The organism is Paenibacillus sp. Y930 (assembly GCF_056786375.1).
In genome coordinates this window covers 173014-288356 of sequence record NZ_JBXCIX010000005.1, presented here as the reverse complement: position 1 = coordinate 288356, position 115343 = coordinate 173014, and the positions used below count along the sequence as shown (strand labels likewise).

At 38.9% G+C, this 115343-nt stretch carries 92 protein-coding genes, 3 pseudogenes and 1 riboswitch (1 of these 96 running past the window's edge); of the genes and pseudogenes, 55 read left to right on the top strand and 40 right to left on the bottom strand.

Annotation, left to right across the window (positions count from 1 at the left end; all coding sequences use genetic code 11):
• Window positions 1-131 precede the first annotated feature (131 nt).
• The 4 genes from AC1TO5_RS16305 (at window position 132) to AC1TO5_RS16290 (ending at window position 7605) form a co-directional block, all read left to right on the top strand.
• Window positions 132-1052: an ABC transporter permease gene (locus AC1TO5_RS16305; protein WP_482063887.1), complete on the top strand. Its 921-nt coding sequence runs from the start codon at window positions 132-134 to the stop codon at window positions 1050-1052.
• Window positions 1053-1092: 40 nt separating this feature from the next.
• Entirely contained in the window at window positions 1093-1974 is an 882-nt protein-coding gene (locus AC1TO5_RS16300; RefSeq protein ID WP_482063886.1) for a carbohydrate ABC transporter permease, read from the top strand.
• Between the two features lie 53 nt (window positions 1975-2027).
• The gene (locus tag AC1TO5_RS16295) at window positions 2028-3617 is read left to right on the top strand and encodes an ABC transporter substrate-binding protein (RefSeq protein ID WP_482063885.1); all 1590 of its coding nucleotides are present in this window, start codon (window positions 2028-2030) and stop codon (window positions 3615-3617) included.
• A 130-nt stretch (window positions 3618-3747) separates the two neighbouring features.
• Entirely contained in the window at window positions 3748-7605 is a 3858-nt protein-coding gene (locus tag AC1TO5_RS16290) for a glycosyl hydrolase 53 family protein (protein WP_482063884.1), read from the top strand.
• 675 nt (window positions 7606-8280) lie between these two features.
• On the opposite strand, the gene AC1TO5_RS16285 is transcribed toward AC1TO5_RS16290, so the two are convergent.
• Window positions 8281-9429: a phosphodiester glycosidase family protein gene (locus AC1TO5_RS16285; protein ID WP_482063883.1), complete on the bottom strand. Its 1149-nt coding sequence runs from the start codon at window positions 9427-9429 to the stop codon at window positions 8281-8283.
• A gap of 167 nt (window positions 9430-9596) precedes the next feature.
• On the opposite strand from AC1TO5_RS16285, the gene AC1TO5_RS16280 reads away from it, so the two are divergent.
• The 7 genes from AC1TO5_RS16280 (at window position 9597) to AC1TO5_RS16250 (ending at window position 14530) form a co-directional block, all read left to right on the top strand.
• Window positions 9597-10334 (top strand): helix-turn-helix transcriptional regulator, encoded by a 738-nt coding sequence (locus AC1TO5_RS16280; protein WP_482063882.1) that lies wholly within the window; start codon window positions 9597-9599, stop codon window positions 10332-10334.
• Window positions 10335-10545: 211 nt separating this feature from the next.
• Window positions 10546-11577 carry an alpha/beta fold hydrolase gene (locus AC1TO5_RS16275; protein ID WP_482063881.1) on the top strand — a complete coding sequence of 344 codons (1032 nt, stop codon included), beginning with the start codon at window positions 10546-10548 and terminating at the stop codon, window positions 11575-11577.
• Window positions 11578-11604: 27 nt separating this feature from the next.
• The gene (locus AC1TO5_RS16270) at window positions 11605-11931 is read left to right on the top strand and encodes a GyrI-like domain-containing protein (RefSeq protein ID WP_482063880.1); all 327 of its coding nucleotides are present in this window, start codon (window positions 11605-11607) and stop codon (window positions 11929-11931) included.
• Between the two features lie 184 nt (window positions 11932-12115).
• Window positions 12116-12247, top strand: coding sequence for a hypothetical protein (locus AC1TO5_RS16265; RefSeq protein WP_482063879.1), 132 nt, complete (start codon window positions 12116-12118; stop codon window positions 12245-12247).
• Between the two features lie 121 nt (window positions 12248-12368).
• A complete protein-coding gene (rnz, locus tag AC1TO5_RS16260; RefSeq protein WP_482063878.1) occupies window positions 12369-13289 on the top strand; it encodes a ribonuclease Z in 921 nt (306 codons plus the stop codon).
• Window positions 13290-13320: 31 nt separating this feature from the next.
• Window positions 13321-13767 carry a DinB family protein gene (locus tag AC1TO5_RS16255; protein ID WP_482063877.1) on the top strand — a complete coding sequence of 149 codons (447 nt, stop codon included), beginning with the start codon at window positions 13321-13323 and terminating at the stop codon, window positions 13765-13767.
• 88 nt (window positions 13768-13855) lie between these two features.
• The gene (locus AC1TO5_RS16250) at window positions 13856-14530 is read left to right on the top strand and encodes a M50 family metallopeptidase (RefSeq protein WP_482063876.1); all 675 of its coding nucleotides are present in this window, start codon (window positions 13856-13858) and stop codon (window positions 14528-14530) included.
• A gap of 36 nt (window positions 14531-14566) precedes the next feature.
• Here AC1TO5_RS16250 and AC1TO5_RS16245 read toward each other — a convergent pair whose 3' ends face one another.
• The 9 genes from AC1TO5_RS16245 to AC1TO5_RS16205 form a co-directional block, all read right to left on the bottom strand.
• Entirely contained in the window at window positions 14567-15190 is a 624-nt protein-coding gene (locus tag AC1TO5_RS16245) for a PepSY domain-containing protein (protein WP_482063875.1), read from the bottom strand.
• A 101-nt stretch (window positions 15191-15291) separates the two neighbouring features.
• Complete coding sequence (locus AC1TO5_RS16240; RefSeq protein WP_482063874.1) at window positions 15292-15993, bottom strand: PepSY domain-containing protein; 702 nt, start codon at window positions 15991-15993, stop codon at window positions 15292-15294.
• A 79-nt stretch (window positions 15994-16072) separates the two neighbouring features.
• Entirely contained in the window at window positions 16073-17419 is a 1347-nt protein-coding gene (locus AC1TO5_RS16235) for a sensor histidine kinase (protein ID WP_482063873.1), read from the bottom strand.
• 1 nt (window position 17420) lies between these two features.
• Window positions 17421-18119 (bottom strand): response regulator transcription factor, encoded by a 699-nt coding sequence (locus AC1TO5_RS16230; protein ID WP_482063872.1) that lies wholly within the window; start codon window positions 18117-18119, stop codon window positions 17421-17423.
• A 167-nt stretch (window positions 18120-18286) separates the two neighbouring features.
• On the bottom strand, window positions 18287-21361 hold the full coding sequence (locus AC1TO5_RS16225) for an ATP-binding protein (protein ID WP_482063871.1): 3075 nt from the start codon (window positions 21359-21361) through the stop codon (window positions 18287-18289).
• A 223-nt stretch (window positions 21362-21584) separates the two neighbouring features.
• Window positions 21585-23525 carry an FtsX-like permease family protein gene (locus tag AC1TO5_RS16220; protein ID WP_482063870.1) on the bottom strand — a complete coding sequence of 647 codons (1941 nt, stop codon included), beginning with the start codon at window positions 23523-23525 and terminating at the stop codon, window positions 21585-21587.
• On the bottom strand, window positions 23515-24276 hold the full coding sequence (locus AC1TO5_RS16215; RefSeq protein ID WP_482063869.1) for an ABC transporter ATP-binding protein: 762 nt from the start codon (window positions 24274-24276) through the stop codon (window positions 23515-23517). The genes AC1TO5_RS16220 and AC1TO5_RS16215 overlap by 11 nt, the downstream gene beginning before the upstream one ends.
• Window positions 24277-24442: 166 nt before the next feature.
• Entirely contained in the window at window positions 24443-25447 is a 1005-nt protein-coding gene (locus AC1TO5_RS16210; RefSeq protein ID WP_482063868.1) for a sensor histidine kinase, read from the bottom strand.
• The gene (locus tag AC1TO5_RS16205; RefSeq protein ID WP_482063867.1) at window positions 25447-26133 is read right to left on the bottom strand and encodes a response regulator; all 687 of its coding nucleotides are present in this window, start codon (window positions 26131-26133) and stop codon (window positions 25447-25449) included. The genes AC1TO5_RS16210 and AC1TO5_RS16205 overlap by 1 nt, the downstream gene beginning before the upstream one ends.
• Window positions 26134-26529: 396 nt before the next feature.
• On the opposite strand from AC1TO5_RS16205, the gene AC1TO5_RS16200 reads away from it, so the two are divergent.
• On the top strand, window positions 26530-28242 hold the full coding sequence (locus AC1TO5_RS16200; RefSeq protein WP_482063866.1) for an ABC transporter ATP-binding protein: 1713 nt from the start codon (window positions 26530-26532) through the stop codon (window positions 28240-28242).
• Window positions 28243-28371: 129 nt separating this feature from the next.
• On the opposite strand, the gene AC1TO5_RS16195 is transcribed toward AC1TO5_RS16200, so the two are convergent.
• Window positions 28372-30402: a beta-galactosidase gene (locus AC1TO5_RS16195; protein WP_482063865.1), complete on the bottom strand. Its 2031-nt coding sequence runs from the start codon at window positions 30400-30402 to the stop codon at window positions 28372-28374.
• Window positions 30403-30534: 132 nt separating this feature from the next.
• On the opposite strand from AC1TO5_RS16195, the gene AC1TO5_RS16190 reads away from it, so the two are divergent.
• A complete protein-coding gene (locus AC1TO5_RS16190; protein ID WP_482063864.1) occupies window positions 30535-31368 on the top strand; it encodes a helix-turn-helix domain-containing protein in 834 nt (277 codons plus the stop codon).
• A gap of 120 nt (window positions 31369-31488) precedes the next feature.
• Here the strand turns inward: AC1TO5_RS16190 and AC1TO5_RS16185 are convergent.
• Window positions 31489-31971, bottom strand: a pseudogene (locus AC1TO5_RS16185) (DUF2798 domain-containing protein); the annotation flags it as partial.
• A 250-nt stretch (window positions 31972-32221) separates the two neighbouring features.
• On the opposite strand from AC1TO5_RS16185, the gene AC1TO5_RS16180 reads away from it, so the two are divergent.
• The 3 genes from AC1TO5_RS16180 (at window position 32222) to AC1TO5_RS16170 (ending at window position 34553) form a co-directional block, all read left to right on the top strand.
• Complete coding sequence (locus AC1TO5_RS16180) at window positions 32222-32971, top strand: methionine ABC transporter ATP-binding protein (RefSeq protein ID WP_482063980.1); 750 nt, start codon at window positions 32222-32224, stop codon at window positions 32969-32971.
• The gene (locus tag AC1TO5_RS16175; protein ID WP_482063863.1) at window positions 32964-33626 is read left to right on the top strand and encodes a methionine ABC transporter permease; all 663 of its coding nucleotides are present in this window, start codon (window positions 32964-32966) and stop codon (window positions 33624-33626) included. Before AC1TO5_RS16180 ends, AC1TO5_RS16175 begins: the two co-directional genes overlap by 8 nt.
• Before the next feature lie 87 nt (window positions 33627-33713).
• On the top strand, window positions 33714-34553 hold the full coding sequence (locus AC1TO5_RS16170) for a MetQ/NlpA family ABC transporter substrate-binding protein (RefSeq protein WP_482063862.1): 840 nt from the start codon (window positions 33714-33716) through the stop codon (window positions 34551-34553).
• 65 nt (window positions 34554-34618) lie between these two features.
• On the opposite strand, the gene AC1TO5_RS16165 is transcribed toward AC1TO5_RS16170, so the two are convergent.
• The 6 genes from AC1TO5_RS16165 to AC1TO5_RS16140 form a co-directional block, all read right to left on the bottom strand.
• A complete protein-coding gene (locus AC1TO5_RS16165) occupies window positions 34619-35314 on the bottom strand; it encodes an ABC transporter permease (RefSeq protein ID WP_482063861.1) in 696 nt (231 codons plus the stop codon).
• Window positions 35286-36230 (bottom strand): ATP-binding cassette domain-containing protein, encoded by a 945-nt coding sequence (locus AC1TO5_RS16160; protein WP_482063860.1) that lies wholly within the window; start codon window positions 36228-36230, stop codon window positions 35286-35288. The genes AC1TO5_RS16165 and AC1TO5_RS16160 overlap by 29 nt, the downstream gene beginning before the upstream one ends.
• Before the next feature lie 76 nt (window positions 36231-36306).
• Complete coding sequence (locus tag AC1TO5_RS16155) at window positions 36307-37284, bottom strand: sensor histidine kinase (RefSeq protein WP_482063859.1); 978 nt, start codon at window positions 37282-37284, stop codon at window positions 36307-36309.
• A complete protein-coding gene (locus AC1TO5_RS16150; protein ID WP_482063858.1) occupies window positions 37285-37989 on the bottom strand; it encodes a response regulator transcription factor in 705 nt (234 codons plus the stop codon).
• A gap of 317 nt (window positions 37990-38306) precedes the next feature.
• Window positions 38307-39350, bottom strand: coding sequence for an LCP family protein (locus tag AC1TO5_RS16145; protein WP_482063857.1), 1044 nt, complete (start codon window positions 39348-39350; stop codon window positions 38307-38309).
• 229 nt (window positions 39351-39579) lie between these two features.
• On the bottom strand, window positions 39580-40476 hold the full coding sequence (locus AC1TO5_RS16140) for a TIGR01777 family oxidoreductase (RefSeq protein ID WP_482063856.1): 897 nt from the start codon (window positions 40474-40476) through the stop codon (window positions 39580-39582).
• A 205-nt stretch (window positions 40477-40681) separates the two neighbouring features.
• On the opposite strand from AC1TO5_RS16140, the gene AC1TO5_RS16135 reads away from it, so the two are divergent.
• The 3 genes from AC1TO5_RS16135 to AC1TO5_RS16125 all read left to right on the top strand — a co-directional run bounded on the left by AC1TO5_RS16135 (window position 40682) and on the right by AC1TO5_RS16125 (window position 44044).
• Window positions 40682-41077, top strand: a complete 396-nt coding sequence (locus tag AC1TO5_RS16135; protein ID WP_482063855.1) for an S-layer homology domain-containing protein — start codon at window positions 40682-40684, stop codon at window positions 41075-41077.
• 112 nt (window positions 41078-41189) lie between these two features.
• On the top strand, window positions 41190-42923 hold the full coding sequence (locus AC1TO5_RS16130) for a sensor histidine kinase (protein ID WP_482063854.1): 1734 nt from the start codon (window positions 41190-41192) through the stop codon (window positions 42921-42923).
• Window positions 42920-44044: a response regulator gene (locus AC1TO5_RS16125; RefSeq protein WP_482063853.1), complete on the top strand. Its 1125-nt coding sequence runs from the start codon at window positions 42920-42922 to the stop codon at window positions 44042-44044. Before AC1TO5_RS16130 ends, AC1TO5_RS16125 begins: the two co-directional genes overlap by 4 nt.
• Window positions 44045-44140: 96 nt before the next feature.
• Here AC1TO5_RS16125 and AC1TO5_RS16120 read toward each other — a convergent pair whose 3' ends face one another.
• Window positions 44141-45202 carry a YheC/YheD family endospore coat-associated protein gene (locus AC1TO5_RS16120; protein WP_482063852.1) on the bottom strand — a complete coding sequence of 354 codons (1062 nt, stop codon included), beginning with the start codon at window positions 45200-45202 and terminating at the stop codon, window positions 44141-44143.
• A 695-nt stretch (window positions 45203-45897) separates the two neighbouring features.
• On the opposite strand from AC1TO5_RS16120, the gene AC1TO5_RS16115 reads away from it, so the two are divergent.
• Window positions 45898-46368: a hypothetical protein gene (locus tag AC1TO5_RS16115; RefSeq protein ID WP_482063851.1), complete on the top strand. Its 471-nt coding sequence runs from the start codon at window positions 45898-45900 to the stop codon at window positions 46366-46368.
• 125 nt (window positions 46369-46493) lie between these two features.
• Here AC1TO5_RS16115 and AC1TO5_RS16110 read toward each other — a convergent pair whose 3' ends face one another.
• Complete coding sequence (locus AC1TO5_RS16110; protein ID WP_482063850.1) at window positions 46494-47453, bottom strand: catalase; 960 nt, start codon at window positions 47451-47453, stop codon at window positions 46494-46496.
• 272 nt (window positions 47454-47725) lie between these two features.
• On the opposite strand from AC1TO5_RS16110, the gene AC1TO5_RS16105 reads away from it, so the two are divergent.
• Window positions 47726-49231 (top strand): malate:quinone oxidoreductase, encoded by a 1506-nt coding sequence (locus AC1TO5_RS16105; RefSeq protein WP_482063849.1) that lies wholly within the window; start codon window positions 47726-47728, stop codon window positions 49229-49231.
• Window positions 49232-49319: 88 nt separating this feature from the next.
• Here AC1TO5_RS16105 and AC1TO5_RS16100 read toward each other — a convergent pair whose 3' ends face one another.
• The 6 genes from AC1TO5_RS16100 to AC1TO5_RS16075 all read right to left on the bottom strand — a co-directional run bounded on the left by AC1TO5_RS16100 (window position 49320) and on the right by AC1TO5_RS16075 (window position 55976).
• A complete protein-coding gene (locus tag AC1TO5_RS16100; protein ID WP_482063848.1) occupies window positions 49320-49838 on the bottom strand; it encodes a PCYCGC motif-containing (lipo)protein in 519 nt (172 codons plus the stop codon).
• Window positions 49839-49874: 36 nt separating this feature from the next.
• Window positions 49875-50969, bottom strand: coding sequence for a Gfo/Idh/MocA family protein (locus tag AC1TO5_RS16095; protein ID WP_482063847.1), 1095 nt, complete (start codon window positions 50967-50969; stop codon window positions 49875-49877).
• Window positions 50970-51057: 88 nt separating this feature from the next.
• Window positions 51058-51927, bottom strand: a complete 870-nt coding sequence (locus tag AC1TO5_RS16090) for an aldose epimerase family protein (protein WP_482063846.1) — start codon at window positions 51925-51927, stop codon at window positions 51058-51060.
• Window positions 51928-52317: 390 nt separating this feature from the next.
• Window positions 52318-52563 (bottom strand): MgtC/SapB family protein, encoded by a 246-nt coding sequence (locus AC1TO5_RS16085; RefSeq protein WP_482063845.1) that lies wholly within the window; start codon window positions 52561-52563, stop codon window positions 52318-52320.
• A 54-nt stretch (window positions 52564-52617) separates the two neighbouring features.
• Complete coding sequence (locus tag AC1TO5_RS16080) at window positions 52618-53562, bottom strand: sugar phosphate isomerase/epimerase family protein (RefSeq protein WP_482063844.1); 945 nt, start codon at window positions 53560-53562, stop codon at window positions 52618-52620.
• Window positions 53563-53747: 185 nt separating this feature from the next.
• Entirely contained in the window at window positions 53748-55976 is a 2229-nt protein-coding gene (locus tag AC1TO5_RS16075) for a glycoside hydrolase family 88/105 protein (RefSeq protein ID WP_482063843.1), read from the bottom strand.
• Between the two features lie 292 nt (window positions 55977-56268).
• Between AC1TO5_RS16075 and AC1TO5_RS16070 the strand changes: the two genes are divergently transcribed.
• The 10 genes from AC1TO5_RS16070 to AC1TO5_RS16025 all read left to right on the top strand — a co-directional run bounded on the left by AC1TO5_RS16070 (window position 56269) and on the right by AC1TO5_RS16025 (window position 67103).
• Window positions 56269-57276, top strand: a complete 1008-nt coding sequence (locus AC1TO5_RS16070) for a LacI family DNA-binding transcriptional regulator (protein WP_482063842.1) — start codon at window positions 56269-56271, stop codon at window positions 57274-57276.
• A 233-nt stretch (window positions 57277-57509) separates the two neighbouring features.
• Complete coding sequence (gene iolD / locus AC1TO5_RS16065) at window positions 57510-59375, top strand: 3D-(3,5/4)-trihydroxycyclohexane-1,2-dione acylhydrolase (decyclizing) (RefSeq protein ID WP_482063841.1); 1866 nt, start codon at window positions 57510-57512, stop codon at window positions 59373-59375.
• A 119-nt stretch (window positions 59376-59494) separates the two neighbouring features.
• Window positions 59495-60382 (top strand): myo-inosose-2 dehydratase, encoded by an 888-nt coding sequence (gene iolE, locus AC1TO5_RS16060; protein WP_482063840.1) that lies wholly within the window; start codon window positions 59495-59497, stop codon window positions 60380-60382.
• Between the two features lie 75 nt (window positions 60383-60457).
• A complete protein-coding gene (gene iolG, locus AC1TO5_RS16055; RefSeq protein ID WP_482063839.1) occupies window positions 60458-61471 on the top strand; it encodes an inositol 2-dehydrogenase in 1014 nt (337 codons plus the stop codon).
• Between the two features lie 12 nt (window positions 61472-61483).
• On the top strand, window positions 61484-62302 hold the full coding sequence (gene iolB, locus AC1TO5_RS16050) for a 5-deoxy-glucuronate isomerase (protein ID WP_482063838.1): 819 nt from the start codon (window positions 61484-61486) through the stop codon (window positions 62300-62302).
• Window positions 62303-62319: 17 nt separating this feature from the next.
• Entirely contained in the window at window positions 62320-63297 is a 978-nt protein-coding gene (iolC, locus tag AC1TO5_RS16045; RefSeq protein ID WP_482063979.1) for a 5-dehydro-2-deoxygluconokinase, read from the top strand.
• A gap of 24 nt (window positions 63298-63321) precedes the next feature.
• The gene (locus tag AC1TO5_RS16040; RefSeq protein WP_482063837.1) at window positions 63322-64773 is read left to right on the top strand and encodes a CoA-acylating methylmalonate-semialdehyde dehydrogenase; all 1452 of its coding nucleotides are present in this window, start codon (window positions 63322-63324) and stop codon (window positions 64771-64773) included.
• 258 nt (window positions 64774-65031) lie between these two features.
• Window positions 65032-65556 (top strand): PadR family transcriptional regulator, encoded by a 525-nt coding sequence (locus AC1TO5_RS16035; protein WP_482063836.1) that lies wholly within the window; start codon window positions 65032-65034, stop codon window positions 65554-65556.
• Between the two features lie 84 nt (window positions 65557-65640).
• The gene (locus tag AC1TO5_RS16030) at window positions 65641-66339 is read left to right on the top strand and encodes an ABC transporter ATP-binding protein (protein WP_482063835.1); all 699 of its coding nucleotides are present in this window, start codon (window positions 65641-65643) and stop codon (window positions 66337-66339) included.
• A gap of 23 nt (window positions 66340-66362) precedes the next feature.
• Window positions 66363-67103, top strand: coding sequence for an ABC transporter permease (locus tag AC1TO5_RS16025; RefSeq protein WP_482063834.1), 741 nt, complete (start codon window positions 66363-66365; stop codon window positions 67101-67103).
• A gap of 365 nt (window positions 67104-67468) precedes the next feature.
• On the opposite strand, the pseudogene AC1TO5_RS16020 reads toward AC1TO5_RS16025, so the two are convergent.
• Window positions 67469-67825, bottom strand: a pseudogene (locus AC1TO5_RS16020) (MFS transporter); the annotation flags it as partial.
• A 185-nt stretch (window positions 67826-68010) separates the two neighbouring features.
• Between AC1TO5_RS16020 and AC1TO5_RS16015 the strand changes: the two are divergent.
• From AC1TO5_RS16015 to AC1TO5_RS16005, 3 genes are all read left to right on the top strand, one after another.
• Window positions 68011-68346 (top strand): MGMT family protein, encoded by a 336-nt coding sequence (locus AC1TO5_RS16015; RefSeq protein ID WP_482063833.1) that lies wholly within the window; start codon window positions 68011-68013, stop codon window positions 68344-68346.
• Between the two features lie 129 nt (window positions 68347-68475).
• A complete protein-coding gene (locus AC1TO5_RS16010) occupies window positions 68476-68754 on the top strand; it encodes an alpha/beta-type small acid-soluble spore protein (protein ID WP_482063832.1) in 279 nt (92 codons plus the stop codon).
• Window positions 68755-68783: 29 nt separating this feature from the next.
• A complete protein-coding gene (locus AC1TO5_RS16005; protein WP_482063831.1) occupies window positions 68784-69248 on the top strand; it encodes an SRPBCC family protein in 465 nt (154 codons plus the stop codon).
• A gap of 135 nt (window positions 69249-69383) precedes the next feature.
• Here AC1TO5_RS16005 and AC1TO5_RS16000 read toward each other — a convergent pair whose 3' ends face one another.
• Together AC1TO5_RS16000 and AC1TO5_RS15995 are read right to left on the bottom strand one after the other, a co-directional pair.
• Window positions 69384-71159 carry a sensor histidine kinase gene (locus AC1TO5_RS16000; RefSeq protein ID WP_482063830.1) on the bottom strand — a complete coding sequence of 592 codons (1776 nt, stop codon included), beginning with the start codon at window positions 71157-71159 and terminating at the stop codon, window positions 69384-69386.
• Window positions 71156-71914 (bottom strand): response regulator transcription factor, encoded by a 759-nt coding sequence (locus AC1TO5_RS15995; RefSeq protein ID WP_482063829.1) that lies wholly within the window; start codon window positions 71912-71914, stop codon window positions 71156-71158. The genes AC1TO5_RS16000 and AC1TO5_RS15995 overlap by 4 nt, the downstream gene beginning before the upstream one ends.
• A gap of 396 nt (window positions 71915-72310) precedes the next feature.
• On the opposite strand from AC1TO5_RS15995, the gene AC1TO5_RS15990 reads away from it, so the two are divergent.
• Window positions 72311-73351: a M23 family metallopeptidase gene (locus tag AC1TO5_RS15990; protein ID WP_482063828.1), complete on the top strand. Its 1041-nt coding sequence runs from the start codon at window positions 72311-72313 to the stop codon at window positions 73349-73351.
• 362 nt (window positions 73352-73713) lie between these two features.
• Here AC1TO5_RS15990 and AC1TO5_RS15985 read toward each other — a convergent pair whose 3' ends face one another.
• Window positions 73714-74844, bottom strand: a complete 1131-nt coding sequence (locus tag AC1TO5_RS15985; RefSeq protein ID WP_482063827.1) for a peptidoglycan-binding domain-containing protein — start codon at window positions 74842-74844, stop codon at window positions 73714-73716.
• A gap of 296 nt (window positions 74845-75140) precedes the next feature.
• Between AC1TO5_RS15985 and AC1TO5_RS15980 the strand changes: the two genes are divergently transcribed.
• The 3 genes from AC1TO5_RS15980 to AC1TO5_RS15970 all read left to right on the top strand — a co-directional run bounded on the left by AC1TO5_RS15980 (window position 75141) and on the right by AC1TO5_RS15970 (window position 79090).
• On the top strand, window positions 75141-76406 hold the full coding sequence (locus AC1TO5_RS15980) for a saccharopine dehydrogenase NADP-binding domain-containing protein (RefSeq protein WP_482063826.1): 1266 nt from the start codon (window positions 75141-75143) through the stop codon (window positions 76404-76406).
• 270 nt (window positions 76407-76676) lie between these two features.
• The gene (locus AC1TO5_RS15975; RefSeq protein WP_482063825.1) at window positions 76677-77276 is read left to right on the top strand and encodes an SET domain-containing protein; all 600 of its coding nucleotides are present in this window, start codon (window positions 76677-76679) and stop codon (window positions 77274-77276) included.
• 398 nt (window positions 77277-77674) lie between these two features.
• The gene (locus tag AC1TO5_RS15970) at window positions 77675-79090 is read left to right on the top strand and encodes an alanine/glycine:cation symporter family protein (RefSeq protein WP_482063824.1); all 1416 of its coding nucleotides are present in this window, start codon (window positions 77675-77677) and stop codon (window positions 79088-79090) included.
• A gap of 241 nt (window positions 79091-79331) precedes the next feature.
• Here the strand turns inward: AC1TO5_RS15970 and AC1TO5_RS15965 are convergent, their stop codons facing one another.
• Window positions 79332-80570: an RNA polymerase sigma factor gene (locus AC1TO5_RS15965; protein ID WP_482063823.1), complete on the bottom strand. Its 1239-nt coding sequence runs from the start codon at window positions 80568-80570 to the stop codon at window positions 79332-79334.
• Window positions 80571-80877: 307 nt separating this feature from the next.
• A complete protein-coding gene (locus AC1TO5_RS15960) occupies window positions 80878-81435 on the bottom strand; it encodes a dihydrofolate reductase family protein (protein WP_482063978.1) in 558 nt (185 codons plus the stop codon).
• Window positions 81436-81548: 113 nt separating this feature from the next.
• On the opposite strand from AC1TO5_RS15960, the gene AC1TO5_RS15955 reads away from it, so the two are divergent.
• The 5 genes from AC1TO5_RS15955 (at window position 81549) to AC1TO5_RS15935 (ending at window position 85666) form a co-directional block, all read left to right on the top strand.
• A complete protein-coding gene (locus AC1TO5_RS15955; protein WP_482063822.1) occupies window positions 81549-82451 on the top strand; it encodes a helix-turn-helix transcriptional regulator in 903 nt (300 codons plus the stop codon).
• 178 nt (window positions 82452-82629) lie between these two features.
• Window positions 82630-83634, top strand: coding sequence for a sigma-70 family RNA polymerase sigma factor (locus tag AC1TO5_RS15950; RefSeq protein WP_482063821.1), 1005 nt, complete (start codon window positions 82630-82632; stop codon window positions 83632-83634).
• 297 nt (window positions 83635-83931) lie between these two features.
• Window positions 83932-84201, top strand: coding sequence for a CD3324 family protein (locus tag AC1TO5_RS15945; protein WP_482063820.1), 270 nt, complete (start codon window positions 83932-83934; stop codon window positions 84199-84201).
• 159 nt (window positions 84202-84360) lie between these two features.
• Window positions 84361-84927 (top strand): adenylyl-sulfate kinase, encoded by a 567-nt coding sequence (cysC, locus tag AC1TO5_RS15940; protein WP_482063977.1) that lies wholly within the window; start codon window positions 84361-84363, stop codon window positions 84925-84927.
• A gap of 16 nt (window positions 84928-84943) precedes the next feature.
• Window positions 84944-85666 (top strand): Stf0 family sulfotransferase, encoded by a 723-nt coding sequence (locus AC1TO5_RS15935; RefSeq protein WP_482063819.1) that lies wholly within the window; start codon window positions 84944-84946, stop codon window positions 85664-85666.
• Window positions 85667-85840: 174 nt separating this feature from the next.
• Here AC1TO5_RS15935 and AC1TO5_RS15930 read toward each other — a convergent pair whose 3' ends face one another.
• A complete protein-coding gene (locus AC1TO5_RS15930; protein WP_482063818.1) occupies window positions 85841-87256 on the bottom strand; it encodes a glycoside hydrolase family 18 protein in 1416 nt (471 codons plus the stop codon).
• A 182-nt stretch (window positions 87257-87438) separates the two neighbouring features.
• Here AC1TO5_RS15930 and AC1TO5_RS15925 point away from each other — a divergent pair, with 182 nt between their 5' ends.
• Window positions 87439-88449 carry an RluA family pseudouridine synthase gene (locus tag AC1TO5_RS15925; protein ID WP_482063817.1) on the top strand — a complete coding sequence of 337 codons (1011 nt, stop codon included), beginning with the start codon at window positions 87439-87441 and terminating at the stop codon, window positions 88447-88449.
• A 21-nt stretch (window positions 88450-88470) separates the two neighbouring features.
• On the opposite strand, the gene AC1TO5_RS15920 is transcribed toward AC1TO5_RS15925, so the two are convergent.
• Complete coding sequence (locus AC1TO5_RS15920; protein WP_482063816.1) at window positions 88471-89370, bottom strand: LysR family transcriptional regulator; 900 nt, start codon at window positions 89368-89370, stop codon at window positions 88471-88473.
• 133 nt (window positions 89371-89503) lie between these two features.
• Between AC1TO5_RS15920 and AC1TO5_RS15915 the strand changes: the two genes are divergently transcribed.
• Together AC1TO5_RS15915 and AC1TO5_RS15910 are read left to right on the top strand one after the other, a co-directional pair.
• A complete protein-coding gene (locus AC1TO5_RS15915; protein ID WP_482063815.1) occupies window positions 89504-90694 on the top strand; it encodes a coenzyme F420-0:L-glutamate ligase in 1191 nt (396 codons plus the stop codon).
• A gap of 386 nt (window positions 90695-91080) precedes the next feature.
• Window positions 91081-91581 carry a Crp/Fnr family transcriptional regulator gene (locus tag AC1TO5_RS15910; protein WP_482063976.1) on the top strand — a complete coding sequence of 167 codons (501 nt, stop codon included), beginning with the start codon at window positions 91081-91083 and terminating at the stop codon, window positions 91579-91581.
• A gap of 32 nt (window positions 91582-91613) precedes the next feature.
• Here the strand turns inward: AC1TO5_RS15910 and hmpA are convergent, their stop codons facing one another.
• On the bottom strand, window positions 91614-92864 hold the full coding sequence (gene hmpA, locus AC1TO5_RS15905) for an NO-inducible flavohemoprotein (RefSeq protein ID WP_482063814.1): 1251 nt from the start codon (window positions 92862-92864) through the stop codon (window positions 91614-91616).
• Window positions 92865-93298: 434 nt separating this feature from the next.
• On the opposite strand from hmpA, the gene AC1TO5_RS15900 reads away from it, so the two are divergent.
• Window positions 93299-93784: a DUF4358 domain-containing protein gene (locus tag AC1TO5_RS15900; protein ID WP_482063813.1), complete on the top strand. Its 486-nt coding sequence runs from the start codon at window positions 93299-93301 to the stop codon at window positions 93782-93784.
• Window positions 93785-93972: 188 nt separating this feature from the next.
• Complete coding sequence (locus tag AC1TO5_RS15895; protein WP_482063812.1) at window positions 93973-95523, top strand: tetratricopeptide repeat protein; 1551 nt, start codon at window positions 93973-93975, stop codon at window positions 95521-95523.
• Between the two features lie 205 nt (window positions 95524-95728).
• On the opposite strand, the gene AC1TO5_RS15890 is transcribed toward AC1TO5_RS15895, so the two are convergent.
• Genes AC1TO5_RS15890 through AC1TO5_RS15880 form a run of 3 tightly spaced genes read right to left on the bottom strand, consistent with a single transcriptional unit; the run spans window position 95729 to window position 99473 of the window.
• Window positions 95729-96853 (bottom strand): Ger(x)C family spore germination protein, encoded by a 1125-nt coding sequence (locus AC1TO5_RS15890; protein WP_482063811.1) that lies wholly within the window; start codon window positions 96851-96853, stop codon window positions 95729-95731.
• Window positions 96850-97953 carry a GerAB/ArcD/ProY family transporter gene (locus AC1TO5_RS15885; RefSeq protein ID WP_482063810.1) on the bottom strand — a complete coding sequence of 368 codons (1104 nt, stop codon included), beginning with the start codon at window positions 97951-97953 and terminating at the stop codon, window positions 96850-96852. Before AC1TO5_RS15885 ends, AC1TO5_RS15890 begins: the two co-directional genes overlap by 4 nt.
• 32 nt (window positions 97954-97985) lie before the next feature.
• Window positions 97986-99473 (bottom strand): spore germination protein, encoded by a 1488-nt coding sequence (locus AC1TO5_RS15880; protein ID WP_482063809.1) that lies wholly within the window; start codon window positions 99471-99473, stop codon window positions 97986-97988.
• Window positions 99474-99735: 262 nt separating this feature from the next.
• Between AC1TO5_RS15880 and AC1TO5_RS15875 the strand changes: the two genes are divergently transcribed.
• Together AC1TO5_RS15875 and AC1TO5_RS15870 are read left to right on the top strand one after the other, a co-directional pair.
• Window positions 99736-101874, top strand: a complete 2139-nt coding sequence (locus AC1TO5_RS15875) for a cellulase family glycosylhydrolase (protein WP_482063808.1) — start codon at window positions 99736-99738, stop codon at window positions 101872-101874.
• Window positions 101875-102157: 283 nt separating this feature from the next.
• A riboswitch (cyclic di-GMP riboswitch) is annotated at window positions 102158-102245 on the top strand.
• 154 nt (window positions 102246-102399) lie between these two features.
• The gene (locus AC1TO5_RS15870; protein ID WP_482063807.1) at window positions 102400-107565 is read left to right on the top strand and encodes an NPCBM/NEW2 domain-containing protein; all 5166 of its coding nucleotides are present in this window, start codon (window positions 102400-102402) and stop codon (window positions 107563-107565) included.
• A gap of 97 nt (window positions 107566-107662) precedes the next feature.
• Here the strand turns inward: AC1TO5_RS15870 and AC1TO5_RS15865 are convergent.
• Window positions 107663-107875: pseudogene (locus AC1TO5_RS15865) on the bottom strand (sensor histidine kinase); the annotation flags it as partial.
• Between the two features lie 202 nt (window positions 107876-108077).
• Between AC1TO5_RS15865 and AC1TO5_RS15860 the strand changes: the two are divergent.
• On the top strand, window positions 108078-110864 hold the full coding sequence (locus AC1TO5_RS15860; protein WP_482063806.1) for a glycoside hydrolase family 3 C-terminal domain-containing protein: 2787 nt from the start codon (window positions 108078-108080) through the stop codon (window positions 110862-110864).
• A gap of 405 nt (window positions 110865-111269) precedes the next feature.
• A complete protein-coding gene (locus AC1TO5_RS15855; protein WP_482063805.1) occupies window positions 111270-111467 on the top strand; it encodes a YwbE family protein in 198 nt (65 codons plus the stop codon).
• 124 nt (window positions 111468-111591) lie between these two features.
• Here AC1TO5_RS15855 and AC1TO5_RS15850 read toward each other — a convergent pair whose 3' ends face one another.
• Entirely contained in the window at window positions 111592-112506 is a 915-nt protein-coding gene (locus AC1TO5_RS15850) for a phosphatidate cytidylyltransferase (protein ID WP_482063975.1), read from the bottom strand.
• Between the two features lie 125 nt (window positions 112507-112631).
• Between AC1TO5_RS15850 and AC1TO5_RS15845 the strand changes: the two genes are divergently transcribed.
• The 3 genes from AC1TO5_RS15845 to AC1TO5_RS15835 all read left to right on the top strand — a co-directional run.
• Window positions 112632-113171, top strand: a complete 540-nt coding sequence (locus AC1TO5_RS15845) for a hypothetical protein (protein WP_482063804.1) — start codon at window positions 112632-112634, stop codon at window positions 113169-113171.
• A 161-nt stretch (window positions 113172-113332) separates the two neighbouring features.
• Complete coding sequence (locus AC1TO5_RS15840) at window positions 113333-114895, top strand: sensor domain-containing diguanylate cyclase (protein ID WP_482063803.1); 1563 nt, start codon at window positions 113333-113335, stop codon at window positions 114893-114895.
• Window positions 114896-115021: 126 nt separating this feature from the next.
• Window positions 115022-115343 carry the 5' portion of a protein adenylyltransferase SelO gene (locus tag AC1TO5_RS15835; RefSeq protein WP_482063802.1) on the top strand. Its footprint extends 1154 nt past the window's final position, so the window shows 322 of its 1476 coding nt (coding positions 1-322); it begins with the start codon at window positions 115022-115024; the stop codon falls past the right edge of the window.

The window sequence follows — 115343 nt, the reverse complement described above, 5'->3', positions numbered from 1 at the left end:
GTTCCGGAAGGAGCAAGGGCTTATTTTTTTGTCGAATCGTTGAATTAGTATTATGTTTAGTTGTTTTGCTGAATTATTTTTCAGCTCCTGTCCTTCTATAATGAAAATATAGAGAAGAGAGGGGTGCAGATATGAAAGGGCATACATTATGGAAAGATATGAAAAATTACAGGGTGCTCTTATTGATGCTAGCACCGGCGGTTGCGTTCTTCCTCCTGTTTGCTTACATTCCGATGGCGGGAATCGTTATTGCCTTCAAAAATTATGATTATGCCGGTGGTGTTTTTGGAAGCGCTTGGAACGGTTTGAACAACTTTCGCTTTTTCTTTGAATCAGGAGATGCCTGGCGGGTAACAAGAAATACAGCACTGTACAATATTGCATTTATCGTTGTGAATAACTCTTTACAAATTTTTGCAGCCATTATGTTGTTTGAGGTTGGCGGCAAATGGTTTCGAAAAATTATGCAATCAGCGCTGTTTCTCCCTTACTTTATTTCATGGGTCGTTGTAGGGGCGATTGCCTATAACATGCTTAATTATGATATCGGCACTGTGAATGCTCTGCTCAGAGGTTTCGGATTACAGCCGATCGATATTTACAATACGCCTTCCTATTGGCCGTATATCTTGGTTATCGTTTCCGCCTGGAAAAGTCTTGGATACGGAACGGTAATGTACTTGGCCGCGATTTCTGGCATAGATACCGAGATGTACGAAGCTGCTGAAATTGATGGGGCTAACATTTTTCAACGGATTATGAAAGTGACGATTCCAAATCTTTATCCAACGATTATTATTCTGGTGCTTCTGGCGGTCGGGAACATATTCCGTGGTGATTTCGGGATGTTCTATAACATGATCGGCAACAACGGCTTATTATTCTCCACAACAGATGTTATTGATACATTCGTGTTCAGGTCGCTGATTACTTCAAATGATATAGGTATGTCGGCTGCGGCGGGCGTTTTCCAATCTGTTCTTGGATTCGCGACGATCTTGACGGTGAACTATGCTGTCCGTAGATACGATAAAGACCGTGCTCTTTTCTAACCGTATAAGGAGCTAATTTTCAGATAATGGAGGTAACGATATGAAGCAGCTCGATCGTAAAATATTTTCAGGTATTGGTTATGTATCCCTGATTATGCTCGCGATTTTATGTATTATCCCCTTTGTGCTTGTCGTATCTTCATCCCTTACGGAAGAATCTAAAATCGTAATGGATGGCTATCAATTTATACCGACGGCATTTTCAATGGAAGCATATAGTATTTTGTTTAAGTATCCTAAGGAAATGATTAACGCCTACTTGGTGACAATAGGTGTTACGGTAGCAGGCACGCTACTAGGTTTATTTCTAACTTCGATGACTGCTTATGCGTTGTCCAGAAGAGATTTCAAGTGGCGCAATAAATTTTCATTCTTCTTTTTCTTTACCACTTTGTTTAACGGCGGGCTAGTTCCGTGGTATCTGCTTATGGTCAACTATCTCCAACTAAAGGATACATTTGCAGCGTTAATCGTTCCAATGATGCTCAACGTCTTCTATATTATTGTCATGAAGTCATTTATGAGCGGTATTCCGGAAGCGATTGTAGAATCAGCCAAAATTGACGGCGCAGGCGATTTTAAGATCTATACGAGTCTAATCTTGCCGCTATCTAAGCCAGCACTCGCTACAATCGGATTATTTCTTGCACTTGCCTATTGGAATGACTGGTACAATGCACTATTATTTGTATCCAACGAGAAAATGATGCCGCTCCAATATTATTTGTACAAAATGCTTGGTAATATGGATGGCATGCGTAAAGCGATGATGGGAGCAGGGGCAGTCGTGACTACATCGATTCCGACCGAGAGCTTGAAGATGGCGATGACGGTCGTAGCAACTGGTCCGATTTTGTTAGCTTATCCATTCGTCCAGAAGTACTTTGTTCAAGGTATGACGATTGGTGCTGTGAAAGGGTGAACCCGGAAAATCCGGTTAATCAATAGAATCAAATATAAGGGGGAAGGCTTGAAATGCTGAGAAAAAATAGATCCATAATGTTCGCACTTGTTTTAACCTTCGTAATGATTTTGAGCGCGTGTGGCGGCGGCAACACGAATACAAATGTGCCCGCTAAGGCTACAAATAATCCATCAGAGGTAGTAAACGACAAAGGGAACGACTCAGACACTGCAAATACCTCAGACACCATTGATATCTCCAAACAAGTGAAGCTGAAAATGATTTTTGTTGGACCTAAGCCAGTAGACTATGATAGCGTTTTTGCTGAGATTAACACAAAGCTCAAAGAAAAAATTAATGCGACTATCGAGGGCGAGTTCCTTGACTGGTCTGACTGGGCACAAAAATACCCACTGAAGCTAGCGGCCAACGAGGATTTTGACCTTATCTATTCAGCAAACTGGGCTGGCTACAATGACCAAGCGCTGAAGGGCGGATTTCTGGAATTGACGGAAGAACTGCTTACCACATATATGCCGCAAACTTGGGCAGCGATGTCTGATGTAAGTTGGGATCAAGCAAAAGTAAATGGAAAACTGTATATGGTTCCGCAAAACAGAGGAGAATCTGTTGAAAAGCTGATTCTGTATCGTGAAGATTTACGTACGAAATACAATCTTCCTGAGCTTGATAGCCCAGAAGCGTATGCAAATTATTTGAAAACAATCGCACAAAGTGAGAAGGGTGTTACACCTTTTACTCCGGAAACGGGAGACTGGAAATACCATAATTTAGACCGCATATTGCTGAAGCAACAAACGGAATGGAATATGTTTGATCTCGACCTTCCATTTGCTTTCAAACTAACAGATGAAACAGGTCAAGTATTTAACGTATACGATACACCAGAGTTCAAAGATCTACTTGTCTATTATAAAGATCTTGCGGATAGCAATGCATGGTCAAAAAACGTTCTAAACAGCAAAAATGATCATCAGGCAGACTTTAAAGCAGGCAAAACAGCATCGATTACGCATAACAACGGGACGCTTGGATCATTGATGACTCTAATGCGCCAAGAAAATTCTCCTTATGAAGTAGCAATAGCTGATATCAATGTGGGCAAGAAAAAATCAATAGCTATTTCAACACAAAACGGTACGTCGATTCATGCGACTTCCAAAAATGCAGAACGTTCCTTGATGTTAATTGATCTGATTCAAAATGATAAGGAACTACACGACCTAATGATGTACGGCACTAGCGGCGTCCATTATGAAGCAGTTGGTGACGACAAATTCAAAGCACTCGAGAAAAATCCAAACTTTACGGGCTTCTCTAATTGGAACTTCAACTCGCCACTTAACCGTGACAATGAAGCATTCCCGCAAGAAGTTTCTGATCTAGTTAACAGCTGGGATGCAGATGTCTATCACTATGCACTTGAAACATTCGTATTCGACAACAGCAAAGTAAAAACAGAAATTGCGAACGTGGGTAATGTAATGCTTCGCTATGCAATTCCACTTGAATACGGCGTAATTAAAGATATCGACAAAGGTCTCGAAGAGCTGAACAAGCAATTGGATTCGGCTGGACTTGATAAAATTCAAACTGAACTACAAGCTCAAATCGATGCTTTTCTAGCGAACAAGAAATAATATACAGAACTAATCAGCATGCCTCCGCTCAATTTGGTTAAATTCCCAAATAGAACGGAGGCGTTTATTTTACTAGAGATACATCGATGTGTAAGGGTTTACAATTATAGTGTAGAAGGGTGATTAGAACATGAGAATGAAAGCAAAGATTGTATCTGTATTTCTAGTAGTATCGTTAATTTTAAGTTCATTTACATTCAATATGGGAACTACTTTGGCTGTAGCATTGAACAGCTCGTATATTGAGAATGGTGGCTTCGAAGCTGATTTTTGGGCTGATGAATCATGGAATGTGGAAAAGGATTGGGAGCAAGTAGTTCCTGAGCGTTTTGCCTACTCTGATGATTCCTGGCTTACACCGGATGAAGGGAAACAAGGATTTAAGTATTGGATCAAGGATACGGCAACGGGTACCCAAGCGATTACAGTAAAACAGATGATTTCGCTACTTCCGGCGGGAAACTATGAGCTATCGGTCCACTCGATGGGCGGCGCTGTCGTAGACAACGAAGTAGGTAATATTGAATTGTTTGTAGGAGGCGAGAAAGCAACTGCGGTTGCGACCGCTGGCTATAATACTTGGGGAACAGTCAGCTTCAAATTTTTTTTAGAGCAGGATGCAACTGATCTTGTCATCGGGGCAAACATAAGTGGCGCTCCAAAAGCATGGGGATATTTGGATAGCTTTGAGTTGAGACAAGTGAGCGCGGAAACAAACCCACCAGTGGATACGGAAATAGATCAACCAGTGGCTGCAGATATTTTCGTGAAAAAGGTTGAAGGACTTACGCTTGACTTTATTAAAGGCGTGGATATCTCGAGTATTATTACTTTGGAAGATAGCGGAGTCAAGTTTTATAACGAAGGCGGAGAAGAGCAAGATATTTTTACAACTGTTCATGAAGCCGGAGTGAATTATGTTCGGGTACGTATATGGAACGATCCATTTGATACAGAGGGTAATGGTTATGGTGGCGGTAATAACGATCTGGAAACTGCGATTAAAATCGGAAAAAGGGCAACCGAGAATGGAATGAAGCTGTTGGTTGATTTCCATTATTCCGACTTTTGGGCCGATCCAGGCAAACAGCATATACCTAAGGCTTGGGCAAATTTGAGTTTTGAAGCTAAGCAGACGGAACTATACGAATATACGAAAGCAACTCTGCAAGCGCTGCTTGATGCAGGGATAGATGTTGGCATGGTTCAAGTTGGTAATGAAACGAATGGACAATTCGTCGGCGAATCTGATTGGAAGAATATCAGCACATTATTTAATGCAGGAAGTAGAGCGATCCGCGAAATTGATGCTGCGAATGATACTGATGCTAATATCCTTATTGCGCTACATTTTACGAATCCAGAGACTGCGGGAAGATACACTACTCTTGCTAAAACCTTGCAGGATAACGAAGTCGACTACGACGTGTTCGCTAGTTCTTATTATCCATTCTGGCATGGTACTTTAAGTAATTTAACAACCGTTCTGAAGAATGTTGCCGATACTTATGGAAAAAAAGTGATGGTAGCTGAAACTTCTTATGCTTTTACCGCTGAAGACGGAGATGGACACGAAAATACAGCGCCAAAAAGCTCTGGTCAAACATTAGACTACCCAATCAGCGTTCAAGGACAGGCGAACTCACTTAGAGACGTAATCGAAGCGGTTGCGAATGTGGGCGGAGCAGGAATTGGTGTGTTTTATTGGGAGGCAGCGTGGCTCCCAGTAGGTCCAAAAGAGAATCTAGAGCAGAATAAACTCATTTGGGAGGAACGCGGTTCCGGTTGGGCCTCCAGTTATGCGAAGGAATATGACCCGAAAGATGCGGGCGTATGGTACGGCGGAAGTGCAGTTGATAACCAAGCATTATTTGATTTTAACGGACACCCGTTATCTTCGTTGAATGTGTTCAAATATGTAAATACAGGGGCAATTGCTCCAATCGCCGTTGATGAGATCAAGGATGCCTCGGTGACTGCCATCGCGGGAGAACCAATTAATTTGCCAACGACTGTAACGGTTACCTACAACGATGGAAGCACTGGAGTGATACCAGTTGTATGGGATCTAGCGGCGCTTGATCTTGCCATCAGCCAAGGAGCAGGCAGTTATGAAATTGATGGAACTGCGGAGAGTGCTGAAGGTAGTCATGCAGTAAAGGCCCTTCTTACAATTAAGAACGAAAATTACATCGTTAACGCAGGCTTTGAAAATAGCGATAGAAGTATGTGGGCAATCACTTATGGCGAGGGAAGCATAGCGCATACTGACTATCAGAATAAAGTTTCCGATGCCAAAACTGGCAGCTATTCTCTACACTTTTTCTCCGCAGAGGAAGTTGACTTTAGAATAGAGCAGACTATTTCTGGGCTGAAGCCAGGGTACTATAACCTCTCTATGTTTATCCAGGGTGGAGATGCAGCGAAATCTGATATGAATCTCTTTGCCTTAGCGGGTGGCGAGGAAGTAATAGTAGAAACTGGCGTAGATGGGTGGGTGAATTGGCAAAACCCTGAGATCCAGAATATTCTCGTTACCGATGGAACCATTACAATCGGAGCAAATATTCAAGCTGGTAGTGGTGCGTGGGGAACGATTGATGATTTCTATTTAGGCTTTGTCAAAGATAATTCGGATCCAGATCCGACACCAACACCGAAGCCATCTATTGGTGCTAATCCTCCGCAGACTGAGGATATCACGATTAACGTGGATGGTGGAACAGCAGGCAGTAATTATCTTTCTAATCTTACGGTTACTCGGACGACATTGTCTGACGGAACGAAAAGAGACAAGGTTGACTACACATCAGCAAAAGCTCTTGAGGCTATTAATAAGCTCCTTGCAGATGGACTTAATACAATTCGTTTAGTTTTCCAGGATACAGAAGATAATATCTCTAAGTTAGAGATTGGAATTTCCGAAGAGACTATGGAGACATTGGCTTCCGGTGAGGTTAATCTTGAGTTGTATACAGATTATGTAAGATTGATTCTACTACAGCAAACAATAGGCTCATTGGACGGGGAGTATCGTTTCAAGTTGGCTCCCGTTAAAAATGCAAATGCAATTAAAGCAATTGAGGAACGTGCGAAGCAAGACGGAATCGTTCAAGCGGCTGCAGGTACGGGTAGTGTTGAAGTTGTAGGGCGTCCAATGACTATTGAGACTAGCATGAATGGTCAGCCTGTAGATCTAATTCTTCCACTCCCGAGTAATGTAATACCAACGGATACAGCTGAGCGCGAGAAATTCCTATCTCGTTTGGTCATCTATATTGAGCATAGTGATGGCGAGAGAGTGCTAGTACAGCCTGAATTAGTAGAGTATTCGAATGATCAGCTTGGACTGAAGTTCCGCGTTACCAAATTCAGTACATTTTCTGTGCTACATATGGAGAACTGGGAACCATCCCAGCAGGAAGCATCTGCACATCAACCGTATATTCAAGGGTATCCTGACGGAACATTCAGACCGGATCAAGCCATTACGAGAGCAGAAATGGCTGCAATTTTGTCTAGAATTGGAGCGGGTCAGAATGGGAATGCTCAGACCATTAGCTATAAGGATGCGAATGATTTTGGATGGGCAGCAAATGACATCGATGCGGTAACATCCATCGGATTAATGACAGGATACAAGGATGGAACCTTTGGACCTAATATGGGTATCACTCGAGCAGAAATGGCTGCAGTTGTCGTACGTTGGATGAAATTGACCGGTGAAGGGGCTTCATCATTCACGGATACTGAAGATCATTGGTCAGCTTACAATATTGCATTAGTTCAACAGGCAGGTTACATGAAAGGAATGCCAAACGGAACCTTCCAACCAGATAAAGTATTAACTCGAGCAGAAGCGGTCACTTTAATCAACAGAGTATTGAAAAGAGAACCTTTAACCGAGATTGTTAGTCCGTCTTGGTCTGATGTTAACAAAAATTATTGGGCAATTTATGATATTGAAGAGGCTAGCGTTAATAAATAACATTTAGGGCATCCATATGGATGCCCTAAAGTTTTTAATTTAGCTCGTTAGGGAGAACCGCATAAGTGACATCATAACTATTCCTTTGGCGATGGGAGGCAATGTGCTGGAGATTACAGCTCCGCTGTGTCAATTTACAGATATTGAGAACCACTGGTTTGATTTAATTTGATTTATATGTTATAATTTTAATTTGCTGTTATATATGTCTATGTATGTTTTATGATAAGACTATGCTTACATAAAACTTCCGATTAATATGAAAATCAACTATTTAAATATATGAATATGCGGCTGTGAAAATCATATCGAATAGTATTACGATATAATCTTAGTGAAATTATAGATTTTTATGTTAATGATGTTTACGAAAGTGATGACCTTAATTAGTAAATAAGGGAAACCGGATGTATCTAACAGATCAAGGCAGGACAGAATTGTTGGATCTTTTTTTGGTGAATGATACGCTCTCACTTGAGAGATGAATGAACAATTTTCCGTGTACAGATTTGTAAGTGGAGCCGCTAAAGAGTGGTGACTGTTTCGAGAGGTAGGGCGAAACCGAAGGACAATTTGCCTTAAATATTGCAAAGCCATAACCAGTTCAATTGGTTATGGCTTTTTTGATTTATAAGCTTATGTGGTATGCTGTTATTCTCATTAATATCGGCCTAATTACTTTTCAAAAACCATAACAAGTGCATTACTCAAATCTCTGCCAGCGGGTGTTATATATTTGCCACCCGCATATAAGGCACTTGATGCGCCACCGTCTAAATTCATAGCGTCAACAGCTTTAAGTTTAACCATTACCTCTGCTAGCTCTGGAATTGATGCCGCGGATGTTGTTACAATGATTAATTTGCCATCTGATGTAATACCAATTGCACTACGTGCACCGCGGCTAGTAAGAATTTTAGGATCTTTAAACCCTTCGCCTACGGGATCAGTATCCACTTTACTGTTACGTACAAGTCTTGGACCTGCTTGCAGTGCAGTTTCGACAATACCTTCATCAAGAAGCTTTTTCAACTCACTTTCACCATCCGTGATAAGTGCCTCACCGTTTGTTGTATACACAAAAACAGAGCGTTTATCCCCTGAAGCTTTATTAATTACTTTTCCATCCTTCGCGATATATCCGTAAGGGATCTTCGTACTAGTTTCCGAATATGCATTGAAAAACGTACCATTTACAGCAACCGAAGCTTTAGAGCGCTCGACCATTTGCTTGAAAGACTCTGTATTACCAATTTTATTGTTGGCATAAACCGCATCTAGTTTAACTTTTGGATGGTAAAGATCAATATGTACGGTGTTAACGTTAATTGTTTTGGTAGAGGTCGTTATTTTTGAACTATCTGTTCGTACAGGTTCGCTCAACGCTTTTTCAACTCTTCTTAAAGGAACAGCTTCAATATCCGTTTTAACGGTATCATTTTGTATAAGAACACGTCCTTCTTTAAGCCAGGTTACCTTGACACCAAGTGCTTCTCCAATAAAGCGAAGCGGAACATAGACCGTTCCTGATAAATTAAAAGGAGCAGCATCAAGGCTGCGTTGTTCACCGTTCACAACAGCAGTTGTTGCACCAACTTTAAGTTCAACGCTATCCGTATTATTTGAAATTCGAACTTTATTATTAGCGCCGTCCCATTTGACTTGGAATCCAAAAGTTTCAGCAGCATAGCGAATAGGTACGAACGATCTTCCTGCTGATTCTTGTACAATTCCGTAAGTTTTAGCTGCTGAAGCTGAGTTGTCCAAATTAAGCTGAACAAGAAGAATAAGTGCTGTAGATGCTAGTATAATTTTTTTTATCATTTAACATTCTCCATTTTTCATAAGATGTTATTCTTAATCATTTTACATGACAAAATAGTTTCTGGAAATTATATTATAAAGAAGAACGGTATTTTTCGTGCTTAATATGTTATGTAGCGATAAACTAGATGCGAACTTAAGGGATGATGCAAAGGTGGGGACTTTAGATGAAAGAAAAACTTTTAGCTGAAATTGTGAATTTACATAGACCAACACCTGAATATATTGAGGCCGTCCATAAATTAAGAGAAAATCTTCTGCATGCTATACAACTTGGTGATCGTGAGTTGATGAGAGAATATGAGATTGATGCCAATCAGAAGTTTGGAGACGTACAATTAAATATTTTGAATAGAGTTCCTAATGATAAAATTAGATCCTACAAAAATATACTCCTTTCACACAACACTCTATATAGCTATTCGGCTGAAAAGGGTGGGCTAAGTCCATGGCAATCCCACTTTATATCAGAAAAATATGCAATTATGATCGAGCATGCAGAAATAATGTCAGAACTAGATCACATTCATTCAAATCTGCTTAGAGAGTATTGCGACCCAACCATTCGTAAATCTACAAGCGATAACTTAACCATTGTAGAGAAAGCAGAAAAATATATCGAAATGAACTTTACAGAGGATATTTCGATGGAAGTGATGGCAGGGAAGCTACATGTTCATCCTTCGCATCTTATGAGATCATTCAAGAAGGATAAAGGAGTAACGATTAGTTATTATCGTAATAGGAGAAGAATACAAGAAGCAAAGGAGCTTATTCAATTTTCTAATCTTTCCATGACCGAAATTGCGATTATCGTAGGCTTTAGCAACTCTCAGTATTTTTCAAAATTTTTCAAGGAAGTTGAAGGAGCAACTCCACTGGAATTTAAGAAAATAAAGAAATGATCCACCAATGATATGATGTGGAAACGTTTATGGGAGTAATGATCTTTCTAGTGGTGCATGGAAATCATGCGCCTATTTTTGTATCCATTGCTTGCAGAGAACGGGGATTCATGACTAAATGGCACTATGTCTATATGACTTTTAAAGGTTAAATTTATAACATGCGGAACAATCACTTCGAAAGATTGAAGCGCAGAGAGGGGTAATTGGGATGAAAAAAATGAAGAAATTATTTTTGGGGATCGGTATTGCTGTTTTAATACTTTCAATGGTAGTTCTTAACTTTCCAACATGGACTACGAAAATAAAAGGGGAAAATAGTATTAGTGTACTGGAACAAGTAGAGATCAATGGAACAGGTCATGAAATCATGATCCGCGGTCAAAATGTAGAGAATCCGGTCATTCTGTATGTACACGGTGGGCCGAGCGCATCTGAAATTCCGCACGCCAAGCAATATCAGGATGTATTGGAATCCAGATTTACCATCGTGAACTATGATCAAAGAGCAAGCGGAAAGTCTTATGGTTTTTTTGAGGATTACTCCAACTTATCATCGGACTTGTTGGTTGATGATATACTGGCCATCACGGATTATATCTCTGAACGCCTTGGCAAGGAAAAGGTGATCCTGATCGGCCATTCCTTCGGTACTTACATTGGTTCTTTGGCTGCCCATAAAGCACCGGAAAAATATGAAGCCTACATCGGAATTGGTCAGGTAGGAGATACTAAGCAAAGTGAGAAGGACGGTTGGAATTATGTAATGAAACAAGCTCAGCTTGCAGGTAATGATGATGACATAGCAAGATTGAATCAGGTTTCTGAAGCCATTAATCAAGGGCAGACATTTACACCGAGAGACATTATTACACGATACAATGGTGCTGCAAGATTGATAGATAATCCTGATAACAGTTTCCTTGGAATGACGTTCAGTAGTGAATACAACATGCTCGATGTCATACGTTATTATAAAGGAATGATTTATTCACAAGGAATTCTAATTGGTGAAGTGATGAGTCGTCCATTGCCTTCCTTAATTAAAAAGCTGGATCTGCCATTTTATTTTGTTATGGGAGATTATGACTTTATGACTTCGTCCCATGCTGCCAAGCAGTTTTTTGACGGAATTAAAGCTAACAAGAAAGAATTTATATCTTATAAAGAATCGGCTCACTACCCACACTATGAAGAAAAGGAAAGATTCTCCAATTGGATGATAGATACGTTTACTCCATAACATTTGTTAGAAATTAAAAAGAGAAGCGTGCGTAAAATTAAAAGTGATCCGCTGCTGTTTTCAACTAGCAGACTGACAATAGGAATCGTTGCAACTACGCAGACATGTCCAAGCAACTTTACTTCATTAATAGTGCCGGCAATGACATGGGTAATAATTGAGATGACAGTACCTTGGGAGAAAGAAAAATGGTATCGTATCTACGGGGAATGGTTTCCGGCTTCAGGATATGAGCAAGTTGAGGGCTCTAAAATACAGGTGGGTCCAGAAATCCAAGTTGGTGCAAAACAGGTATTTACTGAAGAAAAAGAGGTTGAATTATGGATTCCAGTTGCTAAGGTTGGACAGAATTGAAATTGTGATGTCAATAGTATACTAATAAATATAACGAGACTGTCGATTACTTTACGGCAGTCTCGTTGTTATGTTGCCTGAGTAGAGAGTAGACAGATTGCTCGAATGGTTATATAAATGTTTCAGCAATCATTATATAATTAAGCTACTTATGATTATGTTATTTTTCAAGTAGGAGGCGAACTTGTTGAAGTGGATTATGGGAAAGAATAAGAAACTTATTATCGTATTAATTATTGTCGTTGTAGTTATTGCTGGTTTGCTCGATGTAATATTTAAAGGATTATTTTATCAATTATTATCTAGCTTGCTTTAAGCTTATCTATTGCAAAGAACGTTTCATTAGAAGCAGACGGTAAATTGTATAATGGTTAGCACGAAGCGAAATAATGTAAGGTAGAATATATAAGTTGGACTACAATTAGCGGAGGTGCAGGATGGAGCTTTGGTTTCTGGGTACAAGCGCAGGTATGCCGGTTCGTGGAAGGAATGTAACATCTATAGCACTACGAACATCCCTTAATAGTGGATCGTTTTGGATGTTTGACTGTGGAGAGGGCACCCAGCACCAACTTCTACATACTTCCTTGAAGCTTACCCGTATGAGTAAGTTGTTTATTACTCACTTGCACGGGGATCATGTCTATGGTCTCCCAGGTTTATTGAGTAGTCGCTCATCGCTTGGCAGTACAGAATCGTTACATATATATGGACCGCCAGGATTGCGTGAGCTTGTAGAGACGAATTTGCGGATAACTGGAACTCACTTGAGCTACCCGTTGCAGATTATAGAAATTGCAGAAGGTATCGTATTCGAGGATGATCGCATAACTGTTGAGGCGGCGAAGCTGGATCATCGGGTCGATAGCTTTGGATATCGAATGATTGAGCATGAGCGGGTGGGCGCACTTAATGCCGATTGGCTTGCTGAGATGGGTGTACCACCGGGTCCAATTTATGGGCAATTGAAGGCGGGTAAGGATGTTACCTTGAAGGATGGGCGAGTAATTCGTTCCGTTGATGCAGTTGGAGAGCCATTACCTGGTCGCATCATTACTATACTTGGCGATACAAGGCCATGTGATAATGCTGTAAAGTTGGGCAAGGGGGCAGATGTACTTATTCACGAGGCAACATTTGCTCATGATTTGGCAGATAAGGCTTATGAGTATGGACATTCCACTGCTTTACAAGCGGCAGAAATTGCGCAAGCTGCGGGAGCTCAGAGACTATTTATTACTCATTTTAGCTCGCGATATATGTTAGAGGATTTGGCGAATCTTGAAGCGGAAGCTAGAAGTATATTTAGCCGCACGGATGCGGCTATAGAACTTAAACCATATACGATATCTCTCTAACAACACTTTGATCATTTAGGAGGCTATATCATTGAAAACAATTCAAATCATGTTTGATCATTTATATTGGGCTAATCAACGTATTCTAGAAGCCTTGCACAATGTTGAAGCTAATGACCAACAGATCCGATTATTTCTTCATATTCTTTGTGCAGAACAAATATGGATAGCTAGATTAAATGGAATAGATAGTTCACAATTACCAATCTGGTCGGATGGTAATATTGCAGACTGTGTCAAACTTAGTAAACAAAATACAGAGAATTACACAACATTACTAACTGAATTATCAAATAAGGACCTAGATCACGTAATAATATATGCAAATAGTAAAGGAAAACAAATTAAGTACTCGATTCGTGATATTTTAACTCATGTAGCACTTCATGGTCAGTATCATCGAGGCCAGATTAATATGCAACTTCGGGCAGCTGGTATTGAACCTGTTAGCACGGACTATATTGTATTTTCAAGATGAATTCATCAGTATAATGGCATAATGCAATGTTGTTATTTGAATCATTGATTTCGGCGTTAATCGTTTGACTGGATAAAGGAGGGACAAGATGTATTCATGGCTCAAAATGGCGGTAGTTTTAATTGTGACAGCGTTCCTAACCCGATTGACTCCATTTTCATTCTTTTTTCGCAATGTAGATACGTTAATTCATGAGCTTTCGCATGCTATGGCTACTTTAGTGCTGTCTGGAAAGGTAATGTACATTCATCTGTTCAGTGATCAGAGCGGCGTGACATTCTCTTCCTATACAAGTACATGGAAGGGAATTCCGATCTCGTTGGCTGGTTATATGGGGTCAGCGCTGTTTGCAGTTTTTTTGTTCTTGTTATTCGCCCATCGCAAGGTAAAGGCGGGTTTAATTATTATTGCTGCTTTAGCGTTGTTTGGACTGCTATTATTTGTGCGAAATGGTTATGGAATGATGTGGAGCGGCGGGTTTATTGCTGTAACCGTTTTGGTATATGTAGCTGCGCCTGCTTGGATGCGCAACGGCTATTATTTGCTAATTGCTTTTATATGTTTAGTAGAATCGGTGCTTAGTTCTTTTACGATCTTATTGATGTCGTTATTAACCCCTGGTGCAGCAGGTGATGCGACAAATCTAAGTGAATATACGCATATCCCTGCTTTTGTATGGGGCATATTGTTCGTCTTGTTTTCCTTGTGGTGTGCGAAGCATTCTACAGCATTGCTGTTTCGCAAAGAGCCAGCGCAGAATTAATTGCTGCGCTGGCTCCCTATTATTTCGAACTTTTTATTAGTCGCGGTCATGATCGTCATCATCATCGTCATGATCGTCATCATCATCGTCATGATCGTCATCACGGTCATCATCATCGTCGTCATAATCGACAGATAATATTTTGCCTGTGTAAGCGTGGACTTCTACTTCAACCTCACCACGACTCGTTGTTAGCTCAACTTCATATAAGCGAATACCGTCATCAGTGTCTTTCTCCGTGCTTTGTACTGTTCCTTTTACGTGGTTAGCTGCGATTGTAGCCGCTTCTTTAGCTGTAATCATCGTTTTGCTAGCGTTGTTGGTTGCTGCTGCATTAGCTTGCTTTTGTTGCCCGACTGGTTTCTGCTCGTTTTCCATCTTGGCCTTTAAAGTTTCGCCTGTATAGGCATCGATGTGTACATCGTATTCCTGCTTGTTTTTGATAATATCAAAGTCATAGTAGGTGAAGCCGTCATCGTGCTCTAGCTCTACGCTTTTTACTTTCCCTTGTACGGCTTTAAGTGCTAGTTGCTGCGCCCGCTCTGTACTAATTTTTTTGTTGCTGTCCGCTGATACGCTTGTCGATACTGCACCTGCTCCAATTACTCCTGCTACCAATACTGCAGCTGATAAAGCTAAAATTTTCACTCGTTTATTCATCTGTATTCGACTCCTTTGAATATTTATTAGGTACAGTTACTACTTTACACCCCAATAATGAGAACAAAGAGAGAGAAACATTAGAAATTGATGAGAATTCGCTATTGATCGCTGTCGTCGTTATCATTATCATCGTCATCTTTTTCCCATACAACCGACATAATGGCTCCAGAAATCGCATTTACTTGTACGACTGCTTCTCTGTCATCGTCGACATCAATTTCGACAAGATAAAATTTTTTTCCGTCCTTGGCTGTTTTTAACGAAATATCTTCAACTTCACCTTTGATATGGGCAGCAGCAAGTTTACCAGCTTTATCTGAGGTTAGTTGCTCTCTACTTGTCCCAGTAGAGCTACTTGGAACGCTTGATGGGGACGGTTTTGTAGTAGCAACTGGTGTCGGTGAAGGAGCTGGAGTTGTCGTACTAGCTCCAGCTGGAGTAGTTGGCTTTACTGACGCAGTAGGCACTGGAGTAGATTCCCCTGTGCCGTCTTTGTCCAAAGAGGAGTCATCTTCCTCCGTTAATCCCTGTAGCCGCAGGAGTGTAACGACTTCTCCGCTGTACGCACCAACCTCTACTTCATATAGACCTTGGTCAGTTTGGAGCTCTATGAGATATACATCGCCCAATTTCACATTGCTGTTTACAACACCGGAATATTGGGCCAATAGAGCTACTTCTGCCGCTTCCCGTGTTAACAGTTCGGCTTTTCCAACCCAAGGCTTCCAAGTTAGCGTCGTGACAATAACGGCAACTACAAGTACACTGCTGCCTAATATCCATCGCCATCGTTGATTCATAGTTATCACCTCGTATTGCATTTTTCGTTATTATAACCAATTAAAATGAGAAATTGATGAGAGTTGGAGCTTACCCCAGCTACAATTTATCCAACGTTATGGTCACTGTTGTGCCGACACCCTCTAGACTATCCATCTCGATATGAGCTCCAAGCGCTTCAGCAATTTGCTTGGCTAGTGACAAGCCGAGTCCTAGACCGCCGCTCTGTCTGCTACGTGCTTGATCGATACGATAGAAGCGGTCAAATACTTTATTGAGCTCCTGCTTCGGTATGCCGACTCCACGATCCATAATACGAATCCAGCCGTTCATATCTGTTGATCCTAATGTAACTGTAATCGGTTCATCGCTATATTTACGGGCATTGTCCAAAAAAATATACAATAACTGCTTAAACAGCTGTTCATCTGTGGAGACGGTAAGAGTGGGATCTCCTTCTACATAGACATCGCGATTATAAGCATTTTGAAATGCAGCAGCAGTATTTTTCGTTAATTCCGCGGCATCAAGCTTTCCTTTTTTCATAATCCATTGTTCTTTATTTCTGGCAAGGAGTAACAGCTGTTCCGTCATTTCTCGCATGCGAATCGCTTCGGAGTGAATAGCTTCGATCGATTCTAGGAAGAGATCGGGGCGCTCCAATCCTTTTCTTTTTAGCAAATTAGCATAGCTTTCTATAACAGTAAGTGGGGTACGCAATTCATGCGAGGCATTCGATACAAAGCTTTCCTGCTTGGCAAAGTTGCTTTGTAGCAATTCGATCATTCGATTGAATGTTTCCCCCATCTCGACAAGTTCGTCCTTTGAAGTCGTTGCGAGTATCAACTGCTTAAATTGACCGCTCTGTTGTATATCTCGCATCGTAGTTGTCATGGAACGGATTGGCTTCATAATTAGCTCACCTAATAGCCGGCCAGAAATAATGACAGGGATAAGCGCCAGCAGTGTAACCCCAATGAGCAAAAAACGTAGTGATCGCAGCGTACTCATCGTTTCTTGCAAGCTTTCCGTCGTTTGAATATTAACGACTTCTCCACTGTGCCAAATAACAGGCATAGAAATGAGCACGTAGCTTTCTCCATTATGCTTTATGATTTCAGACTTTTTTTGCGCATAGTAAACAGGTAGCTTATTGCTCAGCGCAGTCTGCGATGGTGAAGTGACAGGTGGATAGCTCTCTCCGTTTGGAACAACAATTTGCAGCATTCCATCAATCGGGGCATATGCACGAAGCAAATCTGAGAGCGGCATCGCTGCATTGTCCTGTAAGCCACGGGCAATCGCTGCTGTTTCGGTTTTTGCTTGCTCAATCTCACTATTAAGCGACATATAATTAAATAGAACATAGATGGATGCATTCATAATAATAAGAAGTGCAGCGAACAAAATCGACGAGTAAAGATGAATTTTACTTTTTAGTTTCATTTTAGGTCGTTTCCTTCAATACATATCCGACACCGCGAACCGTGTGGATCAGCTCAGGCAGTCGGCCAGTATCGATTTTTTTGCGAACATATCGAATATAAACGTCTACAATATTTGTTTCTCCGTAATAATCAAATCCCCAGACTGCTTCGAGAATTTGCTCGCGCTCTAGCACCTGCCGTTTGTTTTTCAGTAAATAAACGAGTAAATCATATTCACGGGGGGTAAGCTCAATAGCGCTCCCGCCACGAACGACTTCTCTCGTCTTTTCATTTAATTTGAGATCGGCTGCGCATAGCCATTCCTCTTCTTCACGTTCCAACTTCGGCGTCGCCATGCGCAAACGAAGCGAAGCACGAATCCGAGCAAGCAGTTCTTCAATTTGAAAAGGCTTTGTTATGTAATCGTTGGCTCCATAATCAAGCCCGGATATCTTATCTTCAACAGAGTCTTTCGCGGTTAGCAAAATAACCGGTGTAACGGAATCATGAGTACGGATACGTCGTAGTAATTCAATTCCGCTCATTCCCGGAAGCATAATATCAAGCAGCACTAGATCCCACTTGGCGCTGTGGAACGCTTCCAAGGCTGTAAGACCATCTAAGCAGCGCTTCACTTGATAACCTTCCATTTCAAGCTCAATTTCCAGCAACCTAGCTATTTTTTCTTCGTCCTCGACAATTAGTATGGAATGTTTCATAGTTATGCTCCTCCCATGTTGCTACTTTTTCACTATAATAACATAATGAATGCAAAATGCTTAAAAGGCTAGACATCTCGAAGAGTCTGACCATTTGGACAGACTCTTCCTTTGTTGTGTAATTTGTAAATAGATAACTGTCGACTGTCCCCAGCTTATATGCCATGCTACTTGGCAATCGTAAATGTGACCGATGTTCCTACACCTACACTGCTTTCAATAGTTAGGCCGCTGCCGTAAAACTGCATTAAACGGCGATGAGTATTGAGCAGGCCGATGCCTGAGCGCTTATTCGATTGTCTATCTAATATATGCTTCAAAGTGTCGGCATCGATGCCGATTCCATTGTCTGAAATACAAAACTCAACTGAATGACCAAGGTCGGTAATCCGAATACGGACCTCCCCGCCTGCATTACGTATTAATAGACCATGGATAACAGCATTATCGACCAGCGGCTGAATCGTTAACGGAGGAATGCTAATATTGATGCGGTCGTCAACCTCCCATACAACTTGCAGTCTTTCTTCAAACCGCTCTTTTTGAATAAATAAATAGGAACGAATGAGCCTAAGCTCACGTTCAAGCGGTACAGCCTGATCAGAGTTTTGAAAATCAATGCCGAGCCTAAAGTAATTCGTAAGCTCTTGGATGAGATCATCCATTTTATCCTTATCACTCCAGCTAAGTGCCGATAGTGCATTAAAGGTGTTGATCAAGAAATGAGGTTTAATTTGCGCCTGTAGTAACGCCGCTTCCATTCGCAATCTTTCATTTACTGAATTTTTCAAATTTGTTAATGATCTAACTCTAGCCCTAAGCTCGGTAGCATTGATTGGCTTGGTGACGTAGTCATTTGCACCTGACAGAAATCCTAATTCAATATCTTTATCGCGATTACTTGCTGTCAGCAGCAATATTGGAAGCTCAGTAATAGAAAAACGCTTGCGAATACGGGCAGTTAGCTCATAACCAGACATAATTGGCATAACGACATCCGAAATGATGAGATCCCACTGATTATTTTCAACTAGCTTCAGTGCTTCTTGTCCGTTGATTGCAGTAACGACTTCGTAGCTGTCATCCGAAAAAATTGTTTTGAGTACACTTAGATTGACGGGATCATCATCGACGACGAGTAGACGAATTCGGTTAAGTGCTGAGCTATAATCATTAGATTCTTCATCACCATCGGAAGATAATGGAGCGCTAGTGGTACTACTGTCCTTTGATACAATAGTAGTCACGTCAGTTAATCCATCGTTAATGATTTCAGAGTCAACGAGCTGTAATGTAAATGTGAAGGTAGATCCTTGATTCGGTATCGAGTTAACGGTAAGCGTTCCGCCATGCATGTCAACAAGCTGCTTGCAGATGCCCAGTCCCAGTCCAAATCCACTCTTGAATGGAGTTGAATTGGATAAGCTCTGCTCATATGGTTCGAATATAGTGCTTAACAACGCTGCATCTATCCCGATGCCTGTATCTGTAACGGCTATACTTGCCCATCCATCCGCAATATGAGCCTGTACGGATACCTCCCCTACATTGGAAAATTTAATTGCGTTATGCAGTAGATTGAACAAAACTTGATTCAGCCTATTTTCATCAGCATGAACATGTGGGAAATTGACTGGAATGTTGTTCACAAGCTGAATGGGCTTGCCCTCGGTCATAAAGCGTAGCGTATCGATGACGCTCGTAGCTACGTTATGTACTGATATATTAGTACGGTGTAAACTAATCCGATTTTCCTTCAAGCGAGCGATATCCAGCAAATCATTCAAAATATAGGACATTCGCCGACCGACTTTAACTAGCAATTGCAAATCATTCGCGCTATTATTGTCTAGCTTATCCTGTTCTCTTTCTGACACAGATTGCGAAATATTAATAATACCGTTGAGCGGATTGCTTAGCTCATGAGCAACCGTAGCAAGGAAGTCATCCTTTTGCTTGTCTGCCTGTTGCAATGTATTAGCAAGCTGATGCGACTCTTTCGATAATCGAAAAAAGCGTCTGAACCAAAACGCCGAGAAGCAGATCATCGCAATGATGAGATCGAACGGATAGGAAATTATATCGATCGCAAAAGTAATAAGCACGACGAGCCATATCATACTACTAAATGCCGCTACAGCAGCAAGCAGTAAGAAAATATTGTCGGAATCTATTTTGGTTGCTGATTTGTACATGACCGTAAGTGTGATTATACAAGGAATGAACGTAAGCAAAATATACACGTTTTCCAGTGTGATCGTAGTCGATAAAGGTAATAGTAATATCGATAGTGCTCCAATGACACATAACAGCTCGTAAATGAAAGAGAACCGACGATGTAGTGATAATCGAAGATTATCCTTAATTAACAGATGCAGCATAACTCCACCGAATAGCATCATGAGATACATGGACTTTAAGCTCCATTCAAATGAAAATGGAATCCATGTCAACAATAGTCTTTCGCCTTGCCACAGCGTTGCGAAAATGACGCATCCTATCATTAGCGAATAGTAAATTAGCCGCTTATTTCGGTCCCCGACTAAATATAATACGAGGCCGTACAAAAGATGGATCGCATAGGCGACGCAAGCAATCCAAACCATATTTTCGGAAAAGCCTAAATCCTTTCTTAAAGTACTATCTAATCCAAACTTAATCGGATCTACAATTCCACCATTACGAACGTTATCGAAATTCGCGACGTGAATAACGAGTTCAATTTCGCTTTCATCGTGTAGGGTAAAGTACATCGTATATGGAACGTCTTGTGGTGCATAGCTATCTTGGCTTTCAGCTGGTCGACCTGAATGTCCGATAAGCTGCTTATTCATGAAAACTTCTGATGAGCTCTTAATACTAGATATGTGCAGACCGTAAGAGTTTCCCTCGCTAGGATCTAATAAGATTTTCAGACGGTAAGAGCCAAAGCCATATCTTTTGCTACTATAAGCCCCATCATCAAATGTCCAATTACTTGGCACTTCAACTAACCGACCCGAAGTCTGTTGATGAGATAGAGTGGACTCATCGTGTAGTAGAAACGTATTAGCGTAAAATTCCCATTCGCCATTAAGTGGAAGTGAGCGGTCGGAAAAGTTATCCCAGTCCCGCAGGTCAAGCACACCATTCACGGCAACAGGCTGATTAGTCGTTGCGTTGGATTGCAACCATAGCAGTCGGAAACTAGTCAAAACGGCTAAAAACAGTATCGTTATAATCCATATTTTTTTTGTCGTCATAATAAACTAACATTCGACATGATGTGCAAGATTCCCTTTGAGATTGGATAGATATTACAAAGTTATGATCTGAATCTGAAAGAGACGGTATAATTGAAAACAATCTCATGTTATTTAATTTGATTAACGAAAAATAGCGTTTCTAAGCCTTTTGGGCATTCGAAACGCTATTTTTAACTACCGCTACTGCAATATGACTGAGGGATTGCCTTTAGTTGTAGTTTTATAGTGCGGCTTTTATCACTTTTTTATAATAGAGTACAGATAGTATACCGAAGATGGAATATAGTACGGTATATAATAACATAACCACAATCATTGGTGTCCAAACTTCAGTTCCGAATAAGAACCAACCGGATTGAACGGCAAAATAGCTATGGAAGAGCCCGACGATTAAAGGAATTCCAAAATTGTAAAGTTGCTTTGCCCGAATCCCCCTCAGCAAGTCTCCTTGGGTGTAACCTAGTTTCCGCAAAATGTTGTAACTCGGTTTTTCATCTTCACTTTCATCCATTTGTTTAAAATAAAGAATACATCCAGAAGCAATGAGAAAAGTTAGCCCTAAGAAGCCAATAATAAACATGATCAGACCCATACTTGTCTTTTGAGTACTGCTCATTTCAAGACGAGAAAAGTTAGCATCACTAAAATTTGAAGCTAGAAAAATTTCATTTGCTTCTTTAATTTGATTGTCATCGTAAATATCAATTCCTATATATAAGGATGATGGTTTTTGTATTGTTGGATCAATATCTTGCTGTAAACGTTGAAATACGTATTCATCTACAATGGCAACGGGCAGTCCGCCATCTGTAAAATTATATGAAATAACGTAGTCGTTTCTTAAGCCTGCATATTGTTGAGGAATAACTTCATCTTCGCCTATTAATTTGATTTGACCAGATTTTTTCAAGGACATAAATTTTTGTAGCAAATCATTATAACCGGTAAGAATGGTTTCATCAGCAGACACATCGATATCTTCAACGGTTTGATCACTAATTACAGAAATGGTCATTGAATTCGGCTCAATGTTTAATTCACTTAGGTTTGCATCTAATATATTTCGTGCGTCGATCTTTACTTGAATGACATCAATTACGTTTTCTTTAAATGTAATATCCTTTTCATGTAAGGCCAACTTAAATTGCTCGGCATCTTCTATGTTCGTCATCGAAAAGTTTGCAGGCACATTATTTACTGCTGATTTCTCTGCTGAGTAATAAGCGATATAACTTAAAGATAATAAACCGATAGCAAGTGCAGAAACCGTCGTAATAATTGTTAATAATGAAGCATTCGATTTCATTCGAAACATAATCGATGAAAGGGATAGTACTTCATTAATATTTAGATACCCGCCTTTTCTTTTCCTAATAATGTTAGCAATAAAGCGGACAGACCCTTTATAGAAAAAGAATGTTCCGATAATGACAGAACCGAGAATAAAGATCATTGCTAGAAATAATTCCATCATCGATGTAATGTCTCCACCAAATAATTTGGTCGATACATAGTATCCTAACAAGATTAATGAAATACCAAATATACCGATCAGCATTTCAAGGAAAGAGGTTTTCTTTATTTTACCTTCTGTTGATGATGTCACTCTAAATAGGGACAATATCGTTTGCCTTCTAATAAATGTATAGTTCATCATCATAATAAACAGGTAGATGACACAAAAAACAATGATTGTTTGTATAAACGCTTGTTTAGAAAAATTTAGCTGAGCGATGTCTTCGATACCAATCGTTTTAAATAAGATCATGATGATTAATTTTGATAAGGAAAATCCAACAAATATCCCAATGAATAAGGAAATGAAATATAGTATTAAATTCTCTACACTTAAAATGCGGAAGATTTTATTTTTTGTCATCCCTATTAATTGTAATAGACCAACTTCTTTACTGCGTCTTTTAATAAAAATATTATTGGCATATAAAAGGAAGATTGAGACAATCAGAACAAGGAGCACTGAGGCGGTTTTAATAGCTGCTGCACCTTTAATAGATCCTTTAACTTCATCCATTGATAAATCATATTGCAGTGTGACAAAAGCAAAATAAAGGGCAATACTAAAGACTAGTGCAAATACATAAAGATAATAATTTTTAAGATTCTTTTTCAAATTTTGAAGGATGAGCTGATTAATGTTCATAGTGCACCCCACCCAATACACCTTGCGTTTTCATAATATCGGTAAAGAAGGATTGTCGTTCTTGTTCACCTCTAGTAAGCTGCGTATAAATTTGCCCATCTTTAATAAAAATGACTCGATTACAATAGCTTGCAGCAATTGGATCATGAGTGACCATAATAATGGTAGAGTTACGTTTTTGGTTTAAATCACTTAGTTTGTTTAATAGATCAGAAGCAGATTTTGAATCAAGTGCACCTGTGGGTTCATCAGCGAAAATAATGCTGGGCTCATGAATAAAAGCTCTAGCTGCTGATGTCCGTTGTTTTTGCCCACCTGAAATTTCATTTGGATACTTATCTTTCAGATCATAAATTCCTAGCTCTGTAGCGACTTCCTTAAATTTTTGATGGGCTTCTTTTTTTGGCGTCTTTGTTATCGATAATGGCAATAGAATGTTCTCTTTCACTGTTAGCGTGTCTAATAAATTGTATTCTTGAAAGATAAAACCTAAATATTTTTTGCGGAATTCGGCTAGTTGTCTTTCTTTCATTTTTGTCATTTCAAGGTTGTTAATTTTGATCGTTCCATAACTAACTTTATCAATGGAGGAAAGGACATTGAGGAGTGTTGTTTTTCCCGATCCGGATGCTCCCATAATACTAACGAATTCACCTTGTTTAATGGTAATGTCGATTCCCTTTAATACTTCTTCTTTATTCGATTTATTTCCAAAGCTTTTAGCGATTTTATTTGCCTCTAAAATATTCATATCGAAATCTCCTTAAATTTTTTTATATACTTTCTAAAATTACTTCTTCGATAATTAAAAGTTACCTCAGAAGCATTAGCTAACGTTAATAACTTTATTATAGAAAGGAATTGCGTTCTTTGCCTTTCATTTACCTAACAAAATAGAAAAGCATGTGACATTATTGTCACATGCTTACAATATTAACGAAATCATTGTTTTTTAGAAACGTTAAAGTAAAGGTTGTACTTGAGTTTAGGTGTGACTCCACATCTATATGGATGAGCAATGAATCTGCTGCTTTTTTTGTTAGGTATAAGCCCATGCCTGTTGATGAATTATCATAATGTGTAGTTGTTGATGTAAAGCCTTTATCAAAAATCCGAGGAATATCTTTGGCATCAATTCCACGCCCAAAGTCTTTTATTCGTAAGTGAGTTTGATTATTATGCTCATAGCTTTGAATGATAATATCATGTGCTTCACTATATTTAATGGAATTAGTTAAAAGTTGTCGGATGATGAAGGACACCCATTTAGCATCGCTAACAACTTCCGTTAGTTCTAACTGAATGTCAAAGCCAATTCCTTTTTGAATGCACCATGACTGCAATGATTTAATTTCTTTGAAAACTAACGATTTTAAATCTATAGTTTCTATATATAAATCATTTTCTATAAATAATAGACGCTTTTGATGTAACTGTTGGTCAAGTAGCAAATGAATTCTGAGCCATTCATAAGATAGATGGGCTTTCAATGATTTATCATCTAATCGCTCAATCATTAAATGCATAGCCGTCAACGGTGTTTTCACTTCATGAATCCAAGACAAAAGTTCGTCTTGCTCTTGCTCTAACAGAATACGATTTTGCATAGCTATCTGTCTCAAATGCTCTGATTGATCAGTAATGCTTTGTTCAACTATTTTTTCAAAAGGACTATCAGGTTGGTTTATAGCTGATAAATCAAGATTGTTCTCCCATTCCTCTAGGCTTCTATAAAATTTTGTTTCTTTGTTGTAGCGAATGATTAAAAAGAAGAAAAAAATCATCGTTGTTAAAAAGACCATATAGAGAATGGGCTGGAATGAGATCGTCGCATCAATATAAGCAATAAAGATGATAAGAAATTGCTGGAATAAAAACAGAACAATCCAGCTCCAACGTTCACGTAAAAATGTTATGACCATTAGTGAGCCTCTTCCATAGCGATATAACCTTGCCCGGTTTTTGTTTCGATAAACCGCCCTAAACCAAGCTCATCTAGTTTTTTACGTAATCGATTTAGATTGACCGTTAAAGTGTTATCACTTACAAAGCGTTCATCATCCCATAAGCTTGTTATTAATTCTTCCCGACTAACGATCTTATTTTTTTTCTTGATCAGTAGTTTTAGAATGTAAATTTCATTCTTCGTTAATTCGATTGATCCTACCTCATTGGTAACGATATTTTTTTCATAATCAACCGTTGCACTGCGCCATGTTTTCAGTGTTATTGGTTCCGTATTATAATTATACACACGGCGAAGAATAGCTTGTACTTTAGCAACCAATACTTCAAAATGAAACGGCTTTTGAACAAAATCATCAGCTCCCAACTGCATCGACATAACCATGTCAGTTGGATGGTCACGGGAAGATAAAAATATAATAGGAACGTTTGAATGGGACCGAATTATTCGACACCAATGAAACCCATCAAACTTTGGAAGTTGAATATCAATAATAACTAAATCGGGTTTTATCGCTATAAATTGTTCCATCACCGTACTAAAATCTTGAATGCCGTAAACTTCATAAGACCATTGCGTAAATCTATCTTTGATTTCATTAAATAGAGTTTCATCATCTTCTATTAACATCAATTTAAACAATGGATTCACCACACTTTCAACTTTTTCACCATTTAAAGTTTATAGCAAAACTTTTATCAATGCTATAGGGATTAATTACATTTATATTGATTTATTTCTATATAATGGATACAATATGTATAATCTTTTATTTGAGGTGAAATGGATGTCTTTCCGTATCGTTCGAAGTAACTAGTTATCGGGCTGGGTAAAACGCGTACCAGCTATCAAAGGGGATAATATGTCCTTTTGATTGTATACAGACTAGTATTTGAACGGTGCCGGGAAGTCATTTTTAGAACCAGGCACTTACGCTATTTAACATGAATGACCATCTATTTGTGGTTATTTATTGTTGAATTGTGAAGAGTTGCTTGGTTTTTTTATACCCATTTGAAAGATTGGAGCGTAACGATTATGTTGAAGAAGATTGTTATACACCTAAAGTGGTGGATATTTGTTTATATATTGCTAGGATTCACAATTCAATTTTTAAGTAGTTTAGGTATTGTGCTGTTCCAGAAAATACTCGATATGATAATGGTAATCAATAGTTTTAGTGACGTGTCATCCTTAATTATTAGCTATGCACTACTGCTAGGTGGGGTGGCTACACTTAACTATTTTGCGGAATACCCAAGTGTACATTTATCAAATAGTATAACAGAAAGATTGAAAATTATGGCATTATCGAAAATATCTCGAATTGATTATCAAGCATATCAACATATTGGTACGGGACAAATGATAAAAGTTATTGAGAATGGAGCTTTTGCTGGAAACAGCATTATTTTTTCTTTCTTTCTCAGAACACTTCATGAGTTACTGCCAACAATTATTTACAGCTTATTTTTTATTAGTTTCTATGACATAAGAATCATGGTAGTGATCGCGGTTGGATATGTATTCATCTTTCTTGTAACGAATATACTATTGAAATATTTGTACAATATAAAATCTACGATACTTAAAGAACAAGAAAATATGTCTAGATATTCGATACGTGGATTCATGGAGTTAGTTGTCTTTAGAACCAACAAAAGATATGATGCAGAGATCAATAAGTTAAGTGTTACTGCACGTAATATTATAAAAAGCAGTTCTCAACTGAAAATGATACATGAATCTTTTTTCGCTATTTTTGAGTTATTTATCACTTCTATAAAAATCATAGTTATGATTTACGGAATTAACAGTGTGTTAGCAGGTGAGATATCGATTGGGATTGTCGTGGCACTGTTTATGTTTATTGATAAGATTTATTCCCCAATTGCAATTTTCAATATTCTATTTGTGGATTATAAACTTAATAAGGTTACTTATAATAGGTTTAATGATTTTATTAATGCCCCAGAAGATAGCAATTTGGAATCGGGGCATAAGATTATTGAACTACAAGGTGATATTGAATTTAGAAATGTTTCCTTTAATTATGGTAGTGTCAAGATATTGAACAATATATCTTTCTCGATTGAACGAGGAGCATCGGTTGCTTTTGTTGGGTTAAGTGGGGGTGGAAAGTCCACAATTATTAAATTAATTGTAGGGTTATTAAAGAAAACGGATGGTAATATCTTATTGGACAAGCTAGAGATAGATGATATTAACCTTAACAGTTACTATGATCATATTTCCTATTTATCACAAGATACTCCGATTTTTGATACTTCTATTAGAGGCAATATTGTATTTGATCATAATATTTCAGATGAAGAGATATATAGTATTTTGGAAAAAGTTCATTTGAAGGAGAAAATATTAAATTTACCAGAGAAATTGGATACTTTGATCGGTGAGAAAGGTGTCAAATTATCCGGAGGAGAAAGACAACGATTAGCATTCGCCAGAATACTTTTTCAAAAAAGAAATGTGTTAATACTTGATGAACCCGTATCGGCATTAGACAATCTCACGGAGAAAAGTATAATGGAAACTATTCTGAACGAATGTAGAGATAAAACAATAATCATTATTGCTCATCGGTTAGATTTTATAAAGGATGTAGATAAGATATTAGTTGTGGAGAATGGCTCTATTGTGGGTGAAGGGAATTTTGATTACTTAATAGAACATAATGATTCATTCAAAGCGTTATGGAATCGAAAAAGCAAGGATATATTGAACGAATGAAGCCATGGTAACACCTTAACTATACTGAAACAACGAAAGGCACCCATATTGGGTGCCTTTCAATTTTGTATTTAGATTAGGTGGTTTAATTCACCTTGCGTCTGAATGGGTTACTTAACACTTGTTGTATTACTTCGTTTCAATTATCGCTACTGCTTTCGCATCAAGTGTTAGCTGCTGCGCTACTTCATTCTCGCTAATCAGTTCTGTACCTTGCAGCTGACCCAAATCAACCTGCACAGCATCATCATTATGATTCAGAATAAATAGTAATGGCTGTCCTTGCGGAGAAACTCGTGTTGATACCTCGACACCTGAAACCGGTGCGATCGGTGCATGAATTCCTTTAGCTTCACAGATATGAGCCAATAATCCCTGCAAAAATGCTGGCTCAGGGCTAGTAGCCACATACCACGCTTGACCTGCTCCAAATTGATTGACGGTTAGTGCAGGCATTCCTTTATAAAATTCACTGCCATAAACAGCCTTTACTTCCGCTCCCTCGGCATGAATCAAATCACAAACGATATTACAGCTATATTCTCCTGATAATGCTCCAAGCTCAGCAGGCAGTACGATTTGATTGCTTTGATCAGGGAATAAAGCATCAATCTCCTCAGCCCATATTCCTAGCACTTTACGGAGCTCGCCAGGATATCCTCCGAGCGTAACGATATCATTCTCATTAACAATCCCACTAAAGAAGGTCGTTAAGAATGTACCTCCTGCGTGCACAAATTGCTCAACCTTAGCAGCATAGCCTTCCTTAACCATATACAGCACAGGAGCAATAACGACATCATAGTCTGATAAGCTATCATCTACGCCAATCATATCAACTTGGACGTTTTGCTGGAACAAGGCATCATAATATTTGTGTACTTCTTTAACGTAATCTAAGGCAACAGTAGGACCGCTAGATAGCTCAATTGCCCAGCGATTTTCCCAATCAAACACGATAGCCACTTTTGCTTTAATGCGACTATCTAATATTTTATCTGATAAAGTATATAATTCCTGACCTAATTGTGCACATTCACGGAATACTCTTGTATGCTCATGTCCTACATGCTCAATAACTGCACCATGGTATTTTTCACATGCGCCGACTGATCTTCGCAATTGGAAGAACAGTACCGTATCTGCACCATGCGCAACAGCCTGATAGCTCCAAAGCTTCATAACACCTGGGCGCTTCAAGGAATTGTATGGCTGCCAATTTTGCTGACTTGGTGTTTGCTCCATTAGCATAAACGGCTGTCCTTGCTTAATACCTCTCATCAAATCATGCGTCATCGAGGTTAAACTAATAGGTGTATCAAGCGACGGATAATTATCCCATGAAACTACATCTACTTCTTTAGCCCATTTAAAGTAATCCAGCTCTTTGTATAAGCCCATCATATTCGTTGTAACGGGCAGATCAGGAGTATGCTTTTTGATAGCAGCATGCTCAAGCTTATAGCATTCAAGCAGGCTGTCAGACATAAATCTACGATAATCTAACGATATGCCTTGGAAGTTAGTACGGTCTGCACCCCATTCCTCAGATAAAGCACTAGGAGGCACAATTTCCTCCCAATCGTAGAAGGTATGTCCCCAAAAGCGTGTATTCCAAACTTTATTAAGTTGTTCAATCGTATGATATTGTTGCTCTAGCCATGTACGGAAGCCTGCTGCACAATTATCACAATAGCAGTATCCACCATATTCATTACTAACATGCCAAACGAGTAGTGCTTCATGATCTTTATAGCGATGCGCTAGCTTTTCGGCTAATCTTTCAGAATATTTCCGATAGGTAGGGCTGTTCGGACATGAGTTATGTCTGCCGCCAAATTTGCGCTTACGCCCATCAAAGTCTACACGCAATACATCAGGATATTGGCGAGCCATCCAAGCAGGATGCGCCGCTGTACTTGTCGCTAAGCATACGTATACGCCATCTGCATGCAATCGTTCAATAATTTGATCTAAACGAGAAAAATCGTACGTATCTTCAGTAGGCTGCAATAATGCCCAAGAAAATACGTTAACCGTAGCTACGTCGATGCCGGCAAGTTTGAACATGCGTACATCCTCGTCCATTACCTCGTGATCCCATTGCTCGGGGTTGTAATCCCCACCGTACCATATTTTTGGAAGCTTGCTATTAATCATGACTACACCTCATTTATTAAAGTTAGATATAAGAATAAGTACAGTATATATTAATATCAAATGTGTTAAAATATAATATATTTTCAATCTTATATAATAATATGGAAGTATAGTGATAGAGAGGTGAAGGAAATGAGGCATACGCGATTTGAATTAACGCCATCTGCAAGCGGTGGTTTTCCTTTATTTATCGAGAGTATAGGACATCATGAGGATCAAGAAAAGCTAGTTCGAACCGACGGATTTACACACTTTCATTGGCTGCAAACGTACGAGGGTGAAGGTGAATTTATTATTGAGGACAAGTCGTATCGACTTACAAAAGGTTCGGGGGTTTTGTTATATCCTGGAGTATCCCATACGTATTATGCGGTGACAGAGCAATGGTGCACACAATATATTACGTTTGGCGGTAGTGATGTTGATACGATACTGCGCACGCTTAATATGCAGCAGTCTGCCTATTTCAGCTGGGAGGAGCAATCTCCGCTACATATGACGATTACGAACATCATCGAAAAGCTTATCAACATGAATAATGAATTATATTATTCTAGCTATGATGCATCGGCTGACTTATACTTTTTCTTTATGCAGCTGAAGCAGCATGGGCAAATGAATAATCGTACATCGATTCAGCGTCATATTGTGCAGCTACAGCCAGTATTGGATTGGTTAGAGCTTCATTATGCTGATCCAGATGTTGGACTAGAGCAAATGGCAACGGTACTTAAGCTAACGCCAAGGCAGATGAATACATTGTTCCAAACGGCCTTTCATGTATCTCCTTATGCGTATCTTATAAGGCTGCGACTTAGAAAATCCAAGGAAATGCTGCTGCATGAACGAGAGATATCGATTACGAAAATTGCGAGCCGTGTAGGCTTTCGCGACGTCAGTCATTTTGTAGCTAGCTTTCGTAAGCAGATGGAATTAACTCCTGAGAAGTTCAGGGTAATGAATTGAGCTGAACAACGTTTAAGGGGCATCCCATCATTGGATGCCCCTTAAACGTTGTCCTGTAGATAATGATGCTCACGTAAAAATAAAGGGGAGCATGAAGTAAGCTGATCTTCCTTGTAAGTCCTAGACGTTTAACTCCGGTGTCTGTCTAGTCGATGGTTTAACAAAACTAACTAATAACCAACGTGAGATTGGTCCAACGATTAGTAATTGCGCTGGAAGTGCCACGATAATATTTAGTCCAACAGTTTTAACATATGCAATGAAATATGAACCCTCAATTCCAATCAATGTCGCCTTTAGAATAACTCCGTAGACTGACATAATAAGAACCATGGAGGGAACCATACAAAAAGCAATGGCCAAAATAAAATTGATTTTCTTCGATTTATCATATGGAAGTGATAGGGCAAGTTTTCGCGCTCTAGGCTCAACTAATGATTCAACGATAAAAGCGACAACAAACGTAATGACAAATTGAATCAATGCACTTCCGATTGTCAATTCTGAAAATCCGTGTAAAGCTGTGTTATAAGTGGACATAATAAAAACCATCCCAAAACACATAAATAGTCCGAAAATAATACCTTCTTTTTTGTTACTAGGAAACTAAGACATCCTTCCTTTTAAGAGCATAACGTTGATTATAGAGGACCGATTTTCTTTTCATAAGTGACGTTTTTGTGAATTTTAGAAATTAAATATTTTGTTGGCATTTAACGGTAGTTACTACCATGACAACACCAACGTATTGAGCTATACTTAGAAACGTTATAAACACCCTTCAAATTTTTATTTTCAGCCGAGAACACTCGTGACTTCAGTCGTGAGAGGTTCAAAGAAAGGGGTTTTTGTTATAATTAAATTACATAATGTTAGTAAAAATTACTCGCAGTTTCAGGTGATTAAACCTATATCTTTAACGATATCTAAAGGTGAAATATATGGAATTATTGGAGCTAGCGGAGCAGGGAAATCCACCTTGCTGCGGCTTATCAATTTGTTGGAAGTTCCCGATCAAGGTGAAGTGGAGGTTAATGGTCAGCAGCTAACACGTTTGAACAGTTATAAGCTGAGGCAAGCACGGAAATCAATTGGGATGATCTTTCAGCATTTCAACTTAGTTGCCAATAAAACAGTTTATAATAATGTAGCAGTGGCCTTACAATTGGCAAATTATCCAAAGGAAGAACGCCGAAGTCGCGTGTTGGAGTGTCTACAATTTGTTGGCTTGGAAAGCTATATGGATAAATATCCTGCACAGTTGAGTGGTGGTCAAAAGCAGCGTGTAGCTATTGCTAGAGCATTGGCGAATAAGCCACAGCTACTACTCTGTGATGAACCAACCTCGTCTCTCGATCCGAATACAACGGCTGAAATATTAGCAGTACTAGAAAATATTAATAAGCATCTCGGAGTGACAATCGTTATCGTTAGCCATGAGATGGATGTCATTCGCAGTATATGTCATCGCGTAGCTGTCATGGCGGATGGCGAAATCTATGACACGGTAGCGATCCAGCCTAAAGGGATTCACAATATAGACCATAGCGCTGAAAGCTTTGTAAAGCAGCTAACAAAGGATGGTGCGAGCGACCATGCCTGAAGTTTTAGTGCAATATCAAGCGGAAATAATCAAAGCTCTCGGCGAAACCTTTGTCATGGTTGGTGCTTCTATTGTGGCTGCGGTGCTGATCGGATTGCCAATTGGTACGTTTCTGTTCCTCTGCAGGAAAGGGCAGATGCTAGCGCACCGATTTACCTTTCATCTTTTAAATTTGTTAGTCAACACGATACGTTCGTTTCCGTTTTTATTGCTGGTCGTTTTTCTTATCCCATTTACAAGATTAATGGTTGGGACTGCGATTGGCACTACAGCCGCAATCGTGCCATTAGCAATTATAGCGATTGCCCACTATTCGCGCTTAGTCGAGCAATCGTTGCTTGATGTACCTAAAGGAGTGCTCGAAGCGGCAATTTCAATGGGAGCATCGGTTAAAGATGTTATTTTCAAGTTTCTGTATGTGGAGGCTCGCTCTGGACTTGTGCTCGGATTAACGACATCGATTATTAGTTTTATTTCATACTCGACGATTATGGGTGTTGTTGGCGGTGGCGGTATAGGGGATTTTGCGATTCGATATGGTTATCAGCAGTTCAAAACAGACTTGATGCTCTATGTTATTATTATTATAGTTATACTGGTACAGCTTATCCAATGGATTGGGGCAACTGTAGCCAAAAAAATAGATAAAAGATAGATAAGAGCTTATGCTTTCGAAGTAACTTTTTATTGTCGAAGAGGCAGATTTTGAAAGTACACAAAAAGTTTTAAGGAGAGAAATAAAATGAGAAAAATGCTGTTAATGTTTACGATACTTACATTTATTGTAGCTGGTTGTGGTCAGGCGAACGAAGGTAATAAAGCGAATGAAGTTAATAATGGTGGAAATGCGCAAGGACAAGCGGAAGTAACATTGAAGGTTGCTTCATTAATTGCTCCAATGACAGAAATTCTTGAGCTTGCTAAGCCGAAGCTAGCGGAACAAGGAATTAATCTTGAAGTTGTTGTACTAGGTGATAATGTTCAGCCTAATAGCGCCCTTGCAGCAAAAGAAGTGGATGCGAACTTCTTTCAACATGTTCCGTATATGGAAGAATTCAATAGAAACAAAGATACAGAGCTAGTTCCTGTTACACCGATATATTTTGCCAACTATGGTGTATATGCTAAAGCGTACAAATCTATGGATGAATTACCTGAAGGTGCGGTCATTGCTATAGCGAATGATGTATCTAATGTGGATCGTTCATTGGCGATGCTGGCTCAGAATGATGTTATTACGCTGAAAGAAAAGACGGGTACTTATTATACACAAGCAGATATTATCGACAACCCGAAAAATTATAAATTCGAAGAAATTGATTTGTTAATGCTAGCGAGAATGTATGATGATGCAGATGCAGTCGTTATGACACCTGCGTATGCTGCACCGCTTAACTTAACACCAAAGAGTGATGCTCTTCTTACGGAAGGAATCGAAAATGATTTTGCAATTACGTTAGTTGCACGCAAAGATAATGTCGATTCTGAGCCGATTCAAAAGCTAGCTGAAGCGATGACAAGCCCAGAAATAAGCAAGTTTTTAGAAGAAAATTATAGTGAAACGGCAATTCCAGCGTTTTAATGAAACAAGGGCGAATTCTCATTCAGCGTTGAATGGAAATTCGCCTTTATCTATTTATCAGTTCCTTAGCCTACATCTACCCGATCAATCTTTCTAAAGCTTAGATAAGATAATAGTATTCCGAGTGCAGCAAGTGATAATGGAATAGCTATGATTGAGCTTAAGGAAAAGCCTGCGTTACTAGAGCATGTGATTATGACAATAAAGATAGAGGATGTAGTCGTTGCTGCTACTGATTTGTTTCGCATACCGAAAGCTAACGGTATGAGACTCATACCTGCAGCACCAAAGGCTTGCATAATTACATAGGTTATATGTTCAGAAACAATTTTACTTGTTAAAGTATCCGATAAATAGCCAAAACCTGAATCAATAGCTACAAACAAGGCGTCTATCATAAGATTAGCTATAATAACATTGGCAAATGTCCATACAAAAACAATCGATAACTTAGCAAAGATAAGCTTCTTGCGGCTTATTGGATAGGTAAAAAGAAGTGCCATAGTCTTGTCTTTGAATTCATTAATAATGAGTTTGGATATGAGCACGGATGCGTAGATAATAAAAGTCGCTCGAACGAAAATGTCGATCGTTTGGAACATTTCTGCATAGTTCTGAAAAGCAGGATCTGTACTGTCTATGCTTTCAATAAAGTATAAGAGTAATATAAAACCAGCAATGACCCCATAAGCGATCAACGAACCCCAAATATAGCTATTAAAACGTCCTTTCTTAAGCTCTAGCTTGATGAGATGGAACATAATCAACGCCTCCTTTAATCATATCGAAGAAATATTCCTCTAATGTATGATGACGACGATTAATTGACTCGATGGGTACATTGTTCATGATGAGTCCTTTGGATAACGCTTCTTGCGTAATGCTTGAATCATAGATACGAATAACATGATCGCTAATCTTTCTGAAATTTTTAATTTTCAGCGTTTCAGCTAACACGAATGATGCTGAGATAGTATCTGATGTTGTAATTTCTACATAAACAGTAGCAGAAGCACGTACTGTCTCCATCGATACCTCTCTGATCATTCTTCCCTTATTGATAACACCAATCGTATCAGCTACTTGCTCGATCTCTGTAAGCAGATGACTGGAGATAAGTAGAGTCATGCCCCAATCATCACGTAATCTACGGAACAAATTTCGCATAGCGTGAATACCTTCTGGATCTAAGCCATTAATAGGTTCGTCTAATAGTAATAATTCGGGTCGAGTAGAAATTGCTCTAGCAATACCTAGCCTCTGTCGCATACCGACGGAGAATTGCTTTACAGGCTTATTCTCTACACCAATCAGCTGTACTAGCTCTAATGCATCGTGAATGGCTTGTTTGTTGTAGTAACCCATGTATTCTGTATGCAGCTCCAAGTTTTGTACCGCCGTTAGTTTTTCGTAGAAGGGCGGGATTTCTATTAAGTGCCCAATTCGCTTAAGATGATCTCTTGAATTAAAGTTTATTCGCTTCCCAAACAGTTCGATTTCACCGCTAGATGGTTGCACCAGTCCAAGCAGTATTTTCATTAATGTCGATTTACCAGCACCATTAGGTCCTAGAAATCCATATATCTCACCCTGTTGTACACTCATATTGACGCTAGACAATACATCTGCCTTGTCATAATTTTTGTCGAGTAACCGCGTTCGAATAATTTCTGCCATTGTGTTCACTCCCCTTGATATCAACATAATGTAATCATATCGTGGAAATCTCACTTTTTAATGTCGTAAAGCTTACTTATTTCTTACTTTCTTGGGGAGATCTTATTGCTGTAGCTGGAAGTGTTATGGTGAAGCTAGTATGCAGACCTGGGACGCTCTCAAGATTAATACGCCCTCCTAATCGTTCAGTAAGTCTTTTTGCGATAGTAAGACCAAGTCCGCTACCCTGTATATTACGATTTCTTGAGTCTTCCATTGTATACATTCTCTCAAAAACTCTAATCAAATCTGCTTGAGGTATACCACGACCTTGGTCTTTCACCACAATCTGAATCTTTCCTTCTAATGGAGTGAGAGATAATCCAAGATAACGACCATCGGCACCATAGCGAACAGCATTTGAGAGTAGGTTATCGAGAATTCTCGATAATGCTTCTTCATTCGCATATACGAATACCGCCTCGTCGGGAAGATTAATATCGACCTTGAAGTCATGCTCAGCGAGGAGATCATAGTATGCTAGTATGCGATGACGGCAGACTTCGCACGCATTGATAACAGAAAGTGGAAGATCAAAGTCATCGGCCTCGAGTCTTGTTAGATCAAAGAATGTATTGATCAGTTCATGCACCTCAACGGTCTTTTTATATACTTGATTAAGCATTCTTTGCCGTTCATCTTGTGATAAATCTGTATTCCGTGTAAGCATTTCTGCATAACCCATAATAACGGTGAGTGGCGTCTTCAAATCATGGGATACATTAGCTAGCATCATACGCATTGCCCGTTCCGTTCTTGTGTAATCAGAAGCTAACTGACTGGAATGATCAAGTAATGTATTGATCACTTGAAGTAATTCTCTTAAATGGCTATCACCAGTTACAATAAGGAGACGTTCTTGTAGTTGATAGTTTTTACTCTCTGTAAATTCATGGAGCTTTGTACTTATGTACATTAGCTCTTTTCGAGTTAACTGGTTTGTCATGCGCTCACGTACATACAAAAATAAAAGTCCGACAATAGGGATGATCCAAATCCACCAGAAGTCTCTCATCTAGAGTTCTCCTAGCCGGTAACCAATTCCCCATAGTGTACGAATGTAGCGTGGGTTGGATGGATCATCTTCAATTTTCTCGCGTAAGCGTCTCATATGTACGTTAATGACATTATCATCTTGGTAATATTCTTCGTTCCATATGAGTTGGTAAAGTAAAGCCTTCGTATAAACCCGTGTTGGGTTTTGAACAAACAGCTTTAGAATTTGAAATTCAGTTGCCGTAAGCTTGATTTCCTGATTACGCTTCAACACCTTAAAGTTATCAGGATCAATCATTAATTCACCAACGGAAAGCTTCTGTGAGATCGATTCATGTTCAGATTCCACATTTGAATATTGAGTAGCTCTACGAATGGATGCCTGAACACGAGCAGCCAATTCAAGAAGAGAAAATGGCTTCGTTATATAATCATCAGCACCAAACCGTAAGCCAAGCGCTTTTTCAACTTCGTGATCTTTCGCAGAAAGGATAATTATGGGCACACGACTTTGTCCCCTTATAAGTTGCAAAATGTCTAGTCCATTCAGCTTAGGTAGCATTAAATCAAGCAACACTAGATCATAGCTGCTGGACAGGAATTGCTTGAGAGCCTGTTCACCGTCATTAACAACAGTGGTTGTATAGCCCTCTTTGGTCAAGTAATCGGCCACCATTGTGCTGATGGCAGGATCGTCCTCGATAAGCAGCAGGTTTCCCTCCATTGCTTAATTCCCTCACTTCATTCATATATTTTCAGTTATTTCCTATTTTACGGTAGCGGTGTCTTTCCTACAAGAAGTATCCTATGTCGGAGAATTTTTTTGTTGTAATCAAAGAAGATTTAGGCGATGTTGCTGTCGAAGAAATTATTTAAGCGTGGGCAAGGGATACATGATATATACGTATATTCAAACAGTTTTAAAAAAGCCCTGCTACACGATATTGGTAGCAAGGCTGTTATATATTGACCAGTAATGAATGAAAAGGGTAAAAATTAACTGGGGGTGTATAATCGAAACTTCAAAGAATTCGCCTTTATCTATTCAATTGCGGTAAGGCTCTCTAGATCTATTGCTTCTGTATTAGGATCTAACCATGCTTTAATAGCTAATTGTACTGCTTCTAAACTACTGTCTCTTGGCATATAATAATATACTCCGTTGATTCTTTCATCATAACCATCAATCATGTAGTTAGATATTTCAGGAGTGGATTTTACTAAGGCTTCTGCCCAATTCATGATATCTTCTGCCTTCATATTTGTTTTGAAATTTTCTCCACCTATTTGAATAAGATCGTCGATTTTTGATAAGTTTCCTATATTCTTCATTTCCTTAATCATCGCACTAATAAAAATTCGTTGTCTTTCCGTTCGCTTGAAGTCAGAATCTTCACGATAGCGAACATAGTTAAGGGCATCAGTGCCAAAGTATTCAGGCTTATTTGCTTCAATTGTAAATTTCTCGTGACCCCTGCCCTTATTAACAATATCCTTTGTAATAGGAAGCTTTACTCCTCCTATCGTGTCTACCACATCTTTTAGTCCATTAAAGTTAATCGTAGCGTAGTAATGGGCAGGATTCCCCAAAAACTGCTCAATCGTTTCGATGCTCATTTTTGCACCACCAAAGGCGAAGGCGGCATTTACTTTATCCTTGTATTTCCTACCTACAATATCTACACGGGTATCTCTCGGTATTGAAATGAGCAACAATTTACTATCCTTTGGTCGAACTACAGCGTAAATTAAAGCATCAGATCGCCCAGTTTCCTGCTCTCTTTGATCAACGCCCAGTAAAAATAATGAAAATGGTTCCTTATCTTTAATTCCTATCGGTGGCTCAACATTATCTATCGGGACATAAGCTTCCTCGAATGCTTTACCGATCTCTTTGGAGTACAATGCTTTAAATAAATAGAGGGCAATTTGATTTTTGAATGTTAACCCACATATTACAGCGATACATACGATTATTAAACTTATATATAATATTATTTTTTTGCGTTTCTTTTTATTGATATGATTTAGAGTTCTTGAAGTAGTCTTGTTTGGCTTGTTAGTTGACTGCTTTACAGTACTCAATCTTTTCACCGCTTCCTATTTATATAATTGCAATATTATGTAATTAATAAGACGTAGAGTGATTATTAAAGGTTGCATTTCATATCTAAACGATAAAACCCAGTATAACGAAAGAGGAAGATAAACATCCTATTCGGATGATTTACCTTCCTCTTTATATGTATTATCATTTAATTATTTAATCTAACAAAATAAAGTTAAGAGGATGTTAGAATTAGTGAATATGCTCTTACGTTAACAGTTCTTGAAGCACATTTTCCAGTGTTGGATAAGAGAAGGAAAAGCCATGCTCTAATAATGAACTTGGTAGAACTGTTTGACCTTCCAATATGAGAATACTCATTTCTCCTAATAGAAGCTTTAGCATAAATGCAGGAACAGGTATCCAGTGTGGTCGATGTAGCACTTTCCCAATCATTTGACCGAACGCTCTCATATTTACAGGATTAGGTGCTGTAAAGTTGACTGGACCTACAATGGAAGTGTTGGATATACAATAAAGCGCTGCACGAATGACATCATCGATATGTATCCAAGATAACATTTGCAGACCACTTCCAATAGTACCCCCGCCATACAACTTATAAGGTAGTACCATACGAGGTAGTGCCCCTTCATGTTCACCAAGAATAACGCCAAAACGCATCAATACAGTTCGTATTCCGCTATTGCTGGCTTCCTGTTCCCATTGATTGACGGTGTCAGATAGGAAATCTGACGGTTTCATCTGTTGTTGCTCTGTGAACGTTTCAGTATGGGAAATGCCATAATAACCTACAGCACTAGCATTCAGTAACACGCTCGGTTTATGTTGCAAAGCTGCAATAATTCGCTGAATTTCCTTTGTTGCAGAGAGGCGACTGTCTAAGATTCTGCTTTTTCTTACAGTTGACCAGCGACCGCTATTCAGTGACTCTCCTGCAAGATTAATAATAGCCTCAACGCCCTCTAATTGTAGCTCTGGTTGATCCCCGTCATTAAGCCAATTGACATAGGTGACACCTTCCATAGGAGAATAAGGCTTCGTATTGCGTGTAAGGATGAATACCTCATGTTGATGATCTAGAAGATGTGATTGGAGCGCTTTCCCGACAAAACCATTACCACCAGCAATTGCAATTTTCATGGTTTTCTCCTCCTCGTATAGATGAGATACAGTTTATGAACATTATAGTACATATTGACATAATAATTTACTAAACGACTAACGATTATTACAAGATCAGGTATCTGAATATTTAGATGCAGATTTATTGCTATTATCGGAGAATGTTTTTGGCAAGGATACTATATTACAAATCAGAACCATATTGGATACCGGAAGAACATTAATGTTACGACACCCAACTTATCTCATCCATGGAGATTTTGATGATTCACATATATTTGCTCATCAAGGAAAGTTCACTGGCATTATTGACTTTGGAGAGATTCAAGGAAATAGTCCACTATATGATCTAGGTCATTTTAAATTGCACGATGGGCATTATGGATTGGGGTTAGAAGACTTGGTATGGTGTACAACAGAACGTGGGGCAGATATCGTGAACACTCCGTTTGTTGACGATGACCAAATCCCAGCATGGGGTAAAGCTTATGTTGAAGCAAACCATAAGCATGGGCTTATGAACGGTCGGCAAGATAATCACTTTGTGCCAACGGGATTAACGACAAGAGCAGAAGCAACCGTCGTTCTTTTACGTCTATGGAAGCAGCTTCATCCATAACATCTACTATGAATATAAGAAATGGCGATGCAGGAATTAATTCCTGCATCGCCATTTCTTTATGTTCGGAAAAGCTGTAATATGAGAATCATAAAGAGAAAGGAGTTTCTTTATGATATTTACGGCAGAACTTATCTTTATGATTATTTCTGTACTTATGATGGGGATTGTTTTTTCCGTTTTGTACCGATTTAGACGAGAACCTGGCGTTCGCTATATGATGGGCGTGGTCATTTGTCGAATTATATTTGCCAGCAACGTTGTTCTAGAGACAAACAGCTTTTTATTGATGGAAAAGCTAATTTTTCGTAATATTCAGCAGACCGCGTTGCTTTTTATAGTGCCATTATTTATTGTATTTATATATGAGTTAACGGGATCCCGTAGAGTGATGAAGTGGTCATGGAAGCTTGCATTATTTGCAGTATTTATTTTATTTGCCATATTTATATGGCTTGATCCGTATATTCATGTCATCTATTACTCCGTTGAGTTATATGACGATCAATTAATTACAACAAGAACTATGTTTGCAACGGTGTTTAATTTGCTTTGCTACGGTGCATTAGCACTGAGCATGTACTTATTACTTAGATATATATGGGCAATACCGCATCATTTTCGCAAACCAGGAATGCTAGTAGTGTTGTTAGCCACATTGCCATTTCTGATGGAGCTGATGAAATTTGTTAATCCATTATGGTCACCATGGCTAAAACCACTATCTGTTTTTTGTGGGGTGACGGGTACGATCATGATGTTAATTGTATTGCGAACTAAATTTTTTTCAGTCGTGCCAATTGCGAAAACTATTGTATTTGACACGATTCAAGAAAGTATTTTAATAATAAATGCTGCGGGGAAAGTGATCGATAATAACAAAAAAGCCATTCAGTTTTTTTCGGAAATGGGTTATGCCGATTTTTATGGTCACTCGATTTCGGAGCTACTAGAGCGTTGGCCAGAGTGGCATCAATTATGTCAGTCTGCTCAACAGGGTAGTGTGGAAATTGATGTGTGGCAGGCAGGAGAACGGAAAATTTATCGTGTTAATGTATATCCGCTGCGGGTATTGCGCAATCAAAGCCAAGGAAGTGTGTCAGTAATCTTTGATATAACAGAGAAACAGGGACATTTGGAGAAGATTGCTCATCTGAATAAATTAAAGGATCAATTATTTACGATTGTTTCTCATGATATTCGAAGCCCACTAGCGATGCAATATCAATTAATAGAGCTGCTAGAGCATGATCTTGATCGCTTCGATGCGGGGCATCAGGAAATTATCGTTAAGCTGGGTGAGCAAATCCGAAATACACTTGGTATGTCTAACAATTTACTAGAATGGTTCCGCAGTCAACGAGAGAATATCGCACTCAGGCCACAACTGTTAGAGTTGCTAGAAGTTGTAGAGGAAAGTTGTCAATTACTACATATGAGTAGCGCAACAAAGCATTTGCGTATACATAATAGCATTCCTGTAGGTACTAGTGTGTTTGCCGATCGCGAAGCTATTGGATTAATTATAAGAAATCTACTATCCAATGCAATCAAATTCACTCAAGTGGGTGGTTCAATCGATATCCGTGCAGAGCAGTCTGGTGATATGGTCATTGTATCCGTTCGGGATAACGGAATTGGGATGGATATAGATCAGGCGGAGCAGCTTTTTGTAGCTAAGCAAATATATTCTTCTATCGGTACATTAGGTGAAAAAGGGGCAGGACTTGGACTGCTTGTTAGTAAACAATTTGTACAGCTAAGCGGGGGAACGATGTGGGTAGAGAGTGAGGTAGGGCAAGGAAGCAGCTTTTACTTTACGATAAGAAGCGGGGCAGAGCTATGAAGGTTGTTATAGTGGACGATGAGCCAATTATGCTGTTAGCTATGAAGCGAATGCTGTCTAGTATGGAAGAGGTCGAGCTTGTTGGCAGTTTTCAAAATGCTGCAGAAGCAAGTGAATTTATAGTTAAGCATCATGTCGATCTTGCATTTTTGGATATTCAAATTGCTCATGATGATGGTATTGAGCTAGCGCGCCATTTGCGCCTAACGCATCCAGATCTGGATATTGTATTTACAACGTCGCATTCAGATTATGCAATGGCAGCTTACGATGTATATCCTCTGGATTATATGGTGAAGCCAATTGGTCGGCAACGATTGACTCAAACGATTACTAGAGCAATTCAAAGACGGAGCTCGACCTCCAATGTTAGTAATCAGCTAGCGGATGCGAATAAGTCTAGGCTAAAGGTACGTACACTCGGCTGTTTGGAGACAAGCAGTGTGCAGCAGGGCATTGTAAAATGGAGCTCGAAAAAAAGCGAGGAGCTATTTGTCTATTTAATATTACATCGAGGTCAAAGTGTAGCGAAAATGCGGGTAATGGAAGACTTATTTCCAGATATGCCTTATAAAAATGGAGAAGTATATCTTCATACAGTCGTTTATCAACTAAGAAGAGCACTTAATCCTCATGGATTCAAAGAGATCCTAATATCAGGGCAGGAGCGGTATAGGATAGAGATGAGTCAACTAGACGTTGATTTTATTCAATTTGAGCAGGGTGTAGATCAGCTGACGAACATTAATGATGATAATGTTGCGAGTGCTATCGAACTAGAGAAGCAATCTTCGGGAGAGCTTTTTGAGGAGCAGTCGTTTGTATGGGCAGCGATGGAGCGGGAGAATATGAATGTGTTGTACCAAACGTTCGCTAATCATCTGGCCAACTGGCTAGTTGCGAGTGAACGATATGGAGAAGTAATCCAGATTGCACGAAAACTAGTTGCCCGTAATGAATTTGATGAACGATCGAATCAACTGCTACTTAAAACCCTTGGAGCAATGGGCGATAAGCAATCGTTCCATAACTACTATGAACGGTATGTACAGTTGTTGCAGAGCGAGCTAAATTTGCAGCCTTCGCCTGCAATACAGAGAATTTATCGTCAATATCGATAAGGAAAGTACACTGTTTTCTTCAGCAAAGGTATTAATTAAGAGTATACAATAGCTGTAACAACAAGGTCACCCTATTTGGTGACCTTGTTGTTACAGCTATTTACGATATGTTGAACTGTATGAAAGATAGAAAGCATATTCCAAAGGCCTACTATAAATTAAACTTTTATCTTTAAAATACTTCATATCTTCAAATATTTTTTTTTGTGGTTTCCCATTAAGTTCAATAATCCATAGCTTTCCTTGTTCATCTACTACAAAATCCACACTTAGTTCACCAAATGACCCCATATGAGTTTCTACTACTTGAGCGGCTTTTACACTTACCTCATTAAGAGAGTGGAGTATTTCTTTAATTTTCTCTTGAGAGAATAATCGTGGCAGAATTTCTATAACATCAGTAATCGTTTCACACATACTCGTATTAAAGTAATTTTCATAAGCGACCCTACTAGCTATAGTAGTAACGCCCCATTCCCCGTCCATACCTTTTTGAACAAGCACTCTAATATCAAAATACTGATCGTCAAGTTGACTTATACAAATACCTTGTTGAACCATGTATTTTCCTAATCCAAGAAGTCCATCTAATTTTACCCGAAGGTCTTCATTCTTTCTACAAATATATCTTGGCGCCAAACTGTGTAAAAAGATGTGTGTCTCTCCGTTATCCATTAATTCAATCCGATGTACAGACTTCCCTTGAAATCCGTAAGAAGGTTTAATATATATTAGTTTATACTTCTTTAATAGTTCAGTTATATTTACGTTGTTATATAAGAATGTGTCTGGTACGTAAGCGTTTATACTAGAATTCGTTAATAGGTTATATATATCCCATTTATTAAAAAAGTTAATATTGTTGAAACACTTGTTTTTACCAATCGCCTTCTCAAGACGTTGAATTGTTATTGGCTTTTTATTATAGCATCGGTTATAGACGGCATGAGGAAAAGGAAAGGATATTTGACTCCATATACCTTCTTTTAGCATAAGTCCAATAATACGTTGCTTTTTCCAAACAATATCTGCCGGAGTAAAGGCGTACAGTTGCATATTTAGATTATTATGACGTTGGTAAAGCTCCAAAATTCTTTTTCTGTTTTTTCTTGTACCTACCATAATACCTATTAATGGTGAGTTCTCCAATTTTGTCACTCCCTAGCCTTCGATCCGTTGTACTATTTATATGCTAGTGTAGAAATAATGAAAGGGACAAATACTTGGCGACACAGAAGTTTTGTAAATGATTTGTGCTCAAGCGCCTTTTTTGTAGGTTAATAGGTATATACATTGTTGTCTTCAAAATCTACTCATATGATGAATAACGCTTAATATAGGGAGATGATTAATATGGGAAGATGTAACTGTCCTCCTGGCCCTCCAGGACCGGAAGGGCCTCGAGGGCCTAGAGGTATTCCAGGATTACGAGGACCAACTGGAACTCAAGGACAACAAGGGGCAACAGGAACTCAAGGACCACAAGGCGTAACAGGAACACAGGGAGCAACAGGAGGTCAAGGAGCACAAGGACCAACAGGAACTCAAGGACCACAAGGCGNCCAACAGGAACTCAAGGACCACAAGGCGTAACAGGAACACAGGGAGCAACAGGAGGTCAAGGAGCACAAGGACCAACAGGAACTCAAGGACCACAAGGCGTAACAGGAACACAGGGAGCAACAGGAGGTCAAGGAGCACAAGGACCAACAGGAACTCAAGGACCACAAGGCGTAACAGGAACACAGGGAGCAACAGGCGCGACAGGACCAACGGGATCGGGCGGGTTAATTCCTTTTTCAACGGGGATCATACTCAGTGGTGCTACAGTTGTCTCAGCTGCTCCTATATTAATGGGGTTTGGTAGTCGCACTGTTGAAGTGATCGATGGTTCTGGTGAATCAACTAGTCCATCAGAAGCAGGCGGTTTTGCTTTTCCGATTCCCTTTGCAGGCACTATTCAAAATCTACAAATAAGTGCGGATTTATTAGTTGCTTCTGTTGTTTCAATAAATACGTTAGGTCTTCAATATGATTTTACAGTTTTCCGAGCACCTTCAGTTCCTAATGATGGGATCGATCATCTTTCTTCAGCTTACGTGACCACTCCGCTGACTAGCTCCGTTAGATTCGGATTTCCTAATAATATTATTACTGCAGGTACATTCCGTACGGCAACGAATATAAATGTCGCTGGGTTATTAGTAGTCGCTCCAGGTGATCGTATTGGTATTCGTATCAGGACGCTTGCGTCTACTGATCCCTCAGCAGCTGATGTTACACAATTGTCCTTTAGCGCTAGTCTGTCTTATACACCTTCTTAATAAGTCTATTGCATTGTATCCGACATAAATAAAGGGTACCTAATTGGGTACCCTTTATTACTTATGGAATTAAACTAAGCCATTGAACGCTTTTCTTGTGAGCTTCACGAATGAATATATGTGGATTAGCGTTCTTGTCGGCGTCTGTCGTGGGAAACAGCATAGGTAGCATGGCGGAAGTTGAGAATAGGATCATCACTCAATGCCATGCCCTCCGGAATGATGGTAGGATCCATGAACAGATCGAATGGCTCTTCGATAATATCTAATATATATAGCTGACCGATATCAATCCTCCGACGCTCTTCTGGCCAGGCTGTAGTGGGATCACTTGTGGAATCCTCTGGCTCGCCCAAAATTGCTATTAGATGAAAAACTACAGCTTCAGTTTCCAGCCTCTGCTTAAGTTCCTCTTCTAGGTAATCATCCGGTTGTTGTGCCGCATCTATAATAGACAATGTACGTACACTTTCAACTGGAACCCATTCGAATTTCACAGGATATGTATTTTCTTCTCGATCTATGAAAAAGTAAGCATGAATGCAGTAATACTGACATTCAGCGTAGCTAGCCGGTGGTAGTAGCTTTTTGACGGATAGCAGACTTTCTTTGCTTTCAGAGAAATGTGACATAATTTCTTGAATAAGGTCTAGTGGTCCTAGTGCACCATCTTGTGCTCGATGGACAGCTTGAATTATATCTAGAAATGACTCAGGTGTTCGTGCAAAAAATACTGGAATAGTTACCCCTACAAGATTCGTGATGCCACCGTCAGGAAGGAGGAATTGGACAGCCATTCCTTTAGCCGGGGATAGGAAATCAGCCACTGTCGGATCAGTGGAACTACCAGAGAAACGGACAAACGCATTTAATTCCTGTTCCTGTAGATGGGGTGCAGTAGTAAATGGCGTTGCTAGACCACTCGGACGGAAGACTGAACGACAACAAATGCCTTTGGCATGGGCACGACGATATCCGGAATGCACACCCGAGATGTTTTCAATCGCATCCACTGTTTGTGAAACCAAGTTTGATGGATCGGCGATTTCCTCCGCACGAGAATGGTCTGGATTGGAAGTGGTCATATGATATGCCTCCTATGTTTATATGAAATCACTTTCTGAGTATCTATCCACTTTATATCCATCAACGATTATCATTAAACCTGGCTTTAACCGACCCTAAATAGCCTATAACTATCATATAATAGCAAATAGATATTTTAATCTACAAATAATAGTGATAAACTATGATAAGGTTATAATTGATCCAGAAAAGATGTGTGATGATGTCACGCCTTGGCTTGCTATGGCGCCTACATCCTTTCTGCAAAATGTAGGGTATAAGGATGGTAAAAATGAGTAACAGACAAACTAAAACAGACGTTATTTTAATTGGTGCCGGAATCATGAGTGCTACTTTAGGGTCATTATTGAAAGAATTAGTACCAGAATGGGAAATTAAAGTGTTTGAAAAGCTTTCAGATGCAGGTGAGGAAAGCTCTAACGAATGGAATAATGCGGGAACAGGACATGCTGCACTGTGCGAACTTAACTATACCTCCGAGAAACCGGATGGATCAATAGACATTAGCAAGGCTATAAAAGTTAATGAACAATTTCAACTTTCAAGACAATTTTGGTCTTATCTTGTGGACAGCGGTCTGATCCGCAACCCGCAGGACTTTATTATGCCCTTACCTCACATTAGCTTAGTACAGGGTGATAAAGATGTTATATTTTTGAAAAAGCGTTTTGAAGCGTTATCATCTAACCCATTATTTCAAGGGATGGAATTTTCCACTGATCCTGAAAAGCTGATGGATTGGATTCCGCTTATTATGGAAGGTCGTCAATCGAATGAATCCATAGCGGCAACGAAAATCGACTCAGGTACAGATGTTAACTTCGGTGCTTTAACACGCATGATGTTTGACTACTTAAAGCATAAAAACATTCAAATAAACTATAAACATAGCGTTAGTGATATTAACCGTACGAGCGACGGCTTATGGGAATTGAAAGTACGTAATCTTGATAGCGGTACCGTTGAACGTCATACTGCAAAATTCGTCTTTATCGGCGGCGGCGGTGGAAGTCTACCCTTACTACAAAAAACGGGAATTCCTGAATCAAAGCATATCGGAGGATTTCCGGTAAGTGGACTATTTATGGTATGTAACAATCCAGATGTTGTAGCGCAGCATCATGCCAAGGTATATGGTAAAGCTAAGGTTGGCGCTCCTCCAATGTCTGTCCCGCATCTTGATACAAGATTTATCGATAGCAAAAAATCATTACTGTTTGGACCGTTTGCCGGATTTTCACCAAAGTTCTTAAAAACAGGTTCGATGTTTGATCTAATTGGTTCTGTAAAACCGAATAACGTCTTAACGATGTTAGCAGCGGGTGTCAAAGAAATGTCATTGACAAAATACTTGATCCAGCAAGTTTTGTTATCGAATGAAAAGCGTATGGAAGAGTTAAGAGAGTTTATCCCGAACGCGAAAAGCGAGGATTGGGGTATTGTAGTAGCAGGGCAGCGTGTACAGGTCATTAAAGATACTGAGGATGGTGGCAGAGGAACACTACAATTTGGTACGGAAGTTGTTAGTGCAAGCGATGGCTCAATTGCTGCATTACTGGGAGCTTCTCCAGGTGCTTCTACTGCGGTTCACGTCATGCTCGAAGTTTTGCATAAATGCTTCCCACAGCATATTAAAGAGTGGGAGCCGAAACTTAAAGAAATGATTCCCTCTTATGGCGAGTCACTTGTGGAAAACCGGGAACTTTTCAATCAAATCCATGCTTCAACAGCGGAAGCGCTTGGCTTAGCGGGAAAAAAACAAGTAAATACGAAATAATCTGTAGTGGTACGTACGTTGTATACGACCAAAAAGAGGATTTCGCACATGATGTGTGAAATCCTCTTTTTTATTTGTATTCCCATACTTATGAAGGAAACTCAGTTTTAGTAGGCGCTGCATAGCCTTCCGCGTACGTATTATCAATAATCGTTCTAATTTCTTGTAGTGATTTTCCTTCTTGCGTCATATTGATAGCATCAACCGCAATTTGTAAGCATACGCCGCAGCGTGTTCCGTGATCATCCCACACGATCGCGCCATTTGATTTAACCTCTTGAATAAAGCAATTTAGATTGCTTTCGTGTCCGACACTTTCACCGCAACCGCAATAGCATGGCATCCATTTTATAATTTCAGTAGACAGTCCAGCGGCCTCGTAAACTAGGCGGATCTGTTCGTTTTGTCCATCCAAAAAGGAAGGTAATATCGTTGCGGATGCAGTTTCTTCTTGTATATCTCCACTTACATGTAAATGCTCATTGGTTTCTTCATGTCCATTTTCATTAGTGTGTTCTTGATTATGTGCCCCGTTTTGCGAGCTACAAGCAGTAATAACAATAACTAACGTTAACAAAATGCTAATCTTCGTAAGAAAAGATCTCATTATTTCACCCCATCATCCTGAGTATATTTCATTATATTATAATGCTTCACTACTAGTCCAAGGTTGCGTTACGGACACTACCGTTTCTCCAGTTCTTATCGCTTGCTCAATTAGCATTCCGATATAATGATCTTGAGATGCTTCCGGAAGACCATAGAAGGATGGACCTCCTGTAGCATAATCTGCCATCTTGATAAGACAGGCTGCAATGGCAATCTCATCATCATACAATCTTGCTGGCATAAATGGATTTTCATACACCCATTGCTCGCCTGCCATAATTCCTTTAAGGAAATAACCTTCCGCATTTTCGTACTCGCCTTTATTGATCCGTTTTAGTTCCATTTGGATTTGCGTGCAAGCAGCGTCTTGGATGCTAATTCTATGATCGAAAATTTCTCCGCGTTCTCCTCTAATACATAAATGGTTAGAACGAGTCCATGAGCGATGTTGATCCTTTGTAAAATCGTAAATACCAAGCTTGCCGCCAAAATCTAACCAAGCAAGATCTCTCTCTGATTCAACTAATTTATCTTCCGTTGGAGGGCCACTTCGGTTAGGTCCAGCTACCCAATCGGAATGAAATCTCATACCCCTAATGCTCACATTCTCGAATTGTACGCCAAGCATTTTACGGATAAGGCTCACCGCATGATAAAATTGCGATATGGATACCGTCACTTGATTGACTTTTCCTAATTGACCTGATTGAATGACTGCAGCACGCGCTTCCTGGATCGGATGATATTGATATTGCTCAGCCACTTGAACTCGCGCACCTTGCAGGGTAAGTTTGTCATGCAGCATAATTAGTCCATCAAGATCAGGGGCAGGAGGAGTTTCCACTAATACAGGAATACCTCGCTGTGCTAGCTCTAGCATATAATGAATAGCTGCTGACGGGTTAACGGATAGAATAACGAAATCGGGCTGCTCCTTAAGTAATAGCTGATCTAACGTGCGATACGTATTGACATGCCATAATTGCTCCATAGATTTTCCTACCGCTTCATCACGAACGACCATTCCACTAACATGAAACTGCTCGGTTAGAGCGTGCGCAATTCTCAAAAAATATTGTGCACGGAATCCCCCACCACCTATAATGCTGAATTTAATAGGTTTACCCATGAAATATATCACCTCTTTCTTTATATGAAAGATAATTGGCTAAATATGTATATCAACGACAGTCAGTTTGCGTTTTAAATTGTGGTGATTAGCGTAATGCTTCCGCCTTTATATGAAAGGTCGAGGCGTGGGACTGATTGGCTTCAAGGTATTGGATACCTTGTCCAACGTTCATACCATTTACAGGTGCCATCCAAGGCTCAATGCAGACAAACGGTTTTCCTTGTAATGCCCATAGTACAATATACTGATAGATATTATCTGAGGTCATCGAAATTTTTAGTTGTCTAGTATGATCAATCATCTCACAAACATTAGATTGCAATTGATCATGAATGGTATTAGATTCGATTTGATTAAAGTTGAATTTATTGTGCGGCATACTATTCGGAATCAATTCTGTATAAGTAGAAGAAGGAATATTTAATTCTACATTATCTTTATCTTCAACATAGAAATAAGGGTGGTATCCTAAATAAAAGGGCATCACTTTATGATCGTCATTTTTCACGGTAGCCTTCACAGTTAAGCCGTCTTTCGTCAATGTGTACTGCATCGTCAAACTGAAATGGAAGGGGTATCTTACATATGTCTCTTCATTATGTACCATCTCAAGTGTGATGGAAGCACCATGTTCATCAGCGTGAGTATGAGTAACTTTACCGATAAGATTGCGCGCAAAGCCATGCTGCTTTAACTGATAAGCGACCCCGTCGTAATGGTATATCTCATCAACTAAGTAGCTGCTAATAGGAAATAAAATTGGATTTCCACCACGTACATTTTGTGATGGATTATCTAATGTTTCTTGATCCAAATAAAATATAGGTTGATTATGATGAACATATTTACTAATAATAGCTCCTCGTGTGGGAACTACTTCAATGTATGTGTCAGTAGTTGTATCCTCTAGAATGTACGTTTCAAATTGGTCTTGCCGCGTATAGTAATTGAACATAATAATCTCCTACCTCATCTATTGTATTTTTTTCTATTCTAAAACATGGTGTGAGGAGCGCTCTGAGAACAAATCGCTGTTCCGATCGCCTCTCCAAGAGCGATTAATTCTCTCTGCTATACATAAGTTGCGTTGTTTTAATAGTAACCAATTTTACTCCAGCAAACAATATAGTAGCGTTGAGATTGAAGAGGCCTTTAAACAGAGAAAAGACGTGTAATGGAATCCTTGATCATTCATAGCGACCAAGGATTGCAGTACACGTCCTATATTCACGAAAACATGCTGTAACAGAGCGTGCTCTAGCTTAACCTATCCCGCATAATCAATTGTTACTTGGAGATTGACTTGCTCTGATGATGCGCTGAATAATGATGGACACTTGCCTGTTCACGTTTCTCTATCCATCCCCGTATACTCTTGTGGACCAACATATAAGTTAACACTTTGGATGGAGACGATGGTGATCAGGGTGGATGCTGCTGCAACGAACATATAAGTTATTACACCCGCAGGTTTTTGCTTATGTGTACGGTTGAGACCGATAATAAATCCTAATGCACAACTAACAAATATCCTTAAAAGCCACTCGTAATCGCCTAACCATGAGGTTAATAGCTTATCTGCCAACAACACGAGTTATTCCCTTCCTTCGTCAACATGAATGAAAGCTGTAGTCAAGGATCCAGTTTAACCCCTCATGTCTTGTATTTTTTGATTCATAATGCGATAGCTGTCTTCAATCTGTTCTTTCTTGCATGGTGCACGAAGCTCGTAAACTTTGATTTGTGCTGCTTCTATGACGGGAAGAAACACATCAAAGTCATGTAAATTCTCGCTATGAATATAAGGACACCAGTGATCGACAATACCTACCGTTTCATGGATATGGACCCCAAGCACTTTATCCTTTAATTGTTGAATTTCAGTCGAGCTATCATATAGTCCCATTCTTTCCATCATCGTTCCGTGTCCGATATCGAACCAGATACCTAGAGGGGCACCATTCAGATCGGTAATCATTTGATTGGCTTCTTGTAGAGTAGATATTTGATTGCAACGAGATCTTGTTTCAATTCCGATCTGAATGCCTAAGTTTTTTTGTTCAATATAATTACAAACCTCTTCTAAGCCTTCGGTTATTCGTTGAACATGGATCGGTGCTAGCTCGTTACGGCGCGTAATCATTTCATCCCAGAGCGCTTGATATGCAGGTGAATCCTTACCTTCTTCTATCCAGATCTTTTTCAAAACGGCATCAATATTATAGTCAAATGGAACCTCACCAGGATGAACGACTACTGCTTTCGCCCCGAATTTGGCTGCGTAATCAACAGAGTTTTTGAGAAGGTCAACTGCCTTTGCTCTTTTATCAAGATCATCAAAGCCAAGCATTACCGAATCGGTATCGTAATCTCGGTCAGCAATAAACGGAAATACATTATGAACACTTGAAATAGTGATCTCATTCTGTTCAATCATAGGAACAATGGTTGCGAGTAATTCCTCTGTTACATTGTAGTTTAACTCTACTTGATTGAAGCCCAATTCCTTAATTTCTGTAATAATATCTCTACCTACTGTATGTCTTCTTAAGTTCCACATTGTGGAGAAAGAATAGCCTTCTTTTATCATTATGTCCACCCCATTATGATCTAGTATTGAATAAGAGGAAGGGAGCATGGTTTACCCATTCTCCCTCGCTGTAACTATTAATTGTTTTTTGCGTACGCTTCTTCGTATTCTTTAATAATTGTAGATCCACCACGTTGTAGCCAAGTATCGACTTCAGCTCTCCATTGGTCCTCAGTAACGTAAATCTAGAGATGATGAGAGTGTCGTAATTGTTCAACTTCTACGCCGGCTAGCATCATAATTCCAATTCCATGATTGTCATTGACAACGGTCCGCAAATCGTACATGTAATAATCAGGGGCGAAAGAGTATCTTGAGCCACTACATACGCCAAAGACATTTCCCTGACGAGTGATAGCGTGCTTAGTTAGTGCTTCCCATCCTTGATAAACTGCGGCAGTATACTCCACCGCATGTTGGTCTAACCAGCCCATACGAATTCCCCTTGCAATGGCATATACAAACATAGCTGTACATGAAGCTTCCTCATAGCTAGTAGACTCATTCAACACCTGATGCCATAATCCATTCACACCTTGCAGGAATGTAACCCCTTTCACGAATGTTCTGAAAAATGCAGTAAGCTCACTATAATCTGGATGTGAGGCAGGCAGTTTCTCTAATAACTCTGACAAGGAGAATAAAACCCATCCATTGCCGCGTCCCCAGGGAACTCTAGTTGCTTGATTATATTTAAAATCATAGACATGTGACATAATGGATTGGTCTTCCATGAACAGATACTTTCGATACAATAGAAATTGCCTTGCAGCTTCATCAAGTGCTTCTTTCTTTCCTAATAATTGCGCATAACGTATTAAAAATGGCGTGCTCATATACAAATCATCTGCCCACATCGTATTAGCAGAATAATCACCTTCACATGTACGGAAGAAGGCTCCATCTTCTTTTCTTTCCAACTTATTGAGCATGAAATCAGCAATGACATGAGCGATGTCTGCGAATGTTTGGTCGCCTGTTATGGAATAAGCCTCAAGCATGGCTGAACCAAAGGATCCACAATTATCCAACATTTTCATAAGGACTAGCTGATGATTAACGGACGGGAAGCCATATTGCTTAAAATCCCATAAGGAATATTCGTACAAATCTGTACAGCTTCTAATATGCTTTAACGCATATTCCGTAATATCTGCACGATCTAGCTGTTTACCTGTGCGTAGCAAGCCATACATGGTCACACCAAGCGGGTAATCCCATCGTCCAAAATTGCTCATATTGCCCACAGTCCATTTGCTACTTAACATTGCGTTTTCATAATAAGGTCTAACAAACGTATTTGGTAAATCGACATTCCAAAAACGAACATCGTCATGATGTTTGACTAGTGAGCTCATAACGAAAGGGCTATTATCGAGAGCAGGGACCCCACTCGATAATGGTCCAGCGTATATCCATGATTCATGATAGCCATGTATAGATACTGGTGGGCTTAATTCTAATGTAGTGCCGTTAGCACTTACGCTAAGCTGGAATCCCCAATGCTCACTACCACTTGCTGACCAAACTTTAATATGATGTTTACCTTGCTTACTACTGACATCTACGTCTAACGTATAGTTTCCAGCATCATCAACATTGACAATAACTTCATCACCAAGCCAGACAATTGTAGAGCCATTCGTTCGAAGCTCAATTGAAAGTGAATGGACATGGGTAGGAATAATAACTGTCGTAAGTCCGTAAGCTGCCACATTATGCGCAAAGCTATATATTCTTTCAAGATTGGCTAATGATTGTTCAGATGGAGTCCATTCGGTTCGCGGAAACCATTGCAATTCAGTAGTGGACTCAGGCTCGTTCCATTGAGGAAACTGCTCATTACGATCCCCGTATAGAGAATGTTGGCAAGGCTCTGATATACTCCAACCTGCTTGACCAGCTCGATTAGAAAAGGGAGCTAATACTTGTAAAATACGCACTTTACCCTCTTCTGCTCCGAATCTACATCCAAATCCAGCGGGTGTTTTACGAGCTTCGATCATAATGACATTCCATCCCTTAAGTAATAAAAGAGGGATGCTCATTCTTCCATCTGGCTTTAACTCTTCAATAACGGAGGAACGATACAACCGTTGCTCATTCAGATATAAGGAAGTAGGACCAAGCGGCTCAATAACTCCGTCAATCGAACGTTCTTCGTCGCTCCATACTAAGCACAAAGCATAGGCATAGCTACCATTTGCACTTGCTGAATATGTATCTGTAAAATCAAGTAGATATAAGCCTTCGTCGTTTTGCAATATGCCTGAAGCTGAAAAAGCACGATAGACGAAAGGGATTGCTGGATTTGCACCAATATAGCGATTAGCGACAACCTCCAAAACATGTTGGTCTTCCGCACCAAAGCTATAATAGGCACTTTCTTTCTCATCAATATTCAATGTAGTCACGCACCTTCCATCTCATCATTACATTATTAAAAAAATACTGAAAAAACAAAGGTTAAGCGCTTACCTTCCTATTGTAAGAGGAATTCTTTCGTTCTGCAATATAAATATTTCATATTTAGCGATGATTTTTATTGTAGTGGAGTATTCCTTCTTTAAGTAACGAATTAAATTAATCTTCTCTTGCAGAGAAAGATAGAGTATATTGACTAGAATAAGGTATCATTTAAGATTGGATATAAATAGTGATTATACACAGTGTGAACTGTAACATATGTATATGAGGGGTAATAACATGAAAATTACGATATATGATGTAGCGGAAAAAGCAGGTGTTTCTATTGCTACGGTTTCTAAAGTTATTAATGACACAGGGCGTATTAGTGAGAAAACAAGAAAAAAAGTATTAAAGATTATGGAAGATCTAGAGTATCAACCTAGCGCTGTTGCCTCTGCACTTTCAGGTAAAAGCACCTTTACGATCGGTTTGACACTTCCCGATCTAGCCAATCCATATTTCGCAGAAATTGCTAGAGCAATTGAGGATCGTGGGAGAGAATATGGTTTCAATGTATTGATGTGCAGTACAGATAATGATGCCCGTAAGGAAGAAGAATATTACCGGCTATTTATGAAAAAACGTGTAGACGGCATCATTATGGTTTCCAGGGAAAAGCAGGATACTATGGTCAAAAAAATATTAAATGAAAAGGTCCCGTTGGTTATGATATCTAGAGAAATCTTTTCGGTTCCTGTTACTTCAGTAATGGTGGATGATTATTATGGAGGATTTCAAGCGGGCTCCCATTTACTGAAGCAAGATCACCAAAAGATCGCAGTTATTACGGAAAATCTCAAGGAACTGGGTAGTAAGGAACGGTTACGCGGATGTACCGATGCGATGAAAGAAGCAAAGCTAGAGATGCTTCCAGAATATATAGTAGAAGGTGGTTACACTGTCGAAAGTGGAAAGAAGGCAACGAAGAGGTTACTACAGCAGCAAGATCCTCCAACAGCGATATTTGCTTGTAATGATATTCTTGCTATAGGGGCGATTCAAGCTGTACGTGAATTAGGTTTACAGGTTCCAAAGGACATTTCGGTGATTGGCTACGATAATACAATTCTCGCTACAATTGTCGATCCGCCATTAACGACGATTGCTCAGCCTATTCAAGACATTGGTGAACGTTCGGTGGCGATATTAGTTCAACAGATTCAAAGTGGAGAAAATGTGAGACAGCGTGTAGTATTAATGCCAGATTTGATTATCCGTTCTTCGACTAGTAAGTTAAATGAATAAGAAGTAAGTAAACTATTTTTCCTAATGTGATAGCTTGGTGATTACTTTATGACCAAACTAATTATGAACTGGGGGAAGTAGTTTTTTTGTTGACTTTTCAAAGATTGCAGGTATAATTCGCATTATAGGGTAAGCGCTTACCTTTATCTTTCCTTTTTAATCAATATCAAAAATGTGTCGTTATCGAAGTTGTATGAACAATAGGAGATAACGCTTAATTGTGAGGTGCTAATATGGAAACGGTACGATTGACGATGGCGCAGGCTTTAGTGCGATTTTTAGATCAACAATATGTTGAGCTTGATGGTGTAGAAAGCAAGTTTTTTCAAGGGGTCATGGGTATATTCGGACATGGTAATGTAACTGGAATAGGTCAGGCGCTTGAACAAAATAAAGAGGGATTAGTATTAATTCAAGGGAAAAATGAGCAAGGTATGGCACATGCAGCAATTGCCTTTGCTAAGCAAAAAAATAGATTAGCAACATATGCTTGTACTTCTTCCATTGGTCCTGGGGCACTCAATATGGTTACTGCAGCAGCAGTTGCTACCGTTAATCGCATCCCGCTCTTGTTATTACCAGGGGATATCTTTGCAAGCCGATTACCTGATCCTGTCTTACAGCAAATTGAATATCCAATGGATTATACTATTTCCGCCAATGATGCTTTTAAGCCAGTAAGTAAGTTCTGGGATCGGATTAGCCGACCGGAGCAATTGATTCCTTCTGCATTGCATGCGATACGAGTATTAGTTGATCCTGCAGAAACGGGAGCGGTAACGTTAAGTCTACCTCAGGATGTTCAATGTGAAGCATATGATTATTCACAATCGTTTTTTGAAAAAAGGGTTCATCGCATAGCTCGTCAGCAACCGGCTCCAATAGCCATTCAGGAAGCAGCTCAACTCTTAGCAGATGCTAAGAAACCAATCATTATTGCAGGTGGTGGCGTCCACTATTCACAAGCAATTCCAGAACTTTTGCAGTTATCTGAACATTGTCATATTCCAGTTGTGGAAACACAAGCAGGCAAAAGCGCAATGTCATGGCTTCACCCGATGTCTTTCGGAGGGGTAGGAGTAACTGGAACTGAACCAGCTAATATACTTGCTGCTGAGGCAGATCTAATCATTGCGGTTGGTACGAGATTAGCGGACTTTTCAACATCTTCTAAAACTGCCTTCGCTAATCCTAATGTGAAATTTATTAATATTAACGTTTCTAATATGGATGCTTATAAAACAACGGGTGGACAAATTGTAGCCGATGCCAAGATCGCGCTGCAACAGCTACTTGTCGCTATGCAAGCGATGTCCTATCAATCAGCCTATTCCATAGAGCAGCTTCAGCAACTTAAGCAAGCATGGGATGAAGAAGTGAATCGCTTGTATGAAGTAGACTCAGAGCTTGGTTTGGTTCAAACTAGCGTTTTGGGTGAGATTAATAATTTTATCGGTGAAAAGGATGTTATCGTATGTGCTGCTGGAAGTATGCCCGGTGATTTACATCGTATGTGGCGTACAACAGCTCCGAAAACCTATCATTTAGAGTATGGATTCTCCTGTATGGGCTATGAGGTTAGTGGTGCATTTGGTGTGAAGCTTGCAGAACCAGAACATGAGGTATACGCACTTGTTGGGGATGGAAGCTACTTAATGCTACACTCAGAACTTCTAACTAGTATTCAAGAAGGAAAGAAAATTACCATTCTATTATTAGATAATCATGGTTTTCAATGTATACACAACTTGCAAAGAGAGAACGGTAGTGGAAGTTTTGGCAACGAATTTCGAGTTAGAGATGAGCAAGGCCAGTTGAGCGGTCCATATATGGATATTGATTTTGCAGCTCATGCCCGAAGTATGGGGGCCAATGCGTATTCTGTTACTTCAAAGGAAGAATTAAGGGACGCATTAAAGCTCGCAAAGCAACAAACAAAGACAACTTTAATTTCGATTCCTGTACTACCAGGAACAAATACATCGGGTTACCATTCCTGGTGGCAGGTGGGAGTTGCTGAAGTATCAACGCAACCAGCTGTGCAAGCTCGCTATGAGGGTTATATAGAAAAAGTACAGTTAATCAAACCATTGTCATAACTCAGTTAGAAGCATATTCGCCGGTGTTACACAAAAGTTTAGTTTAAGCTTTCGAAGTAACTTTTTTTTGCTTAGAAGCATATCCACCGGTGTTACAAAAAAGTTTTAGGAGGGCATATATGACGATTCGTCTAGGTGTTTCTGCTATAAATTGGGTCAATGAGGATATTTTATCGTTGGGTGATCACTATACAGCCGATGAAGTGCTTAATGAAATGTCTAGCTTAGGCTTTGAAGGGACAGAGTTTTGTCGTAAGTTTCCACAAGACGTAACGGCATTACAACCATTACTAGCGAAATACAATATGGTAATGTCTTCCCAGTGGAATTCTGTACATTTTAGTGATGCTTCAAGGGTAGAAGAAGAGTTAGCCAAATATAAGCAAAAGGTAGATTTTCTATCAGCGATGGGATGTAAGCATGTTGTTACTTGTGAAAGTGGCAATACCTTTGAGGATTTAACGCAAAATAAAGTGACGATTGATGAGCTAACGGATGAGCAATGGTCTTCATTAATTGATGGCTTACATCGAGCAGGACAATATTGCAAGGACAAGGGAATGAAGCTGGTGTACCATTTCCATGGGGAAACTGTAATCGAGAAGCCAGCTCAAATCGATCGTTTGATGTCGTCCACTAATCCTGACCTTGTCCATCTCTTATATGATACAGGTCATGCTTATTATGGGGGATATGATCCGTTAGTTTTGTTAAACAGACACTATAATCGTATTGCTTATATTCATTTGAAGGATATACGGGAAGCTCAATTACAGGAGCTTATTGCATCGGGGCTACGCTTTAGAACAGGAGTGCAAAATGGAGTATTTACTGTACCTGGAGAAGGCTGTATTGATTTTGCACCAATTATTAAGGAATTATTAGATCGTCGATATGATGGTTGGATTATTATTGAAGCGGAGCAGGATCCAGCTATAGCGAACCCGGTTGTATACGCTGAAAAAGGACTGTTGTATTTGAAATCACTGGGTTTGATTAAAGCTTAGAACTTAAAGTTTTAAGTAGAGATTTGAAAGCACTTACATGGATTTGCTATATATCGATAAAGTGAGGGTCATTTTATGCCGAAGATGGGAATTGGAATCATTGGAGTAGGCAGAATTGGGAAATTACACGCAGAGAAAATGCTACACAATTCTAAAGTTCAGTTACTAGGTATTTCAGATGTGTTCATGAACGAGGAATTAGTAGAATGGAGCAAACCGTTCAACCTATCGATCATGACCAATAGTTACTTGGAATTAATTCAAGATCCGCGAATTGAAGCTATTTTCATATGCTCACCTACCAATACACATATTGAAATTATTAAAGCAGCAGTGGCAAGTGGCAAGCATATTTTTTGTGAGAAGCCTATTAGCTTTAACTATCAAGAGACTAAGGAAATTATGGAGTTAGTGGAGCAGGCAGGGGTAGTATTTCAAGTGGGCTTTAATCGTAGATTCGATCATAATTTCCAAAAAGTACGAGATCTAATGAGCTCGGAAACGATTGGGCAACCACATCTAATTAAAATAACTTCGAGAGATCCGCAGCCACCTCCAGCAAGCTACATACTCGCATCCGGTGGACTGTTTATGGATATGAGCATCCATGATTTTGATATGGCACGGTATATAACGGGCAGTGAGGTTGAGACCGTATATGCGGAGGGCGCTGTACTCGTTGATCAAGAAATTGGTGAGCTTGGCGATATTGATACCGCTATTATTACGTTGCGTTTTGCTAATGGTGCTTTGGGTGTTATTGATAATAGTAGAAAAGCTGTATATGGATATGATCAGCGTGTCGAAATATTTGGCGAAAAGGGAAACATTAGTGTAGAGAATGATGTTCCAACGACAGTAAAGGTAAGCACAGAGGAAGCTATTACAACGGATCACCCTAAGTATTTCTTCTTGGACCGTTATATCGAGTCTTATGAAACGGAAGTCAATTATTTTGTAGAGAGTATACTCGGCGATCTTCCGCCACTTGTGTCCGCTTATGATGGTTATCAAGCCGAGCGCATAGCTTTTGCAGCCAAACAGTCATTGCTTCAAGGTCGATTAGTTCGATTGGAAGAAATACAGTAGGAGGATTACGCTATGGGAAAATTAAAGATTTCATCAAATTATAATGAGAGTTCTGGGCAATGTGTAGACATTACACCACAATCAGCCAATTGGAAATATGTTGGTTTTGAAGTTATCGCATTACAAGCAGGCCAACAAACAATACAAGAAACATTGGAAAATGAAGTCGTTGTCGTTGTATTAACAGGCATCGTATCGGTTAAAACGAATCAACATCAATGGAGTAGCATAGGAAAACGAATGAATGTATTTGAAAAGATTGCACCGTATGCGATTTATATACCAGCGCATGAAACAGTTGAAATTGTTGCCGAGACGGAAGCTGAGCTTGCTTTCTGTAAAGCTCCTGGTCAGGGAAACTATGAAGCACGTCTAATTACACCAGCTAATATTGATGCAGAGGTTAGAGGAGAAGGACATACTGAGCGATTAATTCATCATATTCTGCCAGAATCTAAGTCAGCAGATAGCCTGCTAGTTGTTGAAGTATTTACACCGCAAGGACATTGGTCCAGCTATCCTCCGCATAAGCACGATGAGCTTCGTTTGCCAGAGGAATCTTATTTGGAAGAGACCTATTATCATAAAGTATCACCTGAGCATGGATTTGCTATTCAACGCGTGTACACTGATGATCGTGAGCTAGATGAAACGATGGTCGTTGCAAATAATGATGTTGTACTTGTACCGAAAGGTTATCACCCTGTATGTGCTCCACCAGGCTACGAAGTATATTACTTAAATGTAATGGCAGGACCGGTGCGAAGCTGGAAATTCACCAATGATAAGGATCATGAGTGGATTTCCGATTCTTGGAATAAGGACAAATAGGAGGAGAGTGACAGGTGATGCTTTCATTTGATAAAACGAAGTCAGTTGATTTAATAGCACTAGGTAGATTATGTATCGATCTTAACGCGAATGAGATCAACAGACCTATGGAAGAAACGATTAGCTTTACCAAATATGTAGGTGGTTCTCCCGCTAATATTACGATTGCCGCAGCTAAGCTAGGATTGAAAACAGGATTTATTGGTCGTATCTCTGATGATCAGCATGGTCGTTTTATTAGAAATTACTTGGAAGAACGTCAGATTGATACGCAAAATGTGATCGTGGATCGTTCCGGTACAGTGACTGGCTTAGCGTTCACAGAAATTAAGTCTCCTACGGAATGCAGCATACTTATGTATCGTGATAATGTAGCTGATCTTAAGCTAGAGCCAGATGATATTAACGAGGCGTTTATTGCAAGCAGCAAAGCGATCTTAATCTCGGGCACCGCCTTAGCGCAAAGTCCATCACGGGAAGCTGCACTGAAAGCTGTTGAACTTGCCAAAATGAATAATGTTGTCGTTATGTTCGACATTGATTATAGACCGTATACTTGGACATCAACGGAGGAAGCTGGCATTTATGCTAGCTTAATTTCTGAAAAAAGCGATGTTATTTTTGGTGGACGTGATGAATTTAAGCTGCTTGAACATATGCTTAATCGACATGAAGCGACAGATGACCAGATAGCAAAGCGCTGGCTAGATAAGGGAACGCAATTGGTTGTGATCAAGCATGGTGGAGACGGGTCGGTAGTTTACACGCAAGCTGGGGATCAATATACGGGAACCATATTCCCAGCACAGGTTGTAAAAACATTTGGAGCGGGAGATTCATTTGCAGGTGCATTTATTTATGGCTTAATGACGGGACAATCCATTCCAACTTGCCAACAATGGGGTGCAGCAGCGGCATCGATTGTAGTTTCCAGTCATAGTTGCTCAGATGCCATGCCAACACTCGAACAAATTAAAGCGGTTATAGATAAGTAAAGAGCTAGAAGGGAGCAATGAGATATGCAATCCATTATTCAAATTCAAAATTATATTGGCGGCCAATGGGTAGCTTCAGCTACGGAAAGAATAGAGGAGGTACCTAATCCCGCGACTGGAGAAACAATAGCACTAGTACCTCATTCAACAAAGGAGGAAGTAAGGCAGGCTATTCAAGTAGCAAGTAGCGCTTTCCCAATGTGGAAAAATACAGCCGTTCCTCGACGTTCTAAAATACTTTTCAAATATCAACAATTGTTAGTTGAGCATTGGGATGAGCTAGCCAAACTGATTACGATTGAAAATGGTAAAAGCTATGGTGAAGCTTATGGAGAAGTACAACGTGGTATTGAGTGTGTTGAGTTTGCGGCAGGAGCACCAACGTTAATGATGGGAAGTGTATTACCTGATATTGCAACTGGCTTAGAGTCTGCTATGTATCGCTATCCTCTCGGAGTTGTGGGGGGAATCACTCCATTCAACTTCCCTATGATGGTTCCTTGCTGGATGTTCCCAATTGCCATTGCATGTGGTAATACTTTTGTACTAAAGCCTTCAGAAAGAACGCCGATTCTGGCAGGTAAGCTTGCAGAGCTTATGACCGAAGCGGGATTACCTGCAGGCGTTCTCAATATCGTACATGGTTCACACGATGTTGTGAATGAATTGCTGGAGAATGAAACGGTAAGTGCAATTTCCTTTGTGGGCTCACAGCCAGTGGCCGAGTATGTATACAAAACTGCAGCGGCTCATGGGAAAAGAGTTCAAGCTTTAGCGGGTGCAAAAAATCATTCCATCGTATTACCTGATGCGAATCTTGAGCTAACGGTGAAAGAAATTATTAATGCTTCCTTTGGTTCGGCAGGTGAGCGTTGTATGGCGACTTCAGTGGTCGTTGCTGTTGGTGATGTAGCAGAACCACTAATTGCTAAGCTAGTAGAAGCAGCTTCACAACTATCTATGGGTGATGGAAGTGAAAGTAATTATTTCTTAGGGCCTGTTATTCGTCAAAGCCATAAGGAGAGAACTGTTAGTTATATCGAAAGTGCAGAGCAGGAGGGTGCAACTCTACTATTAGATGGCAGAGAAGCTGCTAAGCAGTATTCGAAAGGGTATTTCATTGGTCCAACAATCTTTGACCATGTAACTAGTGAGATGAAAATTTGGCAAGATGAAGTGTTTGCGCCTGTGTTATCTATCGTTAGAGTAGATACACTTGAAGATGCTATCGCATTGTCTAATCAATCTGAATTTGCGAATGGCGGTGTTCTGTATACGGATAGCGCGAAGGCCATTCGTTACTATCGCGATCATATTGATGCGGGAATGCTAGGTATTAATGTTGGTGTCCCAGCTCCAATGGCATTCTTCCCATTCTCAGGATATAAGAAATCTTTCTACGGTGATTTACATGCAAATGGTAAAGATGGCGTAGAGTTTTACACTAGAAAAAAAGTGGTAGTGGCTAGATATTAATGTAGATCGAAGAAAGTTTATACCAATGCATAACAGACTAGGTTAATATACCGCTTGCTTTGGTATATTAACCTAATCATTTTAGAAGTTCTGAGATTCTATTCATTTGTTTGAATTCAGCAGGTACTGGTAAAAAGTTACTTGCTTTTTTGTATGCGGAAATAGCTGTAGACATATTTTACTAATTATGTTAATATCCAATTAACATATAACCAACATTGGATATGTAAGATTGAGCAAAGAAAGGGATCGAGCTTTTTGACAAATCTAATTATTCTAGCACTACTACGCGATAGACCGATGCACGGCTATGAAATACAGCAAATTATACAACTAAGTCATATGGATGAATGGGCTAATTTACTGTCAGGCTCCATTTATTATGCACTTAATAAACTCGAAAAGGATAAATTGATCCGTACAGAAGCAGAGGAGCGTCAAGGTGCTCGGCTTCGTAAAATTTATGCTATTACAGAGGAGGGAGAGCAACTATTTCAAACCTTGGTGCGTGAATCATTAACATTAACCCCGCATTCGGTGAAGTCAGATTTCACGGTAAGTTTGAACTGGATTGAAATACTTTCGAAAGAAGAAGCTATTACTTTATTGGAGAAAAACCTACAGCAAGTCGAAGACAATTTAGCGAACTGGGAAACCGGGAAGTTATTAAAAGGTGAGCATGGATTATCACTATTTGCGATAGCTTCATTCGATAATGCGATCGCTATATTGGAGCAAGATATTAAATTTATTAAGCAAATCATTTCAATTTTAGAGCAGTAATCAAATCGTCGACATCCATCGACGTTTTCTTTTAATCAAATACCCAACATTGGATAAACAATATTGGATAAAGGGGAGTAGTATATGAGCAAATTGATTGAGGTTAACAATATCGTAAAAAAATATGGTAATCGGACAGTTGTGAATGGTATTAGCTTAACTATTAATCAGGGTGAGGTCATCGCGATTATTGGTCCAAACGGCGCGGGGAAATCAACGACATTAGACATTATTCTAGGACTTAAGCAGGCAACTCAAGGTTCAGTTACTTATTGGAAGGAGCAGGCAGCCCAACATATTGGTGTACAGCTACAAACCATGCCATTCTTTGCAGGTTTTACAGCATTAGAAAATATGAGAATGTTTTCTGCTTTCTATCAATTGAAATTAAAAGATAATCAATTGTATTCCTACTTAGAAAGATGTGGTATTGGAGCTTCTGCCAAAGTAGAAGCTACCAAACTTTCTGGTGGACAGCAGAAAAGATTATCTATTGCGCTAACATTAATGCATCATCCGCAGTTGCTTTTCCTTGATGAGCCAACGGCGGCACTTGATCCTAGGGCACGCAAAGAGATAAGAGAACTTATCCAATCACTATCTGCTACAGGAACAACGATCGTATTTACTTCTCACGATATGGAAGAAGTAAGTAAAGTAGCTTCTAAAATTATAATGATTCATAATGGCGAAATTGTTGCTGAAGGTACTGAAGAGTTGTTGTTGAAACAGCACGAAGTAGCGCATTTAGAACAGCTTTACCTTAATTTAACAGAGGCGTAAATTTAGAATAAAGGGGATTTTTTATGTTAACAATTATTCGAACAATGTTAATTGGTGTATTGCGTGATATTCATACGATCGTGTGGACAATTCTTTTTCCAATTGTGATGCTAGTTGGACTTGGATTATATATAGATAATGAGTTGTACTCAGCTCGATTATTAGCTGGCGTATTAGCGACAAATGTCTTGTTTGCTACAACAATGGTGACGGCCTTTTATATTATGGCACATCGTAACAGAGGGATTTATAAACTTCTTCAAGTAACGCCATTCTCAACGTTGAAGTTTCTACTTTCTATTACTGCGGTAAGAGGAATTATGATTGCAATTATTAGTATTAAACTAATGATCATAGGATGGTTAGTTTTTCATGTATCGTTATCACTTTACAGTATCGTTGGAATTAGTATAGCGCTATTGTTAGCAACGATATGCTTTAATTCAATTGGTATAATAGCGGCTAATTTATCTAAAGATGAAAGTAATGTAAATATGATATCCAATTTAATTAGTTTTCCAATGCTACTAACAAGTGAAGCCTTTTACAGTTTAGATCAAGCGCCAGTATGGGTACAATGGTTAGGTCATATTCAACCTCTATATTATTTTGTAGACGCATTAAATGCTGCTATTAATGGGAAGGAGAGCTTAAATGAATTTTGTTTAGCTTTAGTCATATTGTTAGGGTTCACAATTGTATGTATAGGAATGGCCGTGAAAACATTTCGTTCAGATGCTAATGAACCTATTCTGAGAAACTAATTTCTTTTTTGAAATTGAGTTAAGTGTAAAGTAATTCTGTTCAAAAAGTAAATCATGCGGTGAAGCAAGCGATGTCACACCCGGATGAGTAAGCTTATAATGCATTATCTCATGCTGAAAATGCGCTTGGTAACGCAGAACAACGAAATGGCGGTTAAGGAGAGTATTCCGTAACCGCCATTTTTATTGTTAACGAACATTTCTGATCAAAGTGAGCTGTCTTCCTTGCTAGCAGAACAATCCAGTTACAATGTTGATGTGCGAGAGCTAGATGGTTCATCTTTTCTTTCTAGAACACGTGCCCATCCAGTTAATATAACAGCTCCAAGAACCATAATTGCTCCAACCCATGGTGTATGAATAATACCGATTGACATAAATACTCCGTGTGCGAATGCAGAAATAATACGAGCGACTAGTAACATACCGATGCCAGTTGCAGACGCCGCAAGACTGTTTCCTATAATAAATACAATCATAATCCAGAACAATAAAGCTTTACGCGGAATATTGGATGTTATGGACGTTAATACGGGGGCTCCAAACATTACACCTAAAGCATATAAAGTAACAGTTAAAGCAGATGTTGTAACAGATATATTTAAGTCTCCAGAGATAAGAGGCAGTAGCCCCACGCTAATAAACTCTGTTGTCCCTATTGCGAATGCACTTATTGCTAACGCAAGGAGTGCTAAAGTACTTCTTTTTTTATCTAGTGTCATGTGAATGCTTCTTTCATAATGTATTACCGGCCGGTAAATGCTATTATGAGACTTCTAAGCACCAATGAACAGTACGTACTTTTTAGTGATATAGGTACTAAAAAGTGCCTAATAAGCAAACGTACTTGCCTTTATGGATCCGTTTTGAGTTCCATTTGTATATTAGGAGGGGGGCTATAGCCATAATGCAGCCATTTACGAAAAGAGTCATTGAAATTATACAAAGTATTCCAGCAGGGTATGTCATGACCTATGGACAAATTGCTGAATTAGCTGGAAGTGCAAGAGGAGCGAGACAAGTAGTAAGAATTTTGCATTCGATGAGTACACAATATGAACTATCTTGGCATAGAGTTGTTAATGCCAAAGGAGAAATTGCGATTACGGATGATGAATTTCGCTTCAAGCAGCAGCTGTATCTAAGCGATGAGGGTGTTATAACAGATGGAAAAGGCCTAATTGACTTGGAGAAATACCGTTACAAACCGCTTAAAGAGAACTTTATGATAGAAGATCAATAGCTAATGAAAATTATGTTTCTGGGCATCTTATGGAGAAAGACGTCTAAGTGTATGCTTTCAAGGTGAACTTTTTGTTAACAGAGAAGTTTACTCAGAAGGTAAACAAAAAGTTCTAAGGAGCTGAACATAATGGCAAGAAGAAAGAGAAGCTATGTGGTACCAGGGGTAGAACAAGAAATGCAAGCATTCAAAGCTGACGTTATGAAGCGTGAGGGATATGCCGTCGATCTAAACAAAGCAGATGATGTGAAGTATGAAGTCGCTGCGGAACTTGGAGTTCCGCTTCATCCTGGAGAAAACGGTCATTTGACTACTGAATCGGTAGGGCATGTCGGTGGGAAAATTGGTGGCTCTATGGTTCGGGAAATGATTCGTTTGGCTCAAGAGAAAATTGCGAATAAGGAGTAGCTGTAATTGAGGAAAGAGGGGAAACTATATTGAAGCAATGGTCAAGAGAAATTGAAATAAATACACCAATTGAACATGTTTGGTCGTATTTAGATGGGTCATTAGAACAGATGCAAAAGATTATGCCACAAGTGGTAGAAAATAAACCAATTAAAATGACAAACGAAGTTGTAGGCAGTATATATCGTCAGCAATATAAAGAAGGTAAGCGCATTGAGGAGTATGATGTGCATACGTTGGAATATGTAAATCATCCGAACGATAAAAAATTAAAAATTGGATTTACACTGGCAAATGCATATGAGATTACAGCCTTATATGAATTGCGCCGCATCAATGATCAGAAAACGGTGCTTACATATACAGCTACGAATAAAGCATTAAAGTGGTTTGTAAAAATATTTATGATCTTTGCAACAGAGAAAGTCGTTGTTAAATTTTTGGAGACGGTTAAAAGAGTTGCGGAATCAGAGTTTCAGGAAGAACAGAATTGAGCTAGGGTTAATAAAGTTTCGCCGATTGTTCTAAAAAGACGAAGCCAGCTGTGGTTTCGTCTTTTTAGGTGGATCTCTCTTTGACCGTATTTTCCGGATATTGAGAGAACATCTAATAATAATGTTAGCGTGTTGCTAGGCCTGACTTTCTATTTCTTGATAAGACCAGATTAAGCGAATCGTTGTACCTTTGCCTACTGAAGTTTCTACTGCAATAGTTCCATGCATTGCTTCCACAAGATCCTTTGCAATGGCCATTCCAAGCCCCGAACCCTCTGTCATCACGTTTGTATCCGTACCTCTAAAGTATCGTTCAAAGAGCTGCGCTGCTGTGTTCTCATCCATCCCTTGGCCGTTATCAACGAATTGGATAATAATTTGCTGCTTCGCTTCATCGGACCATACTGATACATTAAGTCTCGTATCTGGCGAATTGTGAATCAGTGCATTAGCAGCTATATTCAATACAACTCGTTCAAGCCATGGACCATAAAGCGTTACTACAATGTCTACTGGGGCAGGCTTGAACTGAATATGTTCTTTGACAAAGGATGGATGATTGCCTGCTTGATCCAATACTGAAGACAGCCAGCTATTCAGCTCGAGCAGTTCTCCCTCAGCAGGTTTCACGCCTGCATTAATTCGATAAGTCAGTGCAAGATCGTTAATGAGTACATCCATATGTGCAGACTTTTCTAGCATAATCGTTGAGAACTTACGTACTTCTTCGGCGCTCCAATCATAACCAGGTTCAGCGAGCATATGAGCGTATCCTTTAATAGATGATAGCGGAGTTTTCAAATCATGGGTAATCCCGCTAATCCATTCATCCCGCAAACTATTATTTTGCTTACGCAACTCTTGTTGCCGTAATAAAGTGCGAGAGAGATTGTCAATAGAATGTATTACTTCAAAAAATACACGATATCTTGGTCGCCATTTCCCTGAACGTTTTTTGCTTCGTGTTACGCCACGTCGATCAAGCGGCTCCTTATATTCAGCTCGACTTAAGCCATCCAGCCAAGTAAGTATATGTAGCATAGGACCGCCAAAGCGATGAGCATTCCATAGAGAAAGCAGGAGCAATATAGCAACTACCGCTACAATCATACTGCTGCCCCCAATTAGCAGAATTCTACCCTCCGGCGGCAAAAAGCTTCCTTGTCCATTAGTGCCTCCAGTCTCATTGGGAAGCATAACGACCCAAGTACTCCCAGTGTTAGCATCATAAGATGAGTTCATCTGATACCCGTATCGATCGTAATACATAGACCGAAGTGCTAACTCTGAAACACTGTAATATGTGCCGATATGATCCGGTTTATTATAAGAAGCAAGCTCCGTTCCTTCAGGGTTAAGCAGTTGGATAAACCCACCTAGTGATTCGAGTTGCTGGGCAATAGCTTGCGGAATGATTAATTGCCCCTGTGGGGATACACTCGCTTGCGCAGTCGTCTGCTCTAATATTTGCTTGATCTTGCTATGAAAACCATATACTAATGTGTAGGTTTTTCCGTTTTTTTCTTGAATCCACAGGTACAGCTCATATGGGAAAGGTTTCTTTTCCGTCCAATAGTCTACTAACTCTCCTGGGGCATAGCGCTTTGGCACATCATTTGGAACAAGATAGGAATGATCGACGATTCCATCTTCATCTAAGCTTTGTAGCCAGCCGTTATTGAGTTTCACTTGTTCTAGCAATCTAGCGTCAAATCGTATACCTTCGGGCGTAAGCTCCGATGATTCGACTAACTGCTGGAGACCAATTGAAGCAAAGTCTTTATTGATGCTCATTTCGTTCAATTGTTGAAACACCCAAATTAAGCAAACTGAAGCAATGATCAAGGCCATAAAGGCGGCAACGATCATCTGAATAATAAAACGGACGGTAAGGCGTCTTTTCATATTCATAATATATCTCCGAATTCAGTACGGAGCGGCACAAGCTTATATCCCATTCCGCGTACATTCACAATCCACCTTGGATTTGCTGGATCAATTTCAATCCGCTCCCGTATACGATGGATATGTACCATAATCGTATTATCATCGTTGAATGAATCTTCACCCCAAACCTGCTCGTACAGCTCTCTTTTGCTGAAAATTTGGTTGGGATGCTGGCATAGAAATAGTAATAGCTGGAACACAAGTGCGGGACAAGCTACTGATTTTCCATCAACGATAAGTTCCCCAGCCTCCTTATGTACCTGAAATCTCCCATAATTATATATAATACTTTTCGTATGACTAGCTAGCTCAGTATTGCTACTATCGGCGCCACTTTGATTGCTAGCAGCCCAATAACGGCGAAGCTGAGAACGAATCCGTGCTACGACCTCAAGTGGATTAAAAGGTTTCGCAATGTAATCATCACCGCCAACTGCAAAGCCGCTAAGCTTATCAAAATCGGAAGAACGAGCGGACAAAAATAAAATTGGAGCGTTCGTTACTTCTCTCAGAAATGGTGTTGCCTCAATACCGCTACGACCTGGTAGCATCACATCTAGAATAATAATGTCATAGCTATTGTTCTTACAAGCGTCTATCGCTGCTTCTGCTGAACTAGCCGAATCTATTATAGTAAAGCCTTCCTTAAGTAGAACAGTTTGTAGTAGCTCTACAATGGATTGTTCATCATCTACTAGAAGAATAGCCGCTTCCTTCATAAACTCACCGCCTTATGTATCTATATTGTCATTCTATCATGCCTGCTTCTCTAATATTAGAAGGGAGTCTTAACGGAGTCTTAATTTTATCGTGCTGTCGGTAGAGGATAGTTAAGGTAATGTTTATGTAGTGTTTCGGCTGACATAAGATTGTATTGCTACACTATAGAGGAAGTTCAAAACGTACGACTGTGATCACGATGGAATGCGTTGTAGCTTAGTCGGCGGCGAATATGCCCTCCATCAAAAGCCTGCGTGTGCTCGTGTACCAATTACGTACACTGTGCTACTCGTTTTTGCTGAAGTGCATCTTCTTGGTGCTGACAGCCGAACGTTTTGAACCTTTATTGGAAGAGGAAGTTCAAACATCTGACATAACACTAGGAGGACAAAGAGATGACAATGAATACTAAGAGAATGAAAGATACCAATCGATCCAAAAAACGTATTATGACAGTAGTATTAGTGGCAAGTATAATGCTAGGGACATTAAGTGCATGCGGAAATGGTGGCGATAACAATATGAAAGATGGACAAACGATGACAGGAGAAACAACTGTTACACCAGCATCAGAGCAAGCGGCGATGCAGCCAGAAGAATTGGCTGACTTTATGCTGAGCGGTAAACATGAAACGATTTACAAACAATTCAGTTCCGAGTTTCAAACGCAAGTGAGCCAAACAGATTTTGCAGCGATGTCGACATCCTTTACCGCAGAAGTTGACACTTTCCGTTCTTCCTCCAGTCTTCTTCACAATGAAATGGATATACGTGTTTGGTTGAGCAGCGAGGGAGATAAAGGGATATTAGCGGCATTTGGAGATGATGAAGAGATTATCGGATTACAAATTCAAGAGCTGGTCACTTATCCAGATACAGATGGTAATATGACACAAACTGCATTTGATTTTCCGTTTCAAGGAGAATGGTTAGTGTTCTGGGGTGGCACGAATGTATTTCAAAACTATCATTATGAACTAGCTAGCCAGCGTTATGCGTATGACTTGATACAAGCAAAGGAAGGAAAGTCCTATGAAGGGGACCCAAGTCTCAATGAAAGTTATTTTGCCTTCGGACAAGATGCACTTGCTCCTGCGGATGGTACAGTAGTCTCTGTTATCAATGATATCGTAGACAACGAACCTGTTGGAGTGGCTAATGAAAAAGTTCCAGCTGGGAATTTGGTCGTCATTGATCATGGCGGCGAGTTCAGTTATATCACTCACCTCAAAAAAGGATCAGTTACTGTAAAGCCAGGTGATAAAGTAGAACGGGGTGAAGTCATTGGTCAGATCGGAAATTCTGGAAATTCGAGTGAACCCCATCTTCATTTCCAAGTATCCAATGGCAGTAACTTATTTGAATCGGAAGCTATTCATATACAATGGAAGGATGGCAGTCAACCTGTTCAAGGGGAAATTATTAATGCTGATTAACTTTTAATTTGTTGCAGACTTGGTTTAGATCAAAAAGGCGATATTTCGTTCACATTGGAACGGAATATCGCCTTTCTCTTTACTTTAAATCGATCATGAATTATCGAATCAGATAATGGATATTTTGCAAGTGGTTATTGCAATAAGAATTTTGTTATTCAACGTGTCACTTTCATCAAGCAATGTAGACTAGATCAGGCGGCGTTTTTGGTGCATGCAACAAAATTTACTTTTTATTGAAATAATAACAATCGAATTATGACAATACAACTTTCCTCGCATACGTGTTACTACATCTATTGTAGTGCAGTAAATAGACAAGAGCCTTTCCGCAGGGAAAGGCTCTCACGTGAGTTATAATGTTATTCTTGGACTTTGAATTTTGATGGAGAACTGTTCGGTGCGTTAGAGTTACCTTGTCCTTGACCGGCACTGTTACCAGCGCCATTGCCTTGTCCTTGACCGGCACTGTTACCAGCGCCATTGCCTTGTCCTTGACCGGCACTGTTACCAGCGCCATTGCCTTGTCCTTGACCAGCGCCTTTACCGTTGCCAGTACCTTGTCCTTGACCGGCACTGTTACCAGCGCCATTGCCTTGTCCTTGACCAGCGCCTTTACCGTTGCCGGTACCTTGTCCTTGACCAGCGCCTTTACCGTTGCCGGCACCTTGTCCTTGACCAGCGCCTTTACCGTTGCCGGTACCTTGCTCTTGACCAGCACCTTGTCCGTTACCAGTACCTTTACCGTTGCCAGTACCTTGTCCTTGACCAGCACCTTGTCCATTGCCAGTACCTTGTCCGTTACCAGTACCTTGTCCGTTACCAGTACCTTGTCCGTTACCAGTACCTTGTCCATTGCCAGTACCTTGTCCGTTACCAGTACCTTGTCCGTTACCAGTACCTTGTCCATTGCCAGTACCTTGTCCGTTGCCAGTACCTTGTCCGTTGCCAGTACCTTGTCCGTTACCAGTACCTTGTCCATTGCCAGTACCTTGTCCGTTACCAGTACCTTGTCCATTGCCAGTACCTTGTCCGTTACCAGTACCTTGTCCATTGCCAGCGCCTTGTCCGTTACCAGTACCTTGTCCATTGCCAGCGCCTTTTCCACCACCAGCGCCTTGCCCATTCCCAGTACCTTTAGATGTAGGGAATTTCAAAGTTGAATAAGAGTATGTGATTGATTGGAATGTGAGATTATCAACCGCACCCGTAACAGGTAGACCATGTTGTTTCTGATAGTATTTAACACCGCGAGCAGTGACCCTATCGAACTTGCCGTTAATTTTGCCTTCATAGCTACCAAGAGATTTTAACATCCCTTGAATGACGTATACATCAGGTCCTTGAGCACCCTTACCAACAGCTAATGCTACGTTGGACATCGACAGTACGAGCATTAAGGCTAGTGTAAAAACTCCGATATACTTTCCTAAAGCCTTTTTCGTTATCGTTCTTGTTTTGAAAGAACTAAAAATTGAATCCCATTTCTTCAACTAATACACCATCCTTAAGAGTAAGTATTTTCTTCAACAGAGTTACTTTTCCCAAAAAAGAGATTTTTATTGATCATTTTACAAAGATTTTATAAAAAGAGAAGATAGTTTACCTATATCGACATCATGTTATTGACCCGTGTATGGTTAAGACCAATTACTTATATGAATTATGGTGTGGTTCAGCGTGGTGTAAGTTAGTTTTTTAACTAACAATTGAAATTAGTTGTTTCATACAAGCAATCTCATTCAGAAACTCATACACTGTTTTATTCACAAGAAAAGGAGGTCTTGCTATGGAACAAATAAACCAATATACAATCACTATTCTTGGAAGTATGGGTGGTGTTGCTAAGGCAATCCTATCCATTCTTAATCAATCTGTTACCGATAACAATGATCCAATTCATCATGTTATTACTAAATCAAAGCTTTATTTAATAGATATCAATCAAAAAGAATTGGATTATTATAATCAATTATTTCCGAATTTAAGTGATAACGTGACCCTCTTACAATTTGATCTTAATGATAAAGCCAAATTTACTGAACATCTAAAATCAACAAGGACTAAATTAGTTATTGATGTATCGTGGGCTGATACCATTGAAATGCTTGAATGTTGTAATGAACTTGGTGTTTCTTATATCAACTCGGCATTAGAGAATACTGCAGTTGATGAAGATGAAAGCTTATATGGTTTTCCACTTACTGAACGATATAATCGATTTGAAGATAAGAAAGAAATATTTACAAACACAAGAGCAATTATTGGTTCAGGTATGAACCCTGGTGTAGTTCAATGGATGGCAATTAAGCTCTTGAAAGAAAATTCCAGTAATGAACCACTAGCCTGTTACATTATTGAGCATGATAGTTCCTTTTATAAAGACAAAAATCTGATACAACCTAAAACTATTTATACTACCTGGTCCGTAGAATGTTTTTTGGATGAAGCAATTTTAAGCTACCCAATGTTTGTCCGACATCATCTTCCTCATTACTTATATGAAGATGTCTACGGTATCGAATTTAAGGTGAGGTTGGGAAGTAAAGAATTTTATGGATGTCTTATGCCCCATGAAGAAGTACTAACATTAGGTGAACTATATGATATGGAAATGGGATTTATCTATCGAGTCAATGAATATACAACAGAATTAATTCGAAATAATTTAAGTAATGTAGATGACCTTTGGAATTGGAAACAAAAAATAATTGATCCCACTGATGGAGAGGTAGAAGGAGAGGACCTTGTTGGTGTTCTTTTGGTATACGATGATAAGGAAATTTATATGTATAACTCAATGAAAAGTAGTGATATATTTCAACAATATAAAACTAGTGCAACATACTTCCAAGTAGCATGTGGAATATATGCGGGAACTGCGAGTCTAATTTTAGACAATATTCCTATAGGTGTATATTATGTCGATGAATTATTAATGAATACGCAAAGTAACTATGGAAAATATTTAACTTATTATATGCGAGATTTTATCTATGGTGAGAATAGCAGTTCGGATGGATTATTACATCAAAGAATGAAGAGAATTGAATAATAGTTCTCTAAGCAAGGGAAATTTGATTTTATACCCATCAGAAAGAAATGAAACATGTAGAACAGTAGCTGTTCTACATGTTTCTATATTTAAAGAAAGTAAATAAGAATCTAAAGAAAATAAATAAGATCTTCTTCTCTATAAAAAAACCTTTTTAAAAGTGACCCTTTAATTCTATTGTAGCACTTGTTTAATGGAAATAATTCATCACCCACTCATGAAGTGTTACATATCATTTATATGGGGATTACTTCTAAGGAGGAATAACAAATGATGCACCCAGATACAGAAATTCGATTTGTAAGTGAGGAAATAGGCGTTGGTGTGTTTGCAACAAGATTAATTCTTAAAGGAACCATTGTCTGGATTAAAGATGAATTAGATATGACTCTAACAGAGGAGTATATTGAAAGTCTTGATAATTTGCAAAAAGAGAATATATATAAATACAGCTATTTAGAAACTGACGGCATATATGTTCTTCATTGGGATCATGCAAAATATATGAATCATAGCTTCAATCCAAATTGTGTAGATACAGCTTATGATTTTCAATTGGCTGCGAGAGACATTCAACCTGGGGAGCAATTAACATGTGATTATGGAGCTATGGGTGATGATGAAGAGTTTGAATGTATACCTGAAGAAGGAACATCAAGAACAAAAGTAACTGCAAATGATTATTTAATATATTATGTGGAATGGGATGAGATGGCAAGAACAACGTTTGAGTATTTCAATGCGGTAGAGCAACCGCTAAAATATTTAATTAGGGAGCAATATATTGATAAAGTAAATGCGGTAGCTAATGGAAATGAACCACTAGATTCCATTCTCACGTTATTTATTGATAACGAAGACGAAAAATAAATATGAAACAGGAGAAACTGCGACATTCCTGCTAGAAAATCCTATTCAAGAAATCGTCTTGAATAGGATTTTTGTAATACATGAAAACCGCACTTACTTATGATATGGTTCACCGAACAGTAGAGTTTACTACAGTCCGTATATAACCTACTTTATATATAAGGGATAAGAATTTAGAGGAGATGGATAACCGAAAGGTTATTCATTTTTTTGTTTTAATTCATAACTGTGGCTATAGTACATACTTGTTAACTGAAAATTAGTGTCAGTTATTTCAAATATCTACAAATTAATGTTTTTATTTGGTTGTTGAAATAAGGACGGATTTATTTGAGAATAATAAGTTGGAGAATGTTTAGCAACTGGGTATCGACAGCTTGCAAGAGAGGCGGATATAAATGCAACAAATGTTAGATGATGTAATTATCGCCACAAATGATTTTCTATGGTCATATATTTTGATCATTCTACTTGTCGGTTGTGGACTTTATTTCACAATTAGATCGAGATTCGTACAGTTTGGTATGTTCAAGGAAATGTTTGTCGTTCTGAAAGGCTCTAATGAAAGGTCACCTGATAGCATTTCATCATTCCAAGCATTTTGTATTAGTATGGCGGCAAGAGTAGGAACAGGTAATATAACGGGCATTGCCATTGCTATTGCAATTGGTGGACCCGGGGCTGTATTTTGGATGTGGGTTATAGCTATTATTGGCGCAGCATCTAGCTTTGTCGAGAGTACATTAGCTCAAGTATACAAAATCAAGGATAAAACGGGGTTTCGTGGTGGTCCTGCCTATTATATGGAGCAGGGATTAAACAAACGTTGGATGGGAGCAATATTTGCGGTACTCATTACGTTGTCCTTCGGCCTTGTATTTAATGCTGTACAGTCCAATACGATAAGTGTTGCTTTTGAAAATTCTTTCGGCACTAATCGTGTCGTTGTCGGCTTAGTGATGGCTGCAGCATTTGGCATCATTATTTTTGGTGGTATTAAACGTATTGCAAGAATGTCAGAATATATTGTTGTCGTTATGGCTGTCATCTATATCGGTGCGGCATTTTGTATCGTTCTTATTAACATCGAAAAAATGCCAGAAGTTATTACGCTTATTGTGAAAAGTGCTTTTGGGTTTGAACAAGCGGTGGGTGGAACTTTTGGTGCGGTTATTTTACAAGGTGTGAAACGTGGGTTATTCTCCAATGAAGCAGGGATGGGTAGTGCACCGAATGCGGCTGCAACAGCAACAACAAGTCACCCCGTTAAGCAAGGACTTATGCAAGCACTTGGCGTACTTGTGGATACCTTACTAGTATGTTCTAGTACTGCTTTTATTATATTACTGTCCGATGCCTACAAGCAGCCTGGCTTGGATGGTATACTGCTTACACAAGCTGCTTTAAGCGAGCATATAGGGTCATGGGCATCTGGAGCATTGGCGATTATGGTTTTCTTATTCGCATTCAGTACGCTAATCGGAAATTACTATTATGGTGAAACAAACATTGAATTTCTTAACTCGAAGAAGTCAGTAGTGAGGATCTATCGCTATAGTGTGTTAGCGATGGTAGTGTTTGGTTCTATTGCTCAGGTACAATTGGTATGGAATTTGGCCGACTTGTTCATGGGTTTAATGGTCATTGTGAATTTGATCGCGATTATTCTGTTATCTAAAGTAGCTTTTGCAGCTTTACATGATTACAAACAGCAGAAACGAGCGGGTAAAGATCCTGTTTTCTATAAAAATAGCATTAAAGGCGTGGAAAACGTTGAATGCTGGGATAACTCGCCAGAAGTGAAGAGTAAGTAGTAGAAAGTCCATTGTTGTGGGGGAATCTAAGCCCCATAACAATGGACTTTTTAATTTAGGCTCTGTTATACGTCATTGTTGTTTGTGCTCATTGAGATAACAGGCAGGATAGTTTAATGATAGGGGCTATAAGGCTGTACTAGATAGAACAATGTATAGTGTACTGTTGAGCTATGGGAGACCATAACAAAACCACCTTTTCGAAGGTGGTTTTGTTATGGTCAAATACTAGTATTAAAATTTAACATAGCCTAGATTTTAAATATTGCACCCACATCCCGTGCAGCTCAGCTTCCGATACTTGAAATGCGCCTTTAAAATCAGTGGCATCGCGTATGAATTTGTTGAGCGCATCTAAACTGTATGAATGGATGAGATATTCTACGATCAAGTACGAGAATCCATATCCCCCTATCTTCTCGAAATCCCAGGTATCATTAGTTAATGCTTGAAAGCTAGGGACAGCGTTATTTTGAATCGCTTCGGAGGTGCTATACTGGATATATTCTTGTGACATTTGTTTGGCTTCATGCCCGCCGAGCCCGTGTGTAAGCCATTTCGGTGCCAACGGATTGATATCCTTCACTAACCACATCGCAAACAAGCTTATAGTGTGCCGTAGTACCGATTGATACGTATGTTCAGGGCCTGGGTTGAGTGGGGATACGATTTTAATTTTATTGTCTTCATAGGTTCCCATAAACCAATTGGGCGCATCCGGCTCGTTTATTGCTTGATGAAAAGTGGGCAGATCCGGATAGATCTCAATAGCGATTTTCTGAGAAGGTCGATGACGATAGGTTGTAATAATTTGATCTACATTGCTTTTCAACTCTTCAAATAAGTCATGGTATACCTTGTTCATACCATCATTCTTGGAGGGAGCCTCGCTTTTATCCACAATTGATATCAATTCTTTAATAGACATGATTGTAATGTCACCCCATTCTTTTAATTCTTTTTTTAGTTTGTTTAAGGCACGGTAGAGTCTGTTCTTAACTGCGCTTTCAGGCATCCCGATGATTTTGGACATTTCCAATAAAGTGCAATCGACGAAAAAACGCAATGATATGATTTGCTGATCTAATTCATTCAATCGGGCTAATGCAGCACTAATATCAAGACGGATATCGACATCTCTAGCAATATCGAGGGATATCGATTGGGACTGAAAATCGATTACTTCATGCACCATTTCTTTATTTCGTGATCTCGTACGATACTCGTTTTTCACAATATTTTGCGCGATTTTGAATAGCCAAGTAAATATACTGGAGTTACCCTTAAACAAGTGAAAGTTTTCCATTGCTTTTAAAAAAGCTTGTTGCGTTAAGTCATCGGCAGTTGCCGAATTTGTCTTTACTGCAATGTAATTTCGAATTCTATCTCGATATTGATTATAAATGGCTTCGAAATGCTGGATGTGCTCCTGCTCCTCCGGAAGAACAGGGATTTTCTTTTTGTCTTGAGCTCGTGACACCAGTAGTACCTCCTCCTGAACTTATAATTCATTAGACACCGAAGGGAGGTAAAAAGCCACATCATTTTAAAATAATTTTACACGACGCCATTCCACTGTTTTTAAACCCCAAAAAAGCAAAGCGTAAAGGCAATTCAGCTATGTGGTATTAAGTGAGGATTACCAATGGAGAAAGAGATTCAGGAGCTTGAAAAACGTATTGGCTTTCTGGAAAAGCAAGTTCAGAACAAACAACTTCAGTCATCTAATATATTGAGGTTGAGCTTAACTTTTAGGCGTCATCTTCTAAATATTATTAATTTCCATTCTAATGATAAATTATTTGAACAACGCCAGAAGAGAACGTTCTTGTACTAACCACTTTTAAGTTTAATCTCTCTTTTATATCAATAAACAACGGTTTTCCTTCTCCCAAAACAACAGGGTGAATAGATAATCTAAATTCATCAACAAGTCCTAAATTTATAAAAGTTGTAACGAGACTTGCTCCGCCATATAGCCAGATGTCTTTACCAGGCTTTATCTTCAATTTATTTACTTCTTCAACAATATTTTCGTTTATAAATATGGCTTGTTTATCAGTTTCTTTTTGTGTTCTGGAAAACACATATTTCTTTTTACTATGAACCAATCTCCAAATTTCTTTTCCGGCATCAGATTCTTCATTTTCCGGGATATATTGTCCCCATAAATCGTAACTTTTTCTACCATATAAAATAGTATCAATTTGATTCAAAAAATCAGTGAACCCCATATCAGGATCCATAATGCACCAATCAACTTCCCCATTTTTTCCTTCAATAAAACCATCTAACGTAACTGCTAAATCTAATACGACTCTTCTCTGTTTTACGTTATTTGACATCATTCATCCTCCACTTATCATTTGTTCTATATCTGTTCATATTCATTCGCTCCTTTGTATCGCTTATGATACATTATAATTATGACAAATTATGACGTAATTAGGTGATGAACTTGAATAATAGAATTTTAACCATGATGAGGTTATTAGATTCACGAAAAAAATTTACTGCCCGTGAGCTTGCGGATCGGTTTAATGTCTCGATCCGTACCATTCAGCGTGATCTAGATCATTTACAGCAAATGGGCTTTCCGCTCTATGCAGAAGTTGGTGCGAATGGTGGTTATCGCGTGCTACCGAACAGAATTTTGCCACCTCTTCAGCTTACAAAGCATGAGGCGTTTGGGCTGTTTATGATGATTGAGTATTTGGAGAACGTGTCGGACTTTCCGTATGGTTCTATTCGTACCCAATTAGCGGATCAATATTTTACAAGCTTACCCCATGAAGTACAGGACGAGATTGTACGAATGAGGCAGCATATAGCCTTTGTTCAACATCATGGGGTTCAGCTGGAACCTTTAACCACTTTTATATTAAATGCTGCAGTGGACAAGTGTGAACTTGAGTTCAGTTATGCCGCCCGAAGTGGCACAAAGCAGGTACAAGCTTATCCCCTAGGAGTCTACTACGAGCATGGGTATTGGTATATGCCTGCCCAAAAAGGGGATAGGGTGTTGCTGTATCGGGTTGATCGGATGGGGAAATTGGAAACCCATCAACATATTGATGAATCGGTTCCGACGCTGAATGATTGGCTTAATTCGAAGGATGGTCGGCAAAGTGTCGAAGTCATTGTGCAATTTACTGACTTTGGAGCAAGACTGGCACAATCAGATAAGTTATTCGAATCCACTCTGCATAACCAATATTGTGGTCAGATTCCACCAGAGGAGTTTCCATTCGTAGCAAGAAGGCTACTTGCGTATGGACCAGATGCCAAAGTTATTAGTCCGCCACATTTGAGAGATTTAGTAATGGAGCAGCTTGAAAGTAGTTTAAAGAAATATGATTAAAGTTGATGAATGGTAGACTGCTTTGCATATACAATTCGTTTGAATCACATATAAGTCAAAGATTCTAATGGAGTAGATTCCGTATTCTCAGCGCAATAGTAAAAAAAATTCTACATGAGGACGGTTTCTCATCTGTTCTTCCGTCTAATGTATTGAGATTGATATGAGGAGGATGAAAGTGGCTGGTATCGATGCAGAGCTGATAGATAGGGTGCGCAATGGTGATACTGATGCATTCAGTGAACTTATTAGCAAATATGCTAATGCCGTTTACGGGGTAGCCTACGGCAAATTGGGCAATTTCCACGCAGCAGAAGATATTGCGCAAGAAGTGTTTCTAAAGACCTATAGGAGATTATCGAACGTAAAGGAACCTGGAAAACTTGGTAGTTGGTTATATGCGGTGACTACGAGAGAGTGCTTGGATTGGTTTAGATCGAGCAAAAGTAAGGTCGTGTATGAATTGGTGGATCAACTAGATACTCCGCAACTAGAAACTACTGAAGATAAACTGCTAAGGAAAGAACTTCAAAGTGAGGTTTGGGAAGCTCTTAATACGCTATCAGAAGCAAATCGTACTGTCACGATTCTTTACTACATTGATGATTATAAGATTAGGGAAATTAGTGATTTCCTTAGTATATCAGTCGAGGCAGTAGAGAGCAGACTCCGCAGATCAAGAAAGTTATTAAAAAAGGAGATGTTACGTATGGTCAACGAAAATCTCAACGAGAACAAATTGAATGAACAGTTTAAGAAGAAGGTATTTGAAGATGAACGAATGATAGAAACTCAATTTCGTCGCATTACTATGGGAGAAAGTGATTTTGACGACATCGATATGTACAAAACAAGATTTTACAATATTAATCTAGAGGGGGCTAAATTCAATAATGTCAATATGAGTAAGACATATTTCAATGATATCAACATGCATCTTGCTAAGTTCGAAGAAGTTGGACTTTGGGATATTGAAATTGGTAAATGTGCGATGGGCGGCGCTTATTTCCACGATATTGCTTTGGAAGGAAAAAGCAATAGATTTGAAAACGTAGAATTAACCGGGACTACTTTCCGCAACTGTAATCTTTCAAACGTAGATATTAAAGATTGTGACATTACAGGACTGACAATCAATGGGGTATCCATCGAAGCTCTGCTCGAGAGCTATAACAATAAATAAACACTTGATGTAATGAACAGATTGATTAAATATTAAGTCTTGAATTAATTGGGAATAGATTATATATTATTACCTATATTGGTTAAATTATTAATTATCCGAAGGAGGGTCCTATTATGTATGTGAATAAAGATGTTTCAGAGAACACGCTCTATGCAAAGTCTACACTATAAACAACGGCGGTTGTTTGTATAGAGCGAATCATGTTAGTACCGCCTTAAGCCTTTGATGGCCAAATATGTTTATAATGTGACTTTGCTACCTTAAAATTCTTATCATTTAAGGGGTAGAGTAATTATGAAATATATTAATGCAGACATTGTCTTACCAGAAGAATTATTAAAGGAAGTTCAAAAATATATTAATGGTGGCATGATTTATATACCTAAACCTAAAGGAATACGAACAGGTTGGGGTGTGAATTCAGGACACAGAACATATATAACACAAAGAAATGATCAAATTCGTGAAAGTTTCTTACAAGGTGCCAACATACATGAACTTTCTAATCAATATTTTCTTTCTTGCGAGAGCATTAAGAAAATAGTGTATAAGAAGTCGATATAGTTTTTATAGAAGACACATTAGATTAATTTCTGATGTGTCTTTTTGTGTAAAGAATAGGTAAGAGTTGTTTCTTACATATTTATCTAGTGTTCCTCTAGCTATAATGGCATTAACAGCACTGAATATTGTCATTGTCCTTAGCAAGAGGAGGGAAACACTATCCAAAGAAACATGATAGAAAACATGAATGCACATAAAGGTGGAGTTATTTGGTTTACTGGTTTGCCTGGCTCGGGCAAAACTACATTGGCTAATAATGTTCAGCATGAATTACTTAATTCCAATATACGATGCGCCATTATCGATGGTGATGTTATAAGACATAAACTTAATCGTGATCTTGGATTCTCAGAAGAAGATCGCATGGAAAACCTTCGTCGTGCTGCTGAAGTAACGCGTATGTTCATAGAAGCTGGAATTTACGTGTTAGCTCCATTTATTACGCCTAATGAAGCGTGCAGAGCAATGATTAGACAACACTTTAAGCCCGAAGATTATACGGAACTATATGTGAAGTGTTCATTAGATACTTGTATAGATCGAGATCCGAAGGGAATGTACGCCCTCGCTCTGGCAGACAAACTTCCTAATTTTACAGGAATATCGGCTCCATACGACCCACCAATTGCCCCACATCTTACATTAGATACGCAGAAGTTAGGATTACAACAATGTGTAGACAAATTAACAGAGTATATACAGTCTAAATTAAAAATAAATAACTAAAAGAGGTGATGGTTCTATGAAACCAACATTAAGTTATACAATATGGTTTTCGCAACGTACAGGAAGCACTTTACTTAATCTTGCTCTTGCATCCACTGGTGTAGCAGGAAACCCTGCGGAATGGATTACTTCCCGAGATCCAAGTACGATAACCAAAGAAGATATTGAGTCAATTTGGAAAGATGGCTCAACTTCCAATGGCGTATTCGGAATGAAGACATGTTTATCATCGGAGTGGATTTCTGGACTTAGAAAGCTTTATGAACTACCTGAAACAGCTACGCAGGCTGTAGTATGGCGTACAGCTTTCCCTAACAGCAACAAGCATATATGGATGACTCGCAGAAACAAAATAAGATTAGCGGTTTCCTGGTGGCGCGCAATCGTATCTGGCGAATGGCATAGACAATATGGTGAGAAGCCACAAGAGCATGATATTGCAGATCAATATAACTTCGATGCGATTAATCATTTACTTGCGGAAGCTACTTTTCGTGAGGCGGCTATGGAACAATTTTTCAGCGAAGAAGAAATTGTACCACTGACGATTGTATACGAGGACTTTATTCAAGAGTACGCAGGAACGGTCATGAGCGTATTAGAGTATCTTGATATTCCAACAGACAACGTTGTGGTAGCGCCGCCGTCACTAGATAAACTAGCGGATGATGTTGCTGAAGAGTGGGTTCAAAGATTCAGGAAAGAACGTCAGCAAGGCTGGGAAAATATCGGTTGGTAACTAGAAGGCTACGGCTTCTGCACAAATAAAAAGGCTACTGTTAGTGAGTAATTACAAATGGCTAGCAACTATAATCTGAAATAGCTCTTAGCTCGGTTGCCGAGCTAAGAGCTATTTTAACGCTGACAAAAAACGTTTGATGACCGAGCGTTTAATAATATATCTTAATTGTTCCTATGGCATTAATTTCTTAATCGCAAAATTATCATTCAGCAGTACCCAGTTTTGCGGATATGGAAAACCAAGTGCCCAATAACTGACGCCACGAAGATTATATTGTTTGACCATATCAAACTTAGCTTGCGCGCTTCGTGCATCTTCAAACCATACCTCATGACTAATTCCTTGTTCATTCACATAGCGGAAATAAGGAGATTGCGTCGTCACATTATACTGAATGGGAGCTCCATATTGAACGGCCCTTCGAATAGCTTCCTGGGGGCTAAAGGTCTCTGCTTCTTGACCTTGAACATGTGGAACAACCCAATCTCTAGCATAGATTTGGAACCCCAAAAATATTTTTTCAGCAGGGATTACAGTTAGCGCATATTCAACAACTTTTCGCATTTGGTTAATCGGCGATATTGCTTGTGGAGGTCCTTTGCGGTATCCCCATTCATACGTCATGAGAATAACAAAATCAGCAATTCTTCCATGTTCCTCGTAATCATGAGCTTCATAAAGAACCCCGGCTTGATGTTCACTCGTTTTCGGTGCAAGGGCAGTCGATACTAGATATCCTCGGGGATGAAGACGGTCTACAGCTAATTGTAGAAATAGATTGTAGTTCTCACGATCTTCGGGCAATACATTTTCAAAATCTACATTGAGAACGGTATAACCTCTTTCTTCCATCACTTGAAGTACGTTAGTAATAAGTACTTCGCGTAGCTCGGGACTAGACAATACAATATGAGACAAATTGGAACCAGCTTCTGTTGAGGTAAAGTTAGTAATCGACAGCATCGGTGTAATATTGTGGGCTATTGCTGCTTCAACCATTTGTTGATCGTCAAATGGCTCTAATGATCCGTCTTCTTTAATCATGTAAGCAAACGGACTGAAATAAGTAAGGAGATGACCAATATTATTAAGTGTATCTACAGCGGCTTCATTCGATTGATAAGTGTATGCATTGACTTCAATCTCAGGTTTTTTTCTAGGAATAATTAAATGCATTCCAATAGTAATGTTGTTCGGATTTTCAATATGATTTTCATTCATAATGGCTTGAGTAGACACACCATATCGGTTAGAGATTGCCATTAATGTCTCGCCAGGTTGTATAACATGTATGATTGGTGGAATTATGAGCGACATACCTGGTTCAAGTAAGTTAGGATTTGCGATTTGATTCGTTTGTACGATAGCTTCAACAGTAACACCGTATTGATGCGCAATAGACCATAAACTTTCTCCTGCTCTCACCCTGTGTGTGGTGTACGGTGAAGGTATTACTAACGATTGTCCAATTAGCAATTGATTGGGATTGGGTAGTTGGTTCAACTGATTAATAGCATTTGCAGTCGTATAATAATCGTTAGCAATCTTCCAAAGTGACTCACCTGCATTGACAACATGTATAAGCAATAGGATTTCCCCCTAAAATATTTACTGATACATCTTATGTACCAATGATTAAAATGTGTATTCGTCTAGGGGGATTATTAGCGAAATTACTATCTACTATGAATATGAATTCTCTAACGGTTATAATGGATAATATCATCGATGCCAAAATTTCGATATAACTGAGGAGACCATAACTATTTATGAAAAATAATAAGCCATCCCATCGTCAGAATAAAGATAAGAAAATTGCACCTAGATCTTCAAATCGACAAAATGGACCTGGGAAAAGCAACAAAAATCCATCTAGTCGCCATGTAAGTACATTAAGAAATGCGACTCCACCCAAACAATTTACCGTGACTGAAGAAACAGAGTTACTTGTATTTTTGCTGGAAAAGTTAGTAGGTCAAGGACGTAATTCAATAAAATCTGTATTAGCTCGTGGACAAGTTTCTATAGATGATCGTGTAGAGAAGCTCTACAACTATCCACTTAAAGCTGGACAAATAGTCGCGGTTAGCAAAGAAAGAATAACGGCTGCACCAAAATTGATCGGTCTTCGTATAGTGCATGAAGACGATGATCTTATCGTTGTGAATAAAGACGCTGGTTTGCTTTCCGTAGCTTCTGAGCAAGAAGGTGAACTAACGGCATATCGTCAATTAACTGCTCATGTTCGTGTAACTACACCAGAGAGCAGAATTTTCGTGCTTCATCGTCTTGATCGAGATACATCAGGAGTTATGATGTTTGCTAAGAGTGAACAAGTTCAGAAGAAGATGCAGACAGCATGGACAGATGTTATGAAAGAAAGAACGTATGTTGCTTTAGTTGAAGGGTTCGTTAAGAAATCACAAGGAACGATCTCTTCATATTTGAAAGAAACGTCAACATTGAAAATGTATTCTAGTCAACATGTAGGTGATGGTTTACATGCTGTTACTCACTATAAGGTGCTGAAAGCAAATCGTGACTTCTCCTTGCTAGAAGTGAATCTTGAGACTGGACGAAAAAATCAGATCCGTGTGCATATGCTGGATCTAGGGCATCCTATTGTCGGTGACAAAAAGTATGGTGCTAAGTTGAAATCAATCGGTCGACTTGGACTTCATGCACGTGTACTTGCCTTCGAGCATCCTACAACTGGAAAAATTATGAGGTTTGAAACGCCGATACCGAAACAATTTTCGAACCAATTCAAAGAAGAGTAATATGTTCTTCATTGTTTAGTGTCAATTTTCAACAAGGTGATCTGGATCAATGATCTCGATGAATTTTTTCGTGGCACGTGATACAGGGAATGTTTTTGCATAACAAATTCCTATATTACGTTTTGGGATGCTATCGATAAGTTTTATTTCGTGTAAAATCCCATTGTGCAAATAATGCTCCGAAAACTCTTTCGTAACACAAGCAATGCCCAGATTAATTTTCGCAAACTCTAACAATAAATCATGAGAACCTAACTCAAAGTCAGGTGAAATAAGATGTCCCTGTTCCTTCAGATATTGTTCAACATATTTACGTGAGTTTGAGTTTTTTTCGAGAAAAATTAATGGCATATGCATGAGATCATCTAGGCTAATCGGTTGCGATGTTAAATGCTTATATTTTTCACCACATACAAAAATATCATGTACTTCTTGGCAAGGGATGAAGTGGAATTTAGCATCTTGAATCGGTAAGTTGCAAATGCCTACATCGGCTTTGCCTTCTTTAATAAATTCACAAATTTCGGTTGTCGTCCCATTAATGATTTTTAGTTTAATTCCTGGGTATTTGGTGTAGAACTCTTCTAAGTAAGGCAATAAATAATAACGAGAGATCGTATCTCCTACACCAATATGCAATGCTCCTGTTATTAAATTTTTGGCTTCCATCATTTTTTCTTCAGCTGTATTTAAGATGTTCATCGCGGAATTGACATGCTCGTATAAGAGTATTCCTTCCGTTGTTAACGTTACGCCCTTCGGTGTGCGATAAAACAAGGTGATGTCTAACTCTTTTTCGAGCTTGAGAATCGCTTGGCTAACAGCAGATTGTGTTAGATACAATTCTTGGGCAGCTTTTGAGATGCTTTTATTAAGTGCAACTTCCTTAAATATTCGGTATAAATCTAATTTGCCAATCATATTAGTACCCCTTATATCAGATATTATAGATATTAATTTTACTTATACCATGTTGAAGAGGTATAGTAAATCTATACAGATGTATAATGATGACTAGCATAGATATAATTAGTCCGTTAAAGGAGAAATTACATTGCAAAGAGTAGTTGGAACAGTCGTTAGAGGTCTACGTGGACCGATCATTAATAATGGTGACAATATTGAACAAATCGTGGTTGATACAGTGTTGAACGCTTCTAAAGTAGAAGGTTTTTCTATTGAGGATCGCGATATTGTAACGATTACTGAATCAATTGTTGCTCGTGCACAAGGAAACTATGCAACAATTGACGCGATTGCTGCTGATGTTAGTGCAAAGTTTGGAGAAGATACCGTAGGTGTTATTTTCCCAATTCTTAGCCGTAACCGTTTTGCTAACTGCTTGAGCGGAATTGCAAAAGGAGTACAAAAAGTAGTATTAATGTTAAGCTATCCAGCTGATGAGGTTGGTAACCATCTTGTGGATCTAGACGAGCTTGATGAAAAAGGCATTAATCCATGGACTGACGTATTAACAGAAACTGAATTCCGTCAACATTTCGGATACAAAAAACATACATTTACTGGCGTTGACTATATAGATTACTACAAATCATTGATTGAAGCAGAAGGCGCATCATGTGAAGTGATCTTCTCCAACAATCCGAAAACCATTTTAGACTATACAAAGAGTGTATTAACTTGCGACATCCATACAAGATTCCGTACGAAACGTATCTTGAATGCGAATGGAGCGGAGAAAGTATACGGTCTTGATAATATATTGTCTCAATCGATTAACGGAAGTGGATTTAACGAAGCATACGGTCTGTTGGGCTCGAATAAAGCAACAGAGGATAGTGTGAAATTATTCCCTAATAACTGTCAGCCGATTGTAGATGGTATTCAAGCAAAAATTTTAGAACAAACGGGTAAACTAATTGAAGTTATGGTTTATGGCGATGGTGCGTTTAAAGATCCAGTAGGAAAAATATGGGAGCTTGCTGATCCGGTAGTTTCCCCAGCTTATACCATTGGTCTTGATGGAACACCAAACGAAATTAAGCTGAAATATTTGGCAGATAATAACTTCTCACATTTGCGTGGAGAAGAGCTGAATACAGCTATTTCTGACTATATTACGAACAAGAATGACAACCTAGTAGGCGCAATGGAAGCTCAAGGGACAACACCACGTAAATTAACGGATCTTATTGGTTCATTATCTGATCTAACGTCAGGTAGTGGCGATAAAGGAACGCCAATGGTGTACATTCAAGGATACTTCGATAATTATACCAAATAAGTTCATCTGAATAATTGCCCAATCTGATTGGGTGGATGCAGAGTGAAAGAAGACCTTCACGTCGTCAGAATATGATGACAGGAAGGTCTTTGTTCATCGTACAGATCATCTACAAAACTGTAAAAAAATGTTGACTAAATGAGTAGAAATGACTAGTATAAAGCATGTAGTTATTTCCTAGTGGTTTACTTAGAATTGAACATAGAAGGGACTTTCACAGCAATGATGTATAAAAGTATGACGATAAGTTCATACATCGTATTTTTGTATTGGCTTTCCTTACATAAAACAGGCCTTGAGGTTGTCATCTCAGGCCTGTTTATTATATATTTAACTCATTGAACGGCGTTCTAATAACTGATTTCTATGAAAAGGAGAGGATCGTCATCCATTTACATAAAGGAGAAATATTATTTCATCAAGGTGAATCGGGACCGCTATATCATCTTAAAAGCGGGCTACTGAAAATCGTTCGCGTTCATGAGAATGGTAATTTCGTGCTCGTTAATATTGTTGTGGCAGGCGAAGTTATTCCTCATCATTCACTCGTTTCGCCGAATATTTATCACGGCACGGCAATAGCACTTATTCCTTGTGAAATTGAGCTTCTGCCTGCGAAGGAATGGTACGCTACACTAACGAATAACCCCGAGAAATGTATGGAAATCGCGATGTTATTACAAAGCAAGCTGCGGATGATGCAGCAACGCATCGATCAATTAACTCAAGTAACTCCTGCTGATAAGCTCAGTAAGCTGCAGGAATGGTTTGAAGCCTATATTGCTCCCGCAGCATTAACTGATATTTTAACACAGGATGAAATTGGACAATTAATTGGTCTTCGTCGTGAAACGGTCAACCGATTACTACGAGCCCAATCGCAATAGTGAATATTATCGTACGTATTCAACACTACCTCTTATAGCTGAGCAGCAGGCACAGACTCTTTTACTTCCTCTAAGTCACCTGCTGGACCGAAGAATTCGAAATGAATCGATGAGCTTGGCACACCGAGCGTTTGTAGTGCTTTATTCATTGCTTTCATAAATGGCAATGGTCCGCAGAAATAGAAGATCGCTTCTGTAGAAGGAATAACGGATTTCAACCACTCTACATCAATATAACCTTCCTTATCAAATACTTTCATCGCACGATCAGCATCTGTCGGCTGCTCATAACAGAAATATGATGAGATATTAGAGTTTTGAGCTGCTAATTGTTTGACATCATTACCCATTGCATGTAATGCACCGTTCAATGCAGCGTGAATAAATGTCACTTGGCGTGACGACTGTGATGTTGCTATTGTATTCAGCATGCTAATCATTGGCGTTAAGCCAACACCGCCGCTAATCAACACAAGTGGACGTTCACTACTGCTGTCTAGAATAAAGTCACCTGCTGGTGCTGATAGTGACAATGTATCTCCCACTTGAATATGTTCATGCAAGTAGCAAGAAACTACTCCGGCAGCAATATGATCGCGTGAATCTTCTCGTTTTACCGAAATTCTATAATATGGTTTATTCGCAGAGTCAGATAGACTGTATTGACGAATATGTGTATTGTTTTCTCCTGGTATTGCAGCCTTAATACTTACATATTGTCCAGGCTGGAAGCTTGCGATAGCTGCTCCGTCCTCTGGCACGAGATAGAATGAAGTAATGACATCACTCTCTTGAACTTTCCGATCTACCTTGAAGGCACGGAAGCCTTCCCAGCCCCCTGCTTGCTGCTCCGCTTGCGCATACATTTCCTTTTCTACACTAATGAACACATCTGCAATAAGACCATAAGCTTCTGCCCATGCATCTAATATTTCAACTGTTGCTGCATCACCAAGCACTTCTTTAATAGCGGCAAGTAGATTTTCTCCGACAATTGGATATTGCTCAGGTTTAATGCCGAGGCTTCTATGTTTATGAGCAATTTGCTTCACAACGGGTAGTATGTTTTCTAGTTGATCAATATGAACTGCAGCCGCATAGACCGCATTAGCTAGTGCTTTTTGTTGTTTTCCTTGCTTCTGATTAACATGATTGAACACATTAAGAAGTTCTGGATGGTTAGTAAATAATCTTTCATAAAAACGTTTTGTAATTTCAGTACCATACGTTTCAAGCACGGGAACCGTCGATTTGATTATTTTAATTGTATTTTCACTTAACATATCCAAGCTCCTTTATATTTAGACTTTAGTGATGCTCTATAACAAGTATAAGCAACAGGATGAAGCTGCATTGTGATTTGAATCACAGCAAAAAATAACGATCTGTGACGAATGGCTTCGTATGTAACAAATTTGTGTCCATGCAAAATAACCCTCATCTCCGCGAACGAGATAAAGGTTATTTTTAGGGGGGATAATCGATAGAAATAGTCCGGCAAAAAGCGGTCCCCATTCCGTTCAATATTACAATTCTGTCTGCATAACAACCATACCAACAGAAAGTGTAAATATATCCATATACGATTTTCTGTAACATTAACAGATTATTTACGTCTAGTAATTATAAGTGCAAAAAAAGTTTATGCTTTCTAAGCTACTTTTTGCTTATAAGTAAGTTCATCAGGAAGCTACAAAAAGTTGAAGGAGTGCAGAAAATGAATAAAAAAATGATGTTAATTATGTTAGTTGCGATAGTAAGTATCGTTGTAACAGCTTGTTCAGGGGGAAAGTCAGCTACAGTAGAACCTACGCTGACTGCGAAAGAAATGGCAGATCAAATGTTTCAGGAAGTTGAACAACCACAACTAATGGAATTGTCTGCTGAAGAAGTGAAAGCATTATACAATGTAGATGCCGATAAGTTTGAAGATTATGCGATCAGAGTACCAATGATGAATGTAAAGACCAATGAAATTGCTATTTTGAAAGTAAAAGATACAAAAGATATTGCTGAAATCGAAGCAGCTTTGAAAGCGAGAGCCGAAGCAATACAAAAGCAATTTGAAACGTATCTTCCCGACCAATATGAAAATGCGAAAAACTATAAACTTGTTACAAAAGGTAACTATGTAATCATGGTTATTTCCGATAAAGCGGACGAGCTTATGAATATATATGAAGGTTTCTTTGCAGAAAAATAAATGTCCTAGTCTGACATGAAGAAGATCGTTTGCAAAAGTTGAAGCTAATACAGCATCAGCTAGCGCAAGCGGTTTTTTTTATTGCAATCGTATTAATGATTGTGTGTAAAAAAGGCTATAATTATAGTAAAGTAAATGAATGTAGATTGCATGTAATAAATAACTGGTAGAGAGCAGGAAATCGTGGAATGACAGATAAACAGCAGCAGCGTTACCGTTTTAGTGAAGCGCCAATATGGGGGCTTAACCGCAGTTACTATGAAGAAGAAGGGCTTAAAGCTTGGAATAATGACCAAGTTCCTCAATATATAACGAGCAATCCGATGATTGCAACCACTTATGCCGAGATGATCTTTGGCTTACTTCAGGATCAGGCGAATAAAGGAAACAATACTGAGCCTGTTATGATCGTAGAATTAGGTGCCGGAGCTGGTCGTCTTGCTTATCATGTACTAGTAGAGTTATGTAAGTTGAGAGACTATGCGGCAATTCCATCACCGCCATTCTGTTATATTATGACAGATTTGGCGATGAACAATGTTATCGCATGGAAGGAACATCCTGCGCTGCAAGATTTCATTGCGGAAGGTATTGTTGACTTCGCAAAATTTGATGCGGTTAATGATACTGAACTGCATCTTGTTGCTTCTAATCGTACGATCAGTGGCGGAGAACTACAACAACCATTAATTATTGTTGCCAATTACTTTTTCGATGGTATTCCACAAGAGCTTCTCTATGTTGGCGAGGGTCATATTTACGAAGCAGATGTATTTGTTGATTATCCCGAGCAGGCGGATTCACTTAAACCATCAGAAGTATTAGATCAACTATCTCTACGTTATGAGTATCGTCTCACTCCGGAGTACGAACAAGAAGACTTCCCATATCGTAATGTCATTGCCACATATCAGGAGCAATTAGAAGATTCTCATATCCTATGGCCTTCATCTGGTTTGAAGTGTATAGAACGTCTGAACCAGCTAACTCAGTCTGGATTTGTATTGATAACTGCAGACAAGGGAGATCATCTATTAGATAGCTTTAAGTTTGCAGAACCGCCAGAGTTGGTTCTCCATGGAGCATTTTCATTTACAGCTAATTATCATGCCTTTGTACAAGCCTATGAAGAAAGTGGAGCGATGGTGTTATTCCCTCCACATCATTATAAAAATCTAAATGTTGGTTGTATTATGCATGTGGACGAGCCAATGAGCTATACGAATACAAGATTAGCGTATCGCAGATTTGTCGAACGGTTTGGCCCAGAAGAATTTTTCAGCTTGAAAGAATGGGTAGATCGCCGAATTGATACGATGGGCATACAGCAAATTTTAAGCTTTTGGCGCTTGGGTGGATATGATGCGGAATTTTTTATCCAAAGTGCTAGGCAGATTTCTAGTTTATTGCCAGACGCTAACGATGAAGAATTAGCTGATCTTGCAAGTGGGATACAAATCATGTGGTCTTCGTACTATGTGATGGAACAGCGTTATGACTTAGCACTCGATGCGGGATTAATACTATTTGAGATGGACATGTACGAACAGTCCAAATACTTCTTGGAGATATCGGTTCATTCAGATGAAGCAGAGATTGTCTCCACCGTATATTATGGGTTAGCTGTTTGTTGCTTCGAAATGGAATTAATTGAAGAAGGTTTAGAGTATACGAAAAAATTACTTGAGCTTGAGCCTGATCATGAAGATGCAATGGCGATCATAAAGAGTTTCGAGTAATTGAGATGGGATCGTTTTTTTGAAGTATACCGTTAATGCGATAACGATATAAATGCTTTTATGCTGCATAGAGTTATAAATAAAATAGACTGCTGTTCAACGATTGAATAACTGAGGCTATATTCTATTCATCGTTGAACAAGGCAGTTGATCAAATGTTTTCCTACTGCAGATCATTGTTTACATGCTCCGACGATCGTTATGTTTAATTGAAAATACCATGATTTATAATTTTCGTGTTCACTTGAGCGTCAAAATCAATCGTTGAATATGTTTCATTCCAATCGATTTGTTCCCATGTAGCATGATGGAAAGCAATTAATCGTCTACCAATAGAGAGTCCATCGGAATTTGCTTCTTGTAGCTTCTTAATAACGACATTGGCTTCCTCTGTTAGTTTTTCAGAAATAATTTTTTCTATATCTCGAATTTTTTGAGACGAGTCTAGATAGTTTTCCGGATACTCCAACACTTCTACTTTCAAATCTAGATGAATATGTGCCGAAATATGATTCGCATCCTGCCCGATCACCTTTAATTTACGCTTTAATTTCGATGCATTAATATAAATATAATTTTTACTTTCTGGAACTTCGTTTTCGTGGATCTTCACTTTAATTTCCGAGTTGTTATTTAAATGGTCATTCAACAACATAAAGATCATGGATTCATCAATATTTAAATGCTTACCCGTATACTTAGAGCCGTTGAATAAAGCTATCCCGATTATTTCTGCTTCATTTTCCTTTGCTTCGATGAAGGGCAATACAAGATCAGTTGATGGATCGGAAAAATCGGAAAACATAGGTCTCGTTTGACGTGGAATGATGTTATCATGCTGAGCAATTTCAAATAAGGTATCGAGATATTGGCTCATGCCTCCGGCCTCATTGAGCTTAATATTAAGTAGCTCATTAGCTCGTCCTTTTACAACAGCAGCATTATCAACGAGCGAACGTGTTGGATCGCGATAAAACACATCAAGTCCAGGCTGAATATCCTGCTTTGCATAATCCTCACCGAACAATAGAACGATCATTTTCGAGGAATCGAATTGTCCGGCAATTTTAAGATTAAGCGCCTTCCCAATATCCATCGTCGTATCACCTTCCCCTGATACAATTTGACTTTCTGCTACTTTGGCTGCTCCTTCGCTAGAACTGAATTTAGGAATAACGATTGTCCCTAATAGCTTTCCTTCCTTAGTGACATCGAATCCCGAGACCATGACTAGCTTGGCCTCACTAAGTAATTTTTGATCCCAGCAGCCAGTTAACAACACAATACAACAGCATACTAGAAGGAGAAGGGACTTTCTCGATATATTCATGATGGGATATCCTCCCGTACTTTTTGACGACGAATAAGTGACACGATCAATAGAATAGCAGGCAATACAAAGGTGAATATAATACTATATAGATTGGCGGTATAGCCCACTATATGAATAACTCGACCGTTTATTGGTATAAATAATACAACAATAAACGTTAAAGCTCCTATACAATATACGAAAGGAGTACGCTTCGTTTTGCCGAACAAATGAGTTATTCCGACTGAAGTTAAATAAAGATACATCATTAATGAAGTGGCAACAGTTACAATCCAAATAGAGAAAAATATAAGATCTACTCTATCAATAATATTCAAATATTTGAATTTCATAATGTAGAGTATAGGCTCAGGGATGAATCGTAGTGCTGAAGTTCCGAAATAGGTGATGGTGATAAAGGTGAGATAGGTATAGAAGATTGTGGTGAATCCATTAGCGGATAAAGCGACTTTCAATTTCCCTACCCCTTTTCCTAAGCAGTACGGTAGTATGACGAGTAGTGATTCAAACCCTTGATAAGAAAATGAGCCTTGCGATGCCCCTCTTAACATATTATAAAAACCACTCTCTCCTATTGGTAAAACGTATAAAATGTGAAGATCCCTTAGTATAAGGAATGTAAATGCAAGTAAAACGATCAGCAATAATGCCTCTAAGACCATAAAACGAGCCATTACCTTTAAGTTTTCTTTAACGCATAAAATACTAATCGCTATAAGTAGAAAAGATATCACCCATATCGGAGTGCGAGGGAGCATCCATGTATTCACTTTCTCTCCAAATTGCAATACCATTAATATAGCTGTCACAAAAAAGTAACTAATATAGCCCATTTTCAATAAAAATCCGATTGGTCTACCAACAATAATATTCATAAACTCGAAGATCGTTTGCCCTGGATATCGACGACATAATAGCCAAATAATTAAAATACCGATTTGTACAAAAACACCGGCAGCAAATACGGAAATCCACGCATCGCTGCCTGAAATTTTATTCACCTCATAAGGTAAATAAATAATGCCAATACCAATTTGAGCTTGAATAATAATAAAAAAAAGTTGAAATTGGGAAATTTTGTTTTCTGATTTGATCATTGGGAAATGGCTCCTCGATACGAATTATTTCTTCATTTTTTGGTGTATCGGTTAATATTTTTATTTTTGCTCCACCGTACAGGCAATCTAAGTAGTGAATCCTTTAACTGATGCCAACGAAATGGAGCTATAGGTGAAAAGTAAGGAGTACCGAATGATTCTAATTTGCATAGGTGTATGAAAAGAACCATCAGACCAAATACAATGCCAACAAATCCCAAAATTGAGGCAGCAATCATCATTGGAAATCTTAATAAGCGAACTGCGGAGCTCATCTCACTTGAAGGCACGACATAGCAGGCAATCGCAGTCATCGCAACGATAACAATCATCGTATTCGATACTAGTCCTGCCTTCACAATGGCATCACCGATAACGAGTCCGCCCACGATACTAATCGTCATGCCAATAGCAGAAGGTAGTCGAATACCGGCCTCTCTAATGAGTTCAATTGTCAATTCCATAATAAACGCTTCAACTAAAGGTGGATAAGGAATACTATCAATCGAGCTTTTAACGGTAATCGCAAGCAAATGTGGCATCACTCCAAAATGAAAGCCAATAACTGCGATATAAATAGCTGGCAATGTTACAGCAATACCAAAGCTGAATAGTCGAATCATACGAATGAAGCTTCCGACATAGACACGGCTATTATAATCATCTGGTGACTGATAGAACGTAAAGAAAGTGGACGGAATTAGTAGCACGGTTGGAGAACCTTCGGCAAAGATTGCAATTTTTCCCTCTATTATATTAGCCTCCACACGATCTGGTCGTTCTGTATTCTGCATTTGCGGAAATGGGGAGGCAGTTGAATCTTCGATATACTCTTCCAATAAATCCGTACTAAAGACCATGTCAGTAGAAATGTTTTGTAACCTTGTTAGTGCAGTTTCTACAATCTGTTCGTCAGCAAGTCCTTTCATATAGGCTATAGCTACTTTTGTATTTGTTTTATCACCGATCGTCATGTATTGAATATACAAGCTACGGTCAATAATTCTATGTCTTAGTAGATTCAAATTGACCGTTAGATTTTCTACAAACCCTTGATGGGAGCCTCTAACAACCTTTTCATTATTCGGCTCGTTCGTGCTTCTAACGAAACTTGCAGCGGTTTCCACGAAAAATACATGTTGCTCGCCATCGATATAGATCGCCGAAAATCCTTCAAGCAGTTTTTGCGTGACTTCATCAAAGTTTGTTGTGTTAGGCAGGTTGCGAAAGGGATAGTTAGCTTCGTTAAATTTGCTAGTAAAATCAGAAAGTGATAGAAAAAAATTTTGTTGCAGCTTATCTTGATCGACAAGCGTTTCAAAATAAAAGGCAATACATTGTTTGTTATTAAATACGAAACGACGATTTTTGAGATCCTGTGATTTCAGAAAAAAATTCTCAAGGTAGTTAATATTGTCTGCTATGGAGCGAAAAATGGTTGTAACTATAGGTTCAGACGTTTGTGCAATATCATAATTGTCACTATTTGTAAGGGGAGATGTAAAGTTATCGAATCTCATCTGAACACATCCTGATAAATTAGTATTTAGAAAAATCTATACTATTAAGATGCTTCTATTGTTTGGAAATTATACACACCAATAGATCACTAGTTATTATATGAAATTAGCACCAATTTCAGAGGTGTACACCCAAATACTGGTTATGGTATAGTCGTTTGAAAGCGTTACCAACATTGAAATGTACAGCTGCAAAATAAACAAAATATCATTTTCGAGCGTGATTTTATGTTGGTAAAGCGAAACTAAGGGAGGTTTTAATGTGAAGTACTTCAAGAGATTATTATTTTCTACGGTTTTGTTATTAGCGTTGTTGTTACCAACTGTTAGCTTTGCAGCTCAAAATACGGAGGACAAAATTGATATAAAAGACTATACAGAAGCTATGCAACCTGGATGGAACTTGGGCAATACTTTTGATGCCGTTGGAAAAGATGAGACAGCATGGGGTAACCCTAAAGTTACGCAGGAATTCATCGAGCAAATTGCGGATCAAGGCTATAAAAGTATTCGAATTCCAGTTACATTTGATCAAAGAATGGAAGAAGCTCCTAACTACATCATTGATGCCGAATTCCTTAATCGCTTAGATCAAGTGATTCAGTGGTCGCTTGATGAGAATCTATATGTGATGATCAATATTCATCATGATTCATGGATCTGGTTAGAATCAGGCATGCAGGAAAATCACGATGCTTCTCTTGCGCGTTATGATGCGATTTGGACGCAGCTTGCTAACCGATACAAAAATCTATCTACTAAACTAATGTTCGAAAGTATTAATGAACCACGCTTCTGGGGAACGGACGAAGAAAAACAAGGATATCTTGATGAGCTGAATTCATCCTTCTATGACATCGTCAGGAAATCTGGAGGTAAAAACGATATTCGTCCGCTCGTCCTACCAACGCTAGATACGGGGTCAGAGCAGCATAAGCTAGATGCGCTATACAGCTTTATTGATAAGCTAGACGATCCGAATATTATATCTACCGTTCATTATTACGGCTTTTGGCCGTTTAGTGTAAATATTGCCGGCGTCACTACATTTAATGAGGAAACGAAAAACGATATTATTAGTACATTTGATCGTGTACATCATACATTTACGAAAAACGGTATTCCAGTTATTATTGGTGAATTTGGATTGCTGGGCTTCGACACTGACTTGAATACGATTCAGCAAGGTGAAAAGCTTAAGTTTTTTGAATTTATGATTCACTATGCCAATGAAAAAGAATTAACACATATGCTATGGGATAACGGACAGCATTTTGGTCGTCAATCTTTTGAATGGTCGAACCCTGAGCTATTTGCAATGATGAAAGCTAGCTGGGCAATTCGTTCAGCAACAGCTGAATCTAACTTCATCTATGTAGAGCAAGGTAAAGAAGTTACTGATGTAACGAAATCGCTTAATTTGAACGGAAATAAATTCGTTGCACTTGAATTAGCTGGCGAGGAATTAACTGCAGGTGAAGATTATGTCCTTGCTGGCGAAGCATTGACTGTGAAAGCAAGCTTGCTTGAAAGCTTAACAGCATCAGAGAAACTAGGGATTAAGGCGATATTAACTGCTACTTTTGATAAAGGTAAGAGCTGGAACTTCGATGTTATTACATACAATACGCCAGTCCTCCAAAATATTGTAGGTACAGCAACCGATTTTGCAATTCCAACGACATTTAACGGAGATAATCTTGCTACGATGGAAGCTATTTATGCGGATGGTAGTTTTGCAGGTCCACAAAACTGGACGTCATTCAAAGAATTTGCTTACACGTTCGCACCTTCGTATGACACTAACAAAATTATACTTAAGGAGAACTTTTTCCAAGAAGTTAATGATGGCGCAGTAAAACTAACACTTTATTTCTGGAGTGGTGAAGTTCTTAACTATACGATTACAAAAAGCGGAGATGTAATTGTAGGTATAGTGGAAAATACTGAAGATACAAGTAACAAGATGACACGCGCACAATTTATCGAGCTTGTTATGAATACATTGGGTCTTCTAGATGGAACAGCGGTAAGCTCATTTACTGATGTGGAGAAGGATGCGACCTATGCTAATGCAGTAGCAAGTGCGGAAAAACTGCAAATTATTAATGGTAATGGCAATGCTGAATTTGGGGTAAATGACCTTATTAGACGTGAAGATACGGCTGTCATTTTGCAACGCGTTATGACTGTGTTGAATGCAAAACCAGGCAAAGTAGAACTGGTTACCTTTAAAGATCAACAATTAATTAGCAATTATGCGGTAACGGCGGTTAAGACATTGCAGCAGTCTGGTATTATCCTTGGAAAAACTAATGGAAACTATGATCCAAGCGGACTAGCTACTAAAGTAGAAGCTGCAACGATGATCTATAGATTACTTATTCAACAATCCAACTAAAAGTATTCCAAAGCGGTGATCGCTTCTCGTTATTCAATCGGGGAGTGATTGCCGCTTTTTTAACGCTGGATAAGGTTAATAGCGATACAGTTCAAAAGTTTCATTATTTACAATAATTAATCGAGAAAATAATATAAATTCTTTAAAAATAAGGATTGAGTTATAGAAAAAAGTGATCATCGAGTGGAAATTAATAAAATTTTATAAAAAAAGGTTATTATACCTACTTTTAATTGATTCCAAATGATCATGTAATATGAAGGCATGCTATGTTAATGTTTGTATTATTAAGTGGCAAACCTATAGAAATGTAGGGACGCAAAGCTACAGGGACTAAAGTTATCTAATAACTATGTCAGCCAGTTGCCAAAGAGTATAGCATGCTTTTTGTTTCTAAAAGTTGAATAAAGACGACGTAATTTTTGACGTCTTAAATGTCTGACTTTGCGTGCAAAAAAGCTACTCTATGGGTAGTTTTTTTTTCGTGGCTAAATATTAGATCATCATCACTCAGGAGGTAGAAACATGAACAAAATGATCGTAATTGCAACAACTGCAGCGCTATTACTAAATATTTCTGTAGGGGCTGCTCCAGTATTCGCCAATGATTTGCAAAGTAAGTATGAAGTAAGAGCAGTCGTAGAAAGTAATGTGAGCAACGTTAATCTAGCTTCTGTAGCTCCATTTGATCTGTATGGTAAAGATATTCTAAGGGATTACAATGCAGTATACAAAATGGATAATGCCAATATTGGATCAATTACTAATAACGGTGGAAACTATCCGAACTCACAAATTCAAAAAGCTATTGATGGAGATATGGCTACACATTGGGAAACTGGCAAGCCCAACAGTGCAATATTTACTAATGAAATTATTTTCAATCTTAATGAATCGACAACATTAGATAGAATCGTTTATGCCGCTAGACAAGCAAGTGCTCAAGGAAAAGGATTTGCGCAGAAATTTGAAATCTATAGCTCAGCTACAGATAATGGCGATGATTTTACACTAGTATCTACAGGAGAGTATAAGGGATCAACTGGTCATATTGTTGAGATAAAATTTGCACCGACAGCATTTAAACGTATTAAATTCGTATTAACAAAAGCGAATCAAGATTGGGCAAGTGCTGCAGAATTTTCTTTCTACAAGGAAGATACAGTTAGAGATGCCTTTAGCGGTATTTTCACAGATGGAACGATGAGTGCAGTAGTTCCAGCATACAATCAAGTAGACAAGATCAATGCATTAGAGGCAGAAGCGAAAGCACATCCGTTATACTCTATGTTCAGAGATCAACTAGAATTGGCTAAAAAGCTAGTTAACGGTGAAGTCGATCTTGAAGGTACAATTATTACCGCAGAGCAACGTGGTGATATGAGAAAACACGCACAACAAAATTTGAGAGTGAATTTTGGTACGAATAATCAGCCGACTGGCTTTGCAGTTATGCCAGGAGAAACTATTAACATTTATGTAGATGTAGAGTCTGCCGATAAATTACCCTCAATAGTCTTTACTCAACAGGAGGCAGCTTGGAACGTATGGGCAAGAGCAATACAATTACGTCCAGGTAAAAATACAATTACGGTACCTACATTTTCAAAAAATAGTTATTATGCCCATGATGTAACTCAAGGTGGAACTGTATATATTGTTAATCCCTATACGGCTGAAGAGCAAGGAAAAGCTCCAATCATTCGATTGGAAGGTTTAGAGAAAATACCGTTTATGACAGCAGATACAGATCCAGAAGAATTTAAGGCTTTCTTAATCGACTATAAACAAAGATTAGATGCAGATAAAGCTGTACATCCAAATGTTAATGATCGTCAATTAATAGATGTAGTTGAGATGGTAAGTGATCATGTTATCTTTACTGGAACAGCTACAATCGCTTATAACACTTTTGTAACGCAAGGTAAAAATCCAATGGATACGATAACAGGCTATGATGCTTGGATGAAGACAATGTTTGATTTCTATGGTTTCGATGGTAGTAGTGAACTTCATGATCCGAAGTTAATTCGTGAAAATATTAGATTAATGCAACCATATGGTGCTATGTATGCAGCAGGTGACCATACCGGGATTCAAATCGGAACGGTTGGCACGATGTTAGCTGACTTTAACAAAGTATCTCCAGGTTGGGGATTGAATCATGAGATTGGACACCGTTTGGCTGTTGGTGAACGAGAATATGGTGAAATAACGAATAATATGCTATCTATGTTGATGTCTGTTCATGCTAATTCAATAAATAACAGTATCGCAATAGATAACCGTATTCCGTATGAAAGTACAATTTATAAATACGTTATCGAAGAAAATAAAGTAGTCATGAACAATCAATCTTATTTTGCAGCACTTGCAGCATATTGGCAGTTAGAATTAGCTCATCCAGGATATTGGACGGAGCTGAATAGAATGTACCGCGAGCGGAAGGTTTCTCTTGCTAACGGAGATAATTCTAAGCAACAGTATTTAGTGGAGTTTTCCTCAGAAGTGCTTGGAATGGATTTAAGTAGTTATTTTGCTAGACATGGATTCACAGTTAATCCAGAAACGAGAGAGAAGACAGCTGTATACCCTGCTCCGAAAAAGCTATGGTATTTGAATGATACGTTAATTAATTATGAAGGAACAGGTATAACTAGCAAAGATGTAGCGATAAAAGTCGGTATTACTGCTAACGCTACTGCAAAGTCTAATACATTAAACTTTACGATGGACAAATCCGTTAAAGAAGATTTCTTAGGCTATGAGATTTATAGAAACGATACGCTTGTAGGATTCACTGGTACGGGTCAATTCGTTGATCAGAATATAGATCCGAGCATTAATTATACTTATACAATTATTGGCTATGACAAGAAGCTAAATACGCTTAAACCAGTATCTGTTAAGGCATTCATGCCAACGTTATCTGTTGAGGATCAAGTGACATTGAAGCTGAATCATCCGTTTGATCCTATGAATTATGTGAAGGCAACGAACTATCAAGGCAATGATATTACGAGTAAAGTTGTTGTGAAATCAAATAATGTTAATGTTACACGTAAAGGAAACTACAAAGTTGTATATGAAGTAAAGAGTGAACAGGCAACAGAAACGAAGACAACAAACGTTACCGTTACGAGTAATTATATGTATGCTTCTGATCTGAATGCCCAATCAGCCAAAGTTGGCTCGGGTTCTTTCCAGAAAGATAAAGCCGCTAATGGAGGCATCATTACACTTATTAGACAGGGACTTCCGGTAGCCTATACTAAAGGTCTTGCCGCACATGCCAATTCTGAAGTGGTCTACAATATTGAGGGTAGAGGTTATGACTTCTTTGAAAGTTATATTGGTATCGATCAAGCAGCGAAAGGTAGACCATCTTCAGCTACATTTGAAATATATGTAGACGGAGAAAAGGTATTCGATAGTGATGTTTTCCTATCAAGTACAGCACACGAATATGTAAAAGTAGCTGTTACAGGAGCGAAAGAAATCAAACTCGTTACAACAGATGCTAATAATAATGGTAATAATTATGATCATACGGTTTGGGCTGATGCGAAATTCAGTAATAATTCTAGTATGCCAACATTAACGGTAGCTGAAGAAATGGTAGTCGTTAAGTTAAATGATGAATTCGATATGTTAAGCGGCGTAGAAGCATTTGATGTCGAAGATGGAAACTTAATCGAAAAAGTTGATGTACAAATGAATGGGTTCAGTTCAGAGAAAACAGGTACTTACAACGTACAATACACAGTGACGGACAGCGATGGAAATAAAATTACACAATCCAGAACGGTTGTCGTGTACAGTTCTAGTCGATACGCAACTGATGTGGAGTGGGAATCTGCAAGAACAGATTATAATGTCGTAAGAAAAGATAAATCAAGTACTAACGCCACATTAAAATTACTTGTTAATGGTGAAACGAAAGAATTCGCAAAAGGAATAGGAACACATGCCAATTCTGAAATTGTATATAACATTGGTGATACGAACTACGAGTACTTTGAAACAATCATTGGCGTTGACCGTAATATTGCAGCACAAAATAACTCAAGTGTAATCTTTAAAATTATGGCTGATGGTCAAGAAGTGTATAATAGCGGGTTGATGAAATACAATACCGAAGCCCAATTTGTAAGAATACCAGTTAAAGGTGTTGAGCAATTAACACTAATTGTAGACAACGCAGGTAATGGCAATGCATCTGATCATGGAAACTTTGCAGGTGCTAAGTTTTTAATTTTGAATAGTACACCTGAACTTACAATAGGTGCGTCTACTTCTACTAAAGTAGGACAAGCAATATCAGTTAGCGCAGAGTATTCAGCTATCGATGCTGAAGATGGCAACATCACTTCTCAAGTCGTCGTAACTGGTGAAGATGAAGTAAACTTCAATCGTGCGGGACAATACCCAATCACGTACACTGTTACCGATAAAGATGACAACACGACTACAAAAACAAGAATTATTGCCGTTGTTAATATGGAAGACTTCAAGTATGTATCTGATTATAATTGGAAGTCTACACAAAATAGCTATACTGCACCTAAGAAAGATATTGCAATAAGTGGTAAAGCATTACGATTAACGGATGAAAACAACGCCGAAGTTACGTATGCTAAAGGTATTGGTGCACATTCAACGTCCACGATTGTATATAATCTAACGGATAAAGATGTTAACTACTTCACTTCATTTGTAGGTGTAGATCGACAAATGTATAATACTGTAGGTTCAGTTTCTTTTGAAGTATATGTAGATGGAGAGAAGAAATTTGATAGTGGATTAATGAATTCAAGAGACGCAGAGCAACAGCTTGAAGTTGATCTTAGCGGAGCGCAAGAGCTTAAGCTAGTCGTAACGGACGGAGGAAATGGTAACGGATCTGACCATGCAGTATGGGGGGATGCGAAATTCCACTTTGCCAATGGAGATCGACTATATACAAGCGATCTAGTTACGGCAATCGAAGAGACTAAAGTTATTTCACTAGATGGTTATACTTCTGAAAGCATTGCAGCATTACAAATTAGCTTGATGAGAGCAGAAGAAGTACTAGCTAATGAAGATGCTACTCAAACTGAAATTGATGCAGCATTAGTAGCCTTGCAGAAAGCTACAGAGGAATTAACACTATTAGACTTAACTCAAGTCATTACGATAAGCGACAAGTATTTAAATGAAGCGATTAAGAAGACTTTAGCTATAAGTGGTGAGATCACACTTGGAGATATGTACAACCTTACGACGCTAACAGGTGACTCCAGAAGAGTTAGATCACTTGATGGTTTACAATATGCGAAAAATCTAGTGACCCTTGATATTGCAGGTAATGAAGTAGCTGACTTCTCACCATTGCAAGGCTTAACAAAATTGGAGAACTTGATTGCGGATCCTCAATTCATTGTAATGGGTAGTTTACAAGGACCAGTCGTTGAAGTAGCGAATATCGTTAAAGATATCGATGGTAACTATGTTATCCCTACTGCAGCAGGCGTTCGCAACAATGCAACGTTTAATGAAACGATATTTGATGTTAATGAGTGGGCAGCAAATCCGGATAAGTTCATACTGGATCTTTCTAATGAAGACAAGGGTATTTACACGTTTATGATGAATTATGAAGTTGCTGGTCATCTTGTCATGGTCATGTATATGATTGATGTTAAATAACTCATAGTTCGATAGATAGTCTAAATATATACAAGGAAGCAGTCCCTCAATATATAGGGAACTGCTTCTTTGTTGTTCAAGAGTATAGCGGGAAATACTACTTACTATAATGATCCGGAATCATAAAGGAAACGGTTGTTCCTTCATTAGGTTTGCTGACAATAGACAAGCCATGTCCATACAGTTGTGTTAACCGTCGATTCGTATTGGCAAGCCCGATTCCACCCTTTCCTTTCATTGCTGGATTTAATAGCTGCACAATCTGCTCCTGCTCCATTCCTTTACCATTATCGATGACTTCAATTATAATTGCTATGAACAAGTGATATATGCTCTATAGCTAATTTGAGTAGTAATCGTCATAGCTATAGAGCGAGATTGTCCAACGATAAGACAAAATTGCATATAATTTGTACTCTAATACGTACTATAATTTGTATCTTCGTTGGGTTATTATGGATATAAGTGTAAGTTCAAAATATATAAGTAATAAGCGATAGGGAGTGGATGAGTTGATTACAGAACAAATAGGCGTTCCATTAGAAGGGTTTGCTGAATTTAGCAGGGAAGTGGCGGCACAGGGCGCGGTATTGTTGCAAAATAATAATAAAGTTCTTCCTTTGCAAAATGAGGATAAGGTTGCCATTTTCGGTAGAACTCAAATTAATTATTACCGTAGCGGTACAGGTTCAGGTGGTAGTGTTCATGTGACACATACAACGAATTTATTGGATGGTCTTCGTGGTAAAGACAACATTACAGTTAATGAACCATTAGCTGCTACATATGAACAATGGATTGTAGAAAATCCATTCGACAATGGTGGAGGCGGCTGGGCTGCTGAACCATGGTTCCAGAAGGAAATGCCATTATCAGATGAACTAGTACTAGCGGCAAGAAGCGAGTCTGATAAAGCAATTATTGTTATTGGACGTACAGCAGGCGAAGATAAGGATAATGCGGATGAGCCTGGAAGCTATCAACTAACAGCTGATGAAAAGTCAATGTTGCATATTGTAACGGCACATTTTGAACACACAGTCGTTGTATTGAATGTATCGAATATTATTGATATGAGTTGGCTGAATGATGCTAGTTATGTCAACCCGATTTCAACTGTAATCTATGCATGGCAAGGTGGCATGGAGGGCGGTAACGCAATCGCTGATGTATTAGTTGGTGATGTAACACCTAGCGGCAAACTAACGGATACGATAGCTTATGCGATTGAGGATTATCCGTCAACTCATCAATTCGGTAATGAGAAGACGACCATTTATGAAGAAGATATATATGTAGGTTATCGCTACTTCGAGACATTCTGTCCTGAGAAAGTTCAGTTTGAATTCGGTTACGGTATTTCCTATACCGATTTTGACATTGCTCAATTGGAAGCGAAGTTAGTTTCACAAGAAGGCGTCGATTGTATTGAAATTAGTGCAACAGTTACTAATAATGGTATTCAGTTCGCGGGTAAAGAAGTTATCCAAGTGTATTATGAAGCACCACAAGGTAAGTTAGGTCAACCTGTTAAAGTATTAGCAGCTTTCGGTAAGACGAAGGAGCTTCAACCAGGAGAAACTCAAACGTTAACAGTAACCTTCCCTATTCATTCTATGGCGTCCTATGATGATAGTGGTGTAACTGGATATCGCTCTGCTTATATATTAGAGGCTGGAACATACAAGCTACATGTTGGTAATAGCGTGAAAAATACAGTAAACGTTAGTCTAAAAGATCAAAGCGGATATGTTGTAGATACGATTCAAGTGATCGAGCAACTTACAGAAGCGTTGGCACCAACAGAAAGCTTTACTAGAATGGCACCAGGTTCACTGAAAGCAGATGGCACTTATGAATTGATTTCTGTAGAAGTTCCTACACAACAAATTTCGTTAGCTGAACGTATAGAGCAAAATCTACCGAAAACGTTGGAGCAAACTGGTGACCAAGGGTACAAATTACAAGATGTTTATGATCAAAAGGTAAGCATGGAGACATTTATTGCTCAGCTTGGTGATCAAGATCTTGCGGCAATTGTTAGAGGCGAAGGTATGGGTAGTCCGCTTGTAACACCAGGTACAGCTTCTGCATTCGGTGGAATTAGCGATAATCTATTCAAGCTTGGCATTCCAGTAGCGTGTACAGCTGATGGTCCTTCTGGCATTCGTATGGACAGTGGACATAAAGCAACGCAAGTATCAATTGGAACTTTACTTGCTGCCACATGGGATACGAACCTAGTAGAACAACTTTACGTGATGGAAGGTCAAGAACTATTAAGAAATAACATTGATACTTTACTTGGACCAGGGCTGAATATTCGCCGCAGCCCACTTAATGGTCGGAATTTTGAGTATTTCTCTGAAGATCCTCTCGTAACTGGTGCTTTTGCTGCGGCATGCACAAGTGGCATTAAGAAGGGTGGCTCTAATGCTACTCTGAAGCATTTTGCTTGTAATAATCAGGAGCAATACCGTACGAAGGTAGATGCTGTAGTATCTGAGCGTGCATTACGTGAGATCTACTTGAAAGGGTTTGAAATTGCTGTAAAACAAAGCGGTGCGAATTCCATCATGACCTCATATAACGCAATTAACGGACATTGGTCTGCTTCTAACTATGATTTGAATACAACAATTCTTCGAGGAGAATGGGGCTTCAAAGGGATCGTGATGACGGACTGGTGGGCAGTTATGAATGATGTTGTCCATGGTGGAGCACCAAGCTTGAAGTACACTAACTTTATGGTGCGCGCGCAAAATGATCTATATATGGTCGTTAATAACTACGGGGCAGAAATTAACTCCTTAGATGACAATACGATGGAATCATTAGAGAACGGTACATTAACACGCGGAGAATTACAGCGTAGTGCGATAAATATTTGTGAGTTTATTATGAATTCGATTGTATTTACAAGAGATCATGTCATTGAAGATGTTGTTACGAAATTAACAGCCAATCCATCACTTACACCAGCAGTAGTTCAGTCATTATCTGATAATGCACAAGTTACACCTGTCGTGAATGAATCGATCTATATGAAGGTAGATGAGGCGGGCGAGTATCGTCTTATCGTTCATATTATGTCACCAGAAACGAATGTCGCACAAACGGTTTGTAATGTAACATTGAATGATCAGTTAATGACGACAATTCAAACGAACGGAACAGATGGTAAATGGATTAAGCAGAAGCTTGTGAAAGTAGAGCTAGAAGCGGGTCTATATGAGATGAAGCTGGATTTTGTGAAGCCGGGGATGCAGATAGAGTGGATTGAATTCAAACCACTGTAAGAGTAGCGGTAGTTCAAAAAGCGGACTTTGATAACGATGATTGACTAACGTAGCTTAGTCGACATCGAATATGAAGTGAACTTGGAAAGTACGGTTCGCGTGTACCAACTATGTACACTTGCGCTTCCGCCTTTCTCAAGTAGCACTCCATCTTCTGGGTTCTGAAAGCCCGCTTTTTGAACCTTCATTGTAAGCGGTAGTTCAAAAATCGGAATTTGATAACGATGATTGGCTGACGTAGCTTAGTTGGCATCGAAGATGAAGCTGGATTGAAATACGCAAGAGTGTGCTTCCTATAAGGAAACAATGCTCTTGCCTATTTTGATTTTACTCTAATAGAACGTTAGTATAAGTTATGTTACGATAAGGTTTACTGATAATATAAAGTTGGAGATGAAACAAGACATGGATGGTAAATTGAGAAGTAATATCAAGCCGGGACTAGAGGTTGATATCGTATTAAAGCAGGATCAGCGTACAGGTAAAACCTCGCGTGGAATAGTGAAGGATTTGCTGACTAATTCACCACAGCATCCGCATGGAATTAAGGTTAGATTAGAGGATGGCCGTGTCGGTCGGGTTCAAAATATTGTAAATGGATAAGCAATACTTTCAAGAATAAGGGTCAACAGAGCAACTTAATAATCTTAGTTGCTCTGTTGACCCATTATTTATACAAGGGACATATTCAGCTGTAGCGTACAATTTTAAGTAGAATACATATGCTTCACATGAAATCAAAGAAATAACGGATAACATGGAATAATACTGGTGAAGTATAAGTTAAGCTGTCGATTCTACTTAGATGGCTTTTTTTCAAAGCTTCGAATTTATTATCATCGCCAAGTAATAAATCTCGCTTTAGCACGGAAACGGTTAAACTGCCGAGAAATCCACTTAAACTAATGAGCATACCAGAAAGTATTCCGAACATTAGATCAAGCGGTGTGAGATACGGGTAGATTAAATATGAAACAGCCGTCGTTATTACAAAGGCACAGATGAAGCCTGCCCAAGTCAAATTAGCATTGGCAGTAGGAACAACTTTTCCTTTGCTATAATAGATTGATACTAGATTATGAACAACGTCATTGAGCTGCGTCAATATAACAAGATATAGCACTAATCCTGCTCCATATTGCGGCGTAGCAAATTGGAAATAAGCTAAGTGACTAAGTCCGAAAACCATAAGCATTAGTCCCCATTGTACCGAGCTAACGCTGCGGAGAAATCCGACCGTTCCTTTATTAATTAATCGTGGAATTGGAATTAATAAAAATACATACACTGGGATAAATATAATAAACATTCCATACCATTCAATATAGATCCAATAAAACTGCAATGGGATTGATAAGTACGCCCATAAATATAATCTTCTGTCCGCTTTACTTGATTTGATCATGGAGAAATATTCTCTAAGTGCAAAAAACGAAAGTCCCATTAACGAAATTAATGATACTAGCGGATTGAGTAGCGTGGCAAAACCAAAAATAATAAGCATGCCCCACCACATTTTGATACGAGCTCCAATATTCGTATAATCTTTAATAGGCTGTATTTTACGTATGATAACATATAACAATTGTATGACGGCTACAGCTGCCAAAACAATGATGAGCTTTACTAATGAACTGTCCAGGACGAATCACCAACTTAGTATAAGGTAGAATCCCTTTTAAGGTTACTTTTTGAACATGCGCCATAAAAGGGTTCATATGTTATTATGAAGGAAATGAACAATTTTCAAAAGGGGTTTTTGTAAGTATGTCAAATAATCTATCAATTTATATTTTACTTACGAATACAGGAACGCTATTTACGAAGATGATTCAAGGCTATACAAAAGCGCCCTATAATCACGCTTCGATTTCCTTTGACTCAAAGTTGTCTGAGTTGTATAGCTTTGGCAGAAAGCATCCTAATAATCCTCTGAATGGCGGCTTCGTTAAGGAGGATCTTAAGACGGGTACATTTAGCAAATATCCCAATACGACCTGTGTCATCTACGAGCTTCAAGTAACTGAACGTGAGATCGAGAAGATGAAGCGAGTTTTGCAAATTTTTGTTCGGAGTCGTCAAAAGTATATGTATAATATTTTAGGTGTGATCGGCATCGCGCTCAAGGAACCGGTTGAATTTAGCAACTCTTATTTTTGTTCGCAATTTGTTGCGGAAATATTAGAGCGTTCGGGAATTAAGCTATGGAATAAGCTTCCTGCATTAGTGACACCCGACGATTTTCGGCAAAGTGAGCAGTTGGCGTTAGTTTATGAAGGGAAATTAAGTAATTACAAATGTAAGTAGAAATATGGATAAGGTTAATGAATTAAAGGGGATTTTATCTGAGTTTGAAGTGTAAGCCGAGCAGCTCTTGCATGGCTTTTTATTATAAATAAATCCGCGAAAAATAGCGAAATATGATATATTTGGTTGAAGAAGATATTAGAGGGGAGGCATAATACATTATGAAAATTTCTTTAAAGTATCTTATATTGTCAGTAGCGCTATTATCGGTCATATTAACGTTATTTAGTAGTATCTCATCAGGTTATAGAATGAGTAAAAACACATTAATAGAAAGTGCTTTAGAAACGAATCAGATGTATGCTGAAAAACTTGCAAATACGACAGATGTCTTCTTTCAAATGACACTTCAAACATTAGCTTGGAGCTCACATGAGATTGCCTCATATATGACAAACGAGGATGCTAGCGCTAGGCTATTTGAAGAGACTGAACGGCTCAAGCATCAAACAGCTACATTTAACTCTGTTGTTATTGTTGATGCAAACGGTGAAATCGTCGCAACATCGCCTCAAACGCTTGATCTAGTCGGTAAACTTATGGATTCTGAAGGTGGAAAAGAAGCATTACGAGAGAAAAGACCCGTTGTATCTAAGCCTTATTTATCAATTACTGGAAGATTAATTATTTTTATTTCTTATCCTATTTTTGATGAGAATCAACATTATTTAGGCCTTGTTGGGGGAAGCTTATACTTAAAAGAAGAAAATATACTTAATCAAATTTTAGGACAGCATTATTATGAAGATGGCTCTTATGTCTATGTTGTCGATCAAGAGGGTCATATAATTTATCATAAAAATTCAGAACGAATTAATGATGTAGTATCGGAAAATCCAGTGGTACAGCAATTGATGAACAAGCAAAATGGAGCAACCCGTGTTCTTAATACGGAAAAAATCGACATGCTTGCGGGATATGCCTATGTTCCGTCGGTAGGTTGGGGAGTCGTCTCACAACGTCCAGCAGCAGTTGCATTGGCACCAACGACAGAAATGATGCAAGAAATGATTGTGAATGCATTGCCTTATTTGTTGTTATCGTTAGTTATTATTGTGTTAATATCACAATTAATTGCCCAACCGCTGCAAAAGCTGGTTGGCTTTATTGAATCTAGCACCGAGAAAAATCAAAGCGAAAGCTTGAATAAAGTAAAAGCTTGGTATTATGAAGCCATTCAATTGAAAAAGGCATTAACTTATAGCCTTGGGTTTTTCCATGAAAAGGTAGACTTTATTACAGAGCAGTCTCAAACAGATCCATTAACAAAGCTAATGAATCGTAGAACAATGGATGAGTATACGCAAAAGTGGAGAAATAACGAGACAACTTTCTCTATTGTTATATTGGATATTGATCATTTCAAACGAGTAAATGACACCTATGGTCATTCTGTTGGTGATGAAGTATTAAAGTTTCTAGCAGAAAAAATGCGTGAAGTAGCTAGGAAAGAAGATATTTGTTGTCGCTATGGCGGCGAAGAGTTCGTATTGCTTCTCCATCAAATGAATGAGCAGGAAGCTTATGAGGTTACTGAGAAGTTAAGAAAAATAATTGAAAGCACAATAAGCCCTTGTGGTGATTATATTACGGTTTCTGCTGGAATTTCTGCTTATCCAGCTACATCAACGAATCTTACACAATTGTTCGATATAGCTGATCAATGCTTATATGAAGCAAAAAGAGCTGGAAGAAATCAATGTATCGCTAGCAGTAATCGTTAATGCGTTATGTTTAAAAAGGTACGTTTTGCTTTTCTCAAGCAAACCATAAATAATATCCGTGAAAACTAGTCGCAACGCTTTAGCGTAGTGATGGAAATGAAAAATTGCAATAGAGAGGGCTATATAATGACTACTAATGAAAAACGATTAGAGACAGGCTGGCATTTCGATAATAGTTATCTTCATTTACCTGAAACTCTATATACGCTAATTAATCCAACACCAGTAAGATCGCCCAAGCTAGTTATTATTAATGAACCATTGGTGGCAGCATTAGGGTTAGACGCAAGCGCACTGCTAAGCGAAGAAGGAGTGGCAACATTAGCTGGAAATAGGATTCCAGAGCATGCCATGCCACTTGCACAAGCATATGGCGGGCATCAATTTGGTCATTTCAATAGGCTAGGTGATGGTAGAGCCGTACTGCTTGGTGAACAGATTACTCCTC

Coding starts and splice junctions, on each gene's coding strand:
- AC1TO5_RS16305 (WP_482063887.1), top strand. CDS start 132: ATGAAAGGGCATACATTATGGAAAGATATGAAAAATTACAGGGTGCTC.
- AC1TO5_RS16300 (WP_482063886.1), top strand. CDS start 1,093: ATGAAGCAGCTCGATCGTAAAATATTTTCAGGTATTGGTTATGTATCC.
- AC1TO5_RS16295 (WP_482063885.1), top strand. CDS start 2,028: ATGCTGAGAAAAAATAGATCCATAATGTTCGCACTTGTTTTAACCTTC.
- AC1TO5_RS16290 (WP_482063884.1), top strand. CDS start 3,748: ATGAGAATGAAAGCAAAGATTGTATCTGTATTTCTAGTAGTATCGTTA.
- AC1TO5_RS16285 (WP_482063883.1), bottom strand. CDS start 9,429: ATGATAAAAAAAATTATACTAGCATCTACAGCACTTATTCTTCTTGTT.
- AC1TO5_RS16280 (WP_482063882.1), top strand. CDS start 9,597: ATGAAAGAAAAACTTTTAGCTGAAATTGTGAATTTACATAGACCAACA.
- AC1TO5_RS16275 (WP_482063881.1), top strand. CDS start 10,546: ATGAAAAAAATGAAGAAATTATTTTTGGGGATCGGTATTGCTGTTTTA.
- rnz (WP_482063878.1), top strand. CDS start 12,369: ATGGAGCTTTGGTTTCTGGGTACAAGCGCAGGTATGCCGGTTCGTGGA.
- AC1TO5_RS16250 (WP_482063876.1), top strand. CDS start 13,856: ATGTATTCATGGCTCAAAATGGCGGTAGTTTTAATTGTGACAGCGTTC.
- AC1TO5_RS16245 (WP_482063875.1), bottom strand. CDS start 15,190: ATGAATAAACGAGTGAAAATTTTAGCTTTATCAGCTGCAGTATTGGTA.
- AC1TO5_RS16240 (WP_482063874.1), bottom strand. CDS start 15,993: ATGAATCAACGATGGCGATGGATATTAGGCAGCAGTGTACTTGTAGTT.
- AC1TO5_RS16235 (WP_482063873.1), bottom strand. CDS start 17,419: ATGAAACTAAAAAGTAAAATTCATCTTTACTCGTCGATTTTGTTCGCT.
- AC1TO5_RS16230 (WP_482063872.1), bottom strand. CDS start 18,119: ATGAAACATTCCATACTAATTGTCGAGGACGAAGAAAAAATAGCTAGG.
- AC1TO5_RS16225 (WP_482063871.1), bottom strand. CDS start 21,361: ATGACGACAAAAAAAATATGGATTATAACGATACTGTTTTTAGCCGTT.
- AC1TO5_RS16220 (WP_482063870.1), bottom strand. CDS start 23,525: ATGAACATTAATCAGCTCATCCTTCAAAATTTGAAAAAGAATCTTAAA.
- AC1TO5_RS16215 (WP_482063869.1), bottom strand. CDS start 24,276: ATGAATATTTTAGAGGCAAATAAAATCGCTAAAAGCTTTGGAAATAAA.
- AC1TO5_RS16210 (WP_482063868.1), bottom strand. CDS start 25,447: ATGGTCATAACATTTTTACGTGAACGTTGGAGCTGGATTGTTCTGTTT.
- AC1TO5_RS16200 (WP_482063866.1), top strand. CDS start 26,530: ATGTTGAAGAAGATTGTTATACACCTAAAGTGGTGGATATTTGTTTAT.
- AC1TO5_RS16195 (WP_482063865.1), bottom strand. CDS start 30,402: ATGATTAATAGCAAGCTTCCAAAAATATGGTACGGTGGGGATTACAAC.
- AC1TO5_RS16190 (WP_482063864.1), top strand. CDS start 30,535: ATGAGGCATACGCGATTTGAATTAACGCCATCTGCAAGCGGTGGTTTT.
- AC1TO5_RS16175 (WP_482063863.1), top strand. CDS start 32,964: ATGCCTGAAGTTTTAGTGCAATATCAAGCGGAAATAATCAAAGCTCTC.
- AC1TO5_RS16170 (WP_482063862.1), top strand. CDS start 33,714: ATGAGAAAAATGCTGTTAATGTTTACGATACTTACATTTATTGTAGCT.
- AC1TO5_RS16165 (WP_482063861.1), bottom strand. CDS start 35,314: ATGTTCCATCTCATCAAGCTAGAGCTTAAGAAAGGACGTTTTAATAGC.
- AC1TO5_RS16160 (WP_482063860.1), bottom strand. CDS start 36,230: ATGGCAGAAATTATTCGAACGCGGTTACTCGACAAAAATTATGACAAG.
- AC1TO5_RS16155 (WP_482063859.1), bottom strand. CDS start 37,284: ATGAGAGACTTCTGGTGGATTTGGATCATCCCTATTGTCGGACTTTTA.
- AC1TO5_RS16150 (WP_482063858.1), bottom strand. CDS start 37,989: ATGGAGGGAAACCTGCTGCTTATCGAGGACGATCCTGCCATCAGCACA.
- AC1TO5_RS16140 (WP_482063856.1), bottom strand. CDS start 40,476: ATGAAAATTGCAATTGCTGGTGGTAATGGTTTTGTCGGGAAAGCGCTC.
- AC1TO5_RS16135 (WP_482063855.1), top strand. CDS start 40,682: ATGTTACGACACCCAACTTATCTCATCCATGGAGATTTTGATGATTCA.
- AC1TO5_RS16130 (WP_482063854.1), top strand. CDS start 41,190: ATGATATTTACGGCAGAACTTATCTTTATGATTATTTCTGTACTTATG.
- AC1TO5_RS16125 (WP_482063853.1), top strand. CDS start 42,920: ATGAAGGTTGTTATAGTGGACGATGAGCCAATTATGCTGTTAGCTATG.
- AC1TO5_RS16115 (WP_482063851.1), top strand. CDS start 45,898: ATGGGGTTTGGTAGTCGCACTGTTGAAGTGATCGATGGTTCTGGTGAA.
- AC1TO5_RS16110 (WP_482063850.1), bottom strand. CDS start 47,453: ATGACCACTTCCAATCCAGACCATTCTCGTGCGGAGGAAATCGCCGAT.
- AC1TO5_RS16105 (WP_482063849.1), top strand. CDS start 47,726: ATGAGTAACAGACAAACTAAAACAGACGTTATTTTAATTGGTGCCGGA.
- AC1TO5_RS16100 (WP_482063848.1), bottom strand. CDS start 49,838: ATGAGATCTTTTCTTACGAAGATTAGCATTTTGTTAACGTTAGTTATT.
- AC1TO5_RS16095 (WP_482063847.1), bottom strand. CDS start 50,969: ATGGGTAAACCTATTAAATTCAGCATTATAGGTGGTGGGGGATTCCGT.
- AC1TO5_RS16090 (WP_482063846.1), bottom strand. CDS start 51,927: ATGTTCAATTACTATACGCGGCAAGACCAATTTGAAACGTACATTCTA.
- AC1TO5_RS16080 (WP_482063844.1), bottom strand. CDS start 53,562: ATGATAAAAGAAGGCTATTCTTTCTCCACAATGTGGAACTTAAGAAGA.
- AC1TO5_RS16070 (WP_482063842.1), top strand. CDS start 56,269: ATGAAAATTACGATATATGATGTAGCGGAAAAAGCAGGTGTTTCTATT.
- iolD (WP_482063841.1), top strand. CDS start 57,510: ATGGAAACGGTACGATTGACGATGGCGCAGGCTTTAGTGCGATTTTTA.
- iolE (WP_482063840.1), top strand. CDS start 59,495: ATGACGATTCGTCTAGGTGTTTCTGCTATAAATTGGGTCAATGAGGAT.
- iolG (WP_482063839.1), top strand. CDS start 60,458: ATGCCGAAGATGGGAATTGGAATCATTGGAGTAGGCAGAATTGGGAAA.
- iolB (WP_482063838.1), top strand. CDS start 61,484: ATGGGAAAATTAAAGATTTCATCAAATTATAATGAGAGTTCTGGGCAA.
- iolC (WP_482063979.1), top strand. CDS start 62,320: ATGCTTTCATTTGATAAAACGAAGTCAGTTGATTTAATAGCACTAGGT.
- AC1TO5_RS16040 (WP_482063837.1), top strand. CDS start 63,322: ATGCAATCCATTATTCAAATTCAAAATTATATTGGCGGCCAATGGGTA.
- AC1TO5_RS16030 (WP_482063835.1), top strand. CDS start 65,641: ATGAGCAAATTGATTGAGGTTAACAATATCGTAAAAAAATATGGTAAT.
- AC1TO5_RS16025 (WP_482063834.1), top strand. CDS start 66,363: ATGTTAACAATTATTCGAACAATGTTAATTGGTGTATTGCGTGATATT.
- AC1TO5_RS16015 (WP_482063833.1), top strand. CDS start 68,011: ATGCAGCCATTTACGAAAAGAGTCATTGAAATTATACAAAGTATTCCA.
- AC1TO5_RS16010 (WP_482063832.1), top strand. CDS start 68,476: ATGGCAAGAAGAAAGAGAAGCTATGTGGTACCAGGGGTAGAACAAGAA.
- AC1TO5_RS16000 (WP_482063830.1), bottom strand. CDS start 71,159: ATGAATATGAAAAGACGCCTTACCGTCCGTTTTATTATTCAGATGATC.
- AC1TO5_RS15995 (WP_482063829.1), bottom strand. CDS start 71,914: ATGAAGGAAGCGGCTATTCTTCTAGTAGATGATGAACAATCCATTGTA.
- AC1TO5_RS15990 (WP_482063828.1), top strand. CDS start 72,311: ATGACAATGAATACTAAGAGAATGAAAGATACCAATCGATCCAAAAAA.
- AC1TO5_RS15980 (WP_482063826.1), top strand. CDS start 75,141: ATGGAACAAATAAACCAATATACAATCACTATTCTTGGAAGTATGGGT.
- AC1TO5_RS15975 (WP_482063825.1), top strand. CDS start 76,677: ATGATGCACCCAGATACAGAAATTCGATTTGTAAGTGAGGAAATAGGC.
- AC1TO5_RS15970 (WP_482063824.1), top strand. CDS start 77,675: ATGCAACAAATGTTAGATGATGTAATTATCGCCACAAATGATTTTCTA.
- AC1TO5_RS15960 (WP_482063978.1), bottom strand. CDS start 81,435: ATGTCAAATAACGTAAAACAGAGAAGAGTCGTATTAGATTTAGCAGTT.
- AC1TO5_RS15945 (WP_482063820.1), top strand. CDS start 83,932: ATGAAATATATTAATGCAGACATTGTCTTACCAGAAGAATTATTAAAG.
- AC1TO5_RS15935 (WP_482063819.1), top strand. CDS start 84,944: ATGAAACCAACATTAAGTTATACAATATGGTTTTCGCAACGTACAGGA.
- AC1TO5_RS15925 (WP_482063817.1), top strand. CDS start 87,439: ATGAAAAATAATAAGCCATCCCATCGTCAGAATAAAGATAAGAAAATT.
- AC1TO5_RS15920 (WP_482063816.1), bottom strand. CDS start 89,370: ATGATTGGCAAATTAGATTTATACCGAATATTTAAGGAAGTTGCACTT.
- hmpA (WP_482063814.1), bottom strand. CDS start 92,864: ATGTTAAGTGAAAATACAATTAAAATAATCAAATCGACGGTTCCCGTG.
- AC1TO5_RS15900 (WP_482063813.1), top strand. CDS start 93,299: ATGAATAAAAAAATGATGTTAATTATGTTAGTTGCGATAGTAAGTATC.
- AC1TO5_RS15895 (WP_482063812.1), top strand. CDS start 93,973: ATGACAGATAAACAGCAGCAGCGTTACCGTTTTAGTGAAGCGCCAATA.
- AC1TO5_RS15890 (WP_482063811.1), bottom strand. CDS start 96,853: ATGAATATATCGAGAAAGTCCCTTCTCCTTCTAGTATGCTGTTGTATT.
- AC1TO5_RS15885 (WP_482063810.1), bottom strand. CDS start 97,953: ATGATCAAATCAGAAAACAAAATTTCCCAATTTCAACTTTTTTTTATT.
- AC1TO5_RS15880 (WP_482063809.1), bottom strand. CDS start 99,473: ATGAGATTCGATAACTTTACATCTCCCCTTACAAATAGTGACAATTAT.
- AC1TO5_RS15870 (WP_482063807.1), top strand. CDS start 102,400: ATGAACAAAATGATCGTAATTGCAACAACTGCAGCGCTATTACTAAAT.
- AC1TO5_RS15855 (WP_482063805.1), top strand. CDS start 111,270: ATGGATGGTAAATTGAGAAGTAATATCAAGCCGGGACTAGAGGTTGAT.
- AC1TO5_RS15845 (WP_482063804.1), top strand. CDS start 112,632: ATGTCAAATAATCTATCAATTTATATTTTACTTACGAATACAGGAACG.
- AC1TO5_RS15840 (WP_482063803.1), top strand. CDS start 113,333: ATGAAAATTTCTTTAAAGTATCTTATATTGTCAGTAGCGCTATTATCG.